Origin of the sequence: Streptomyces sp. CA-250714 (assembly GCF_050936705.1) — a bacterium.
Classification (GTDB): domain Bacteria; phylum Actinomycetota; class Actinomycetes; order Streptomycetales; family Streptomycetaceae; genus Streptomyces.
The window spans coordinates 1,309,614-1,424,956 of record NZ_JBNJMI010000001.1 but is presented as its reverse complement, the minus strand read 5'-3'; the positions used below and the strand labels follow the sequence as shown (position 1 = coordinate 1,424,956).

Below are 115,343 nucleotides of genomic sequence, written 5' to 3'. Positions count from 1 at the left end.
AGGAGGGCCGGTTCGAGCGCTCCGTGGTGCCGGTACGGGACCGCAACGGGCTCACCGTCCTCGACCACGACGAGCACATCCGCCCCGGCACCACAGCCGACTCCCTGGCGGGCCTCAAGCCGTCGTTCGCCGCCATCGGGGAGATGGGCGGGTTCGACGCCGTCGCGCTCCAGAAGTACCACTGGGTGGAGAAGATCGACCACGTGCACCACGCGGGCAACTCTTCGGGCATCGTGGACGGTTCGGCGCTCGTCGCCATCGGCAGCGAGGAGGTCGGCCGGCGCTACGGCCTGAAGCCCCGCGCGCGGATCGTCTCCGCCGCCGTCTCCGGCGCCGACCCGACGATCATGCTGACGGGGCCCGCGCCTGCCTGCCGGAAGGCGCTCGCCAAGGCCGGGCTGACGGTGGACGACATCGCCGTCGCGGAGATGAACGAGGCGTTCGCCGCAGTGGTGCTGCGGTTCCAGCGTGATCTGGGGATCCCGCTGGAGAAGATCAATGTCAACGGCGGCGCCATCGCCATGGGGCACCCGCTGGGGGCCACGGGCGCGATGCTGCTCGGTACGTGTATTGATGAGCTGGAGCGGACGGATCAGCGGTATGGGCTGGTTACGCTGTGTGTCGGTGGAGGGATGGGCATCGCGACCGTGATCGAACGGCTCTAGTTGCGGCCGTCGTATGTCCGCCGGACCCTCGCCGCTGTGGCTGAGCGCCGCTGCGGCGGAAATTCGTTTGGAGACCACCATGCCTGAATCCACCACCATCCGCTGGGACCGTGACAGCACCGGGATCGTCACGCTGACCTTCGACGACCCGGACCAGGCCGCCAACACCATGAACGCGGCGTTCCAGACGTCCCTCGCCGCGATCGCCGACCGGCTGGAGGCCGAGCGGGAGAGCGTACGGGGCGTCATCATGACCTCCGCGAAGAAGACGTTCTTCGCCGGCGGAGACCTGCGGCTGCTCATCGAGGCCAGCCCCGAGAACGCGCAGGAGGTCTTCGACTACGGCATGCGCGTCAAGCGCGATCTGCGCCGCATCGAGACCCTCGGCATCCCCGTCGTCGCGGCGCTCAACGGCTCGGCACTCGGCGGCGGGCTGGAGATCGCGCTGGCCTGTCACCACCGGGTCGCGCTCGACGCCGAGGGCTCGAAGATCGGCTGCCCGGAGGCCACGCTGGGCCTGCTGCCCGGGGGCGGCGGTGTCGCCCGAACGGTACGGCTGCTCGGCATCACCGACGCGCTGCTGAACGTACTGCTCCAGGGGCAGCAGTACCACCCGGGCAGGGCCAAGGAGATCGGCCTGGTGCATGAGGTCGTGCAGACGCCGGAGGAGATGCTGGCGGCCGCCCACGCCTTCATCGAGGCGAACCCCACCTCGCAGCAGCCCTGGGACGTCAAGGGGTACAAGATCCCCGGCGGGACGCCCGCGCATCCCAAGTTCGCGGAGAACCTGCCGGCCTTCCCCGCCAACCTCAAGAAGCAGACGGCCGGCGCACCCTACCCGGCGCAGCGCAACATCCTCGCCGCCGCCGTCGAGGGCGCCCAGGTGGACTTCGAGACCGCGCAGGAGATCGAGGCCCGCTACTTCGTGGAGCTGGTCTGCGGCCAGATCTCCACCAACATGATCCAGGCGTTCTTCTTCGACCTCCAGGCCGTCAACGCGGGCCGCAGCAGGCCGGAGGGGATCGCCGAGCGCAAGGTAGCCAAGGTCGCCGTGCTGGGCGCGGGCATGATGGGCGCGGGCATCGCCTACTCCTGTGCGAAGGCGGGGATCGAGGTCGTCCTCAAGGACGTCACCCAGGAGGCGGCCGAGAAGGGCAAGGCGTACTCGGCGGGGCTGCTGGAGAAGGCGCTCTCGCGCGGGCGGACCACCGAGGCCAAGCGGGAAGCCCTGCTGGCGCGGATCACGCCCACCGCCGACCCGCAGGCCGTGGCGGGCTGCGACGCCGTGATCGAGGCGGTGTTCGAGGACCCCGCCCTCAAGCACAAGGTGTTCCAGGAGGTCCAGCACATCGTCGCGCCCGATGCCCTGCTGTGCTCGAACACCTCCACCCTGCCGATCACCTCGCTCGCCGAAGGGGTGGAGCGCCGGGGCGACTTCATCGGGCTGCACTTCTTCTCGCCCGTCGACAAGATGCCGCTGGTAGAGATCATCAAGGGCAAGGAGACCGGCGACGAGGCGCTGGCCCGCGCCTTCGACCTCGTACGGCAGATCCGCAAGACGCCGATCGTGGTCAACGACTCGCGGGGCTTCTTCACCTCGCGCGTCATCGGGCACTTCATCAACGAGGGCGTCGCCCTGCTGGCCGAGGGCGTCGACCCCGCCACCGTGGAGCAGGCAGCCGCGCAGGCCGGATACCCGGCCAAGGTGCTCTCCCTGATGGACGAGCTCACCCTCACCCTGCCGCGCAAGATCCGCGACGAGACACGGCAGGCCCTCCGCGCGGAGGGCAAGGAGCTGCCCGCGCACCCGGCCGACGCCGTACTCGACCGCATGGTGGACGAGTTCGGCCGCACCGGGCGCAGCGGCGGTGCGGGCTTCTACGACTACGACGAGAACGGCAAGCGGGCCGGGCTGTGGCCGGGACTGCGGGAGCACTTCAGGAAGGAGGGGGGTGCAGAGATCCCGCTGAAGGACATGCAGGAGCGGATGCTCTTCTCCGAGGCGCTGGACACCGTCCGGCTCTTCGAAGAGGGCGTGCTCACCACCGTCGCCGACGCCAACATCGGCTCCATCATGGGCATCGGCTTCCCCGCCTGGACGGGCGGCGTGATCCAGTACATCAACGGCTACGAGGGCGGGCTGCCCGGATTCGTGGCCCGCGCCCGCGAGTTGGGCGAGCGCTACGGAGAGCGGTTCGCGGTGCCCGCGCTGCTGGAGGAGAAGGCCGCCAGGGGGGAGACTTTCACCGACTGACCGGTCGGTCTGCCGGCAGCGGACCCCGCGTCACTCCGCCGCGGGGTCCGTGCCCGTCCGCGGGGCGCGCTCCAGCGGGAAGACCGACCGCAGCTCCTCCTTCATCGAGCGCTGGAACGCCGTCACCAGCGCCTGCACCACCATCGGCTGCATATGCGCGGAGAGCGACTTCATCCGCTCCAGCCGCTCCGGGTCCGACTCCACCTCCCGGTACGGGTCCCACACTTCCTGCTTGAACAGCCGGCTCAGCTCCCGCGCCGCCGAGCGGGTGTGCTCCATCATCACCTCGCGCGCCGCCAGGATCGCCCCCTGGGAGATCGGTACGTCCAGCAGCCGCACCCCGAGCTGCACCAGCGCCGGATCCACCCGGAAGACGTCCGGGTCGTCCGTGCGGGCGAGGACGCTCATCGCCTCCAGCCGTTCGAGGTCGTCGTCGGTCAGCTCCCGCCCGACCCGGCCCTCCAGTTGGGCCCGCGTCGTCTCGTCCACCGTGTCCGGCAGCCAGGAGGCGACGACCGCGCGGTGGATCGCCAGGTCGTGGGCGCTGATGTCGTCGGGGAGCCGTTGCAGATAGCGTTCGATGGCCGCCAGCGTCATGCCCTGGTTCTGCAACTCCTCGATGAGCGCCAGCCGGGAGAGGTGCTCGGGGCCGTACCGGCCGACACGGCGGGGGCCGATGGTGGGCGGCGGCAGCAGACCGCGGGTGCTGTAGAAACGGACCGTACGAACGGTCACCCCCGCGCGGGCCGCGAGCTGGTCGACGGTGAGCTGGTCGGTGGGCTCGCCCGCCGCCCCGTCCTGTCGCTCCATCTGCCGCGCCCCTCTCACCGCGGCACCACCGGGGTGCCGTCCGTACCGATCATGTTCAACAGTATTGCTGTCTCACCACTCGTGTGAAACCTTCGGCCCACCTTCACGCGCGGAGGCGCCATGACGACGATCCTGCGACTGCCCAAGGAGCCGTCCGAGCTGACCATCCCGGACCTGCTGCTGCGTAACGTGCAGGACCACGGCGACCTCCCGGCGCTCTCCTGGTACACCGACGACGGAGACGAGGCCGACGGCAAGCGCACCACGCTCACCTGGGCCCGGGCCCGGCACCGGATCGCCGAACTGGCCGCCGGACTCGACGCGCTGGGCGTCACCCCCGGCGAACACGTGCTGCTCATGATGGGCAACCGGCCCGAGCACTGGCTGACCGATCTGGCCCTCGTCCACCTGGGCGCCGTCCCCGTCTCCGTGTACGGCACGGCCGCACCCGACCAGATCGCCCATATCGTGCGGCACTCCCGGGCCTCCCTCGCCGTCGTCGGCGGAGCGGAGGAACGGGCCCGCTGGGAACCGCTGCTGGAGCCGGAGAGGGAGCCGGAGAGGACGGCGCCCGGACGGATCCGGCGGCTCGTGGTGGCCGACGAGGACGCCGTCGGGCCGCACACTGGCTGGCACACCCTGCCGCGCCCGTATGAGCCCGGCACCTTCGAGCAGACCTGGCGCCGGGTGCGCTCCGGTGACCCGGTGACCGTCGTCTACACCTCGGGCACCACAGGTGACCCCAAGGGTGTGGTGATCAGCCACCGGAACGTCGTGCTCAACGGCATCGCGCTCGACGGCATCGCCGAACTGCCCGACCACGCCGACCACATCTGCTATCTGCCGTTCGCCCATATCGCCGAGCGGATGCTGGGCATCTACCTGCCGGTCTTCCGCGCCTCGCACGTCCATCTGTGCGCCGACCCCACGAGGGTCGCCGCGCTCGTCCGTGAGCTGCGCCCCGCGGAGTTCTTCGGGGTGCCGCGTGTCTGGGAGAAGCTGGCCGCCGCCGTCCGCGCCGGGCTGGAGGCGCTGCCGAGCGAGCGCAGGGCCGCCGTGGCCGAGGCGGCGAAGGTGGCCCGCGCCCATGTGCGCTGCCGGGAGCGCGGCACCCCGCCGGGCCCTGAGCTGGCGTCGGCGTACGAGAAGGCCCGGAGCGAGGTCCTCCGGCCGCTGCTCGCACCCGCCGGCTTCGACCGGCTGGTCTGGACGGCCAGCGCCTCGGCGCCCATGCCGCCGGACGTGCTCGACTTCTGGGCCGGCCTCGGCATCGTGATCATGGACGCCTGGGGGCTGACGGAGACGACCGGAGCGCTCACCCTCAACGGCCCCGCCGCCTTCCGGCTCGGTTCCGTAGGGCGTCCGCTGGCGGGCACCGAGATCCGTACGGCCCCGGACGGGGAGATCCTGGTGCGCGGCACCACGCTCTTCGCCGGGTATCTGCGCCCCGACGGCTCGGTCGAGCCCGGCACCGACGCGGACGGCTGGTTCGCCACCGGGGACATCGGCCGGATCGACGAGGACGGCTTCCTGTGGGTGACCGACCGCAAGAAGGAGATGATCGTCACCTCGACGGGGAAGAACATCTCCCCGGCGCTGGTGGAGAACGCGCTCAAGGAGCACCCGCTGATCGGCCAGGCCCTGGTCCACGGGGACGGCCGCTCCTACCTGGTCGCCCTCCTCGTCCTGGACGGCGAGACGGCCCCCGCCTGGGCGGCCCGCAACGGGATCGACGTACCGCCCGGCGAACTGGCGGCGCACCCCGCCGTACGCGCCGAGGTCGACCGTGCGGTGGCCGCCGCCAACGCCCGGCTGAGCGGCGCCGAACAGGTCAGGCGCCACCGGCTGCTGGCGGGGGAGTGGACCCCGGCGACGGGGGAGTTGACGCCCTCGCTGAAGCTGCGCCGGGAGGTCGTACGCGCTCGTTACCGGGAGGTCATCGAGGGGCTATACGAAGATCACGTGTGAGAAACCCCCTGGTGTGAGGTGTATCACCGCGTAGTCGGCCCCTCCGGGGTTAGGTGACGCCTTGGTCCGCAGCCGTGATCACGGCGGCCGCCGACCCGGCAAAGCCCATCCCAGAGTGAGTTGGACCAACTGTGAGCAACGATGTCGTCCAGGACGCCATCCCGTCGCAATCCGGCGGAGGCGACCAGGTCGCACCGCCGCCCCCGCACGGGTCGGCTGCGGACGCCGGTGACGCCGGCTACAGCAAAGACCTCAAAGCACGTCATATCAACATGATCGCCATCGGCGGGGCGATCGGCACCGGGCTCTTCCTGGGAGCGGGCGGACGCCTCGCCTCCGCCGGGCCCGCGCTCGCCATCGCCTACGCCGTCTGCGGTCTCTTCGCGTTCTTCGTCGTCAAGGCGCTCGGTGAGCTGGTGCTGCACCGGCCCTCGTCCGGCTCCTTCGTCTCGTACGCGCGTGAATTCCTCGGTGAGAAGGGCGCCTACGTCGCCGGCTGGATGTACTTCCTCAACTGGTCGACCACCGGCATCGCCGACATCACCGCCATCGCGCTCTACACGCACTACTGGAGCTTCTTCACCGACATCCCGCAGTGGGTGCTCGCGCTGATCGCGCTGGCCGTGGTGCTGGCCATCAACATGATCTCCGTGAAGATCTTCGGTGAGCTGGAGTTCTGGTTCGCCGTGATCAAGGTGGCGGCGCTGGTCGTCTTCATGGTCATCGGCATCGTGCTGCTGGCCACCCAGCACCCCGTCGGCGGGGACACCCCCGGGCTCAGCCAGATCACCGACCACGGCGGCGTTTTCCCCACCGGCCTGATGCCCGTCATCATCGTCATGCAGGGCGTCGTCTTCGCCTACTCCTCCGTCGAGCTGGTGGGCGTGACGGCGGGCGAGACCGCCGAGCCGGAGAAGGTCGTCCCCAAGGCCGTCAACGCGATCATGTGGCGCGTCGGCCTCTTCTACGTCGGCTCCGTGCTGCTGCTGGCGCTGCTGCTGCCGTGGGACAAGTACCAGGACGGGCAGAGCCCGTTCGTGACCGTGCTGTCCAAGCTCGGCGTGGACGGCGCCGGCGACGTGATGAACCTCGTCGTCCTCACGGCCGCCATGTCCAGCCTCAACTCCGGGCTGTACTCGACGGGGCGCATCCTCCGCTCCATGGCGATGGCCGGCACGGCGCCGAAGTTCACCGCGCGGATGAACGGCAGCCAGGTGCCCTACGGAGGCATCCTGCTGACCGCGGCGGTCTGTGTCATCGGCGTCGGGCTCAACTACGTCGTGCCGGGCAAGGCGTTCGAGATCGTGCTGAACATCGCGGCACTCGGCATCGTCAGCACCTGGTGCACCATCATGCTGTGCCACTGGGTGTTCGTACGCCGCGCCAAGGCCGGGCTCGTCGAGCGCCCCTCCTTCCGGCTGCCCGGCTCGCCGGTCACCGAGTGGGTGACCATCGCCTTCCTGATCGGCGTCATCGCCCTGATGTGGAACGACCCCGATGTGGGACGCAAGACGGTGATGCTGGTGCCGCTGATCGCCGCCGCACTCGTGGCCGGCTGGTTCGCCGTCCGTCGGCGCGTCAACGCCCTCGCCGCCGAGGACCAATTGAAGCGGTAACTTTCCACCGCCCCGTCGCCCTCGCCCCTCCGGGGTGGGGGCGGCGGCGTTTGCGTACCCCGCACGGGGCTGCGCTTGCCCACCCTGCGCCCTGGGGGCACCTCCCGGCCGGAGGCTGGGGGAGCAGACTGCCCAAGCTTCGCGGGCAAGCCATCAAGGGGCGCGGGGAACTGCGCGACCAGCCACAACACACCCGCAGACCGCGTACGTCGGGCAGGGGCACCCCCTCATCGGCGTCAGTGCAGCCGCACAGGCAATTCGTACAGCTCGTTCTGCGTGATCGCTGGCTTATTACGCAGCTCCGCGGGGTCGACCGCCAACCCCAGACCGGGAAACCGGTCGAACAGCGCGGGAAGAGCGACCAGCGCCTCCAGCCGGGACAACGGCGCGCCGGGACACACATGCGGCCCGTGTCCGAAGGACAGATGCCGGATGGGCGGCGTACGCGCAACGTCGAAGCGCCCCGCATCTGCCCCGTGCTGCTGCTCGTCCCGTCCGATCGCGCCATAGGCGATGATCACCGCGTCGCCCTGCTTCATGACCGTGCCGCCGACCTCCACGTCCTCCGTCGCGAAGCGAATCAGCACATGGGTGGTCGGCGCGTCCCAGCGCAGCGTCTCCTCGATGGCCGCCTCCCAGCTCACCTCGCCCGACCGGATCAGGGCCAGCTGTCCGGGATGGGTGAGCAGCGCCCGTACCGCGCTGACGATCAGGCTGATCGTCGTCTCGTGCCCGGCGGTGATCAGCACCTGGACGGTGGCGACGATCTCCTCGTCGCTGAGCGAGTCGCCCTCCTCGGCCGCCGCCAGCAGCGCACTGGTCAGATCGTCGCCGGGCGACTCCCTCTTCTGCGCGACGACGGCGCTGAACAGCGACCCCAGCTCCTCGATGATGCCCTGCACCTCTTCGGCCGGGGTGACGCTGCTGAAGAAACCGTCGTACAGCGTGCGCAGCCGCGGGATCTGGGTGGTGTCGATGCCCAGCAGATCGCCGATGACGGCCATCGGCAGCGGGTAGGCGAAGCCGGCCTTCAGATCGACGCGGCCCGCCGCGTCCGCCGATGCCTCCAGACCGTCCAGCAGTTCGTGGGTGATCTCCTCGATACGGGGCCGCATCGCCGCCACCCGGCGCGGGGTGAGCGCCTGCGCGGTCAGTGTGCGCAGCCTGCGGTGCTCGGGGCCGTCGAAGGTGAGCATGCTGGGGCCCGGGTCGGCCAGCCCGATCAGCGGCCAGGTCTGCGGGATCTCCCCGCGCTGGTAGGCGGCCCAGTGGCCGATGTCCTTCACCAGCCGGCTGTCCGTCAGCAGCTTGCGGGCCTCCGCATGGTGGGTGACCGCCCATACCCGTACCCCGCCCGGCAGTTCGACCGGAGCGAGGGGACCCGCGGCACGCAGCCTGGCCCCCTCGCCCGCCAGGTCGCGTACCAGCGGGTCGAGCACGATCACCTCGTCGGCGACACCCTCACGGCCTCGGCCGGAACTGGAACCGGGACTGGAACCGGAGCCCGGACCCGTTCCGGTGACGGGACACGACGTCATCCATGGCCTCCTGCGGTGCTCCTCGGGGTCGGTGTGAAGCGGACCGGAAGCGACGCCAGACCGCGCAGGAACGGCGAAGGACGCCAGACCAGAGCCTGCGCACTGACGGCCAGATCCACGTCGGGCAGCCGGTCCAGCAGGACCTCGATGCCGGTACGCGCGATGCCTTCGGCGATGTCCTGCGCCGGGTACGGGCAGCGGTGTTCGCCGTGCCCGAAGGAGAGGAAGGCGCTGTTCCCGCCGGTGAAGGCCGAACGGTCGGGCCGCACCTGGGGGTCGCCGTTGGCCGCCGCGAAGCTGAGCATCAGCAGGTCGCCCGCCGCGATGTGCCGCCCGGCCAGCTGGGTGTCGCGGGTCGTCCAGCGGCCCGCGATGTTCTGGGTGGGGGTGTCCTCCCACAGCACCTCGTTCATGGCCTCGGCGACGCTGTGCCGGCCGCCGGAGAGAGAGGCGGCGAAGCGGTCGTCGGTGAGCATCAGCCGCAGCGAGTTGCCGATCCAGTCGGCGGTCGGCTGGTGGCCCGCGACGATGTTCACCATCATGTCCTCGACGATCTCCTCGAAGGAGAAGTCGTCCGAGTAGTCGTGGTGCAGCATCCGGGAGGCCACCCCGGCGGCCGGTGCTTCGCGCCGGGACGCGAGCAGGGAGCGCATCGCCGCGTTGACCCGGTCGCGGCCCTCCAACGCGTCGGCCGCGCCGTCGACCAGCGCGTTGATACTGGGCACCAGGGCGGCACCGGCCTCGTCGGAGAAGCCGTAGAGCCGGGCGAGCACCAGTGCGGGCAGCACCTTGGCGTACTCGGCGATCAGATCGGCCGAGCCGCGCCCGCAGACCTCGTCGATCAGCCGGTCGGCGAACCGTTCGGAGTGGTCGCGCAGTTCGAACGGGTCGACGGCGGCCAGCGCGTCGCTGACCAGCGCCGAACGCCGGTGATGCCGCTCACCGACGGTGTAGAGGATCGACGGCTGCTTGCCGACCATCGGCAGCAGCGGCCAGTCCGCCGGAATGTTCGGCCACTGGTTCCACAGCCCCGAGTCGCGGCTGAAGAGCGCCGGATCGGAGGTGATCTGGTGCAGTTCCCGGTAGCCGAGCACCAGCCAGCAGGGCACCTCGCCCGGCAGCACGACCGGGGCGACCGGGCCGTGCTGCTCGTACATCTCGCGGTACAGCCGTGCGCGGTCGTCGTTCTGGAACCGCGGACCCATCAGCGGAACGGCGTCCGGGCTCGGGTGTGCGGGACAGCCGGGCGGTGGTGCGATGGTGCTGTACTGCTGGGTCGGTGTCACGGGGTGTTCTCCCGGGCGGAACGCGCGGTGGACAGGGCGTACAGGTGGTGGACGAGGGCGAGCAGCACGTCCTTGCTGGACTCGCGGGAGCGCGCGTCGCACTCGACGAGCGGGACCTCCCGGGGCAGGTCGAGCGCGTCGCGTACCTGCTCCACGGTGTGATGGGGACCGCCGAAGTCGTTGCACGCGACGATGAACGGGGTCCCGTGCGCCTCCAGCCGGTCGATGGCGTACCAGGAGTCCTCCAGCCGCCGGGTGTCCACCAGGACGACGGCGCCCAGGGTGCCGGAGAAGAGCCGGTCCCACAGGAACCAGAACCGCTCCTGGCCCGGCGCACCGAACAGGTACAGCACCGTCTCGTCGTTGAGGCTGATCCGGCCGAAGTCGAAGGCGATGGTGGTGGTCGTCTTGCCCTGTACGGCCGAGAGGTCGTCGACGCCCTCGCCGGCGCGGGTCATCGTCTCCTCGGTGTTCAGCGGGCGGATATCGCTGACGGCCCGCACCATGGTCGTCTTGCCGACGCCGAAGCCGCCGACGACCACGATCTTCAGTCCCTGGGCCGCGGTGCTGAGCAGTGGCGGGCGGGCTTCGGTGCCGCCGGTCGGCACCGGGTTCGCTTCAGAGGTTGCGGAGTCCAACGAGCACCTGCTTCAGGATGTCGGGATCGGGCAGTGCGTCAGCGGTCTGGGCCCGCCGCGGATGGCGGGCGGTGATCTTTCCCTGCGCGAGCAGATCGCCCAGCAGGATGCGGACGACGCTCACCGGCAGGCCCAGGTCGGCGGCGAGTTCCACGACCGCTGTGGGGAAGCGGCAGATACGGAGGATCGCGGCGTGCTCCGACTGCATGCCACGCACCGGCGCGCTCTCACTGACCACGAGCGTCACCAGGTCGAAGGTCTCGGCTCCGGTCGTGGAACGGCTGCGCCCGCCGGTCACGGTGTACAGCCGGTCCGGGTCCTCGTCCCGGCCCGGCCGGGTCATACTGCTCCGCCTCCGTGGCCGTCGCCCCCGGCCGACTGGCGCGGCGGGGCGCTGAGGTACTCGCTGAGCTGTTCGATCAGCTCGTTCATGTTGTGGCCGATGAGCCCCACGTCGGAGTCCTCCTCGGCGACGACGGCCAGGTGCGCGCCGGCGCCCGCCTCCACGACGAACAGGATGCCGCCGTAGAACTCCGCCATCGCCTGGCGCACCCCGCCGTTGCCGTCGCCGAACTCGACGGAAGCCCCGTGCGACAGGCTCTGGATGCCGGCCGAGATGGCCGCGAGCTGGTCGGCCTGGTCGATGGAGAGCTCCGGGGTACGGCACAGTTTGAGGCCGTCACGGGAGAGCACGAGAGCGTGCCGGGCACCCGGGGTGCGCTCCAGGAGATTCTCCAGCAGCCAGTCGAGCTTGCTGTCAGTGATCATTCGGTGTCGTCCTCCGAGAGGGAAGAGGAGCGGGCGGGGGAGGAGGCGGAAGGCGTGGGGTTCTGACCGGTTTCTTCGGAGTCGGCGCCCTGGACGGCCCGGCGGAAGTCACCGAACCGGGTGCCGGAGGGGCGCTTGCGGGCGGCCGGCGGGGTCCTGCCGTCCGCGGCCGCCTCCTCGGCGTCCCCGGCCCCGCGCTCCGAGCCGGACCGGGTGCGCTCGGTCCGCGACGGGGCGGCCGAGGCCCGGGCGACGGCCGCGAGGGTCTGGCCCCGCCGCCGTTTGGGCAGTCCGCTCTCGCCGTACTCCTGGGGTGGCGGGGCCGCGTTCGCGTAGGCGCCGCTCTCCTGCCGGTCGTGGCCCTGGGCGTCCTGCTGGGCGCCGGCGGCGGGCTCCGGCTGTCGCATGTGGTCGGTCTCCGGACGGGTGTGGTCCGCGGCGGGGCGTCCCTGGTCCGCAGCCGGTCGGATGTGGTCGGCCGGCTGGCGGGACCGGTCCGGGACGGGGCGGGACTGGTCCGGGACGGAACGGTTCTGGGCCACGTCGGGACGGGTCTGGTCCATGCCGGGACGGGTCCTGTCCACGCCGGGACGGTCGGCAGCCGGGCGCGGAGCGCTCTGGGCGGCGCTCAGTGCGGGGCGGGGGCGGGCGGGCTCGGCCACCGGCGGCGGTGCGGGTGCGGGCTCCTCGTGGCGCTGCTCGGTGATCAGCTCGCGCGGGACCCGGACGAGCACGCCCGTGCCGCCGTGCGCGGAGGGCCGGAAGGAGACGGACAGGCCGTGCTTGCGGGCCAGCCGCCCCACCACGGCCAGACCGAGCCGGGTGCCGGACAGCGTGGTCAGGTCGCCGTGGTCGGCGGAGACGGCCTGCTGGGCGCGGCGCAGCGCGACCTCCCCCATCACCAGGCCGCCGTCCTCGACGGTGATGACCACGCCCGCGGCCACCTCCTCGACGTAGACGTGCACTTCGGAGGTGGGCGGGGAGAAGTTCGCCGCGTTGTCCATCAGTTCGGCCAGCAGGTGCATGACGCCCTCGGCCGCGTGGCCTGCGATGGCGACCTCGCTCGTCGAGTGCAGCCGCACCCGCTGGTAGCCGCTGATCCGGCCCATGGCGCCGCGCAGGATGGACTCCATCACGATCGGCTTGGCCCAGCGGCGGCCCGAACGCGCGCCGGTGAGCACCGCGATGGAGTCGGCGATCCGGCCCATCTGGGCGTTCCTGTGGTCCAGCTGCAACAGGTCGCCCAGCACGTCCTCGTCCGCGTGCCGGTGCTCCATCTCGCGCAGGTCGGCGGCCATGCTGGTGGCCAGCGCCTGCACCCGGCCCGCCGCGTTGGCGCACGCCGACATCGCCGCGGCCCGCATGTTCTCGCCCCTGTGCACCTCGCGCGCCAGGGTGACCAGCACCCGGCGCTGTGCCTCGGAGGCCGCCGGGGGCGCCTCGGCCAGCGCGGTCTCCGCGGAGCCGCCCTGCCGCAGCCGGTCGATCACGGCGGGCACGGTCGCGTCGGCGAAGTAGTTGTCGGCGGCGTCCCGTTCGGCCGCCCGGGCGTTGCCGGCGGCCAGCGCGGTACGCAGCGAACGGGCGGTCAGCCGGGCGTGTGCCGCCACCGTGACCGCCACGCACAGCACCAGACCGGCCGCACCGGTGCCCCAGGCAACCCCGGTACGCGCCGACTCGTCAGTGCTGTAGACGGTGATCAGGCAGGCGATGCCCGCGACGGCGACGGAGACCAGCAGCGCGAGCGCCGTACCGACGGCGGTCCCACCACCGGCGGTCGGCTGACCGGCGCCCGTGGTCGCCTGACCGGCGTTAGCTACCGGCTGACCGGTGTTCGCGACCGGCTGGGTGGGGTTTGCGACCGGCTGACCGCCGTTCGTGGCCGACTGTGTGGTGCCTGTGACCGGCTGAGCGGTGCCGACTGCCGGTTGGCCCGCGCCTGCGGCCGGTGGCGGTGATATCTCGGGGGAGGTCATCAATCAGGTCCTAGGGGACGGAACCGGGCAGAGGCGAGAGCTGAGCCGCAGCCCTCCGATCAACGTCGCACCAATATAGGCCAGTTAGTGATCACTGAGCAGCTCAGGGGTGCTCCGGATTGCACAGCATTCCGGGCGCCGCGCCGGAACCGGTCACCGCAGGCATCATGAGGGCCCCGGAGGCATCATGAGAAGAGTGCAGGCAAGCGAACGACAGTGCCCTACGCGCACCGAGCCGGAGCCCCCGCCCCCGGACGGCATCCTGTGGGACGTCGTCGGGGAGGTCCGTCAGCTGCTCATGCTGCCCTCCGCGCTCACCCTCCAGGTGGCCCACCCCGCCGTCGGCGCCGGAGTGGACGAGCACTCCGTCTTCCGTACCGACCCCTGGGGCCGCGGCGAACGCTCGATCCAGAGCTTCCTGCTGTGGGTCTACGGCGGCGAGGAAGGTATCGCCGAGGGGCGCAGGCTGCGTGAGCTGCACAAGAACATCCAGGGCGTGGACGCACACGGTCACCGCTACCACGCGCTCACCCCCGCCTACTACGCGTGGGTGCACGCCACCGGCTTCCCCACCTACCGGCACGCCCAGCGCTACCTCGGCCGCCGCCCCTACACCGACGACGAGGAGCGGCAGCTGTACGCCGAGTGGCTCCAGGTCGGCCGCGTCCTGGGCATCCACGACCGGGACATGCCCCCGACTCGGGAGGAGTTCTGGCCCTACTGGCGCCGGATGCTGGCCGAGGAGATCGAGCCCACCCGGGTCGTCCGTGAACTCACCGAGGTGAACACCGACATTCCCCCGCCGCCTTACGGGCCTCGGGCCGTGCGGTGGGCCCTGCGGACGGTGTGGCCGCTGGTGCTTCCCGGGTTCGCCCGGTTCCGGCGGTTCATGACGGTCGGGCTGATGCCGCCCGACGCGCGGGACGCCTTGGGGCTGTCCTGGACGCCCCGTCAGGAACGCCGGCTGCGCCGCCTCGGCCGTGTCCTCGCCCGCACCCTCCCGCTCCTTCCGGAGCGGCTGCGCTTCCTCCCCTACGCCCGGCGGGCCCGCGCCGCCCGCCGCTGACCCCTCGCGGGGGCGCCCACGGCGTGCGTGGGCGCCCCGAGGCGGCCGTGGCTCAAGGGCCGGTGGCTCAAAGGCGGCGGCTCAGTGGCGGTGGTGGTCCGCGGTGTGGATCCGCTTCCAGGAGCGGGGCTGCTCAGGGGTGCCCTTGGCGGTGAAGGCGGCGGCCTTCGCGGCGGGCTTCGACGGCTGGTACAGCCAGGTGTCGAAGAGCCCGGAAAGCCGCTCGCCGGAGACCTTCTCCGCGTAGGCCACGAAGTCGCCCACCGCGGCGTTGCCGCCCTTGTGCTGCTGCGGCCACCCCTTCAGCACGGCGAAGAAGTCCTTGTCACCGATCTCGTTCCGCAGCGCCTGCAAGGCCATGGCGCCCCGGTCGTAGACCGCGCGGTGGAACTGGTTGTCGGGGCCCGGGTCACCGGGCTTGACCTTCCAGAAGGCGTCGTCGGCCGGGCGCGAGGCGTAGGCGTAGTCGGCCAGTTCCTGCGCGGTGCCCTCGCCCTGGTCCTCCGACCAGAGCCACTGCGCGTACCGCGCGAAGCCCTCGTTGATCCAGATGTCCTTCCAGCCCTTGACGGAGACGCTGTCCCCGTACCACTGGTGCGCCATCTCGTGGACGACGACGGAGGTGTTGGAGCCGTCCGCGAAGTCGTCGGGGCTGTAGAAGGGGCGGGTCTGGGTCTCCAGCGCGTAGGTGGTGTCGGTGTTGGGCACGTAGCCGCCCAGGGCGTCGAAGGGGTAGGCGCCGAAGTAGCCCTCGAGCCACTCGGTGATCTCGGCGGTGCGCTCGACGCTCGCCCGTGCCGCGCCCTCGTGCTGGCCCAGATCCTTGCTGTAGGCGTTGATGACGGGCAGTCCTGAGTCCGTCTTGGACGTCGTCACATCGAACTTGCCGACAGCGAGGGTGGCCAGATAGGTGGCCTGCGGGGCGCGGGAGCGCCAGTTGTAGCGCGTCCAGCCGGCCTGCGAACGCTGCGACTGGAGCGTGCCGTTGCTGAGGGCCTGGGTGCCGTCGGGGACGGCGACGCTGACGTCGTAGCTCGCCTTGTCCGTGGGGTGGTCGTTGCTGGGGAACCACCACCAGGCGGACTCGGGCTCGTTGGCCGCGACCCCGCCGTCCTTGGTGCGCAGCCACGAGGTGAAGCCGTTCACCTCGACCTTGGAGGGGACGCCCTGGTACCGCACCACGACGGTGGCCTTCTCGCCCTTGGCGAGCGGCTCGGCCGGGGTCACCTCCAGCTCGTGCGCGCCCGAGGTGGCGAACCGGGCCTTCTTCCCGTTCACCCGCACCTCGCTGACGTCCAGCGCGAAGTCCAGATTGAAGCGCGACAGGTCCTGCTGGGCAGTGGCCAGCAGGGTGGCGGTGCCCGAAAGCTTGTCCGTCTTCGGCTGATAGGTGAGCCGCAGATCGTAGTGGGAGACGTCGTAGCCGCCGTTCCCGTATGCCGGGTAGTAGGGGTCGCCCACGCCCGGGGCTCCCGGGGTCGGTTCGGCCGCCGAGGCCGGGACCGCGAGCAGCACCGAGGCCGCTGCTATCGCACCCGGGACGATCAGTCTGTGACGCACGAGTCCTCCAACTCTTCTGCGACAGGAGTCACTTCTTCTACGACAGGAGTCACTTCGTCCGAAGCGTATGTACTCACGCGTCACACAGCATGTCCACAGCAATCATCGTCATCCGGCCGTCATCCGGGCGACATACGCCCCCTTCTGCACACGAGTTCGTACGGTTACCTTCCCTCATATGGCGATACGCCCGCGGCCCGGCCGCTCCCGGTGGAAGACCACAGCCCTCACCTCGGCGGCGTTGCTCGTTCCCCTGCTGGCCACCACGTCCGCGCGGGCCGCTCCGGGCTCCGGGCCGGATTCCCCGCCGCCGCGCACCGGTTTCGAGCGCTCGCACGGCGCCCGCTGGACCACGCAGGCCGAGGAACAGCGGTTTCTCCGCACCGTTGACCGGGCCGGCCGCCGCGTCACCCTCGACACCATCGGCCGCACCGAGCAGGGCCGTCCCCTCCAACTCGTCAGCATCGGCGCCCCCACGCCCCCGGACCCGGAGCGGGTGCGCCACGGCAACTCCGTACTGCTGGTCTGCTCCCAGCACGGTGACGAGCCCGCCGGCCGCGAGGCGTGTCTGAGCACCGTGCGGGATCTGGCGTTCACCGAGGACCGCGCCGTCCAGCGCTTTCTGTCCCGTACGACGCTGCTGGTCATCCCGACGGCCAACCCTGACGGCCGGGCCGCGGACACCCGTGGCAACTCCACGGGCACCGACATCAACCGCGACCATCTCGCGCTCAAGACTCCCGAGGCCCGCGCGATGGCGGCCGTCCTCCGCGACCGGCGCCCGGACACCGTCTACGACCTGCACGAATACAGCGCCCACGCGCCGTACTACGTCAAGGACCTGCTCTCCCTGTGGCCCCGCAACCTCAACACCGCGCGGGCCCTCCACCAGGAGTCCACGGCGCTGTCCGAGCAATACGTACGCCCCGCCGCCGAGGACGCGGGCTACAGCACCGGCATCTACGGCATCTGGACCGATCCCGATACCGGCGAGCCCGTCAAACAGGTCGCGGGCGACGGGCAGGAGCGCATTCTCCGCAACACCGTGGGCGTCAAACACTCCGTGGGGCTCCTGGCCGAGACGCGGACCGACCCCCTCACGGACGAGGAAGAACAGGACGAGGCCGCCAACAACCGGCGCCGCGTCGGCTCCCATCTGGCAGCGCTCGCCGGCACGTTCGACTTCGCGGACAGGCATCGCGGCCGTATCGAGGCGGCCACGGAGCGGGCCCGCGCCGAGGGCTTCGCCGATCGCGGACCGGTCTATCTCGACGGCGCGGACAACGACGAGCCCGCCGACGACCAGGTGCTGACCGACCCGCCCTGCGGGTATGCGCTGACCGCCGCGCAGTGGCACGACGTCAGCTCAACGCTCCAGCTGCACGGCGTGCGGGCCGAGCGCCGCGGCGATGGCGCGTTCGTGCCGCTGCGCCAGTCGCAGCGCGCGCTGGTACCGCTGTTGCTGGACGGCCGCGCGAAGTTCGGGCTGACGGCTGGGACGCCGGTGGCGCGGTGCGAGTGAGGGGCTCGGGCCGGTCACCCGGCCCGCGGTGCGAGTGAGGGAGCTCGGCGCCGGTCACCCGGCCGCCGGGCCCGGTGGCCCGACCAGCCGGGCGGCGTCCACCGCGCAGCCCCAGGAGACGGTGACGCCCGCGCCGCCGTGCCCGTAGTTGTGCACGCACAGCGATGTGCCGCCCCGCCCGTCCGGCACCCGCTCCGCCTCCAGCCGGACGCTGGGCCGGAACGGACGCAGGCCCACCCGGTGTTCGAGGACGGTGGCGCCGGCCAGCTCCGGGTGGACGGCGGCGCACCGCCGTAGGATCGCCGCGGCGGTCGCCATGTCCGGCTCGCGCTGCTCGGCGCCGTCCTCCGCCGTACCGCCGAGGACCAGACCGTAGGGCTGCGGCAGGATGTACGTCGTCTCTTCGGCACTGTCATTCGCGGCGACGCACCACTCGTCGATGCCCGGGTTCTCGACGACGAGGAGCTGGCCGCGTACGGCACGCACCGCCGGATCCGGCACCAGTTCGCGAGCGCCGAGTCCGGCGCAGTTCACCACAGTGGGCGCCGCGGCTGCCGCCTCGGTGAGGGAGCGGGCCGCGCGCTGCTCCCAGCGGCCGCCCGCCGCCTCGAACCGGCCCACCAGATAACGGAGATAACTCGGCATATCGACAAGCGGAGCCCTAGGAGGCGTGCCGGTCAGCGCGCTCCACTCCGGCGGCGGGGTACTGCCCGGCATCCGCCCGCGCACCAGCCTCACCCCCGTCGTCGGCGGCTGCTCGGCCAGCCAGGAGAAGTGCCGGAACGAGCGGACCGCCCAGTCGAGAGCCTGCTTCTCCGGCTCGATGCGGTACGGCCAGATGAGCCCGCCCGCCACCGCCGATGTCGTCCCGCCAGGCGGCTCGGGGCTCCACACCCGTACGTCCATCCCGCGTTCCGCGAGAATCACGGCCGTCGTCAACCCGATGACCCCGCCGCCGAGCACCAGGACGCCGCCGCCCGCTCGCTCGTCCCGAGTCTCCGCATCCATGCGGGGACAGTACGGCATCAGGGCGTGTCCGGCGGATCTTGCGTACCCGGCAATGGGGGCTGCGCTTGCCAGCCCTGCTCCCCCAAGCTCTTCGAGCAGGGGGTACCCCCATGGCGCAGACCTCCCAAGCGCAAGAGGTGCGCCCCCGTCACGGGCACCCCCTACCGCCCTCCCTCCAACGCCGTCACCAGCGCCAACGGCGTCGCCGCCGCCCACGCCTGGGGCGAGCACGCGTGCGGGTACGGCACCGGGGCAGGGTGCTCCGCACGGGAGTACCCCGCCAGCACCTCCGGGAGCCGGTACCCGTGGTGCGCGGCGGCGGCCAGCAGCCCCTCCGTGAGACGCGCGGCCTCGGCCCGCAGACTGTAACGGGCCAGGCCCAGCGCGATCAGCGCATTGTCCTGCGGCCAGACGCTGCCGCGATGGTAGGAGAGCGGATGGTACGCACGCTGCCCCGCGGCCAGCGTCCGCACGCCCCAGCCGGAGAAGAAGTCCGGCTCCAGCAGCCGCCGCCCCACCGTCTCGCCCCGGCGCTGCCCCAGGATGCCCGACCACAGCAGATGCCCCGCGTCGGAGGCGAGCGCGTCCATCCGGCGCCCGGTCTCGTCCAGCGCGAGCGGCGGGAAGCCGCGGTCCGGCAGCCAGAAGTCGGCTCCGAACCGCTCCCGCAGCCCGGCCGCAGCCCGCTCCAGCCCGCCGGCGTAGCCGGGGTCGCCCCAGGCGGTGCGGGCGAGTTCGGCGGTCCGGCACAGCGCGTCGTACGCGTACCCCTGCGCCTCGGCGACCATCACGGCGCCGGTCGGCAGGGTGCCGTCGGCCGCGCAGATCGCGCCGGGGGAGTCCTTCCAGTTCTGGTTGGCCAGCCCGCCCTCGTCCGGCCGGTAGGCGAGATAGCCCAGGTCGTCCAGGCCGCCGTGGGCGAACATCCACCGCACGGCGGCGCGCGCCTGCGGCTCCAGACGGCGGGCGAGCTCCATGCCCGCGGCGCCCTGCTGCTCCGCGTAGGCGCCGAGGAGGACGAGGAAGAGCGGGGTGGAGTCGACGGATCCGTAGTAGCGCCCGTACGGCACCTGACCGAAGGCGGCCAGCTCCCCGTTCCGCACCTCATGCACGATCTTCCCCGGCTCGGCCACTCGTTCCGGATCCGCCGTCTCGGCCTGGGTGGCGGCCAGCGCCAGCAGTGTGGCCTCGGCGAGTTCGGGGCGGTAGGGGAGGGCGAAGAAGGAGGTGAGGAGGGAGTCCCGGCCGAACAGCGTGAGGAACCAGGGCACTCCGGCGCCCGGTACCCGCAGCGGCGCACCGTCGGGCCCGGGGACGGTGACGCACAGCCCGGCCAGATCGGCCAGCCCCTGTTCACAGGCGCGGGCCAGCTCCGGCCTTGCGGTACGGCGGCTCGGGCACGGCTCGGCCGCGACGAACTTCTCCCGCGCGGCGGCCAGTTCGGAGCGTATGGCCGCCGGGTCCCGGCCGTCGTACGCGGCACCGGCCTGGCCGGTCTCCGGTGCGCCGTGCGGCAGCGCCGCCGCCCGCAGCCGCAACTCGACCGTGCCGTGCGGCGACGGCTCCAGGAGCCAGCTCAACCGGTGTGCCGTGGCGTCGCCTTCGGCGGTCCCGGCCGCCACGGTTTCGGCGGGAGCGGGGTCGGCGGTCACGACGGTACGGGCGTGCCAGCCGGGACCGCGCCGGTAGTGGAACTCGACTCCGTCCGCGCGGGTGACGGCGCTGCGTGCGGCGTCCGGCCTCGGGTACGCGTGGTGCGGCGAGCGCAGCTCCATCTGGTCGGCGAAGTCGGCGTCCACAGTGAGACTGAGGCGTATTGGAGCCGCGCCCTGGTTGCTGACGACACGTATGCGCTCCGTCAGCACACCGTCCACCACGGCCTGTTCACGGAAGAGGGTGCACGCGGGCGGCTCCTCGCGGCTACCGCGCGGGGTCAGTACGGCAGCGGCCGGTTCGCAGGACTGGTCCGGCTCCGGGGCCGCCACCAGGATCGTCGGAGCGCGGCCGTCGAGCGTCAGCTGCCAGCGGCTCAGATGGCGGGTGTCCCGGCTGAAGAGCCCGTCCGGCGTCGTCGTCCCCGGGGTTCCGGTGATGTCCCCCGAGGGAGCCAGCATCGCGAAGGTGCCGTTGTGCACGAGCAGCCGGTGCTCGGTCGCCGTCATCGGTTCACGGTCCCTTCTCGGGCGCGGGCACGGGCGCGGGCGCCGGGATGCGCGGGGCGCCGGGGGCTGCCGCCGCGTGGGACGTACGGGGAGCGGGCAGCGCGCCGCCGGTGTCCCGGGCGAGCAGGTCCAGGGCGAGCGCCGCCGTCCAGCTGAAGTCGCGGGCACCACGGCCCTGCCCGGTGTACGGGTCGAGGTACTCCGCGAACCGGCTGGCCGCCGCCGCGTGCAGCACCTCGGCGCCCAGCGCGTCGGCCCGTGCCTCCTCGCCGTGCTGCCGAAGTCCGCGCTCCAGCAGCCAGTTGACGTTGAACCAGGCCGGTCCCCGCCAGTACCGGCACCGGTCGAAGGCGGCGCCGCGCAGGTCGTAACTGGGCAGCAGCCGCACGGCCGTGCCCAGCCCGTAGTGCTCGCCCGAGACCGTACGCAGCAGCGTCTCCACGACAGGGCGGGGCAGCTGCGGCGCCACCAGCGGCAGCAGCCCGGCGGCGCTGCGCTCGGCCACCAGCCGCCCGCCGTGCCCGTCCCCCGCCGTGTCGCCGACCGGTTCCGCGCGCAGGTCGCGGCAGAGGAACTGCCCGGCCTCGGGCGACCACAGCCGCTCCACCAGCGCCTCGGTCAGCGCCGCGGCACGCTGCCGGTGGGCGTCCGGGTCGCCGTCCAGCACCTCGGCGATCCGGGCCAGTGCGTACTCGGAGGCGATGAACAGGGCGTTGAACCCCGGGTCTTCCACGGCGAAGGAGTGCGGGGCCGCGGCATCGCGGTAACCGTGGTCGCGGTACTCGGCGGCCAGCCGCACATAGCGCCCGTAGTCCAGGTCGGTCGGCCGGTCGGCCGCCGTCCCGTGCACCAGGTCGGCACGCCGGAACGAGCCGGCGGCCGCGGGCTCGATCCTGGCCAACGGGCCGTCCCAGCAGGGGCTGTTGTCCATCCCCGGCTCCCAGGGGTGCACCACGGCGGCCAGCCCGTGCCCGCCCAAGTCGCGGTGGTCGGCCAGATAGCGGTGCCAGGCCACCAGCCGCGGATACACCCGGGCCAGGAAGCCGCGCCGCGCAGAGGTACCCGGATCGGCGCTGTGCACCAGCCAGGCGGCCAGCGCGTGCACCGGCGGCTGCACCACGCCGGACGTCTCCACGGTGCGCGGCGCACCGGCGGCGGCCCCCGCCGAGGACGAGCGCCAGAAGTCGGGGCTGGGGAAGTACGCGTCGAGCGGCACCGAGCGGTTGAAGACGATGTGCGGCACCCGCCCGTCGCCCCACTGCGCTCCCAGCAGCGTCTCCACCTCCTGCTGGGCCCGTACGGGGGAGAGGTGGCGCAGCCCGATGGCGATGAACGCCGAGTCCCAGCTCCACTGGTGCGGATACAACTCGCGGGACGGCACGGTGGAGCTGCCGGTCCAGTTGCCCAGCAGCACCCGGCAGGCGGCGCGGCGCAGTGCGCGGCGGTCCCGGTCCTCGGGCAGCCGCTGGATGGCGGTCGGGCGGGACGGTGCGGAGGCGGGCACCGGCGTGGTCGCGGTGCCGGCCGGCGCCGGGGGAGGCGTCACCGGGCCACCCCACCGGTGCGGGCGGCCAGGAACGGCGGTATGGACCGTACGGCCTCCGCGGGGTCCAGATCAGGGCTCAGCCGGCACTCGACGGCCAGGTGCCCGTCGTAGCCGGCGCTGTCCAGGGCGCCCAGCCACGCGGACCAGTCCAGGTGCCCGGCGCCCGGCTGGTACCGGTTGGAGTCGCTGACCTGCGCGTGCCCGATGTACGGGGCCGCCGCCAGAATCGCGGCCGGCGGGTCGGCCTCCTCGATGTTCATGTGGTAGCTGTCGATCCCGATCCGTACGGAGTCCAGGCCGACGGTACGGATCAGCTCCGCCGCCTGCTCCAGCCGGTTGACCATGTGGTCCTCGTAGCGGTTCAGCGGCTCCAGGAAGAGGGTTACTCCCTCCGCCCCGGCGTGCTCGCCCAGTGTCGCCAGCCCGTCGAGGAGCACCTCGCGGTCCTCCTCCTCGCTGCGGGGCGGGATGAAGGGCGGCAGCCGGCGCGAGAACATCCCGTACGAGGCGGGGGTCTGCGCCCCCACACCGCCCAGCTCGGCGATGACGGAGAGCTGCGACGTCAGCTGGGCGAGCGCGTCGCGGCGCTGGGCCGCGTCGAACGCCGCGAAGAAGTGCGGCATGTCGACGCAGACCGTCGGCATGATCACGCCGTCCGCCTTGGCCCGGCGCAGTTCGGGCAGCCGGTCGCGGAAGTGGAAGTCGCCCTTGCCGCGCAGCTCGATGCCGTCGTATCCGGCCTCCTGGGCGAACTCCCACTTCTGCTGGAGGGTTTCACCCGGGAGCAGCTGCTCCTGGCAGGCCGTCTTGAACATGGTTCGCCTTTCGCGGTGTCGGTACGGCTGGGCGGGAAGGGTCGAGTCCGCTTCGGTGTCGGGGGCGGGCAGGGGCACGCTCAGAATTCGAGCACCACCTGCAACGCGTCCCCGGGCCGCTCGTCCAGCAGGACGTAGGCCTCGGCCGCATCCGCCACCGGCACCACATGGCTGACCAGCGATGTGACGTCCACCCGCCCCTCGGCGACGAGCCGCAGAAAGGTGCGCTGCAACCGCTCGACGGTCCACCGGCCGAACAGCGCCTGCGGCACACCGCCGATCTGCGAGCAGACCAGCTGGGCCCGGTTGTGGTGGAACTCGTCGCCGAGCCGCAGCCCGGTCCCGTCCCCCTGGTAGAAGCCGGCGGCCACCACTCGCCCGCCGACCGCGACCGACCGCAGCGCCTCGTGCAGCGCGGGGTAGGCGCCGCTGATCTCGATTGCCGCGTCCGCGCCCCGCCCGTCGGTCGCCTCGCGGATCCGCTCCGCGACGGCGTCGGTACGGGCGTTCAGCGTCGCCCCGGCACCGTGGGCGAGCGCCCGCTCCAGCCGTACGTCCAGCGCGTCGACGGCCGTCACGCGGGCCCCGTTGAGCTGGGAGAGCCGGGTGGTCAGCAGGCCGATGACGCCCTGGCCGAAGACGGCGATGTCCTCGCCGAGATGGATATCGGCGCCGAGGACCGCGTTGTAGGCGATGGCGCCGACCCGGGCGAACGCCCCGGCCAGCGGCTCGAGTCCGTCCGGCAGGGTGTGCCCGGCCATCCGCTCGGCGGGCACGATGCCCTCGCTGCGGTGGCCCCAGATGCCCCACACCAGGTCGCCCACGCGGGGGATGTCCGGCGTGTCGGCCAACTCGGGGGAGATCTCGGTGACTTCGCCGACCTCCGAGTAGCCCCAGCCCGCGACCGGGTACGCGATGCCCGCCGCGCCCTCCCGGAAGAGGCGTGCTTCGGAGTCCCAGCTGCGCGTGAGATAGGGGTTCGTGCCCCGGTACGCGGTCAGTTCCGTGCCTGCCGATATGCCGGAATAGCGGGTGCGGACGCGCAAGTGGCCGGGTGGCAGCGGCTCGCTCTCCTGCTCGGCCACCTCGACCGCACGCGGGCCGGTGAACTGGACAACTCGCTCCACAAGGGACTCCGGGCGGCTCGGCTTCGGCGGTTTCGTAGAAGATACATCGGGGTTACGTCTTGTGAACAGACAGAACTGGTGTTGAGATGCGTAACTCACAAGCTGAATTCGGATCGAACCGAAGTCGGAACCGAGGGTGAGGCATGCAGACGTGGACGCGGCGGTCGAAGGTGACCGCGGCCGGGCTCGCGGGGGTGCTCGGGGCGGGTCTCCTCGCCGGCTGCTCCGGGAGCGCCGAAGCAGGTCCGGACAAACCGGACAAAAAACTGACGGTGTGGACGCTGGAGAACCTGCCGGCGCGGATGGCGGCCACCAGGAAGATCATCTCCCGCTACGAGCGGAAGAGCGGGGTCCAGGTCAAGCTCGTCGGCGTCGACGAGGGCCAGCTGCCACAGATGATCATGTCGGCTGCCGCCGCCGGCGACCTTCCCGATGTGATCGGCGCGCTCCCGCTCGGCCAGGTCTGGCAGATGTACGAGAACGACCTGCTCAACACCAAGATCCCGGCCGACATCGTCAAGAAGCTCGGCCCCGGCACCTTCAATGCCAACGCGCTGAAGCTCACCGCCGACGGCCGCACCCGGCTGACTGTCCCCTCCGACGCCTGGCTCCAGCTCCTCGTCTACCGCAAGGACCTGTTCAAGAAGGCCGGCCTCGCCCCGCCAACCAGCTACGCCACCATGACGAAGGCCGCCGAGAAGCTCGACAAGGGGCGGATGGACGGCATCTCGCTGGCCACCGACCCGGGCGACGCCTTCACCCAGCAGAGCTTCGAGAACCTGGCGCTGGCCGACGACTGCCGGCTCATCACCAAGGGCGAGGTGGCACTCGACTCGCCCGCCTGCCGCCGCGCCTTCGCCACCTACCGGACACTCGCCCGCGACCACGGTCCGGTGGGCACCCAGACGGTCGACTCGACCCGCGCCACCTACTTCGCCGGCCGCTCGCCCATGGTGATGTGGTCCTCCTTCCTGTTGGACGAGTTGGCCGGTGAGCGCGCGGACGCCCGACCCAGTTGCGCCCAGTGCAAACGCGATCGGGGGTTCCTCGCCGAGCACAGCGGCATCACCACCGCGCTCAAGGGCCCGGACGCGGCGAAGGCCGGCCAGTTCGGGGAGATCACCTCGTGGACGGTGACCAAGACCGCCGAGACGGCGGCGTCCCGCGGCTTCGTCGAGTACATGATGGGCGCCGGATACCAGGACTGGTTCCGCATGGCCCCCGAGGGCAAGATCCCGGTTCGCGAGGGCACCGCCGACGAGCCGGAGAAATACACCCGGGCATGGCGTGCCAGCAGGCTCGGCGTCGAGGCCACCCACCGCAAGCGGCTCGACGAGATCTACCCGGAGAAGCTGCTGGAGGAGCTGACCGAGGGCATCGGGAAGCTGCGCCGCTGGGGCATCACCGAGGGCGAGGGTGCCCTGGTCGGAGCCACCAACGGCGAGCTGCCGGTCGCCAAGGCCGTCGGCGAGATGACCAGCGGGCAGACGGCGCCGGATGAGGCGGCCCGCGACGTCGACGAGGAAGTCGGCGCACTGCGGAGGTCCCTGCGATGAGCACCACGTCCCCCACGCCGCAGAGTGCCGCGCCCGACAAAACGAAAAAAGGTAGCGAAACAGGCAAAAGGGAGCCGACTCCGGAGTCCGGTGGTCCGCGTCGGCGGCAGCTGACCGGCGCCGCGCGGGAGAACCGCGCCGGGCTCGCCTTCGTCACCCCCACCTTCCTCGTCGTCCTGGTGGTCGTCGTCCTGCCGATCCTCTGGACGGTGCTGCTGGCCTTCCAGCGGGCCCGGCTCGTGGACATCCAGGGCATGAGCCTGCTCGGCAACTGGTCGCTGGACAACTTCACCGGCGTCTTCACCTCGCCCGGGTTCTGGTCCAGCCTGTGGACGACCCTGCTGTACACCATCGGCTCGACCGCCGGCTCCGTACTGCTCGGCCTGATCGCCGCCCTCGCACTGCGCAGACCGTTCCGCGGTCGCGGCCTGCTGCGCGGCTCGATGCTGCTGCCGTACGTGGCGCCCGTGGTGGCCGTCGCCTTCGTATGGCAGATCGCGCTCAGCCCGCAGTTCGGCATCGTCAACGAGTGGGGCGGCAAGCTGCTGGGCTGGGACGATCCGATCGCGTTCCTCTCCACCCGCTCCTGGGACGTCTCCCTGCTCGGGCTGCACTTCGAGGTGCCGCTGGCGCTGCTGACCGTCGTCGCCTTCGAGACCTGGCGCTACTTCCCGTTCGCCTTCCTCTTCCTGCTGGCCCGCCTCCAAGCCGTCCCAGACGTCCTGGAAGAAGCCGCGAAGGTGGACGGCGCCACCCCCACCCAGCGATTCCGCTACGTCCTGCTGCCCCAGCTGATGCCGGTCATCGCGCTGCTGTGCGTACTGCGTTTCATCATGACGTTCAACAAGTTCGACGACATCTACCTGCTCACCGGCGGCGGTTCCGGCACCGACGTGGTGGCCGTACGGGTCTACGACTTCCTCACGGCACGCTTCGACGTGGGAGCCGCGGCGGCCCAGGCGCTGGTGCTCGCCCTCGTCCTGATGGTGCTGCTGGGCGTGTACTTCAAGTTCTTCGCCAAGAAGGTCGAGGAGGAGGCGTGATGAGCGGCATCCGTACGTCGCTGCCGAGCCGTGCGCAGTTCGAGGAGCGGCTCTTCGGAGTGCTCCGGCGAGTGGTGATCGTCTTCCTGGCGCTGATCACCCTGGTGCCCTTCTGCTACATGCTGCTGCTGTCGGTGAAGCCCATCGACGCGCTGCTGCTGAATCCGGGCCAACTGTGGGTGTCTGCCGAGGACTTCACTCTCAGTACGTACGAGGAAGTACTGAAGCCCACCTCCGAGGGCGGCCAGGGCTTTCTGCACATGCTCGCCAACTCCGCGCTGGTCTCCCTCGGCGCGGTGGTGCTGACCCTGCTCGCCGCGATCCCCGGCGCCTACGCGGTCAGCCGGCTGAAGTTCTTCGGCAACCGGCAGGTGAGCGTCCTCTTCCTCGCCGTCTACCTCTTCCCGGCGACGCTGCTGGCCGTACCGCTGTTCGTGATGTTCGCGAAGATGGGGCTCCAGGGCAGCCTGGTCGGGCTCGCCATCGTCTACATCGCGCAGACCGTGCCGGTGTCGATCTACATGATGAAGAACTACTTCGTCACCATCCCCTACTCCATCGAGGAGGCGGCGGCCCTCGACGGCTGCACCCGGCTCCAGACCGTACGCAAGGTGATCCTGCCGCTCGCCGCTCCCTCGGTGATGGCGACCGGGCTCTACGTCTTCATGATCGCCTGGAACGAGTTCCTCTTCGCGCTGCTCTTCCTGGCCGCACAGCCGGAGAAGTGGACGGTCTCACTCGGGCTCCAGCAGCTCGCCAACGGCGTCGAGGTCTCCAAAACGGTGCTGATGGCAGGATCGGTGGTGCTGACCATCCCCGTCGTACTGCTGTTCTTCGCCATGGAACGGCTCCTGACCGAGGGCCTGACCAGCGGCGCGGACAAGAGCTGAGCGGCCCGGAGCCGCCGGCGGACAAGAGCTGAGGAGAGCATGACCGGTACCACCGGCAACCAGTCGAGCGCGGGCCATCTGTTGCAGCTCATCCGGGACGGCCGGGCCACCACCCGCGGTGCACTGCAACAGGCCACCGGACTGTCCAGGTCCACCGTCGGCCACCGCCTCGACCAGCTCTTCGCTGCGGGCTGGCTGCGCGAGGGCGAGGCCACCCCGACGGCGGGCTCCACCGGCGGACGGCCCTCGACGCGCCTGGAGTTCGACGCCGGGCACGCCGTGGTGCTCGCCGCCGACCTCGGCACCCGGCACGCCACCGCGGGCCTGCTCGACCTCGCCGGGAACGTACTGGCCGAACGCTCCGGCGAGCTGGTCATCGGCGACGGACCCGACCGGGTGCTCGACCGGCTCGGCCAGTGGTTCGCAGGGCTGCTCGAGAAGCACGGTACGGACCCCTCGCGGGTCTGCGGCATCGGTCTGTCGGTGCCAGGGCCCGTCGACTTCGACTCAGGACTGGTCATCCAGCCGCCGATCATGCCCGGCTGGGACGGCTACCCGCTGCGCGAGCGGATGCGGGAGGCGTACGCGGCACACGTCCAGGCGGGATCGTCCGTCCCCGTCCTCGTCGACAACGACGCCAACCTCATGGCCTACGCCGAACAGCGCGTCGGCTACCCCGACTGTGCGGCCTTCCTGCTGATCAAGGTCGCCACCGGGATCGGCGCCGGCGTCGTCGTGGACGGGCAGCCGTACCGCGGCATCGACGGCGGCGCGGGCGACATCGGGCACATCCGGCTGCACGACTGCCAGGACGCGCTGTGCATGTGCGGCAACCACGGCTGCCTCGCCGCCGTCGCCAGCGGACGCGCGCTCGCCAACCAGCTCACCGCCGCCGGTGTGCCCACCGCCTCCGGCTCCGGCGTCCGCGACCACCTCGCCGCCGGCCGGCCCGAAGCGGTACGGCTGGCCCGCGAGGCCGGGCGCCGAGTGGGGGAGGTGCTGGTCACCGTCGTCACCCTGCTCAACCCCGGCGTCCTGATGATCGCCGGAGACCTGGCAGGCACCCCGTTCCTGACCGGCGTACGGGAACTGCTGTACCAGCGCGCCATGCCCCGCACCACAGCCCACCTGAACGTCGTCACCTCCCAACTGGGCGAGCGCGCGGGCCTGATCGGTGCCGCCGCGATGGTGGTGGAGGACCGCTACGCCCCCGACCGCGCCGACGCCCGACTGGCCGCCCTGGCGGAATGACTGCCGTAACCCTCGCGTCCGCAGGAGACACCACCATGACCGCACCCTGGCCCGGCCCCCCGATACGCGTCGGCCTCGTCGGTGCCGGGCCGTGGGCCCGCACCATGCACGCCCGGATGCTCGCCGCCGGGCCGGAGACCGAGCTGGCCGCCGTCTGGGCGCGCAGACCGGAAGCCGCGGCACAGGTCGCCACGGAGCACGGCGCTGAGACCGCGGCGTCCTTCGGTGAACTCCTCGACCAATGCGAAGCCGTGGCCTTCGCCGTACCGCCCGCGGTCCAGGCCGAATTGGCGCCCCGCGCCGCACGCGCAGGCCGGGCGGTGCTGCTGGAGAAGCCGCTGGGACCCGATCTGGCGGCCGCCCGCGCCGTCGCCGACGCCGTACAGGAGCACGGCGTCGTCTCCCAACTGGTGCTGACCAAGCGCTACCACCCGGTGACCCGGCACTTCCTCGCCCGCGCCCGCGAGCTGCCGGTCACCGGGGCCCGCTCCTGCTATCTGCACGGCGCGTTCCTCGTCGGCGACCAGGCCACCGCCTGGCGGCTGGAACACGGCGCCCTGCTCGACCTGGGCCCGCATCTGCTCGACCTGCTCGACCTCGCCGTCGGCCCCGTCACCGCCATACGCGGCACCGGAGATCCACGCCGCTGGATCGAGCTGACCTGCGAACACGTCAACGGCGCCGTCAGCCAGGCCACCCTCTCCGGCGCGGTCGCGCTGCCCTGGGCCCGTACCCGGGTGGAGCTGTACGGGCCCGAGGGCGAGCTGGTCTACGACACCGCGGACCTCGACCACGAGGAGTGCTGGCCGGTGCTGCGGCGGGAGTTCGCGACCGCTGTGCGGAGTGGCTCCGCGGGTGAGATTGACGCCCGGCGCGGGTTGCGGCTGCAGGAGTTGCTGGCCCAGGCGATCCGGTAGGAGCTGCGCCCCCGTCAGGGGCGCGGGGAACTGCGCGACAAGCCACAAAGCAACCCGCAGCACGCGACCGACCGACAGGGGCACCCCCTCGCCGGTCTAAGGCTCCACCGGATCCACCTCCCACAACTCCCCCTCCCTCAGCTCCAGCCACCGGGTGATCCCCAACTCCCGCAGGAACGGGACATCGTGGCTGGCCACCAACAGCGCTCCCTCATACCCGGACAGCGCCTCCCGCAGCTGCCGCACGCTGGACATGTCCAAATTGTTCGTCGGCTCATCCAGCATCAGCAACTGAGGGCCGGGCTCGGCCAACATCACCGCGGCGAGGGTGGCCCGAAATCGCTCCCCACCCGAGAGCGTGCCAACAGCCCGCTCGGCCCGCTCGCCACGGAAGAGGAACCGGGCGAGCCGGGAGCGGATCTGCTGATTGGTCGCCTCCGGCGCCAACGCGGCGACGTTCTCGACGACGGACAGCGCGTCATCGAGCACATCCAGCCGCTGGGGCAGATAGCGCAGCGGCACATGGGTGCGCACCTCTCCCGCGGCGGGCGGCAGTTGCCCGGCAATGGTGCGCAGCAACGTGGTCTTGCCCGCGCCGTTCGGGCCGACCAGCGCGATCCGGTCGGGCCCGGCGACACCAAGCGAGGCACACGCGCCGTGCCGCAGCTCCACCTCGTCCAGCTCCAGCACCCGCCGTCCGCGCGGCACCGCGGTGAACGGCAGCTCGACGCGGATCTCGGCGTCGTCCCGTACCCTCTCGGCGGCCTCCTCCAGCCGTTCCTTCGCCTCTTCGAGGCGCTGCTCGTGCAGGATGCGGTGCTTGCCGGCCGACTCCTGCGCCTTGCGCTTGCGCGCGCCCATCAGGATCTTCGGCTCGCTCCCGCTGGCCTGCACCTTCTTGCCGTACTTGGCGCGCCGGGCCAATTTGGTTTGGGCCTCGGCCAGTTCGCGCCGCTGCCGCCGTACGTCCGTCTCGGCCGCGCGCACCATCCGCTCAACGGCCTGCTGTTCGGCGGCGACAGCCTCCTCGTACGCCTTCAGATTGCCGCCGTACCAGGTCACCTCGCCGCCGCGCAGCTCGGCGATCTGGTCGACCAGCGCGAGCAGTTCGCGGTCGTGGCTGACGACGACGAGGACGCCGCTGTAGGAGGCGACCGCGTCGTGGAGCCGTCGCCGGGCCGTCCGGTCGAGGTTGTTGGTGGGTTCGTCCAGCAGCAGCACATCGGGCCTCGCCAGCAGCAGCGCCGCCAGCCGCAGCAGCACCGACTCGCCGCCGGACACCTCGCCGATGGTGCGGTCGAGCCCCACGTGGGCGAGGCCGAGCTGGTCCAGCGTCGCGCGGGCGCGCTCCTCGACGTCCCAGTCGTCGCCGACGGCGGTGAAGTGCTCCTCACTGACATCACCCGCCTCGATGGCGTGCAGCGCGGCACGGGTACGGGCGACGCCCAGCGCCTCGTCCACCCGCAGGGAGGTGTCGAGGGTGAGGCTCTGCGGCAGATAGCCGACCTCGCCCGGGATCTTCACGGTCCCCGCGTCCGGGCGCAGCTCGCCCGCGAGCAGCTTCAACAGGGTCGACTTCCCGCTGCCGTTGAGGCCGATCAGTCCGGTGCGGCCGGGACCGACGGCCAGGTCGAAGTCGGTCAGCACGGGGCTGCCGTCCGGCCAGCTGAAGCTCAGCCGGGAGCAGACGAGAGAGTGGGCAGGGGGAGTGGTCACAGGGGCCTCCTGGTCGCCTCGCGGTGGGGGATGAACAGCGCGGGAGACACCGGGCCCCGGCTAACACAGCCCGGGGGCGGGATTCAGAAGGGAGGAGAGGGGCGAAGAGGCCGGCCGACTCGCTTCCGAGGTCACACACGTGGCACACAGACAGGGCACACGGTGTCTCAGACCTCAGATACGCAACGGCCTCTCCAATCGACGGCAACAGAGCCGTCCGGGACGATACGCCCGCGCTTTTGCCGCCCGCAAGCCTTTTTCCGCGCGTCGCGATGTGCTGTGCTGCGGGCATGGTCCGTACCAGTCAGCCCAGTCCCGGTTCCGGTCCCGGCCCCCTCCCCACGGTCCCGCTGCGGCCGATGAGGGTCCCCGCGCAACAGGCCGAGGACCACGCCAAGTCGTTCTACGAGATCATGTCCCGGCGCCGCACCGTCCGTGACTTCGACTCCCGCCCCGTTCCCGGAGCCGTGCTGGAGTGGGCGGTCCGTACCGCCGCGACCGCGCCCAGTGGGGCACACGTCCAGCCCTGGCGGTTCGTGGTGCTCACCGACCCCGAGCGCAAGCGGCGGTTGCGGGCCGCCGCCGAGGCGGAGGAGCGCGAGTTCTACCGGCGCCGCGCCTCCGCGGAGTGGCTGGCGGCGCTCTCACCGCTCGGCACCGACGAGCACAAGCCGTTCCTGGAGACCGCGCCCGCCGTCATCGTCGTCTTCGAGGTCCACAAGGGCCCGCACACGCCGCGCCCCTACTACACGAAGGAGTCCGTCGGTATCGCGGTCGGTTTCCTGCTCGCCACCCTCCACCAGGCAGGACTGGCCACCCTCACCCACACCCCCAGCCCCATGCGTTTCCTCAACGAGATCTGCGACCGCCCCGCCGAGGAGCGCGGCGCCTACGTCATCCCGGTCGGCTACCCGGCCCCCGGCGCCCGGGTCCCCGATCTCACCCGGAAAGAGCTGGACGAGGTGCTCATCCGCTTGTGAGCACCCCACCGTCGGCGGGGCCCGGACGACCCGGCATACTCCCAGCGCACAACGGCGAACAGCGGGAGCGTGCAATGAAGAGTGCGGTACGGGCGATAGCGGGCATAGCCTGCGCCGGCAGTCTGGTCCTCACGATGGCGGGGTGCGGGGGTAGTTCCGAGAAGGGCTCCGCGGGCGGCGGTTCGGGTGCGGCCGACGGCAACAAGGAAAACTCGCCGGCGGTGGGTGTCGTCAGCCGCGCCCAGGCAGACAAGCTCATCGACCACTACGAAAAGGTCAACAACCGGGCCAACAAGAACTCGGACCCGAAGCTGCTCTCCACCGTCGAAGGCGGAGCCGTCTTCGAGCAGAGCAAGGCCACCTACAAGATGCAGAAGACCTGGTCGGCGAAGGAACGCGCCGACTACCGGAATCCGTTCCGTTACATCGACCGGAAGTTCTACATTCCCCGCAAGGGGACCGCCGACTGGTTCGCGATGGTGGCGCACTCCAAGTCGCCGGGGAAGAAGAAGGGCAAATACCCCGGCATCCTCATCATGGAGAAGCAGAAGAACGGCGACTGGAAAATGGTCGCCGGCAGCTACAGCGAGACCAAGTGGCTGCCCGAGTTCGCCAAGGACGAGGACGGCTTCGTGAAGCCCGTCACCGACACCGGCAAGAAGTCCGGCGCCATGGCACCGGACTCCCTCTCCGACTCCCTGCTGGACCTCTACAAGCCCGGCTCCGCCAAGAACCGCTTCCGCGCCTCGGAATCCACCAAAGCGATCCGCAAGATCCCCAATTCGCAGAACAAGCTGCTGAGCCCGCACGGCGAGGCCGTCTACAGCCGGGGCGAGTCGACCCACGAGAAGACCCACGCGCTGCGCACCAAGGACGGCGGCACGTTCGCCGTCTTCAGCACCGAGGTCCGGGAACACGACCGCGGTACGGAGGTGACGGCCACGATCCACCCGTCCGACTCGATGAAGGTCTACGTCGGCGAGACCTCCGCACCGTCCTTCTTCGTCGACTGGCTGCACGTCTCCAGCGCCTACATCCCCCCGAAGGGCGACCCCAGGCTCCTCGGCACCGAGTACGACATGACCGGTGCTGCCGCGGGCTCCGACCAGAACGGGAAGATGCCGGGCACGGACGCCTGAGGCGTCACCGTTCCGGGCCGCGACTGGGGGTACCTCCCGGCCGAAGGCTGGGGTAGAGGAACCACCGACAAGGGGCCCGGCGGAATGGCGACGGCCGATCCCGTCGACCACTCCGCCGGGCCCTCGCCGTTCTGGCGAGGGTCCGGCGGAAACGGAGTTACCGGCTAGGCCAGCCCGGCTCGGCGGAGGGCCTCCGCCATTTCGCTGTTGGCCGGCGCCGGGGCGGACGCCCCCTGCTGGCCGCGGCGCTTGTTGCCGCCCCCGCCACCCCCGCCGCCCTTGGGCGAGCCCTGGCGCTGCCGTGGGGCGCCCCCTCCCGCGCGCTTGCCGGCGGCGCGGGGCTCCGGTTCGTCGTCCAGCCGCAGCGTCAGCGAGATGCGCTTCCGTGCCTCGTCCACGTCCAGCACCCGCACCTTGACGATGTCGCCGGGCTTGACCACGTCACGGGGGTCCTTCACAAACGTCTTCGACATCGCCGAGACATGCACCAGGCCGTCCTGGTGCACTCCGACATCGACGAACGCGCCGAACGCGGCGACGTTGGTGACCACGCCCTCCAGCACCATCCCCTTGGAGAGGTCGCTGAGCTTCTCGACGCCCTCCTTGAAGCTGGCCGTACGGAACGCGGGCCGCGGGTCACGGCCCGGCTTCTCCAGCTCGCGCAGGATGTCGGTGACCGTGGGCAGACCGAACGAGCCGTTCACGAACTCCTTCGGGTCCAAGGCACGCAGCACCTTCGCGTTGCCGATCAGCGACGGCACATCGGCGCCCGTCTTCGCCACCATGTCGCGTACCACCGGATACGCCTCCGGGTGCACCGCGGAGGCGTCCAGCGGGTCGTCGCCGCCGCGGATACGCAGGAAGCCCGCGCACTGCTCGAACGCCTTGGGGCCGAGCCGCGCCACGTCCTTGAGCTCCTGACGGCTCTTGAAGGGGCCGTTGGCGTCGCGGTGCGCGACGATGTTCTCCGCCAGGACCGAGCCGATGCCCGAGACGCGGGACAGCAGCGGAGCCGAGGCCGTGTTGACGTCCACCCCGACGCCGTTCACACAGTCCTCCACCACGGCGTCCAGCGAGCGCGACAGCTTCACCTCGGACAGGTCGTGCTGGTACTGGCCCACGCCGATGGACTTCGGGTCGATCTTCACCAGTTCGGCCAGCGGGTCCTGGAGCCGCCGGGCGATGGAGACGGCGCCGCGCAGCGAGACATCCAGCTCGGGCAGCTCCTGCGAGGCGTAGGCCGAGGCGGAGTAGACCGAGGCACCCGCCTCGGAGACCATCACCTTGGTCAGCTTCAGCTCCGGCTTGGCGGCGACGAGCTCACCGGCGAGCTTGTCGGTCTCGCGGGAGGCCGTGCCGTTGCCGATCGCGACGAGCTCCACCTTGTGCGCCTCGGCGAGCGCCGCCAGCTTCGCCAGCGACTGGTCCCACTGCTTCTGCGGCGCGTGCGGGTAGATCGTGTCCGTGGCGGCGACCTTGCCCGTCGCGTCGATCACGGCCACCTTCACGCCCGTCCGCAGCCCCGGGTCCAGACCGAGGGTGGCGCGGGTGCCGGCCGGCGCGGCGAGCAGCAGGTCACGCAGGTTGGCCGCGAAGACCCGCACCGCCTCGTCCTCGGCCGCCGTCCGCAGCCGGGTGCGCAGATCGATGCCCAGATGCACCAGGATCCGCGTACGCCACGCCCAGCGCACCGTCTCGGCCAGCCATGCGTCGGCCGGGCGGCCCTCGTCGCGTACCCCGAAGCGGTGCGCGATGGAGCGCTCGTAGGAGCTCGGGCCCTCCTGAGCCGCGTTGCTCTCGCCGGCGGGCTCGGGCTCCATGGTGAGGTCGAGGATCTCCTCCTTCTCACCGCGCAGCATCGCGAGGATCCGGTGCGAGGGCAGCTCGGTGAAGGCCTCGGAGAAGTCGAAGTAGTCGGCGAACTTGGCGCCCTGCTCCTCCTTGCCCTCCCGCACCTTGGCAGCCAGCCGCCCCTGGCCCCACATGCGCTCCCGCAGCTCGCCGATCAGATCGGCGTCCTCGCTGAAGCGCTCGGCCAGGATCGCGCGCGCACCCTCCAGCGCGGCGGCGGCGTCCGCGACACCCTTGTCGGCGTCGACGAACGCGGCAGCCGCGGCGGACGGCTCCACCGTCGGGTCCGCGAGCAGCCCCTCGGCGAGCGGTTCGAGACCGGCCTCGCGGGCGATCTGCGCCTTGGTGCGCCGCTTGGGCTTGTACGGCAGATAGATGTCCTCGAGGCGCGCCTTGGAGTCGGCGGCGCGGATCTGCTCCGCCAGCTCATGGGTGAGCTTGCCCTGCCCGCGTACGGACTCCAGGATCGACTCGCGCCGCTCCTCCAGCTCCCGCAGATAGCGCAGCCGCTCCTCCAGGGAGCGCAGCTGCGCGTCGTCGAGCATCTCGGTCGCTTCCTTGCGGTAGCGCGCGATGAACGGCACGGTCGACCCGCCGTCGAGCAGCTCGACAGCGGCGCGGACCTGCCGCTCGCGTACGCCGAGTTCCTCGGCGATCCTGCCTTCGATGGTCGTCGTCACGATGGTTCGTTCCGCCTTCTCGGTGCTGTGGTCCCCCGGTAGGCATGCATTGTGGCAGGCGGGTCCGACAGCCCCGCGCAGGCGGGCGCGGCGGCGGGCCCCGAGCGCTGCCGGTCCGGCCCTCGCCGGTGGGTCAGCCCTTGCCGAACAGGTCGGCGGGGAACGCGCCGGCCTCGGTCGCCGTCCGCGCGAATCCGCCCGCCAGTTCGGTCAGCCGTGCCACGCCCTCCGCGCCCAGCGTCTCGTAGGGGCGGCTGTCCAGCCGGTCGGTCTCCTCCTCCAGCCGCTTGCGCAGCTCGACGCCCTGCTCGGTCAGCTCCCCGTTGCCGTCCAGCAGTCCGCGCTCGCTCAACCGCTGCTGGGCCGCCGTCCAGTCGCGCTCGTTGTAGCCGCGGGTGTTCATCACCCACTTGGGGTTCATCCCGCGCCCGCTGGCCGTGTGGCTCACCAGGGCCTCCAGCGCGTCGAGTTCGGCGTTCTGGAGAGCCGCTATGTGGCCGTCCCCGCGGTGCTCGCGCAGCAGTGTCGCCGCGTGCCACAGCGCCAGGTGCGGCGACTGGTCGACCGGCGGCACGGGCAGGTCCGCGTTGGCGGAGTGCAGCGGACGCCCGGAGCGGATGCAGCCCTCGGTGGCCCGCAGCGCCAGCCGCGCGGCCTCCGCCATCTCGGCCGAGTAGACGGTCTCTTCGCCCAGCAGACCGCGCAGCGTCGCGTCGACGGCGCGCAGCCGCGCCGCCAGCACGGTCTCCGGCGACGCCGCGTCCCACACCTGGGGGACGAAGCGGGCGACGAGCGCGTGGCTGTAGTTGTAGAAGGTTGCCGTCACCGTGCCCGCGCTCACGGCTCCCAGCGGCGCGGACCGCGAGGCCAGGTTGACCGCGTGCGGGTCGTCGATGCCGTAGGGCGAGAGTTCCTTCCCCAGCGCGGGTGAGAAGTAGAGCGCGGAGTGCAGGGCGTTCAGGGCGTTGTGGCAGCGCCGCCCGGCGCGTTCGGGAAGTGACGTCATGGCCGTACGCTACCGCTGGGTATGTCGCGCCTGAAGGGCGTCCCCCGTCGGACTTTGCGCAGCCGGCAATGGGGGGCGCGCCCCGAAGGGGCGCGGGGAACTGCGCGACACGCCACAGCTCACCCGCAGCCTGCGGGCGACGGACAGGGGCACCCCCTTACCAGCACAGCCGGACGGCAACGCTCAGCCCTGCGGCCAGCGGAACCGCGGAGCGCGCCGCTCCATGAACGCCGCAACCCCCTCGGCGGCCTCACCGGACGCCGCGGCCGCACGCTGCCAATGCTCGACCCGGTCAGGCCCCGTACGCCCGTCCGCGAACTCCTTCGCCGCCGCCTGCGTCAACGCGGAACGCCCCGTCAGGGTCCGCGCGAACTCGGCGACCCTTTTGTCGAGTTCGTCCCCGTGGTGCACCTCGTCCACCAGCCCGGTCCGCAGCGCCCGCCCGGCGTCGATCAGTTCCCCGGAGTAGAGCAGGAACTTTGCGGTGGCCGGACCCACCAGGCGCACCAGACGCTCGGTGGAGGAGGCCGCGTACACGATGCCCAGCTTTGCCGGGGTGATCCCGAAGAGCGCGTCCTGCGCCGCGAACCGCAGATCGCAGGCGGCGGCGAGCTGGCAGCCGCCGCCCACACAGTGCCCGCGCACCACGGCCAACGTGGGCCTGGGAAAGGCGGCCAGCGCCTCCTCCGCCGCCACGGCCAGCGTCTGTTGCTCCCGCGCGGCACTCCCGCCGGGCTCGTCGGAGTCCGGTCCGCTCCGTGCCGCGTCGCGCAGCGCGCCGATGTCCGCGCCCGCACAGAAGGTGCCGTCGGCGCCCGTCAGCACCAGCACCCGTACGCCCGGATCCGCCGCGAGTTCGTCCAGCAGTACGGGCAGCCTGCGCCACATGTCCGGCGTCATCGCGTTCCGCTTGGCGGGATGGTCGATGGTGACGGTCGCGACGCCCTCGTCGAGCGCCGTGCGCAGGATCGGTTCCATGGGCGTGATCGTATCCAGCGCTTACCACGATCTGTCACGGAGCTGACTGTGGCGTAAGTCTTCTGTCAAATGCCATCGATACGTGCCAAGTTGCAGTCAGCCCGCCAGGTCTGCTCCTCGCGGTACCACCATGCAATGCAAGTACATCTGCAAGTACATCCAGGTGCCGGCAGGCACCGAGCAGGAGAGTGGGTGCTCAGATGGAGAGCCGCGGTGGGCAGCTGTCCGGCGTTGTCGACGAGGCTCCACCAGCCGGGGAGAGAGACGCAACCGTGAACGCGGTGCGCGGCGGGGCGGCGACGGGAACGGTGCGTGCGGTCACCGCCGTCCTGCCGCTGCGGGAGCGCACGGAGCGGCAACGGCGGTCCGAACCCAGAACGCTCGGCTGTGGGCACGAGGGCTCGCTGGGGTATGCACACGCCAGTGCGCCGGGACCGGCGCAGGAGGGCGCGTGGCGGTTCACCGCGCGGACGGCCGCCTCCGCCGTGCCCCAGCTGCGGCACGCCGTGCGGGACCTGCTGGAGCGGCAGCCGACGCGCATCCCGGAAGAGATGTTCCAGGGAGCGCTGCTGATCCTTTCGGAGCTGGTCACCAACGCGGTGGAGCACGCGGCGCTGCTCTCGCCCGAGATCGGGGTCGAGGTCTCACTGGGCGGCGGATGGCTCCGGATTGCTGTGGAGGACAGTCATCCCTACCGGCCCAAGGCGCTGGAGGCCGAACCGTTCCGGGAGCACACGGGCGGCCGGGGACTGCTGCTCGTCAAGACCATCACCGGCGAGGCGGGCGGCGTCTGCGACGTGGAGCAGACGAGTACGGGCGGCAAAATCATCTGGGCCGCACTGCCGCTCGGCTGAAGCGCGCACCGGCGCTCGGTTGAAGCGCGCACCGGCGCGGGTCACCAGCCTCCGGCGCCGCCCGTCACCTCGCGTACCGCGGGACGGGCCGCGTCCAGCACAGTCATGAACCAGGTGGAGAACGTGTCGGTCGCGTGCCGCTTCTCCAGCTCGTCCCAGGTCACGAACGCGGTCTCGGAGATCTCCTCCGGGTCGGGCCGCGGCTCGTCGCGCAGCAGCCCCACGAACAGGTGGTTGAACTCCTGCTCGACCAGCCCTGAGGCGGGGTCCGGGTGGTTGTAGCGGACGGTGCCCGCCTCGCGCAGCAGCGAGGGCGCCACTCCCAGCTCCTCCACGACCCGCCGGGTTGCGGCAGCGAACGGCGGCTCGGCCGGATACGGATGGCCGCAGCAGGTGTTGGACCACACTCCCGGCGAGTGGTACTTGCCCAGGGCCCGGCGCTGGAGCAGCAGCCTGCCCTCGGTGTCGAAGAGGAAGACGGAGAAGGCGCGGTGCAGCCGCCCGGGGGCCACATGGGCGGAGAGCTTCTCCGCGGTGCCGATCGTCGTCCCGTCCTCGTCGACCAGTTCGAGCATGATCGGGGCGGCTGAGCTGTTCGCCATGGTGATCCTTCTGGTGGGCCTGTGGGCAGCGTGATCCAGTGTGCCGCAGGCAACGCGATAACTCCGCATTGTGCGGGATTCTGTCTATATCGCTCACATTTGCGCCCATTGCTGTCGATATGCGGCCTCAGCTCGACGGCGTACGTGCCTCCGGGTGCCGCAGCAGCCAGCCTTCCCACGCCGAGGCGACCATCTCCCGCACTCCGAACCGCGGCTCCCAGCCCAGCTCCTTGCGGATCCGGTCGGCCGAGGCCACCACCCGCGCCGGGTCGCCCGGGCGGCGCGGTACCACCAGGGGTGCCGGCTCCCGCTTGCCGGTGATCTCGGCGACGAGCTCGGCCATCTCCCGCACGGAGACGCCCTCACCGGTGCCGACGTTCAGCGTCAGATCGTCCCCCGCGGCTGCCGCCCCCTGCCCGGTGGAGCCGTCGGCCGCCAGCGCCCGTGCCGCCGCGACATGCGCCTCGGCCAGGTCCCGCACATGGATGTAGTCCCGCACGCAGGTGCCGTCCGGGGTCGGGTAGTCGTCCCCGAAGATCCTGGGGGCCTCGCCACGGGTGAGCGCGTCGAAGAACATCGGGACGATGTTGAAGACCCCCGTGTCGGCCAGCTCGGGGTCGGCGGCCCCGGCCACGTTGAAGTAGCGCAGACACGCGGTGGACAGCCCGTGTGCCCGGGCCGTCGCCCGCACCAGCCACTCACCGGCCAGCTTGGTCTCGCCGTACGGGTTCATCGGTACCGTCGGGGTCTGCTCGGTGACCAGATCCACATCCGGCATTCCGTAGACCGCGGCGGAGGAGGAGAAGACGAAGCGGCCCACTCCCGCGTCGACCACGGCGCCCAGCAGCGTGACCAGGCCGTGCACGTTCTCCTCGTAATAGGACAGCGGCTGCTCGACGGACTCGCCGACCTGCTTCTTGGCCGCGAGATGGATCACACCGCCCACGCCGTGCTCGGCGAGCGTGCGGTCCAGCAGCGGGCGGTCCAGCACGGAGCCGCGCACCAGCGGCACCTCGGCGGGCAGCCGCCCGGCCAGCCCGGTGGACAGGTCGTCCAGTGCGACGGCACGCTGGCCGGCAGCCGTCATGGCCCGTGCGACGTGCGCGCCGATGTAGCCCGCGCCGCCTGTGATCAACCACGTCATGTCCCGAACCCTATCGGCCCCGGTTGTGACGTGAGCCCATGATCCACCATGCTGGGGCGCGCGGGCGCTTCCCGGGCAACACCGGGGCGGTGAACGCTCGGTGAAGGCTCCCCTTGGCGATCCGATACTCTCTGCCGACGTGCTGCCGACCCTTCCGGGTGACGGCGCATGCTGCCCGCTGCCTTAGTTGTCCCCCTCTCGCGCGGGTATGCCGGCTTTCAAGGAGTGAGTTCGTTCTGTCGACCGCCATCCTCACCGGTCCGCCGGTTGCCGGGTCGTCACTCGAGGCCGACCTGCGCTCGCTCGGCTTCGAGGTGCGCGTGGCCGCGCAGCCTGCCGAGGTCAGCGCCCACCTCGCCGCCACGGCGGCGAACGAACGGCTCGCCCTGATCGACCCCCGCTTCGTCGGCCACACCCACGCGCTGCGGCTCGCTCTGAAGGATCCCCGCTTCGAGGCGGGCGCCCTGCCGGGTGTGCTCGGCGTCACCCCCGAGGCGCGGCGCGCGCTGCCGCACGAGCTGCCGGGCGGCCCCCAGCAGGCGGCCGACGCCCTGGAGGCGGCCGGCGTCGAGGTGCACCGGCCCGAGCTGGGGACACTCGTGGCGACCGTCCCCGCCGACGAGACGGCACGCAAGGAGGCCGAGGCCGCCGTCGCAGCGGTCGACGACGAGGCGGTACGGCTGCGCTCCGCGGTCAAATCCCGCGACGGCTTCTTCACCACCTTCTGCGTCAGCCCCTACTCGCGCTACATCGCCCGCTGGTGCGCCCGCCGTGGCCTGACTCCCAACCAGGTCACCACGGCCTCGCTGATCACCGCGCTCATCGCCGCCGGCTGCGCCGCGACGGGCGAGCGGTGGGGCTTCGTGACCGCCGGGGTGCTGCTGATCGCCTCGTTCGTGCTGGACGCCACGGACGGCCAGCTCGCCCGCTACGACCTCCAGTACTCCAAGCTCGGCGCCTGGCTGGACGCCACCTTCGACCGGGCCAAGGAGTACTCCTACTACGCGGGCCTGGCGCTCGGTGCCGCCCGCGGCGGCGACGACGTATGGGCACTGGCGCTCGGCGCCATGCTGCTGATGACCGCGCGGCACACCGTCGACTTCTCCTTCAACGAGGCCAGCCACGACGTCGCCGCCAACACCAGCCGCACCGCCGTACTCTCCAGCAGGCTGGACAGCGCGGGCTGGACCGTCTGGGCGCGGCGGATGATAGTGCTGCCCATCGGGGAGCGCTGGGCCCTCATCGCCGTACTGACGGCCGCCACCACGCCGCGTATCACCCTCATCGTGCTGCTCGCCGCCGGCACCCTCGCCGCCTGCTACACCACGGCGGGGCGGCTGCTGCGCTCCATGCACCGCAGGGCCCGCACCGACCGCGCGGCCGAGGGAGTGCGCGCGCTCACCGACAGCGGTCCGCTCGCCGAGCTCGCGGCGCGGCTGCTGCGCCCCGTCCGGCTGCCGCTGCTGGGTGCTCCCGCACTTGCCCTGCTGGGCGGCGCCGTGATCCTCGCCACCGCGTGGGCCGCGCCACTCGGCAGCCTCTGGCCGGTACCGGCCGCAGCGGTCTACGCCCTCTGTGCCGGGGCGGCGCTGGTCCAGCCCCTCAAGGGCCCGCTGGACTGGCTGCTGCCCCCGTTCTTCCGCATCGCGGAATACGGCACGATTCTGGTGCTGGCCGCCCGTGCCGAAACGGACGGCACGCTCCCCGCGGCATTCGGGCTGGTAGCGGCTCTCGCCTACCATCACTACGACACGGTGTACCGCATCCGCGGTGGCACCGGGGCGCCTCCGCACTGGCTGGTGCGGGCGGTCGGGGGGCATGAAGGACGGACCCTGGTGGTCACCGTCGCCGCGGCCCTCTGGCTGGGTGGCGGCGGCCATACGCAAGGCTTCATCTTCGCGCTGACCACGCTTGCCGTGGCCATCGCGGCCGTGGTGCTCGTCGAGAGCATCCGTTTCTGGGTGTCGTCGCAAGCACCCGCAGTACACGACGAAACAGGAGAACCCGCATGATCGGCCTCGTGCTGGCTGCCGGCGCCGGACGGCGTCTGCGCCCCTACACCGACACCCTGCCCAAGGCCCTGGTGCCCGTGGACGGTGAAACCACCGTCCTCGACATCGCCCTGGCCAACTTCGCGCAGGTCGGTCTCACCGATGTCGCGGTCGTCGTGGGCTACCGCAAGGAAGCCGTCTACGAGCGGCAGGCAGAGCTGGAGGCCAGGCATGGCGTCAAGCTCCGCCTGATCGACAACGACAAGGCCGAGGAGTGGAACAACGCCTACTCCCTCTACTGCGCCCGTGAGGTCTTCAAGGAGGGCGTGCTGCTCGCCAACGGCGACACCGTGCACCCCGTCTCCGTGGAGAAGACGCTGCTGGACGCGCGTGGCAACGGCCAGCAGATCATCCTGGCCCTCGACACCGTCAAGGACCTCGCCGACGAGGAGATGAAGGTCGTCGTGGACCCCGACAAGGGCGTCCAGCGCATCACCAAGCTGATGGACCCCGCCGAGGCCACCGGCGAGTACATCGGCCTCACCCTGATCGAGCCGGAGGCCGGCGCCGAGCTGGCCGACGCGCTGAAGGCCACCTTCGAGCGCGACCCGCAGCTCTACTACGAGGACGGCTACCAGGAGCTGGTCAACCGCGGCTTCAAGGTCGACGTCGCCCCCATCGGGGACGTCAAGTGGGTCGAGATCGACAACCACGACGACCTCGCCAAGGGCCGGGAGATCGCATGCCAGTACTGACCCGCCTCATTCCGTCGCCGGTCGTCGTGGACATCAGCCGCGGCGCACTGGACGACCTGGCGGGCCTGTTGGCCGATCAGCGGATCTCCACCAACGGCAAGCTCGCCTTCGCCATCAGCGGCGGCTCAGGTGCCGCGCTGCGCGAGCGGTTCGCGCCGCTGCTGCCCAACGCCTCCTGGTACGAGGTCGGCGGCGGCACCATCGACGACGCGATCAAGCTCGGCGACGCCATGAAGTCCGGCCGCTACGACGCGGTCGTCGGGCTCGGCGGCGGCAAGATCATCGACTGTGCGAAGTACGCGGCGGCGCGGATCGGCCTGCCGTTGGTCGCGGTCGCGACCAACCTCTCGCACGACGGCCTGTGTTCGCCGGTCGCCACCCTCGACAACGACGCGGGCCGCGGCTCCTACGGGGTGCCCAACCCGATCGCCGTCGTCATCGACCTCGACGTCATCCGTGAGGCCCCCGAGCGCTACATCCGCTCCGGCATCGGCGATGTCATCTCCAACATCTCCGCCGTCAAGGACTGGGAGCTGGGGCACGAGGTGCGCGGCGAGGACATCGACGGACTGGCCGCGGCCATGGCGCGGCAGGCCGGCGAGGCGATCCTGCACCACCCGGGCGACGTCAGCGACGACGGCTTCCTCCAGGTGCTCGCCGAGGGCCTGGTGCTGACCGGCATCTCGATGTCGGTCGCCGGGGACAGCCGTCCCGCTTCCGGCGCCTGCCACGAGATCAACCACGCCTTCGACCTGCTCTACCCCAAGCGTGCTGCTCCGCACGGCGAGCAGTGCGGCCTCGGCGCCGCCTTCGCCACCTATCTGCGCGGGGACAAGGACACGGCCAAGCTGATGGTGGAGGTGCTGCGGCGGCACAAGCTGCCGGTGCTGCCCGCCGACATCGGCTTCGACCGGGACGAGTTCGTCGAGGCCGTCGCGTACGCGCCGCAGACCCGCCCCGGGCGGTACACGATCCTGGAACACCTCGACCTGTCCACCGACCAGATCAGGGACGCGTACGCGGACTATGCACAAACCATCGGTAGCTGAACTGCGGCCGGTCGTTCACCCCGCCGGGGTGAAGGACCGGCGGAGCGGTGAGCACTGGGCCGGTCGGCTCTACATGCGCGAGATCTCGCTGCGTGTCGACCGGCACCTGGTGAACACCCGGGTCACCCCCAACCAGCTGACGTACGTGATGACGGTCGCCGGGGTGCTGGCCGCGCCGGCGCTGCTGGTGCCCGGCGTCGGTGGCGCGGTCCTGGGTGTGGTGATGGTCCAGCTCTACCTGCTGCTCGACTGTGTCGACGGCGAGGTGGCCCGCTGGAAGAAGCAGTTCTCGCTGGGCGGGGTGTATCTGGACCGGGTCGGCGCGTACCTGTGCGACGCCGCCGTGCTGGTCGGTTTCGGCCTGCGCGCCGCCGACCTGTGGGGCGGCGGCAGGGTCGACTGGCTGTGGGCCTTCCTCGGCACGCTGGCCGCGCTCGGCGCCATCCTGATCAAGGCGGAGTCCGACCTGGTGGGCGTCGCGCGCCACCAGGGCGGGCTGCCGCCGGTCCAGGAGTCGGCCGCCGAGCCGCGCTCCTCCGGGCTGGCCCTGGCGCGCAAGGCGGCCGCGGCGCTGAAGTTCCACCGGCTGGTCCTGGGCATCGAGGCCTCCCTGCTGATCCTCGTCCTCGCGGTCGTGGACCAGATCCGGGGCGACCTGTTCTTCTCCAGGGTCGGCGTCGTCGTCCTCGCGGCCATCGCCGTGCTCCAGACGCTGCTGCACCTGGTGTCCATCCTCGCCTCGAGCAGGCTGAAGTGACGGGGGGCGGAAGCGATATGCGACTGGGTGCCGTCGTGCTCACCATGGGCAACCGCCCCGAGGAGCTGCGTGCACTGCTGGAGTCGGTCGCCAAGCAGGACGGCGAGGCGATCGAGGTCGTCGTGGTGGGTAACGGCGCGCCGTTGCCCGAGCTGCCGGACGGTGTACGAAAGGTCGAGCTTCCGGAAAATCTCGGCATCCCCGGTGGGCGGAATGTCGGAATAGAGGCATTCGGCCCCTCGGGTGCCGAGGTGGACGCACTGCTCTTTCTGGACGACGACGGGCTGCTGCCCTCGACCGACACCGCCGAGCTGGTGCGCGAGGCGTTCGAGGCCGACCCCCGGCTCGGGATCATCAGCTTCCGTATCGCCGACCCCGAAACGGGCGTCACCCAGCGCCGTCACGTACCCCGGCTGCGGGCCTCCGACCCGATGCGCTCCTCCAAGGTCACCACGTTCCTCGGCGGCGCCAACGCCGTGCGTACCAAGGTGCTGGCCGAAGTCGGCGGCCTGCCCGACGAGTTCTTCTACGCACACGAGGAGACCGACCTGGCTTGGCGTGCCCTCGACGCCGGCTGGGGCATCGAGTACCGCGCCGACATGGTGCTGCACCACCCGACCACCGCCCCCAGCAGGCACGCCGTCTACCACCGGATGGTGGCCCGCAACCGCGTCTGGCTGGCCCGCCGCAACCTTCCCGCGCTGCTCGTCCCCGTCTATCTGGGCGTATGGCTGCTGCTCACCCTCGCCCGGCGCCCCTCCATGCCGGCGCTGCGGGCCTGGCTGGGTGGTTTCAAGGAAGGCTGGACCACGCCGCCGGGGGCCCGCAGACCGATGCGGTGGCGTACGGTATGGCGTCTGACGCGGCTGGGTCGCCCGCCCGTGATCTGACAAGCTCGTGTCTGAGAGCATCAGCCCCGGATTCACTTGCGCAGTGTGAGGACGAAAGTTTCCAACGTGAGCGAGACAACCCAGGACAGCGCCGACAGCTCGGTCGGCGTGCTGCCTCCGCCGTCACCGGACGACCGGCTGACCCCGTCCGAACTCGCGGCCAAATACGGCCTGTCGGTGAGCGGAGCGCGCCCCTCGTTGCCCGACTACGTGCGTCAGCTGTGGGCGCGGCGGCACTTCATTCTCGCCTTCTCCCGGGCGAAGCTGACGGCGCAGTACAGCCAGGCGAAGCTGGGCCAGCTGTGGCAGGTCGCCACGCCGCTGCTGAACGCTGCCGTCTACTACTTCATCTTCGGCCTGCTGCTGGGAGGCCGGGAGGGCACGCCGGGTGGCCAGGAGAACTACGTCCCGTTCCTGATCACCGGAGTGTTCGTCTTCACCTTCACCCAGACGTCGGTGCTCACCGGCGTCCGGGCGATCTCCTCGAACCTCGGACTGGTACGGGCGCTGCACTTCCCACGCGCCGCGCTGCCGATCTCGGTGGCGCTGCAGCAGCTCCAGCAGCTGCTCTACTCGATGATCGTGCTGGTCGTCATCCTGCTCGGGTTCGGCGAGCTGCCGCAGTTCTCCTGGCTGCTGATCCTGCCGACGCTGGCCTTCCAGTTCGTCTTCAATACCGGCCTGGCGCTGATCCTGGCCCGGCTCGGCAGCAAGACACCCGATCTGGCGCAGCTGATGCCGTTCATCACCCGGACGTGGATGTACGCGTCCGGCGTGATGTTCCCCCTCAAGCACATGCTGGAGAACAACGCGCAGGCGCCGAGCTGGGTGGCGGACCTGCTGCAGGCCAACCCCGCCGCCGTCTATATGGACCTGATGCGGTTCGCCTTCATCCAGGAGTACCCCAGCACCCAGCTCCCGCCGCACGTATGGGCGCTCGCCCTGGGCTGGGCAGTGGTCGTGGGCGTCGGCGGATTTGTTTTCTTCTGGAAGGCGGAGGAGCGTTATGGCCGTGGCTGAGCAGACCGAGCAGAGCGGACCTTCCGCCGAGTCCGGCAAGAAGACCGAGGCACAGGCGGAGCAGACTCCTGCCCCCTGGGTGCCCACCGTCATTGCCGAGGACCTGCACATCGTCTACCGGGTCTTCGGTGGCTCCAAGGGCCGGGGCAGCGCCACGGCGGCCCTCAACCGCATCATCCGGCGCAAGCCCGGCGGGGGTATGCGCGAGGTGCACGCGGTGCGCGGCGTCAGCTTCACCGCGTACCGCGGCCAGGCCATCGGCCTGATCGGCTCCAACGGCTCCGGCAAGTCCACGCTGCTCAAGGCCATCGCCGGGCTGCTGCCGGCCGAGAGCGGCAAGGTATACACCGACGGTCAGCCCTCGCTGCTGGGCGTCAACGCGGCCATGATGAACGACCTGACGGGCGAGCGGAACGTCGTCCTCGGCGGCCTGGCGATGGGGATGTCCCGCGAGGAGGTCGCGAGTCGATACCAGGACATCGTCGACTTCTCGGGCATCAACGAGAAGGGTGACTTCATCACCCTGCCGATGCGTACCTACTCCTCCGGTATGGCCGCCCGACTGCGGTTCTCCATCGCCGCGGCGAAGAACCACGACGTCCTCATGATCGACGAGGCCCTGGCCACCGGCGACAAGCGCTTCCAGAAGCGCTCCGAGGCCCGCATCCGTGAGCTGCGCAAGGAAGCCGGCACCGTCTTCCTCGTCAGCCACAACAACAAGTCCATCCGCGACACCTGCGAGCGGGTGCTGTGGCTGGAAAAGGGCAAGCTGCTGCTCGACGGCCCGACGGACGAGGTCCTGAAGGAATACGAGAAGTTCACCAGCAAGTAGCGAGGGGGGCGCCCCGTCAGGGGCGCGAGGAACGGCGCGACCAGCCACGATGCACCCGCAGTCCGCGCGCGTCGGGCAGGGGCAGCCCCCTCCCGGAACAACGGAGGGGGCCGACCAAGAACCGCCGGACACGGCCTCGCGGCAAAGCACCGAAGCGGCCCGCTTCACCAGCATCAGCCGGTGAAGCGGGCCGCTTCAACGTGTGCGTGGCCCCGGGGTCACACCCCGGTACGGGCCCGCTCCCTCTCGCCGGGCTCCCCCTCCCGCGGCTCCCCCTCAGGGCGCTCCGCGACATCGGCGTCAGCCCCCTCGCTCAGCCCTGCCCTCGCGTGCAGCCGGCGCAGCGGCCTCGGCGCGTACCACGCCGTACGGCCCAGCATCCGCATCGCGGCCGGTACCAGCACCCCGCGTACCGCCACCGCGTCGATGAGGATGGCCAGGCCGCTGCCCAGGCCGAACATCTGGATGAAGGAGACCTTGCTGGTGGTGAAGGCGAAGAAGCTGACCGCCAGCAGTCCGGCGGCCATGGTCACGATCCGCCCGGTGCGGGAGAGTCCGCCGGTCACCGACTCGCTGTTGTCGGCCCCGGCGTCGTGCAGCTCCTTGATGCGGCTGGTCACGAAGACCTCGTAGTCCATGGACAGGCCGAAGACGATGCAGAACATCAGCACCGTCATCGAGGTGTCCATCGGCATCGCGGTGAAGCCCAGCAGCGAGGAGAGGTGCCCGTCCTGGAAGACCCACACCATGGCGCCGATCGCGGCGGTCAGGCTGATCGCGTTGAGCACCAGGGCGCGCAGCGGCTGCACGATGCTGCCGGTGAAGAGGAACAGCAGCACGAATGTCGAGCCGACGACCCAGGCCACGGCGGCGGGCAGCTTGTCGGCGATGGCCTTCTTGGCGTCGATCAGCTGGGCGTCCTTGCCGCCGACCAGCGTCTTGCTGCCGTCGGGCCCCGGCAGGTCGCGGATCTCGCGGACCAGGTCCTGTGCCGCGCCCGAGGCGGGGGTCAGGCTGGTGGTGACCGTCAGCCGGTGGGTGCCGTCCTGCTCGAACCCGGCGCTCGCCGCCCCGGGCCCGCGCACCGAGTGCCCCTGCGCGTAGGTACCGGTCGCCGCCTGGACGCGGCTGACGCCCTTCAGCTCGGACAGCTGCGCGGCGTACCGGCCCACGGCCCCGCCGTCCGCCCGCTCCTCGGTGACGACGGAGATGCCTGCCGCGTCGTTGCCCGCGAAGTCGTGCTGGAGCGCTGTGGAGACCTGGCGGCTCTCGGCGCTGTCGGGCAGCACCCGCTCGTCGGGGGTGCCGAAGGTGGCGCCCAGCAGCGGGCTGGCGGCCAGTAGCAGTACGGCCAGCACCGGCAGCGCGGTGAGCGCGGGCCGCCGCATCACGACGCGGGCCAGCTTGCCCCACAGCGGGGCCTCCGGCTTGCGTACCGCGTCCGCCCACGGCAGCCGCCCCTTGTTGACGCGGGGGCCGAGCACGGCCAGCAGCGCCGGGACGACCAGCAGCGCGGAGAGCGCGGCGATGGCCACCACACCGATGCCCGCGTAGGCGAAGGAGCGCAGGAAGTACGGCGGGAACAGCAGCAGCGCGGCGAGCGCGGCCACCACCGTCGAGGCGGAGAACAGCACGGTCCGGCCGGCCGTGCGAACGGTCGTACGGAGCGCCTGGGCCGTGTCGTCACCGGCGCCGAGCCGCTCGCGGAAGCGGCTGACGAGCAGCAGCCCGTAGTCGATCCCGAGCCCGAGGCCCAGCGCCGTGGTGAGGTTGATCGCGAACACGGAGACGTCCGTGATGCTGCCGAGGATGTACAGCTCGGCGAAGGTGCCCAGGATCGCGATGAGCCCGATGGCCAGCGGCAGCAGCGCGGCCACCACGCTGCCGAAGGCGAGGATGAGCAGCACCAGCGTCACGGGTACGGCAATGGCCTCTGCCACCCCGAGGTCCTTGGAGACCTGCGCGTTGACCTGCTCGTTCAGCGCCGCCGCGCCGCCCGCGCGGACCGAGACCGCGCCCCGTTCGCCGCTCCACTTGTCGGTCACCTCGGTGACGCGCTCGGTGTCCTCCTGGTCCATGTGCGCGAGCACCAGCGCCTGGCTGCCGTCGCGTGAGGTGAGGGCCGAGCCGCCCGGCGCCCAGTAGGAGGTCACCTGGGAGACGCCGGGTTCCTTGCGCAGCCCGGCGGTCAGCTCCTGTCCGGCGTGCTTGACGGCCGGGGAGTCGAGGTTGCCGCCCTTGGCGCGGACGAGCAGGACGAGGTTGTCCTCGCCGTGGAACTTCTCGTCGATCAGGGTGGCGGCGCGCGAGGAGGGCGAGTCGGGGTCGTCGAACCCGCCGCCCTGGAGCTTGCTGAAGGCGCCGAAGCCGACGGCGGCCAGGGCCACCACCGCCAGCAAGGAGAGCACGAGCACGCCTCGTGCTCGGCGGTAGGTCAGATTGGCTATGCGATCGAGCACGTCGTATCCCCCGGGAGCGCTATGGATGGGCGGGAGGGACGCCGCATGGATGTTCACGGCGTCAACATGCATCATGTCATGAATGTTATTGCTGTCAACATCGGGCAGGATAGGAGCATGCACCCGAACTCCGAAGCGACAGACAAGGCCACTGGGGAGGCGGCCGCACAGGCCGGGAAAGCGGCACGGAGCCGCGGCAAGGGCCGCTACCACCACGGGGACCTGCGCAACGCGCTGATCCACGCCGCCATCGAGCTGGCCCGCGAGGGCGGCCCCGACGCCGTGGTGCTGCGCGCCGCCGCACGCAAGGTCGGAGTCTCCGCCACCGCCGCCTACCGGCACTTCGACAGCCACAGCGATCTGCTGGGTGCCGTCAAGGACTACGGCCAGCAGCAGTTGGTCGCCTGCATGGAGGCGGGCGGGCGTGAGGTGCACGGTTCGGGCCCGGACGCGACCAGGCGCCGCATGCTGGGCATCGGCCGCGGCTACATCCGGTTCGCCAGGGAGGAGCCCGGCCTCTACTCCACGGCCTTCTGCCGCAAGGCCCTGGGCGGCTTCGGTATCACCGAGGACGGCGCCGTCACGGAAACCGAGGAGTCGCAGGGCTGGGAGGCGCGCTCGTTCGAAATGCTCACCGAGACCCTCGACGAGGCGGTCACCGTCGGCCTGATCACACCCGAGCGCAGACCCGGAGCAGAGCTGAGCGCCTGGGCCATGGTGCACGGCACCGCGATGCTCTTCCTCGACGGACCGCTGGACGTCCTCTCCGAGAAGGAGGCGGGCTACGTCATCGAGCGTGCCCTGCACGACATCGTCGCCGGTCTGACGGCGCCCTGACCGGCGGTCAGCCGGGCGAGGGGTTCTGCCGTTCCGCCTGCTGCGGCAGAAGAGTGGCGGGCCCGTGACGGCGTCGGCGCGGGCCCTCGCGGCGGGTGCGCGGTCCCGTTCCGGCCCGCGGGGCCGGTACCCGGACGGACGTGATCCGGCACTCGGACGAGGGCGCAATCCGCACCGCCCGGCCCGGAAACCGTGACCCGGGCGGACCCCGGTCCAGGGTCGTCACCCCCCGCACACCGGGTTGATGTACGGCGTAAGCTGTTTCGGTGCTGATTCGCGGTAAGTCGGGCGAACTGGGCCCGACCGGCCTGTGCCGCTGGCCGCTTTCGCAGGCCAGTGCGTGCGGCGTGTCCGAAATAGGATCTTCTGGTGCAGCGGTGTAGAAACGGAGATGTGACGGCAATGGCCATGGGCAGCACGTGGTGACCGCGGAGGAGGACGCGCACGCGAGCGCGGTGCTCTCCAAGGCCAAGGCGGAGAACTTCCCGGTGGCGCCCCGCTTCCTCCCCCGCGCGTGGCGGGACGATCTGATGGCCGTCTACGGATTCGCCCGCCTGGTCGACGACATCGGCGACGGTGACCTGGGAGCCTCCGGCCCGGCACACGCCTCCTCCCTCGGTCTGTCACCCGACCAGGCCGACGACCCGCTCGCCATGCTCGACGCGTTCGAGGCCGACGTCCACCGGGTGTTCGAAAACATCTCCTGGGGCGGCTCCCCGTCCCACGGGCCTTCCGATGACCGGTCAGGGCCCGGCCACCCGCTGCTGCGTGCCCTGGTCCCCACCGTTCGCCGCCGGGGGCTGACCCCGGAGCCGTTCCTCGGCCTGATCGAGGCCAACCGGCAGGACCAGAAGGTCCGCCGGTACGCCACCTACGGCGAACTGCTGGCCTACTGCGAGCTGTCGGCCAACCCGGTCGGCCGGCTCGTCCTCGCCATCACCGGCACCATGACGCCGGAGCGGGTACGCCGCTCGGACGCGGTCTGCACCGGGCTCCAGATCATCGAACACCTCCAGGACGTCGCCGAGGACCTGAACCGGGGCCGGATCTACCTGCCGGCCGAGGACATGGCCAGGTTCCGCGTCAGCGAGGCCGACCTCGCGGCGCCGACCGCGAACGCCTCGGTGCGCGCCCTGATCGCGTACGAGACCGAGCGCGCGCTGGGTCTGCTGGACGAGGGCACACCACTGGTGCGCAGCGTCCACGGCAGGCTCCGGCTGCTGCTCGCCGGGTTCACCGGCGGCGGGCGCGCGGCGGCCTCGGCCCTGCGAGCCGCACGGTACGACGTACTGGCGGGAGCTCCCCGGGCCGGCACCGCGAGCGTGCTCCGCGAGTCCTGGGCGAGCCTGCGAGGAGAGGGGTGACCGGGACGGTGGGGAAGATCGAGAAAGCCGCGAGAGCGGACCGGGCCCAGGCCAGGCCCCCGCAGCAGCTCCCCGCACAGGTGACCGCCGCCTACCGCTACTGTGAGGCCGTCACAGGACAGCAGGCACGCAACTTCGCCTACGGCATCCGGCTGCTGCCCGCCCCGAAGCGGCAGGCCATGTCCGCGCTGTACGCGTTCTCCCGGCGGGTGGACGACATCGGCGACGGCGGACTGCCCCGCGAGGCCAAACAGCAGCGGCTGGAGGAGACCCGGGAGCTGCTCACCCGGATCAAGAGCCGCGCGATCTCCTGGGACGACACCGACCCGGTCGCGGTCGCGCTCAGCCACGCCACCGGCCGGTTCCGGATCCCGCTCGACGCGCTGGACGAACTCATCGACGGCGTACTGATGGATGTCCGCGGCGCCACCTACGAGACCTGGGACGACCTGAAGGTGTACTGCCGCTGCGTGGCCGGCGCCATCGGGCGGCTGTCGCTGGGCGTCTTCGGCACCGTGCCCGGCGCACGCGACACCCCCCGCGCCTCCGAGTACGCCGACACCCTTGGGCTGGCGCTCCAACTGACCAATATTCTCCGGGACGTACGGGAAGACGCCGAGGGCGGAAGAACGTATTTGCCCTCGGAGGATCTCGAGAAATTTGGCTGTGCCGCGGGTTTTACCACCGTCACGGTGCCACCCGGCGCCGACTTCACCGGACTGGTCCACTTCGAGGTGCGACGCGCCCGCGCACTGTTCGCCGAGGGCTACCGACTGCTGCCGATGCTCGACCGCCGCTCGGGCGCCTGCGTCGCCGCCATGGCGGGCATCTACCACCGTCTGCTGGACCGCATCGCGGCGGACCCCGCCGCGGTGCTGCGCGGCCGTGTCTCCCTGCCGGGGCACGAGAAGGCGTATGTGGCGGTACGCGGCCTGTCCGGCTTCGACGCACGGCTGGTCTCCCGCCAGACGTCGCGGCGGAGCGCCTGATGCCGCTGCCGACGGGGCGCCGGGCAACCCACCGCTGCGGCGGGGCGTCCCAGCGGGCACGGACCGGACAAGCACCGGACTCAGGGGAGGAGCGTCCATGACGGCGGACGATGCGCGGTCCGGTGAGCGGCCCGGCGCCGCACGGCGCGCCGTGGTCCTCGGCGGCGGACTCGCCGGTACGACGGCCGCCCTGCGGCTGGCCGAGGCGGGCCTGGAGACCACCCTCGTGGAGACCCGGCCCCGGCTGGGCGGGCTCGCCTTCTCCTTCCGGCGCGACTCCGCCGCCGGACCGCTGACCGTGGACAACGGCCAGCACGTCTATCTGCGCTGCTGCACCGCCTACAGCTGGTTCCTGGAGCGGGTGGGCGCCGCCGGGCTCGCCCCGATCCAGGACCGGCTGGACGTGCCGGTGCTCGACGTCGGCACCGGCAGGCCCCGGCTCGGACGGCTGCGCCGCACCGCGCTGCCCGTACCCCTGCATCTGGCCGCGAGCCTCGCCACGTACCCGCACCTCTCGCTCGCCGAGCGGGGTGCGGTGGCCCGTGCGGCGCTCGCCCTCAAGGGGCTCGACCCGGCGGATCCGGCGCTGGACGCCATCGACTTCGGCACCTGGCTGCACCGGCACGGCCAGTCGGCCCGCACCGTCGAGGCCCTGTGGGACCTGGTCGGCACCGCCACCCTCAACGCGCGTGCGCCCCAGGCGTCCATGGGGCTCGCGGCGATGGTCTTCAAGACCGGGCTGCTCTCCGAGCCCGGCGCCGCCGACATCGGCTGGGCACACGTTCCGCTCGGCGACATCCACGACGTCCTCGCCCGCGCGGCGCTGGAGAAGGCCGGCGTGCGCACCCTGCTCCGTACCCGCGCCCGCGCTGTCGAGCCCGCCGAGGGGGGCGGCTGGCGGGTGACGGCCGATCAGGGCGGTAGCGGAGCCGAGGAGCTGAGGGCGGACACGGTCGTGCTCGCCGTACCGCAGCGCGAGGCCCACCGGCTGCTGCCGCCGGGTGCCCTCGCCGACCCCGGGCGGCTGCTGGACATCGGTAACGAGCCGATCCTGAACGTCCATGTCATCTACGACCGCAAGGTGCTGCGCAGACCCTTCTTCGCCGCGCTCGGCACCCCGGTCCAGTGGGTCTTCGACCGCACCACCGCCTCCGGGCTCACCGGCGGCGGCCAGTATCTGGCGCTCTCCCAGTCGGTCGCGCACGAGGAGATCGACCAGCCGGTCGCCGTGCTCCGCGAGCGCTATCTCCCGGAGCTGGAGCGGCTGTTGCCCGCGGCCAGGGGCGCGGGAGTGCGGGACTTCTTCGTCACCCGGGAGCGCACTGCCACCTTCGCCCCCGCGCCCGGCGTCGGCCGGCTGCGCCCTGCGGCGCGCACCCTGGCTCCCGGCGTCTTCCTCGCGGGCGCGTGGACCGCCACCGGCTGGCCCGCGACCATGGAGAGCGCTGTCCGCAGCGGGGTGACGGCCGCGCACGAAGCCCTCGTCGCACTGGGCCGCCCGCATGGGTCGGAACCGGTCCCCGGCATCGAAGGAAGGGCCCATGAGCACCACTGACGCAGAACGTCCGGCCGGCCCAGGCAGCACGGGCGGTACAGCCAGCACCACAGCACCGCACAGAGGAGACCCTGTGACCCCGCCGAACCGACAGCTCGTGAACGAGGACGACGAGGGCGTGAAGGGCGAAGAGGCCGGCCGCAGGGACGTGAGCGCACTGCTGGAGCGTGGCCGTACGCTCTCCACCCCCGTACTGCGCGCGGCCGTCGAACGGCTGGCCCCGCCGATGGACACCGTCGCCGCCTACCACTTCGGCTGGATCGACGCCGAGGGCCGCCCCTCGGACGCAGCGGGCGGCAAGGCGGTGCGGCCCGCGCTGGCGCTGCTGTCCGCCGAGGTGACCGGGGCGCCGCCGGAGACCGGTATCCCCGGTGCGGTCGCCGTGGAGCTGGTGCACAACTTCTCCCTGCTGCACGACGATCTGATGGACGGCGACGAGCAGCGCCGCCACCGTGACACTGTCTGGAAGGTGCACGGGCCGGCCCAGGCGATCCTCGTCGGCGACGCGCTGTTCGCACTCGCCGGCGAGATACTGCTGGAGCTGGGCACGGCGGAGGCCGGGCGCGCCACCCGGCGGCTCACGCTGGCGACCCGCAAGCTCATCGACGGCCAGGCACAGGACATCTCCTACGAACACCGCGATCTGGTGACCGTGGAGGAGTGCCTGGAGATGGAGGGGAACAAGACCGGCGCACTGCTGGCCTGCGCCGCCTCCATCGGTGCGGTGCTCGGCGGTGCCGACGACCGCACGGCGGACGCGCTGGAGGCGTACGGCCATCACCTGGGCCTCGCCTTCCAGGCCATCGACGACCTGCTCGGGATCTGGGGCGACCCCCAGGCAACCGGCAAGCAGACCTGGAGCGATCTGCGGCAGCGCAAGAAGTCGCTCCCGGTCGCCGCCGCACTCGGCTCCGAGGGCCCCGCCGCGGCGCGGCTCGCGAAGCTGATGACGGAGGACGCGAAGAAGAGCCAGGCGGAGTTCGAGGACTTCCACGAGACGGAGTTCGCCGAGCGGGCCGCGCTGATCGAGGAGGCCGGAGGCCGCGAGTGGACCTCGCAGGAGGCCCAGCGTCAGCACACCACGGCACTGGCGGCGCTGGACTCGATCGAGATGCCGGGCCGGGTGCGGGACCGGTTCGCCGCGCTCGCCGACTTCGTCGTCGTACGGCGGGGGTGAGTCGGACTCCCACTCGCGGCTCCGAGCAATCGGACACTTCGGAAGGAGAAGGGATGACAGCCACCACGGACGGACCCGCTGGACCCGGCGTCTCCGGAACGAAGAACAAAGAACGCGATTCTCCCGCCACCGTCCCCACGGGCACCGGCGACATCACCGCCCTGGCTGAGCGGACCGCGGCCCGCGCCGTCGAGCACCTGCTCGCCCGCCAGGACGAGGCCGGCTGGTGGAAGGGCGACCTGGAAACCAACATCACCATGGATGCCGAGGACCTGCTGCTGCGCGAGTTCCTCGGCATCCGCGACGAGCGGACCTTCTCCGCCGCCGCCCGGTTCATCCGCTCCCAGCAGCGCGAGGACGGCGCCTGGGCCACCTTCTACGGCGGACCGGGCGACCTGTCCACCACCGTCGAGGGATACGTCGCCCTCAAACTCGCGGGCGACGACCCCGAGGCCCCCCATATGATGCGCGCCGCGCAGTGGGTGCGCGAACGCGGGGGAGTGGCCCGCAGCAGGGTCTTCACCCGTATCTGGCTCGCCCTGTTCGGCTGGTGGCGCTGGGAGGACCTGCCCGAACTGCCCCCGGAGATCATCTACTTCCCCAAGTGGGTGCCGCTCAACATCTACGACTTCGGCTGCTGGGCCCGGCAGACCATCGTGCCGCTGACCGTCGTCTCCGCCTTCCGGCCCGTCCACCCCGCGCCGTTCCGCCTGGACGAGCTGCACCGCGATCCGGCGCGCCCGCTGCCGCCCACCCCGATGGCGCCTGCCACCAGCTGGGACGGCGCCTTCCAGCGCATGGACCGCGCCCTGCACGCCTACCGCAAGGTGGCCTCCCGCAGGCTGCGCCGCGCGGCGCTGAGGGAAGCCTCGCGCTGGATCATCGAGCGCCAGGAGAACGACGGCTGCTGGGGCGGCATCCAGCCGCCCGCCGTCTACTCGCTGATCGCGCTGCGGCTGCTCGGCTACGACCTCGACCACCCGGTGATGCGGGCCGGTCTGGAGTCGCTGGACCGCTTCGCCGTCTGGCCCGATGAACAGACCAGGATGATCGAGGCGTGCCAGTCCCCGGTCTGGGACACCTGCCTGGCCTCCATCGCGCTGGCCGACGCCGGACTGCCCCGCGATCACCCGGCGCTGGTGAAGGCCGCCGACTGGATGCTGGGCGAGCAGGTCGTACGCCCCGGCGACTGGTCCGTACGCCGCCCCCAGCTGATCCCCGGCGGCTGGGCGTTCGAGTTCCACAACGACAACTACCCCGACACCGACGACACCGCCGAGGTCGCGCTCGCGCTGCGGCGCATCCGGCACCCCGACCCCGAACGGGTCGAGCGGGCCATCAGCCGGGCCGTGCGCTGGAACCTCGGTATGCAGTCCGGCAACGGCGCGTGGGGTGCCTTCGACGTCGACAACACCAGCAAGTTCCCCAACCGGCTGCCGTTCTGCGACTTCGGCGAGGTCATCGACCCGCCGTCGGCCGATGTGACGGCGCACGTGGTGGAGATGCTGGCCGCCGAGGGCAAGCAGCACGACCCGCGCACCCGTAAGGCGATCTCCTGGCTGCTGGCCGAACAGGAGGCCGACGGCTCCTGGTTCGGCCGTTGGGGCGTCAACTACCTCTACGGCACCGGGTCCGTCGTTCCCGCGCTGGTGGCGGCCGGGCTGCCCACCTCGCACCCCGCCATCCGGCGCGCCGTCAGCTGGCTGGAGAGCGTCCAGAACGACGACGGAGGCTGGGGCGAGGACCTGCGCTCCTACATCGACACCGAGTGGATCGCAGCCGGCGCCTCCACCGCCTCCCAGACCGGTTGGGCGCTGATGGCGCTGCTGGCAGCAGGCGAGAAGGACAGCAAGGCCGTCGAACGGGGCATCGGCTGGCTGGCCGAGACCCAGCGCGAGGACGGCTACTGGGACGAGCCGTACTTCACCGGCACCGGCTTCCCCTGGGACTTCTCGATCAACTACCACCTCTACCGGATGGTCTTCCCGCTCACGGCACTGGGCCGCTATCTGCACGGTGACGGGCTGGAGCCGGTTGTGAGGCGGGACGCCTGATGGAGAGCCCGGAAGCCCCGGATCCGCTGCTGCTGACGTGTGCGCTCGGCATCGAGCACCTCGCGCTGCGCCGCGGGTCGGGGCGCCCGGGCCGCCCCGACCCGAACGGGGTAACGAGCCCCGGAAAAGTGCGACTGCTCCGCACCGGCATGGGCGCGCAGGCCGCGCGGCGCGCCATCGGCCGGGCCCTCGCCCAGGAGACCGTGCCCGGCGGCACCGCCGTGCTGGCCACCGGCTTCTGCGCGGGGCTGGTGCCCGGCATGCGGCCGGGTGACCTCGTGGTGGCCGACGAGACCCGCGGCTCCGGGGGCCGCACGCCCTGTATCGGAACCGAACTGCTGGCCACCGCGCTGGCCCGGTACGGCACCGTCCACGTGGGCACGCTCGCGGGCACCGACCATGTGGTGCGGGGCCAGGCCAGGGCCGCACTGCACGAGAGCGGAGCCATCGCCGCCGACATGGAGTCCGCCGCCACCCTCGACGCCGCCGCCGCGGGCACGGCCCGGCGTCCGGTTGCGGCCGTACGGGTGGTGGTGGACGCTCCGGGCCATGAACTGATCCGCATCGGGACTCTGCGGGGTGGAATATCGGCATTCCGCGTCCTTCGCGGTGTCCTGCCCGCATTCCTTGAATGGCACCGATCCCTGCTGCTCCCCTGGAGGTGAGCCAGAAATGGCCATGCCGCTCCGCCAGACGCTCCGTATCGGGACGTATCTCTTTCAGCAGAAGCTTCGCAAGCGGGAGAAGTTCCCCCTCATCGTGGAGCTCGAACCGCTCTTCGCGTGCAATCTCAAATGCGAGGGCTGTGGAAAGATCCAGCACCCGGCCGGGGTGCTCAAGCAGCGGATGCCGGTGGCGCAGGCGGTGGGGGCCGTGCTGGAGTCCGGGGCGCCGATGGTCTCCATCGCGGGCGGCGAGCCGCTGATGCACCCGCAGATCGGGGAAATCGTGCGGCAGCTGGTGGCCCGGCGCAAATACGTTTTTCTTTGCACGAATGCCATGCTGCTCCGTAAGAAGATGGACGAGTTCAAGCCTTCCCCCTATTTCGCGTTCGCCGTGCACATCGACGGCCTCAGGGAACGGCACGACGAATCCGTCGCGAAGGAGGGGGTCTTCGACGAGGCGGTGGCGGCGATGAAGGAGGCCAAGCGCCGCGGCTTCCGCGTCACCACGAACTCCACCTTCTTCAACACCGACACCCCGCAGACCGTCATCGAGGTTCTCAACTACCTCAACGACGAACTGAAGGTGGACGAGATGATGGTCTCGCCCGCCTACGCCTACGAAAAGGCACCCGACCAGGAGCACTTCCTGGGCGTCGAGCAGACCAGGGAGCTGTTCAAGAAGGCGTTCGCCGGGGGCAACAGAGAGCGGTGGCGGCTCAATCACAGCCCGCTCTTCCTCGACTTCCTCGAGGGCAAGGCCGATTTCGACTGCACCGCCTGGGCCATCCCCAACTACTCCCTCTTCGGCTGGCAGCGCCCCTGCTATCTGATGAGCGACGGATATGTGCCCACCTACCGCGAGTTGGTGGAGGAGACCGACTGGGAGAAGTACGGCCGCGGCAAGGACCCCCGCTGCGCCAACTGCATGGCCCACTGCGGATACGAACCGACCGCCGTACTGGCCACCATGGGCTCCCTCAAGGAGTCCCTGCGCGCCGCCCGGGAGACCGCCGGCAGCAAGTCACACTGACAGTTCGCCAGAGCAGGGGGGCCGACCATGTCCTTGCTGGAGTCCATCGACGGGCCGCGCGACCTCGACGCGCTGTCCGAAGCGCAGCTGGAGGAACTCGCCGGGGAAATCCGGGAGTTCCTCGTCCACGCGGTCTCCAAGACCGGTGGCCATCTGGGTCCGAACCTCGGTGTGGTCGAGCTGACCATTGCTCTGCACCGGGTTTTCGATTCGCCTGCCGACCGCATTCTGTGGGACACCGGGCATCAGTCGTATGTGCACAAGCTGCTGACCGGGCGGCAGGACTTCTCCAAGCTGCGGGCCAAGGGCGGCCTGTCGGGCTACCCCTCGCGCGCTGAGTCGGCGCATGACGTGATCGAGAATTCGCATGCGTCGACGGTGCTGGGCTGGGCGGATGGTCTGGCGAAGGCGAACGAGGTGCGGGGGCGGGATGACCATGTGGTGGCGGTCATCGGTGATGGTGCGCTGACGGGTGGGATGGCCTGGGAGGCGCTGAACAATATCGCGGCGGCCAAGGACCGGCCGCTGGTGATCGTGGTCAACGACAACGAGCGGTCGTACTCGCCGACGATCGGCGGTCTGGCCAACCACCTCGCCACGCTGCGCACCACCGACGGCTACGAGCGTTTTCTTGCCCGGGGTAAGGATGTGCTGAACCGGACTCCGGTGGTGGGCAAGCCGTTGTATGAGACGTTGCACGGTGCGAAGAAGGGGTTGAAGGATTTCATCGCGCCGCAGGGGATGTTCGAGGATCTGGGGCTGAAGTATGTCGGTCCGATCGATGGGCATGATGTTGCGGCGGTGGAGTCGGCGTTGCAGCGTGCGAAGCGGTTCGGTGGGCCGGTGCTGGTGCACTGTCTGACGGAGAAGGGCCGTGGTTATCAGCCCGCCCGCCAGGACGAGGCCGACCAGTTCCACACCGTCGGCAAGATCGACCCGGTGACCGGCGAACCCGTCGGGCCGTCCACCGGGCGCTCCTGGACCTCCGTCTTCGGGGAGGAGATGGTCCGCGTCGGAGCCGAGCGGCCCGATGTGGTCGCTGTGACGGCGGCCATGCTGCACCCCGTCGGCTTCGGCGGCTTCGCCGAGGCCTATCCGGACCGGGTCTTCGACGTGGGCATCGCGGAACAGCACGCCACCGTCTCCGCCGCCGGGATGGCGACCGGTGGTCTGCACCCGGTCGTCGCCGTCTACGCCACCTTCCTCGGCCGTGCCTTCGACCAGCTGCTGATGGATGTGGCGCTGCACAGGTGCGGCGTCACCTTCGTGCTGGACCGGGCCGGGATCACCGGACCCGACGGCGCCTCGCACCACGGCATGTGGGACCTGTCCGTCCTCCAGTGCGTGCCCGGACTGCGGATCGCCGCGCCCCGCGACGCCGAGCGGCTGCGCGACGAGCTGCGCGAGGCACTCGACGTCGACGACGCGCCCACCGTGCTGCGGCTGCCCAAGGCCGAGGTGGGCGACCCCATCGAGGCGGTGCGGCGGGTCGGGGGCATGGACGTGCTGTACGAGGACGAGCGCGCTGACGCCCTGCTGGTCGCCGTCGGCGCCATGGTGCCCGTCTGTCTGGAGGCGGCCGCGCTGCTGGCCGAGCGGGGCATCGGCGCCACGGTGGTGGACCCGCGCTGGGTCAAACCCGTCGACCCGGCGCTGGTGCCGCTGGCCGAGCAGTACCGTACCGTCACCGTCGTGGAGGACAACGGGCGTACCGGCGGTGTGGGTTCGGCGGTCGCCGAGGCGCTGCGGGACGCGGGTGCCGAGGTGCCGCTGTGCTCCGTCGGGCTGCCCCAGCGCTTCCTGCCGCACGGCAAGCGTGCCGAACTCCTGGCCGAGCTGGGGCTGTCGCCGGTCGAGATCGCCGCCCGCACGGGCCAGGAGCTGACCCGGGCCGAACAGCGCGAACGGTCCCGGCGCGAGCGCTGGGAACGGGAGGGCGGCCGGCGGGGCGCCGCACGCGTGGGCGCGGCCCGCACGGGTGAGGGGAGTATAAGGTGACCGGCTTCGACCTGACGAAGCTGCTGGCCGAGCGGAGCGGCGAGCGCTACGAGCTGCATATGCGCCATCTCAACCACCAGTTGCCGCGCATGCTGCACACCATCGGCTTCGACAAGGTCTACGAGCGCGCCGAGGGTGCCTACTTCTACGACGCCGAGGGCAATGAATACCTCGACATGCTCGCCGGGTTCGGCGTCATGGGCGTGGGCCGCCACCACCCGGTCGTACGGCAGGCGCTGCACGATGTGCTCGACGCGCAGCTGGCCGACCTCACCCGCTTCGACTGCCAGCCGCTGCCCGGGCTGCTGGCCGAGAAGCTGCTTTCGTACGCGCCCGGGCTCGACCGGGTCTTCTTCGGCAACAGCGGAACGGAGGCCGTGGAGACCGCGCTGAAGTTCGCCCGCTGTGCCACCGGCAGGCCCAGGGTGCTGTACTGCGCACACGCCTTCCACGGGCTGACCACCGGCTCGCTCTCCGTCAACGGCGAGGACGGATTCCGTGACGGCTTCGCGCCCTTGCTGCCCGATACTCCCGTCCCGCTTGGCGATCTGGCCGCGCTGGAGCGGGAGTTGCGCACGAAGGACGTGGCCGCGCTGGTCGTCGAGCCCGTCCAGGGCAAGGGCGTGCACGCGGCTCCGCCCGGCTATCTGCGCGCGGCGCGGGAGCTGTTGCACCGGTACGGGGCGCTGCTGATCGCCGACGAGGTGCAGACGGGGCTGGGCCGCACCGGCGACTTCTTCGCCTACCAGCACGAGAAGGACGTGGATCCCGACCTGGTGTGTGTGGCCAAGTCTCTCTCCGGCGGCTACGTCCCGGTCGGTGCGACGCTCGGCAAGGAGTGGATCTTCAAGAAGGTCTACTCCTCGATGGACCGGGTGCTGGTCCACTCCGCCAGCTTCGGCTCCAACGCGCAGGCCATGGCGGCGGGACTGGCCACCCTCGCCGTCATGGACGACGAACGCCTCACCGAGAACGCCCGCCGCACCGGCGATCTGCTGCGCAGCCGGCTGGAGGCGCTGGTGGACAAGTACGAGCTGCTGCACGAGGTGCGTGGCCGGGGGCTGATGATCGGCATCGAGTTCGGCAAGCCCCGGTCGCTGAAGCTGCGCAGCCGCTGGACGATGCTCCAGGCAGCGCGCAAGGGGTTGTTCGCGCAGATGGTGGTGGTCCCTCTCTTGCAGAAGCACCGCATCCTCACCCAGGTCTCCGGGGACCATCTGGAGGTCATCAAGCTGATCCCCCCGCTGGTGATCGGCGAGGAGGAAGTGGAGCGCTTCGTCGACGCGTTCACCCAGGTCATGGACGATGCGCACAGTGGAGGCGGGCTCATGTGGGACTTCGGGCGCACGTTGGTCCGACAGGCGGTGGCCCATCGCTGAGGGGGGCTGCCCTGTCTGCGCAGGGCAGCCCCGTTCAACGATCAGCTCTGGCGGAGCAGTTCCCTCCGTACCGTGCGGGCCGCGGCCACCAGGTTTTCCAGTGAGGCCCTGGTTTCGGTCCAGCCGCGGGTCTTCAGGCCGCAGTCAGGGTTGACCCAGAGCCGTTCGGCTGGGATGGCCTCCAGGCCCTTGCGGAGGAGTGCCGCCATTTCATCGGCTCCCGGGACCCGCGGTGAGTGGATGTCGTACACGCCGGGACCCGCCTCACGGGGGTAGCCGTGGCCGGCCAGTTCGTCCGCGACCTGCATATGGGAGCGGGCCGCCTCCAGGCTGATGACATCGGCGTCCAGCTCGTCTATCGCGCCGATGATGTCGCCGAACTCCGCGTAGCACATATGGGTGTGGATCTGGGTGTCCGGGCGTACCCCGCTGGTGGTGAGCCGGAACGCGGCGGTCGCCCATGCCAGATATTCGGGCCGGTCGGCGGCGCGCAGCGGCAGCGTCTCGCGCAGCGCCGGCTCGTCGACCTGGATGACGGCGGTGCCCGCGGCCTCCAGCTCGCACACCTCGTCCCGCAGCGCGAGGGCCACCTGGCGTGCCGTCTCGGACACCGGCTGGTCGTCCCGTACGAACGACCAGGCGAGCATGGTCACCGGACCGGTGAGCATGCCCTTGACCGGGCGGGAGGTCAGCGACTGGGCGTACCGCGTCCAGCGGACCGACATCGGGCGCGGGCGTGCGACATCGCCCGCGAGGATCGGCGGGCGCACATAGCGGGTGCCGTACGACTGCACCCAGCCGTGCCGGGTGGCGAGGTAGCCGGTGAGCTGTTCGGCGAAGTACTGCACCATGTCGTTGCGTTCGGGCTCACCGTGCACCAGTACGTCGAGTCCGGCGCGCTCCTGGAAGCCGATCACCTCGCGGATCTCGGCCGCGATCCGCTCCTCGTACCCCGCCTCGTCGATCCGGCCGGCCCGTAGGTCGGCCCGGGCGGTACGCAGCTCGGTCGTCTGCGGGAACGAACCGATGGTGGTGGTCGGCAGCGGCGGCAGACCCAGCCGTGTGCGCTGCGCCGCGGTGCGCTGCCCGTACGGCAGCGGACGGCGGGTGTCCGCGTCGGTGACGGCGGCGGAGCGGGCCCGTACCGCCTTGTCGTGGGTGAGCGGCGAGGCCGTGCGGGAGGTCAGATCGGCACGGTTGGCGGCCAGCTCGGCACTGATGGCGCCGGTCCCCTCGGACAGACCGCGCGCCAGAGTGACGGTCTCCGCTGCCTTCTGCCGCGCGAACGCCAGCCAGCGGGCGACCTGCGGGTCGATATGGCGCTCGGCACGGGCGTCCAGCGGCACATGCAGCAGCGAGCAGGACGTCGCCACATCCACCCGCGCCGCGAGGCCCAGCAGGGTGGCGAGGGTGGCGATGGACCGCTCGTAGTCGTTGATCCACACGTTACGGCCGTCGACCACGCCCGCGACCAGCCGCTTTCCGGTCAGCCCGCCGACGGCGGCGAGCGCGTCCAGATTGCCAGCGGCCCGTCCCGTGAAGTCGAGGGCGAGGCCCTCCACGGGAGCCTTCGCCAGCACGGGCAGTGCCTCGCCGAGCCGGTCGAAGTAGGAGGCGACCAGCAGCCGGGGCCGGTCGGGGAGGGTGCCCAGCGCACGGTACGCCTGTGCCGCCGCCTCCAGCTCGGCAGGCGTACGGTCCTGCACCAGCGCGGGCTCGTCCAGCTGCACCCACTGGGCGCCCGCCGCGCGCAGGTCCGCGAGCACCTCCGCGTAGACGGGCAGCAGCCGCTCCAGCAGCGTCAGCGGCTCGAAATCGGGGGCGACGCCCGGCGCCGGCTTGGCCAGCAGGAGGTAGGTCACGGGTCCGACGAGCACCGGCCTGGCGCCCTTCAGGCCCAGTGCGAGGGCTTCCTTCAGCTCGGCCGTCTGCTTGCTCGCGTCCGCCCGGAAGACGGTGTCAGGTCCGAGCTCGGGCACCAGGTAGTGGTAGTTGGTGTCGAACCACTTGGTCATCTCCAGCGGCGCGGCCTCCTGGGTGCCGCGGGCCATGGCGAAGTACCCGTCCAGCGGGTCCGCCGCGACCGCTGCCCGGTGCCGCTCGGGGACGGCGCCGACCATGACGGTGGTGTCCAGGACGTGGTCGTAGTACGAGAAGTCCCCGGTGGGCACCTCGTGGATGCCCGCCTCCGCCAGCTGCTGCCAGTTGGCGCGGCGCAACTCGGCGGCCGTCGCACGGAGGGCGTCGGCGGTGACGCGGCCCTTCCAGTAGCCCTCGACGGCCTTCTTCAGCTCACGGTTCGGCCCCTGGCGGGGATAGCCGTGCACCGTGGCGCGTACCGGCGCGGGTGGGGGAGTGGTGGCCGGGTTCGCTGCTGTCGCTGTCACGCAACTCTCCTTCGCGAGATGTCTCCAGCGCTCCCGGAAGCACGGGACGAGGACGCGAAGGGGTGGCTGCACGGGCGGACGCGTGGCCGGCGCCGCCGCTGTGCGCTGTGTTCTCCGACCCGCCCTCGAGGTCTCCGGGAGGACCGTACGCGTGTGGACGCGTACGGGCAGCGGGCAGGTCTTCGGACTCGCGGGCGCGCCTGCCGGTCTCCCGGCGGGCACCTACTGGCCGTCGCTTCCCGGACCGTGGGTCCAGTGCGTGTGACGGCGGTCGTTCCCGCTCACCGCTGCGGGGCAGTCCCGGATTCACACCGGGTTCCCTCTTACGACGCCTCCCGCCTGGCCGGCGGGGCGAACCAGCTGCGGGCCCAGCATAGCTGGGAGGCCGTCGCGGGAGGGCTGGCCCGCGTTGCCTGTTTGCGAGGGCGCCCCCCGCTGTGCTTGGGCAGTCTGCGCCAGGGGCGCAGGGTGGGCAAGCGCAGCCACCGGCCACCGGGCCGCACCTGAGGGGCGCCCACTGCGGGGTGCGGGGTGCGGCCGTCGCGCGGGTGCGGCCCGCTTGTGCCCACCCGTCCCGCCCTGGGGGTACCCCCGGCCGGAGGCTGGGGGAGGGACAGATGCCCACAAGCGGAGGGCTCAGGGTTCCAGCAGGCGGGACTGCAACCGGGTGCGGGTGGCCGGGGAGAGTTTTAGGGCCTCCGTCAAGTAGGTGTCCGTGTCGCCCCAGGTTTCGTCGATGGTGGCGAAGGCCGCGTCGAGGTAGGCGGCGCGGGCGTCGAAGAGGGGGGCGAGCAGTTCCAGGACTTCCGGGGACATTCCGGCCCTGGACTTGCTGCTGCGGTAGATCTTGTAGCGCCGGTGCGGCTGGTTGGACTGGAGGTAGTCCTCCTCGATGGCGGCCCGCTCGACGCCGAGCGCCAGCAGCGTGACGGCGATCGACAGGCCCGCCCGGTCCTTGCCCGCCGCGCAGTGCATCAGCGCGGGTACGCTGTCCTCGGCGAGCGCGTGCAGGATGCGGCTGTGCTCGGCCGTACGCTCGCGGATCATGGTGCGGTAGGAGTCGGTCATCCGCTGGGCGGCGAGGCCGTCGCCGAGGATCGCCCGCAGCTGGTCCAGCTCGCCGTCCCGCACCAGCCGCCAGAACTCGGCGCCGTCGGCCGGGTCGGACAGCGGAAGGTTGACGTTGCGGACGCCCGGCAGCTCGATGTCGGGGCCGTCGAGGGCCTGATCCGCGGAGTTGCGGAAGTCGAAGACCGTGTGCAGCCCGAGCTCGCCGAGGAAGGCGGCGTCCTCAGGTGTGGCGTGTGCCAGGTGTCCGCTGCGGAAGAGCACCCCGCGCCGCACCCGGCGCCCGTCCACCGTCGGCAGGCCCCCGACGTCCCGGAAATTCCGTACCCCGGTCAGCACCGTATCGGCGGACTCCACACTCACGCGCGCTCCTAGCATCTGCGACGACCGTCCGTCCGACCATAAGGCATGGATGCCTGAGGCGATCAGCCCTTGGATGCGTGCACCGGATCGTAGCCTTCCGGTGGCTCAGGGTGACGACGGTGCTGGGTGTGATCCGTCCGTACGTCGCGCCGAGCGGTAGCCGTACAGCCACCCTCGCGAGCCCCAAGGCGCAGTGGTTCGGATGTGAACAATTTTCATGAGCTTCGGCGGCGGAACGCCGTGCTCGCGGTAGCCTCCGCGTATCGCCCAACTCCCTGTGCACTGCCGTGTATCTGGCTCATGCCTTACCTACGAGGAGTCTGGATTGAGTCATCTGCATTGGCGTGTGCGCGCTCTTGTGGGCGCGTATGCGGTGTCCGTCTATGGCAACTTTCTCAATCTGATCGCGTTGAGCCTGTTCACCTACGAGGTCACGGGGAGCGGTCTCGGTCTGGGCCTGCTCATGGCGCTGCGGTTGTCCGCGGGGGTGCTGGCGGGGCTGGGAGCCGGGGCTCTGGCGGGCAGGGTGGGGCGCCGAGCCATGATGATCGGCGCGGATCTCGTCCAAGCGGTGGCCATGGTGGTTCTCGCGCTGTGTGCGACGGGGTCGGCTCCCGTGTGGCTGCTGGCTGTCGTCGCGGTGGTGCTCGGTGCCGGGAACACGTTCTTCAACGTCGGACTGCGCAGTGCGGTCCCGGTGATCGTGGGGCAGGAGGCGCGGGTTCGGGCGAACGGGCAATTGGCGACGGCTCGTTCCCTTGCCACCGTGGCGGGTTTCGCTTCGGCCGCCCCGGTCATCGAATTGGCGGGCCACAGTGCCGCGTTCGCCGTGAACGCGGCCAGCTTCCTGGTGTCCGCGGTGGCGTTGTCGCTGCTGCGGCCCCGTATGGAGGAGGACCGGTCGGCTCCGCAGGCCGAGCCGAAGCCGGAAGCCGCTTCCCTGCGGCAGGTGCTGAATGCGGTGCCGGCGCTGCTGCTCGGCATGGTGCTGCTGCGGGGCGTCGACGCGCTCGCCTCTTCGTCCCACAACGTGGCTCTTCCCATGGTGGCCGATGTGGAGTCGCCGGGGGATCCGGCCATGTTCATGACGCAGTTCTGGGCCTCCTGGGCGGTGGGCACTTTCCTGGCCCACCAGTTGCTGAAGCGGCGGCACGCGTCGTGGTCGGAGGGCCGGTGCGGCGCGTACGCCTTCGCGGTGGGCACCTGCGTGATGTCGCTCTCCTTCGTGCTGGCCTTCACCGGTCCGGCGCCCCTCGTACTCGTGGCCGTCGCCGGGCTGGCCGGGCTGGCCGACGGGTTCACGGAGATCGTGTACACCTCACGGCTGCAGGCGGCGCCTGACCGGGAACGCAGCCGGCTGTTCGGACTGTCCGCCGCGGCGGAGACCTCCGGATTCGCCCTCGGCATGGTGGCCGCGGCGGCAGCGCTGGAGGCCTGGCCGGCGCTCGCGGTCGTGGGCCTCTTCCACGGAGTGGCGCTCTGCGGGGCGCTGGCGTTTCTCCTGTTGTCCCTGGCCGCCGCCCGGCGCCGGGTGAGCGAGCAACCGTACGAGCAACCGTATGAACAGCCGTCACACAGTGAAGGAGCGAACATCCATGGCCCGTGCACGGGGACCGGCTCTGTACCGAGGGCCTGAGCTGGAGCTGACCGACGACGATCCGCTGAACGCGGTCAGCGCCCTGCTGCGGGCGGCGGAGCGCTCCGCGGACGCGGGCGTCGTGACCGTCGGGGACGACGGCCGCACGACCGTTCAGAAGTATCCCGAATTGCTCTCCGCGGCACGCCGGTTGCTCACGGGCTTGCGGGAACAGGGGCTGCGTCCCGGCGCCGACATCGTGCTGTGCGGGTTACCGCTGGACGAGTTCTTTCCCGCGTTCTGGGCCTGTGTGCTCGGCGGCGCCAGGCCGGTCGCCATCGCGGAACGGGCAGAGGCGGGCTCCCCGGCCCTGGAACGCCTCGGTCACACCTGTGAGTTGCTCGGCGACCCGCTGGTGGTGACGGACCGCGCGGGCGCGGCCATGGTGGCCGGGGCAGCCGTGTCCGCAAGGGTGGTGGTCGCCGAGGACTGTCTGCGGCACCTGCCCGCGGACGATCTGGTGGAGCCGGACGACTGTGACGTGGCGCTGCTGATGCTCTCCTCGGGCAGCACGGGCGTGCCCAAGGCGGTCCAGCTCACGCATGAAGGGCTGACGGAGTTCGCGGCGAGCAGTCGGCGGATCCTGGACGTGCGGCCCGGCGATACGACCGTGAACTGGCTCCCGGTGGATCACAGTGGGGCGCTGCTGCTCTACCACCTCCTCCAGGTGTTCGTGGGCTGCACCAATGTCCACGCCACGCCCGGCCATGTGCTGGCCGCGCCGCTGCGCTGGCTGGACCTGCTGGAGGAGCACGGAGCGCAGCACGGCTGGGCGCCCGCGTTCGCGTACCGGATGATCGCCGACGCGGTCGGCGAACACCCGGACAGGCAATGGGACCTGGGCCGGATACGGACCCTGGTGTGCGGCGGTGAGCAGATCCCGTTGTCGGTGATGGAACGGTTCCTCGCCGCCACGGGACCGTTCGGCGTGCGGGACGAACACCTCGTGCCCGTCTGGGGCATGGCGGAGACGGTCACGGCCATCACCTACGGCAGGCTCCGCGGTGCGGGCGGCGTGAACCATGTGCGCAAGGACAGCCTCGGCGGGGATCTGGTCCGCGTCGGCGAGGACACCGAGGAACGGGACCGCGTGACCTTCGTCGCCGTCGGAGCCCCCGCACACCGGGCGGAGGTGCGCGTCGTCGACCACAGCGGCGAGCCCCTCCCGGAGGAGCGGATCGGCAGACTCCAGTTACGGTCGGCGGCCCGCGTCACCCCCGGATACGTCAACAATCCCGAGGCGGACCGGGCCGCATTCCCCGCCGAGCCCGACTGGCTCGACACCGGTGACCTGGCCTTCCTCGCCGACGGCCAGGTGACGATCACCGGCAGAAGCAAGGACCTGATCATTCTCAACGGGCACAACGTCTACGGCCACGAGGTCGAGGACGCGGCCGCCGCCGTGCCCGGCGTACGGGCGGGTGAGATTGCCGCCTGTGGAGTGCCCGATCCGGACACCGGCAGTGAGTCGCTCGTCGTGTTCTTCGTCAGCCACGGCGACGCGGAGGCGGACGAGCGCGTCGCCCGGGGCATCAAGGCGGCCGTCTTCAGCAGACTCCGGCTCACCGTCGCACGCGCCGTGCCGACCGCCGCTGCCGAGTTCCCGCGCACCCCGGCGGGAAAGGTACGCCGGGCGGAGCTGCGTGACCGGCTGTTGGCAGGTGCCTTCGACGCAGGCCCGGGCGACGGCACCGATCTGCTGCACGCGGTACGCGAAGAAGCCGCCGCCCTGCTCGGGCATGCGGTGGACACCGGTACCCCGTTCTACGAGTTGGGCATGGACTCCCTGGCGCTCACCCGGCTCCGTGGCCGACTGGAGTCGCGGCTGGCCCGGTCGATACCGCAGTCGGCCTTCTTCGAACACTCCACGGTCGGCGCGCTCGCGGCGTATCTGGGCGCGGCCGAGCCGGAACCATCCCCGCTCCCGTCCCCGCTCCCGGCCTCGGGCTCGGAAGCGCCGGAGCACCGCATCGCGGTTATCGGTATGTCCGCGCGCTTTCCCGGGGCGCCGTCCGTCGCCGCGTTCTGGGCGAACCTCCGCGAAGGCGCCGACAGCGTCAGTGTCTTCCCGCGCGGCAGCGAGCCGGACCATGTCCCCGTCGGCGGTGTCCTGGACGACATCGAGGGCTTCGACGCGGACTTCTTCGGTATCAGCCCCAAGGAGGCGCAGCTCACCGACCCCGCGCACCGGCTCTTCCTCGAATGCTGCCACCAGGCGCTGGAGGAAGGTGGCTACGCGGCCTCGGCGCCCGGCACCCGCATCGGTGTGTTCGCGGGTTCGGGAATGAATCTGTACGACCACCAGGACGTGCCCGGCGCCACCCCGCTCCCGGACGGTGACCCGGCCACCGGCCTGCTGACGGCCATGGGACGGGAACCGGACTTCCTCGCCACCAGGGTCGCCTACCGGCTCAACCTCACCGGGCCCGCCATCGGCGTGCAGACCGCCTGTTCGACCTCCCTGGTCGCCGTCCATCTCGCGGCACAGGCCCTGATCAGCGGTGACGCCGATCTGGCGCTCGCCGGAGCCGCCGCCGTACACACCCCGCAGGAATCCGGCTACCGAAGCCACCCGGGCTCCATCCTGTCGCCGACCGGGCGCTGCCGGGCCTTCGACGCGGACGCCGACGGCACGGTCGGCGGCAACGGCGTCGCCGCCGTACTGCTCAAGCGGCTCGACCGGGCGTTGGCCGACGGCGACACCGTGCACGCGGTCATCCTCGGTTCGGCCGTCAACAACGACGGGGCGGGCAAGGCCGGATTCAGCGCCCCCGGTGTGGCGGGCCAGATCGAGGTCGTACGGCAGGCGCTGGGCAAGGCCGCGGTCCCGCCGGACACCGTCTCGTACGTGGAGGCGCACGGCACCGGCACCCAGCTCGGGGATCCGGTGGAGTTCGAGGCGCTGTCGCGGGCCTTCGGCGAGGGCACGGAACACACCGGGTTCTGCACCCTGGGCTCGGTGAAGCCGTCCATCGGCCATCTCGACAGCTGCGCCGGAATGGCAGGGCTGATCAAGACCGTACTGATGCTGAAGCACCGCACTCTCGTACCGACGCTCCATCTGCGTCGGCCCAATCCGGAACTCCGTCTGAACGGCAGCCCGTTCGTGCTCGGCACGGAACTGAAGCCCTGGACCGCCCGGCCAGGTGTGCCGCGCAGGGCGGGGGTCAGCGCGCTCGGCGTCGGCGGGACCAACGCGCACGTCGTACTGGAGGAGGCACCGCCCCGGCACAACCCACCCACTCCCGCCCACCCGGTGGTCGTGCCCGTCTCCGCACGGGACCCGCAGGCCCTGACCGAACTCCTTGGCGCACTGCGCGAACACCTCAGGGAACATCCCGGCCTCGCCCCATCCGACCTGGCCGCCACGCTCGCCCTCGGCAGACCCCACCACCAGTACCGGACGGCGGCGGTGGGGCGCACGGGGAGCGAGCTGGCCCGGGCCATGGAGCGTATGGCCGTCGACCTCCCTGCGCTGGGACCGCTGGCCCTCGCATACCCGGGGCAGGGCAGTGCTCGTCCCGGCATGGCACGCGAGATCTACGCAGCCCACCCCGAGGCCCGCCGAGTCCTGGACCTGTGCCAGCAGATCTACGCCGAGGAGTTCGGCGGCACCTTGCTGGCTCCGCTCCTCGACGACGACAGTGCCGCAGACCCCGATGCGCCCTGGCCGACGGAGACCGCCCAACCCGCGCTCTTCGCCCACCAGATGGCGCTCACCGAGGTGTGGCGCTCCTTCGGGATCCGCCCCGCGCTGCTGCTCGGACACAGCGTCGGAGAGTTCGCGGCGCTCTGCGCGGCCGGCGCGCTGTCCGTCGAGGACGGGCTACGGATCACCGCATGGCGCGGCAGACTGATGCAGCACGGCTGCCCGCCCGGAGCGATGCTGGCCGTACGCGCCGATCAGGCGACCGTGCGACGCGTCGCACAGACGGTTGGAGCCGAACTGGCGGCGGCCAACGGGCCGCGCGCCCATGTGATCTCAGGCCCGGCGGAAACCCTGCGGCAGGCGCGGCGGTTGCTCGACCAGGAGGGCATTAGATGGCGGTCGCTGCCCGTGGACCGGGCCTTCCACTCCGCCGCGCTCGACCCCGTACTGCCCGAACTCCGCTCATACGTCGAGCGATTGGATCTGCACCCGCTGCGGGTTCCGCTGGCCGGTGCGCTCGACGGCGTACTGCGTCCAGTGGGCTGGACTGCGGATACCGACTATCTAGTATGCCAGGCACGGGAACCGGTCCGCTTCGATCTGGCGGTGGCGACCGCGGCCCGGCAGGGCTGTACGGACTTCCTGGAGATCGGCGCGGGCAATGTACTGGTCGGCCTGGGCAAGCACTGCCTGCCCGAGAGCCGCTGGCTGCCCGGCCAGGGAACCGACCCGGACGCCAGTACGGGTACGGGGCAGTGGCACGGTGTGCTGGCCTCGCTCGGCGAGCTCTACAGCAGGGGCGCCGACATCGACTGGCGGGCGGTGACCCGCGACGGCGGCCGCGTCCCGCTGCCCGGCCACCCCCTGCGCCGACGCCGGTTCCCGCTTCCGGACGCGGCAGCGGGTACGGCCGCCTCACCGGTATCCGAACCGGCGGCGCCGGTTGCCGGGAGCCCGGCACTGGACGAGGCCGTGGAGAGCATCCGCGAACTGACAGCGCAGAAGCTGGGATCGGCCCCGGCGGACGTGGCACCGGATACGTCCTTCTTCGCACTGGGCGCCGACTCACTGGCCCTGCTGGGCATGACCACGGAGTTGCAACGGCGCTACGGAGTGCGCGTCCCGGTCCGGGAACTGTTCACCGACTCCGACACCCCACGCAAGCTCGCCGAATTCGTCGTACAGTTGCGTGGCGGCGGTGCGGTCCCGGACACGGGGGTCGCGCAGGACGCGCCCGTATCGGCACCGGCACCCGCGTCGGTACAGGCCCCCGCACCGGCATCGGTACCCGCACCGGTACCGGCCCGCGATGACGCCGGCCTTCAGGACGTCCTCGCGGAGCAACTGCGGCTTGCCGGGCAGCTTGTCGACCAGTTCACCGGCCTGATGTCCCGCCAACTCGACATCATCTCCGGTACGGCACCCGCAACCGCCGCCCAAGTGCCCCCGCCACAGGCGCCGCCCGCCACTGTTCCCGTGCCCCAGGCCCCCGTACCGCAGGCGCGACCCGCGGCCCTTGCGCGGCCACAGCCATCATCGGCTCCGGCCCAATCCACCTCCGCCGAATGCGACTTCAGCCTCTACTTCTTCGGCGACTATCTCGAAACCGGCTCGGCCGATACCTACGCACTGATCATGCAGGCCGCCGAGTTCGCGGACAGCCATGGTCTGCACGCCCTGTGGTTTCCTGAGCGGCACTTCAACTCCTTCGGTGCGCCGTTCCCCAACCCCTCGGTGCTCGCTGCCGCACTGGCCGCGCGTACCAGCAGGATTCGGCTGCATGCCGGCTCCGTGGTGCTGCCGCTGCACCATCCGGTGCGCGTTGCCGAGGAGTGGTCGGTCGTCGACAATCTGTCGGGCGGCCGAGTGGGCCTGTGCTTCGCCAGTGGCTGGCATGCCGCGGACTTCGCGCTCGCCCCGGAGAACTTCGGGCGGCACCGCGAGGTGCTGTACGAGCATCTGGAGACCGTCCGCACGCTCTGGTCGGGCAAGTCACTGACCATGACCGGCGGCGACGGCGAACCCGTCGAAATCCAGCTGCACCCTCGCCCCGTGCAGGACCAACCGCCGCTGTACGTCGCGGTGGTGGGCAACCCCGACAGCTACCGCCGGGCCGCGGCGGAGGGCCTCGGGGTCGTCACCAATCTGATGGCGCAGTCGGTCGAACAGCTCACCGAGAACATCGCGCTCTACCGGCGTACCCGGGCCGAACACGGTCTCGACCCCGCCGCGGGGCGGGTGGTGGTACTGGTGCACACCTACCTCGGCGTGGACGCCGAGACCGCCCGCGGGGAGGCGTACCGGCCGTTCATCTCGTACCTTCGTTCCTCGCTCTCCCTCTTCGACCAGGTGACCAACAGCCTCGGCGTCGAAGTCGACCTGGAGAACACCCCCGAGGAGGACGTGGACTTCCTGCTGGGCCGGGCGTATCAGCGCTACTGCGACTCGCGTGCCCTGATCGGGGACGAGGAGGCGGCGGCCGGGACGGTACGGCGGCTGACAGAAGCGGGTGCGGACGAGATCGCCTGCTTCGTGGACTTCGGCGTCCCGGCGGACAAGGTGCTCGCCGCCCTTCCCCGGATCGACAGCCTTCGCGCCCGCACGCGTCGAGTGGCCCGTACGCAACAAGCGGCGCCCGCGGCCACGGTGGAGCCCGTCAGAAGGCGCCTGTCGCCCGCGCAGCGGCGGATCTGGCTGATGGAGCAACTGCACCCCGGCATCAGCATGTACCACGAGCCCAAGGCGATCCGGCTGGAAGGCCCGCTGGACATACCGAGGCTGCGGTGGGCCCTGCGCCGCACCGTGGCCCGCCAGCCCGCGCTGCGTACCGTCTTCGGCACCGCCGACGGGGTCCCGTACCAGGAGACGCGGGAGGACATCGCGGTCGACTGCCCGGTGGAGGACCACACCGGCGCGACCGAGGAGCAGGCCCTGCGCTCTGTGCTGGAGACCGAGGGCCGCCGGATCTTCGACCTGACCACCGGGCCCCTGTTCTCGGCCCGACTGCTACGCCTGTCGGACGAGCAGCACCTGCTGTTCCTGCTGGCCCACCACATCATCTTCGACTCCTCCTCCACGGAGGTGTTCACCCGCGAGATCGCCGCCCACTACCGCTGCGGCCCGGACGGCGACCCCGGCCTGCGGCCCCTCGTCGTGCGGCCGATCGTCCCCGCCGACCCCGCCCGGGTGGCCGAGGCGCTCGCTTTCTGGCGGCGGGAGCTGACGGACGCGCCCGAGCTGACCCTGCCCTCGGACCGGCCCCGGCCACCCGTGCGCTCCGGCACGGGCGAGAGCCTCACACATGAGCTGGACGCCCGGCTGACGTCCCGGCTGCGGGAGTTCGCCGCCGAACGGCGCGCCACCCTCTTCATGGTGCTGACCGGCGCGATCGGCGCCGTGCTCGGCCGGTTCAGCGGGCAGCGGGACATCGTGGTGGGCACGGCTGTCGCCGCCAGACCGGAGGAGGCCGCGGACGAGATCGGGATGTTTCTCGACACCGTGGCCCTGCGTCTCGACCTGTCCGGCGACCCGGATTTCACCGAGTTGCTGCACCGCGTGCGCGAACGCAGCACGGCGGCGTACGAACACCGGGACGTGCCATTCGACGAACTCGTCAGCGCGCTCAATCCGCGTCGCGACCCCAGCCGAAACCCGCTCTTCCAGGTGATGGTGGAGTACGAGAACGAAAGACAGGTGGACTTCGACCCGCCGCGGCTGACCGCCACGCTCCTCGACACGCCCTCCGCACGCGCACCCTTCGACCTCGGCATCTATCTGACGCACCACCGCGAGGGCGTGCGGTTCATGGTCGAGTACGACACGGCGCTGTTCGGGGAGAGCGACGTGAGACGGCTCGTGGACTACGTGGAGCATGTACTGCGGCGGGCCCTCGCCGACCCCGGCGCTCCGCTCTCGGCGCTCGCCGCGCTCACCGACGCCGACCGTACGACGCTGGTGCGGCTCGGCCGGCAACAAGCGCCCCTGCCCGCCGTCGAGGAGACCCTGCACGGCCTGTTCGAAGCGCAGGCACGCCGTACCCCCGACGCCGTCGCGCTGCTCTCCGAGCACGGGCAGCTCACATACGGGGAGCTCGACCAGCATGCCGACCGCCTCGCCCGGTGGCTCCGCCCGCACGGGGCAGGCCGTGGCGAACGTGTCGCGGTCCTGCTGCCGCGCGGCCCCGAGCTGATCAGTGCGCTGCTGGGCGTGCTCAAGAGCGGAGCGGCCTATCTGCCGCTCGACCCCTCGCTGCCGCTCGCCCGCGTCGAACAGCTCCTGGACGACGGCCATCCCGTGCTGGTCCTGACGACCGAGGCACTGCTCACCCGGCATCCCGCGCTCCAGCGGTGGCCCGTACGGACCATGGAGCAGGCAGCCCGCCAGGAGGAGGCACCGGACCGGAGCCCGGACGAGGACGTCGTCGCCGTACGCCCCGAGGATGCCGCGTACTGCATCTACACCTCGGGCTCCACCGGCCGCCCCAAGGGCGTCGTCGTGCCGCACCGAGGCCCCGTCAACCTGGTGCTCCGCCACCTCGAACAGCATCCGGCGCTGCGGACCCTGCAATGGACCTCGCCCGCCTTCGACGTCAGCGTCCAGGAGATCTTCACGACGCTGGCATCCGGGGCGGCACTCGTACTCATCGACGACGAACTGCGCCACGACCCCGCGGCACTGACCGAGGCTGTCCGCCGCCACGGCGTACAGCGGATGTTCATGCCCTGCACCCCGCTGACGTACCTGATGGAGACCGCCCCCCGGATGCCCGCCCTGCGCGAGCTGTTCTCCGCGGGCGAGGCGCTGCGGCTCACCCCGGCGTTCCGCACCTTTCTCACCGCCCATCCCGAGTGCGCACTCTTCAACCAGTACGGGCCGACCGAGACCTCCGTCATCGTCACCTCCCACCGGGTCGACCCCGCCCACGGGACGCTCCCGCCCATCGGCACACCGATCCCCGGGGTGCGGATCCGGCTGCTCGACGCGGACGGCAGCCAGGTCCCGGTGGGCGCCGTCGGTGAGCTCCACGTCGGCGGTACGGCGGTGTCGTACGGCTATCACGGCCGCCCCGCCGAGACGGCCGCCGCCTTCGCACCGCTCGGCGCCGCCGGGGACGTGTACTACCGCACCGGAGACCTGGCCCGATGGCGGGGCGACGGGACGCTGCAATACCTCGGCCGCATCGACGATCAGGTCAAGATCAGGGGCCATCGCGTCGAACCCGCCGAGGTCCAGCTGGCACTGACGCGGCAGCCCGGCGTACGCGAGGCCGCGGTGCTGGCCCGTGCCGACAGCCACGGCGAGAGCGAACTCGTCGCCTACGTCGCACTCGCCGGCCCGGACCGCCCGGACGCCACCGAGGAGCTGCGCACCGCACTGGCCGCCGAGCTCCCCGACCATCTGGTGCCCCGGCGCTGGGTTCGGCTGGCGAGGCTGCCGGTGAACGCCGCCGGAAAGCTGGACCGCGGCCGACTGCCCGACCCGCACGAGACGGCGGACAGGCCGGAGAACGAGTATCAGGAACCGGCCGGCCCGCTGGAGAAGGCCCTCCACGAACTGTGGTGCAGCGAACTCGGCGCCGGCCGTGTGCCCCTGACCCGCTCGTTCTTCGAGCTCGGCGGCCACTCCCTGAGCGCCGTACGGTTGTTGAACCGGATGGCCACGGAACACGGTATCGAGCTGTCCATGGCGGACTTCTTCCGCGCACCGACCATCCGCGCCGTTGCGCAACGCGTCGACCCCGGACCCCGGCGGCCGGCGAAGACGGTCCCCATGCCCGCCACACTGCGCAGGCTGTGGCGCCGCCACCACGAGCGCGCCGACCCCAGCGTCTACAACGTCGCCCACCGGGTCGAGCTACGGGGCGAGCTGGACCCGCAGGCTCTGACCCGGGCACTCGAAGAACTCGTACGACGGCACGACGCGCTGCGCAGCAGGGCGGTGCGGCGCGACGGCGAGTTCGCGGTCGAGGTCCTGGCCGAGGTACCGGTCGAACTCCCCGTCAGCGATCTCACCGGGATCGACTCCCCGGGGATCGACCAATGGTGCCAGGATCACGCGAGACGCCCGTTCGCGATGGACCAGGCGCCGCTGTTCCGCTTCCGGCTCGGCAGAGCGGCCGACGACCGATGGGTCCTGATCACCGTCCTGCACCACGCGATCTGTGACGGCTGGTCGATGGGCATCCTGTGGCAGGAGCTACAGGCGCTGTACAACGGCGGCTCCGCACAACAGCTCCCCCCGCCCGCCGCCCAGTTCACGGACTACGCGCGCTGGGAACGGGAACAGCTCGACGGTGAGCGCCGAGGACCGCTGGAGGCATTCTGGCGGGCCGAACTCGACGGCGTACCCCTGCGCCTCAACCTGCCATACGACCACCCACGCCCCGACACCCTCTCCGGTGAGGGCGCTCTGCACCAGCAGATCATCGACGGCGCGGTCGCGGGCCGCGTCGCAGAGACCGCCACCCGTCTCGGCACCACGCCCTACGTGGTCCTCGCCGCCGCGTTCGCCACCTGGGCCGCCCGGCTCTGTGGACACACCACCGACGTGGTGTTCGCCGCCTCCAGCGCCAACCGCGCCGGACGCCGGGAACACGAGGATGCAGTCGGCCTGCTGGGAGACGCCGTTCTACTGCGCGCACGCCTTTCCGAAGCCACCGACTTCGCCGACCTCGTCACCGGTTTGGGGCCGACTCTCTTCAACGCCCTCGACCACCAGGCACTGACGCTGAACGAGGTCGTCCGGCTGCTGGCGCCCGAGGAGGCGGACGGTCTCTACCCCACCGTTCTGTTCACCGTGGTCACCACCCCGCCACCGGCCCTCGACCTGAGAGGAGTCTCCACCACCATACGGAGCCTGCCCACCGTCGGAGTCGCCCGCAACGAGCTGTACGTCGTCCTCGAACCCCGCGACGGCAGCATCACCCTGACCTTCGAGTACTCCACAGACCTCTTCGACCCCGCGACGATCGCGCGCTGGGCCCAGGAATTCGCCCGGCTACTGGCCACCGCCACCGGCCGGCCGAAGACCGCGCTCTCGGCGTTGCTCACACCGGGGGAGGACGAGGACTGAGAGAACGCTGACCGTCATCGCTGACCGATACCGAAGCTGCGGCAGAATCGACGGATGGGTGGAGGCGATCTGTTCCCGCGCGAAGCGGAGGAGGTCGCTCCGGGCGCGGTGCACCTGCCGGACCGGTTGTCCGAGGAGGAGCAGCACAAGCTGCTGGCGGCGTGCCGGGAGTGGGCGAAGCCGCCCGCCGGGCTGCGCACAGTGCGGCTGCCGAGCGGCGGCGAGATGTCGGTACGGCAGCTGAGCCTGGGGCGGCACTGGTATCCGTACGGCTATGCGCCGACCGTCGTCGACGGCGGCGGCGAGCCCGTGAAGCCGTTCCCGGGCTGGCTGGGGGAGTGGGTCACGGGCCGCGGTGGACGCCGCCGCCGAGATGACCGGGGAGCCGGTGTACGGCGCGGGGCCCTGTGCCGTCCCGTACGACATCGCGCTGGTGAACTTCTACGGCGACGGTGCGCGTATGGGCATGCACAGGGACAGCGACGAGCGCTCCACCGCGCCCGTCGTCTCGTTCAGCCTCGGCGACGCCTGCGTCTTCCGGTTCGGGAACACCGAGGGGCGGGGCCGGCCGTGGCGCGACGTGGAGCTGCGCAGTGGAGACGCCTTCGTCTTCGGCGGCCCCGCCCGGCTCGCCTACCACGGCGTACCCCGCACCGAACCCGACTCGGCACCGCCCGCCCTGGGACTGCGGGGCCGGGTCAACGTCACGGTCCGGGCGTACTAGGGCGCGTCCAACGGATCGAGGTTGCGCCCCGAAGGGGCGCGGGGAACTGCGCGAGCAACCACAACGCACCGGCAGCCCGCAAGCGCCGGATAGGGGCATCCCCTCACCGGGCCAACGGAGAGTGTCCGGCGGACCGCGGCAGGGGGACGCGCCCCGAAGGGGCGCGGGGAACTGCGCGACCAGCCACAACGAACCCGCAGCCCGCAGTCGCCGGACAGGGGCACCCCCTCACCGGACCAACGGCGAGGCCCGACCAAGATCCGCCGGACACCCCCCCACCCCCCCTGAGCCCGCGTACCAAATACACGCGGGGCGCCCCCAGTTGAGCGGGCGCCAACTGTCAAGCGGAACCCCTCCCGTTTCACTCTTTGGGAGCTGGCGAACCATGGCGAATCCGTCGTGCGAGCCGGGCCGCGGGCGGCCCGCGAGCTAGCGTGACCACGGCGTCGACGCCCCCGCTGCCTCTCCAGCCCTGTCTCTTCGACTTCTCACCTGCCTCAACTCTCCCGAGGAACCCATGGCCGAATCCCCGAGCTACGCGGCACCGAACGGAATCGGAGCATCCCATTCCGCTTCCCTGGCCGTCCCCCCGTCCGAGCCTGCCGGGGGAAACGTCCCCGCACGGCGGCGGCACGGCAGGACCCGGGCGCAGGCCCGGGCGCGCGAGAACGCGGGTGACGCGGCCGTACGCCGCCACCAGGTGGGGCTCGCCGTCCTGCCCGCGGGGCTGGTCGCGGCCACCGGCGCCGTCGTCGTCGGCTGTGTGCTGGCCGACCGGGACGGCACGCGCCCGATCGGCGCCGCTCTGTGGGCCGTACTGGTCGTCGGGGCGCTGCTGGTGTGCGGGGTGCTCGGCACGGCGGGAGTGCTCGCCGCGGCCGAAGCACGCGGAACGGCGGCACGCTGTGCGGCACTCCGGCAGTCGCTGGTACGCGGGCAGGCCGAACTCCGTTCCATGCTGTGGGCGTTGCGGCACGGTGAACGCCCCGTGACCCGCACCCGCGCACCCGAGGCCCGGCCGGTCGGCGACGCGCTGGACCAGCTCGGCCACCAGGCCGCGCTCGCCCAGTGCGCCGCGGAGTCGGCCGTCGTCGAGACGGTCGCGCTGATGGCGGAAGCACGCGGCGGCGAGGAGCGGAACCAGGTCTTCCGTAACCTCGCGCGCAGGCTCCAGTCCCTGGTGCACCGGGAGATCGAGCTCATCGACGAGCTGGAGCGCGAGGTCGAGGACCCGGAACTGCTCAAGGGCGTCTTCCACGTCGACCACATCGCCACCCGCACCCGGCGGCACGCCGAGAACCTCGCCGTACTCGGCGGCGCCGCCGCGCACCGCCAGTGGACCCGCCCCGTCCCCCTCTCCGAAGCGCTGCGCTCCGCCGTCGCGGAGGTCGAGCAGTACACCCGGGTCCAGCTGGTGCCGCCGATCGAGGGCACCGTGCGCGGGCACGCGGTCGCCGACGTCATCCATTTGCTGGCCGAACTCATCGAGAACGCCACGGTGTTCTCCGGGCCCGACACCCAGGTGCTGGTGCGTACCCAGCGCGTCACCGCCGGGATCGCGGTCGAGGTCGAGGACCGAGGGCTCGGGATGGACCCCGGCGTACAGAACCGGCTCAACGCGGTGCTTGCCGAGCCGGGCCGTAACGCCGTCCCCGAACTCGTACGGGACGGTCGCATCGGCCTCTACGTCGTCTCCACGCTGGCCCGCCGCCACGGCATCGTCGTCCAGTTGCAGAGCAACATCTACGGCGGAGTGCAGGCCGTCGCGGTACTGCCCCAGCGCGTGCTGGGCCGCCCCCGCGACCAGGACACCTCCCTGCCGCCCGAACCCGCTGCCCACCCCGACGACGAGCTCACCCCGGACACCGGCCCGCAGACGGGACCGGGGGCGGCCGCCGTGGCCGGCGCGGAGGAGGATCCGGGCGAGGTCTCCCGGCCCGCCCCGGAAGCAGCTCCGGGCTCGGGGCCAACTGCTGGTTCGGGGGCAGCTCCGGGTTCGGGGGCAACTGCCGGTTCGGCGGCGACTCCGGGTCCGGCGGCGGATCCGGGCTCTGCGGCCGGGCCCGATCCGCGGCCGCGGGCCCGGGCACGCGGGAAAGGGCGCGGGCCGGCGACCCCGTTGCCGTTGGGGTCACCCGGGGCCCACCCGGAGGGCGAGGCCGAGGCGGAGCGTCCGCCGCTGCCGGTCCGGGGTCGCACCGAGCAAGCCACCCCCGAGCGCGCCGCCGCCCCATCGCGGCGCGGTGACGGCAGCCCACCAGAAGTGGGGCGCGACACCAGGCCGATGGCCGCCGCGTTCCGACGGAGCAGCAGCCTGGCGGGCGACACCGGCCGGTCGGCGCCCCGCTGACGAGGGTGGTCGTACGGCTGTGCCGCGGCACGCGCGCCCGCCACGAGAAGAGCGGAACGGAGAATCGCGGCGAAGGCCCCGAACGGCCGGCAGCGGAACTCCGGTCGCCGCGGCAACGACTCATCCGCGGCGGCAACCACTCATGCGCGGCGGCAACCACTCCTGCGGCGCGGCGCCGCTGCACAAGCACCTCCTTCACGCGCACCGCACCTCCCGCTACGGTTACCGCCTGCGCGCGGGCGCCGTAATCCGCGCGCGACAGCGAAAGCGGCAGCCGCAGCACAGCGGAACGATCGGGAGAGGGGCCGAGAGTGGCGGAACGGCGGGACGACTTCACGACCGTGGCGGACGGGACACCGGTGGCGACGTACACCTGGTTGCCGGAGGGTGACGTACGCGCCGTGGTCCAGATCGCGCACGGCGCCGCCGAACACGCGCTGCGCTACGACCGGTTCGCCCGTCGGCTGACGGCGGGTGGCTACGCCGTCGTCGCCTCCGACCACCGGGGGCACGGGGCGACGGCGACCCACACCGGCGGCTACGGCGCCGTGGGTGCCGAGGGTTGGCGGGCCACTGTCGACGATCTGAAGGAGATCGGCGACCGGGTCCGCGCCCATATGCCCTCCGACGCCCCGTTCTTCCTCTTCGGTCACAGCATGGGCTCTCAACTCGCCCGGGACTACGCCCAGGAGTTTGGCGAGGGGCTGTCCGGTCTCGTACTGTCGGGCACGTTCCGCTCGCTGCCGGGATGCGAACCCGAAGGCGCCGTACGCCAGCTGGAGCGGGAGATCGCCGAGCGGGGCAGGGACGCACCGTCCGACTTCACCGCCGTGCTCTTCAGCTCCTTCAACGACCCCTTCGAGCACCGCACCGGTTTCGAGTGGCTCTCCCGCGACGAGGTCGAGGTCGACATCTACGTCCAGGACGAGCGCTGCGGCTTCCCGTTCAGCGCGGGCCTGTCCCTGGACTGGGTGCTCGGCTCCCGCAAGATCAACGACCCGGAGCAGTTCGCCCGCATCCCGCGCGAACTGCCGGTCCATATCGCCGTCGGCGACCAGGACCCGTGCAACCAGGGAATGACGCTCGTCCACGAGCTGCTGGAGGACTTTCGCTACCTGGGCACGCACGATCTGAGCTGGCGTGCGTACGAGGACGCGCGGCACGAGATCCTCAACGAGACCGTCCGGGACGAGGTCGAGGCCGATCTGGTGGAGTGGTTCGAGAGCCATCTGGACCTGGCTCCCTAGCCACCGGTGGACCTGGCTCCCTAGCCACCGGGGCGGTCGGCCGTCAGCCCGCCGTCGCCCACTCCTTGGCGAACTCGCCGGGCGAGGACGGACGTGCGTAGTACCAGCCCTGCGCCGTGTCGCAGCCCAGGTCACGCAGCTGGTCGGCCTGGCTCTCGGTCTCCACCCCCTCGACGGTGACGGCGAGCCCGAGCGCGTGGGCGAGCGAGACGATGCCCTCCACGAAGGTGAGATCCACCGGGTCGGCCGGGTGCTGCTGGAGGCCCTGGGTGAAGGAACGGTCCAGTTTGAGTGTGGTGGCCGGGAGCTTGCGCAGATTGGCCAGGTTGGAGTAGCCGGTGCCGAAGTCGTCCAGCGCGATGTCGACGCCGATCTCGGCCAGTTGCCACAGTGGCTTCAGCTCGTCCTCGTCCGCACCGATCAGCGCGCTCTCGGTGACCTCGAGGCACAGCGACGACGGCGCCACCCCCGCCGACTCCAGTACGGCGATGGTGTCCGGCACCAGGTCCGGATGGTGCAGCTGCCGGGGGGAGAGGTTGACGTTGACGCGCAGCGGCTGCCCGCCCGCCCAGGTGCAGGTCTGGGCCACGGCCTGCTCCAGCACCCAGCGGCCCAACGGCACGATGAGACCGGTGTGTTCGGCCAGCGGAATGAACCGGTCCGGGCCGAGCCTCCCGTGCACCGGGTGCTTCCAGCGCACCAGCGCCTCGGCACCGTCCACACTGCCGTCGCTCATCCGGATCAGCGGCTGGTACTCCAGGAAGAACTCGTCCCGCTCCAGCGCGGCGGGCAGCCGGTTGGTGAGGCTGTGCCGGTCTATGGCGCGGGCCTCGGAGTCCGGGTCGGCCAGCTCGTAGCGGCTGCCGCCGGCGTCCTTGGCCCGGTACATGGTGATGTCGGCGCTGCGCAGCACCTCGGCCGGCTCCAGCTGCCCCGAGGCACCCTCCACGATGCCGATGCTGACCCGGACGGACAACTCGCGGCCGTCCACCGAGATCGGGGTCGCCAGCGCCGCCAGCAGGGCCCGGGCCAGACAGGTGACCTCCTCCGTGCCCTCGGGGTCGGACATGAGCACGGCGAATTCGTCACCCCCGATCCGGGCCACCAGATGCGCGGGCGCTGTGGTGCAGGACTGGAGACGCTCGCCGACCGCGACCAGCAACTGGTCGCCCACGGCATGCCCCAGACTGTCGTTGACCGTCTTGAAACCGTCGATGTCCAGATAGCACAGCCCGAACCTGCTCACCCCGTTGCCGGGCGTCAGGATGCGGTCCAGGCGCTCGGCGAACAGGGTGCGGTTGGGCAGCCCGGTCAGCTCGTCGTGGGTCGCCTCGTAGCGCAGCCGCAGATGCAGCAGGCGGCGCTCGGTGATGTCCTCCATCAGGGCGAGCTGGTAGCGGGGTTCGCCCTCGGCGTCGCGCAGCAGGGAGACCGTCAGATTGGTCCACAGCACGGTGCCGTCGGGGCGCTGGTAGGGCTTCTCCACCCGGAAGTGGTCGCGCCGCCCTGCGGCCAGCTCGCGGTGCAGCCGCCAGACGTCCGGGGCGTCGTCCGGGTGCACCCAGTCGTTGATGTTGCGGCGGCGCATCTCCTCCTCGGAGTGCCCGAACATCCTGGCGAGGGCGCCGTTGGCGTCGCGCAGCCGGCCGTTCATATCGGCGATGCCGATGCCGATGGTGGCGTCCTTGAACACGGCGCGGAACCTGGTCTCCGAGGCGTGCAGGGCCTCCTCGACGGCCGTCTGCGCGGCCAGCGCGGCCCGCGAGAGGGCTTCCTGCTCGGCCAGCGTGCGCTCCTGTACGGCGAGCGTGAACCCGGCGGCGATGGCGTGCTGGAGCCGCGCGCAGCGCGAGCGGGCCTCGTCGACGCCGAGCGCGCCCGGGGTACCGGCGTAGAGCACCAGATACGACTCGACGACGCCGAGGATGTGCGGCAGCGCGTCGGGGCTGGTGCAGTGCGCCTGCTTCACCAGCACCTCGCCGACCTCGCGGCCGGGTGCGGGGCTGAACGGGTAGGCCTGCAGCGCCTCTCCCAGCATGCCGGCCAGCGGATGGAGGAAGTCCTCCAACTCGGCGCGGGAGAGCGAGGTCTGGGTGGCCGGATAGATGGCGCGGCTCCAGATCCGCGCGAAGCGGCGCGGCCCGTCCTCGCCCTCCGCCACGTCGGTGGCGCTCGCCGTCGGGCTCGAATGCCCCTTATGCTCCTCGGGCTCGTCCTGGGAGGTCACGCGGCGAGTCCCGCCTTACGGCCCACTCCGGCGAACCCGCTGAAGACGACGGGGTCCTCGTGCTCCATGGGACTGTCGGGGCGCCAGTGCGGCAGCGCGACCAGACCCGGCTCCACCATCTCGAACTCCTCGAAGAACTGGGCGATTTCGTCCTTGGACCGGATGATCAGCGGGGCGCTCGCGGTGCTGTAGACCTCCTGCAGGGCCTGGCCGCCGTCGCGCACGGGTCCGCCCTCCGGGGATCCGTGGGAGAGCACCAGCAGGCTGCCGGGCGCCAGGTGACGGGCCAGCTCCGCGACGCACTTACGGGGTTCGTCGCGGTCCTCGATGAAGTGCAGCAGCGCGACGAGCATCAGCACCAGCGGCTTGTCCAACTCCAGCAGGTCCTCGACCTCGGGGCTCTCGAGGATGTCCTGCGGCGAGCGGAAGTCCGCCGAGACGATGCCGACCCTGCTGTCGCCCTCCAGCACCGCGCGGCTGTGCGCGACGGCCACCGGATCGTTGTCGACGTAGACGACCCGTGCGCTGCGGTCCAGGGCGTGGGCCACCTCGTGGACGTTGCCGAAGGTGGGGATGCCCGAGCCGATGTCGAGGAACTGGGTGAGCCCCTCCTGGACGGCGAAGCGGATCGCCCGGCGCATGAAGGCACGGTTCGCCTGCATGATCTTCGGAAGCCCGGGCCACGCCTTGATCGCCTGCCGTGCCGTCTCCCTGTCGACCTCGAAGTTGTGCGAGCCGCCCAGGTAGTAGTCGTACATCCGCGACACGCTCGGCACAGTGAGGTCGATTCCCTGCGGGGCCCAGGGGGGACGTTCCATCGAGGGGTCTCCAGCTCGCTTCATTCACCGGGGAGTTCCGGTCGGGCCCATGAGGCTACTGACCGAGAAGCGGCGCGCGGAAGGAAACAGCGTTACTGGGGCTGGATCTTGCCTGGGCCTTGACAGCACGTCCGGGAGGTATCGGGGCATAGCGCATCGCGAGGCCCATGATTTAATCGAGCCAATTGCGAATCGGTTGCAAGAGCGATCGTTGTTGAACAAGGAGTGTGCCACAAGATGACTGCCCGGACGGTACGGACAGCCACCGCGATGGCGACCGCCGCGGTCGTCCTCGCGGGGGCCGCCGCGTGCTCCGCGCCCGGAGAGGGTGCCGGTCCTGGCGGCGGCACGGACTCCCTCACGGTAGGTGTGGCGCAGGAGCCGGAGACCCTCAGCCCGCTGCTGGGCTACGGCAAGGAGGGCAACTCCAAGATATTCGACGGCCTGCTCACCCACGACGCCAAGATGCACCTGAAGCCCGCACTCGCCACCCGCCTGCCCAAGGTGAGCAAGGACGGCCGGACCTACACCTTCGACCTGCGCAAGGGCGTCACCTTCAGCAACGGCAAGGCCTTCACCTCGAAGGACGTCGTCTACACCTACGAGACGATCCTCGACAAGAAGACCAACAACGCCTCCAAGGGCGAGCTCGACGCCGTCGACAGTGTCCGGGCCGAGGGCAAGCACCGGGTCGTCTTCCGGCTCAAGTACCCCTACGCGGCATTCGCCGAACGCACCGTCCTGCCCATCGCCTCACAGGCCGTCGCCTCGAAGACCGACGTCAACACCGGCTCCTACAACACCAAGCCGGTCGGCACAGGACCGTACGTCCTCACCAGTTGGCGAAAGGGCGAAAAGCTCAGCTTCAAGGCCAACCCGCACTACTGGGGCGGCAAGCCGAAGATCAAGCGCTTCACGGTCGCCGTCATCGAGGACGACGACGTACGCGCCACCCGGCTGCGCTCCGGCGACCTGGACGGTGCCATCCTCCCGCCCAACCTGGCCAAGGCGTACGAGAAGGACGAGGAGAAGCGCACCTTCAGCGCCAAGACCGCCGACTACCGCGCCGTGACCCTGCCCAGCGGCAACCCCGTCACCGGGGACAAGGCCGTCCGCCGCGCCCTCGACCTGGCCGTCGACCGCAAGGCCATGGTCGCCTCCGTCCTCAACGGCGCCGGCAAGCCCGCCTACGGCCCGCTGCCCACCGACAGCCCCTGGTTCACCAAGGGCACCGAGCGCCCGCACGACCTCTCCCGCGCCAAGAAGATCCTCGACGCGGCGGGCTGGAAGCCCGGCAAGGACGGCATCCGCGAGAAGAACGGCAAGCGCGCCGCGTTCACCCTCTGGTACTTCTCCGGCGACAAGCTCCGCCAGGACCACGCCCTCGCCTACGCCTCCGACGCCAAGAAGGCCGGCATCGACGTCAAGGTCCAGGCCGGCAGCCGCGAGGTGGTCCGGCCCAAGCTGAAGCACGACGCAATGCTGATGGGCAACGGCTTCCCCGCCGACCCCGACTTCGACCTCTACCCGACGCTGCACTCCTCGCAGATCGGCGACGGCTGGAACAACCTCGGCCACTACCGCGACAAGACCGTGGACGAACAGCTGGACGTGGCCCGCCGCAGCCGCGACGCGAAGGTGCGCAAGACCGCCTACGACAAGGTCCAGCGGGCCCTCGCGAAGAACCCCGGCTACACCTTCCTCACCCACATCGACCATGTGTACGTCATCGACGACAAGTGGCGCGGCCTCACCACCCAGGTCGAACCCCACGACCACGGCATCGGCGCCGGCCCCTGGTGGAACCTCCAGGCTTGGCAGCCGGAGAAGTGAGTTTGCGCCTCAACAGCCCTCTGCGCTTGGGCAGTCTGCTCCCCCAAGCTCTTCGAGCAGGGGGTACCCCCAGGCGCAGGGTGGGCAAGCGCAGCACCGACCACCGGGCCGCAGACGAAGGGCGCCCACCGAAGGATGCGGTGTACGGCCGTCGCCCCGGTGCGGCCCGCTTGTGCCCACCCGTTCCGCCCCTGCGGAACGATTGCCCACAAGCGGAATCCGCTGTGCACCAGCGATGGCGCGCCGTCGCGCGCATGGTGGGGCGGCGGGTGCTCGCCGCGATACCCGTGCTGGCGGCGGTCACATTCGGGGTGTTCGCCGTTGCCGCCGCCTCGCCCTTCGACCCCGTACAGCAGTACGCCGGCTCGGCGGGCCTCAACGCCTCGCAGGAGACGCTGGACCAACTGCGCGGCAACCTCCACGTCGACGGCCCGTTCCCACAGCGCTGGTGGGACTGGCTGACCAGCGCGCTGTCCGGGGATCTGGGGGACTCCACCTCGCTGCGGCAGCCCGTCTCCCAGGTCATCGGTGAACGGCTCGGCTGGTCGGTGCTGCTGTGCGCGGTGGGCTTCGCCTTCGCCGTCCTCGTCGGTACGGCCCTCGGCGTTGCCGCGGCTCGCCGCAGGGGCGGCGTCCTGGACCGGACGGTCACCTCGCTCGCCTACACCCTGGAGGCCGCACCGCCGTTCTGGATCGGGCTGCTCGGAATCTGGCTGTTCGCCGTCCAGTTCGACGTGCTGCCGGCCGGCGGGCTCACCGACTCCGGCAGCGACCTGGTCACCGCGGGCGCACTGGTGCGCCACCTCGCCCTGCCCGCACTGGTGCTGGGCATCTCCCAGGTGCCGTGGTTCCTGCTGTACGTACGCCAGGGCGTCGGCGACGCGCTGGAGGAGGACGCCGCGCGCGGGGCCCGGGCACGGGGGCTGGCCGAGCGCACGGTGCTGCTGCGGCACGCGCTGCGCTCCGGGCTGCTGCCGCTGCTGACACTGGTCGGCTCGCGGGTGCCCGAACTCATCACGGGCGCACTGCTGGTGGAGACGGTCTTCAGCTGGCCCGGTATCGCCTCGGCCACCGTCAAGGCCGCCACCGCGACGGACTTCCCGCTGCTGGCGGCCCTCACCACTCTGGCCACAGTCGCGGTGCTCGCCGGGAACCTGCTCTCCGACCTGCTGTACGGACTGGCCGACCCGCGCGTCGCCCTGGAGGAGATGTGAGCGCCGTACTCAAGGGCGTCCCCACCCGGGGAGCGGGGACAGGCCGCGCCCTGCGGGTGCGTGCCTCGGCCGGGGTGCTCGTGGCCGTGCTCGCGGCGGTGCTCCTGGTGCCGCTGCTGTTCCCACTGGACGAGCAGGCCGTCGACATGGCCGCCAAGCTGCGAGCGCCCTCGCCCGCCCACCCGTTCGGCACCGACGACGTGGGCCGCGACGTACTGCTGCGCTGTGTGTACGGGCTGCGGGTCTCGCTGCTCGTCGGCGTGGTCGCCGCGCTGGCCGCGACCGTCATCGGTACCGCCGTCGGCGCGGCCGCCGGTGCGGCGGGCGGCAGGGTGGACCGGATGGTGATGCGTGTCGTCGACGTCTTCTCCTCCGTACCGCATCTGCTGCTGGGCATCTTCATCGTGGCGATGTTCCGCCCCGGCGTCTGGCCGGTGGTCGCCTCCGTCGGGCTCACCCACTGGCTGTCCACCGCGCGGATCGTCCGTGCCGAGGTGCTGTCCCTGCGCTCACGGGACTTCATCGACGCCGCCGTCTCCGGTGGCGCCTCGCGGTGGCGGGTCGCCGTACGCCATCTGCTGCCCGGTGTACTGCCGCAGGCGGGGCTGGCGGCCGTGTTGATGGTGCCGCACGCCATCTGGCACGAGTCGGCGCTGTCCTTCCTGGGCCTCGGACTGCCCACCCATCGCGCGAGCCTCGGCAACATGATCGAGAGTGCCCGTGGCACCCTGCTGGCCGGCGACTGGTGGCCCACGCTCTTCCCCGGCCTGTTCCTCATCGTGCCCACTCTCGCCATCGCGTCGCTGGCGGGCGTGTGGCGGGAACGGATCAACCCGCGGCGCCGATCGGAGCTGATGCTGTGAGCGGGGAGAGTGCAACCGTGCGCACACTGCTGCGGGTACGGGAGCTTTCCGTGCGCTTCCGGATGCGGCGCGGCCGCGAGATCGCCGCCGTCAGCGACGTCTCCTTCGACCTGGCGGCGGGGGAGTGCCTGGCGCTGGTGGGAGAGAGCGGCTGCGGCAAGTCGGTGCTCGCCTCCGCACTGCTGGGGCTGCTCCCGGCCAACGCCAGCACCAGCGGCAGCGCGCTGCTGTACGGCCCCGGGCAGGACACCGGGCTCGATCTGCCGGCCGCCGACGAGGCCACCCTCGCCCGCACGGTGCGCGGACGGCTCATCGGTCTCGTACCGCAGAGCCCGGCGGCCCATCTGACCCCCGTCCGCACAGTGCGCTCCCAACTCGCCGAGACGGTACGGGAGCTGCGCGGGGTGCGGGGCAAGGAACTGGCCGAGGCGACACTTGCGGCAGCCGCCCGGGCCGCCTTCCCCGCGGACCATCTCGACCGCTATCCGCACCAGCTCTCCGGCGGGCTCGCCCAGCGGGCCGCCACCGCGCTGGCGCTGGTCGGCGACGCACCACTGCTGCTCGCCGACGAACCGACCACCGGACTCGACCGCGACCTGGTGCAGCGCACCGTGGACGAGCTGCGCACCCACACGGACGACGGCCGGGGCCTGCTGCTGATCACCCACGATCTGGCGGCGGCCGAGCGCGTAGCCGACCGGGTGGCGGTGATGTACGCGGGCCGCGTCGTCGAACTGGCCGAAGCGCGGGACTTCTTCGGCGAGCCCGGCCCTCGCCACCCCTACGCCCGCGGACTGCTGGCGGCACTGCCCGAGCGCGCGTTCACCCCCATTCCCGGTATGCCGCCCGAGCTGGGCGACCTCCCGGACGGTTGCGCGTTCGCACCCCGCTGCACCCGCGCGAGCGCCGAGTGCGCCCAGCTGCCCGTACCGACCGACGGGGTGGCCTGCCACCATCCGGTCGCAGCCGGCCGCCCCTCCGCCGACGTGTGCGAGGGGAGCGGCGTATGACCGCGGCGCACCACCCCGCGCTGGAGCTGCGCGACATCACCGCGGGGTACGAGCGGCGCGCACCCGTGCTGCGCGAGGTCTCGCTGACCGTGTGCGAGGGCGAGGCGGTGGGTCTGCTGGGACCGAGCGGCTGCGGCAAGTCCACCCTGGCCAAGGTCGCGGCACTGCTGCACCGCCCGTACGCGGGCACCGTTCGGCTCGGCGGCGAACCGGCCCGTGGCTGGCGGCACCGGGCTCCGCGTGCCCAGCGCACCGCTGTCGGCGTCGTCTTCCAGCAGCCCCGGCTCGCCGCCGACCCCCGGCTCACCCTCGCCGCGCTGATCGCCGAACCGCTGCGCGCCACGGGGCGCCGCGCCGAGGCGGCGGAGCGCGTCGCGCAGCTGGCGGACGCTGTCGGACTCGGCGACGAACTGCTCGGCCGCCGCCCGCACGAGGTGAGCGACGGACAGCTGCAACGCGCCTGTGTGGCACGGGCGTTGGCGCTGCGGCCCCGGGTGCTGGTCTGCGACGAGATGACCGCGATGCTGGACGCCTCCACCACGGCGGCGCTCGTCGCCGTGGTGGAGGACTACCGGCAGCACTCCGGCGCGGCACTGCTGGCCGTCGGCCACGACCGCACACTGCTGGAGCGCTGGTGCGACCGTACGGTCGAACTGGACCAGATGGCCGTCGCCCGGGGCGGTACGGCTCCTTAGATCCGCACTCCGTGCGCCCGCAGATACGTCAGCGGATTGATGTCGCTGCCGTAGGCCGGGCCGGTGCGGACCTCGAAGTGCAGATGGGGCCCTGACGAGTTGCCCGTCGACCCGGAGCGGCCGAGTTGCTGCCCCGTCTCGACAGCCTGCCCGGAGCGCACCGAGATGGCCGACAGATGGCCGTACTGGCTGTACTTGCCGTCCTTGTGCCGCACCACCACCTCGTACCCGTAGGCGCCGCCCCAACCCGCGGAGACGACCGTGCCGTTGGTGACGGACTTGACGGGAGTGCCGGTGCCGACAGGGAAGTCGACGCCTGTGTGGTAGCCGGAGGACCAGCTGCCGCCCGACGCACCGTACGGGGTGCCGGGGCTGACGCCGGCGACCGGCGCGGTGGCGGCGGAGGAGGGGGCCCTGTGCTTGGGGGCCGGTTTCGGAGCGGCCGGTTTCGGCGCCGGCTTCGGCTGCGTCTTGGGGGCCTGCTTCTGCGGCGCCTGCTGCTGCGACGACGGTGTCTTGGCGGGGCGTTCGGACCTGGTGGGCTGTGACTTCTCGCGCTCCTCGCCCTGCGGGGCGCCGGTCACGCTCAGCCGCTGGCCGGGCATGATGAGGTCCGCGTCGTCGCCGATAGTGGCGCGGTTCCCGTCGTAGAGCGAGCGCCAGCCACCCGAGAGGCCCAGCTCATCGGCGATGCTGGAGAGAGTGTCGCCGCTGACCACCTCGTAAGTGGTCTGCTTCTTGCTGCGTTCGGCTCTGGCCCGGTCCGCCTTGGCCTTCGCCGCCCGAGCCTGCTCCGCCCTGGCTTTCTCCGCTTGCGACTGCTCCGAGTCCGACTTCTCGGCCTTGTCACCCGACTGCCCGGCACCGGCCCGCGAACCGCCCGCAGGGGCGCCGCCAGGATCCGCGTCGCCGCGCGAAAGCCCCGCCCGGGGCCCGCAGTTGGGCCAGGCGCCCGGCCCCTGGCCCTTCAGTACCTTCTCGGCTATCGCTATCTGCTGGGCCTTGGTGGCCAGGTCGGCCCGCGCGGCGTAAGCAGTACCGCCGTATGCCTCCCAGGTGCTCTGGGTGAACTGGAGCCCGCCGAAGAAGCCGTTGCCGGTGTTGATGCTCCAGTTGCCGCTGCTCTCGCACTCGGCGACCTTGTCCCACACGTCTGTGGGCGCTGCCTCTGCGACTTGGGCCCCGACGAGGGGCATGGCTATCCCCGCGCCGCCCGCGGTCACCTTCAAGGTGGCGCGCGAGACGGCGCGTGGCTGATAGCGGCGGTGGCGTCCACGTATGGACATGGGGGGTACCTCCGTTGATTCGCTGGTCAGCGGCCCACGGAACCGTGGCCCGGGATTTACAGGTCCAAGCCCCGCTCCCTCGCGAGGCGATGTGCTGCCTGGTCGGCCACGGACTCGTCCAGATACACCTCGCACGCCAGCCGACCGCTGCCGGTCATGTTGTGCTCCAGCTCGTACAGGCTGACCTCGGTGCCGTCGGCGAGCAGAAAGGCGTGCTCGTAGACCGAGCACCACACCTGGCAGTCGTCGGCGTGCACCCGTGGCCCGGGAACGTGCATGATGTGGTGCCCGAGCGCCGAGGAGAGCAGCCGCAGCGTCTCCTCGCCCGGCCGGTCGGAGTTCTCCGCCCGGCGCAGCAGCCTGCGGGCGTGCTCGGCCGAGTCGCCCTCCGGGTACTCGCGGCGCGGATAGGCCGTACCAGGAGCTCCGGTGAGGAAGTCGAACGAGAGCGACCCGCGGCCCGCGCCGTCCGGTTCGCCCTCCTCGCCCATCCGGCGGTGCACCCGGCGTTCGGAGCGGCGCAGCGCCTCCGCGTCGTCGTACACCTCGTGCAACTCGCCCGCACCGTCGGGGCTGTCGTAGCACAGCTCCCACAACAGCAGGCTGCTGCCGTCGGCGAGCAGGAAGACATGGCGGAAACTGCTGCATCGCAGCGCGGGCAGCGGGGAATTGCGGTGCCGCCAGCCGTACAGCTCGACCTGGAACATCACAGCGCTGCGTAGCCGGTCGAGCACCTCGTCGCGGACATCGAAGGGATTCTGGGCGCGGGCCAGCAGCTCTTCGAGGTGGTGCACAGGCGTCAGGTGCGCTTTGTCGCCCATCGCGGAACCCTCCCGGCGTGCAGCAAACAACCGACCGTCCCCGCGCGCACACACCGTAGCGCCCACACCGTGGCGCGGGGGAGGAGTTGGTGGAATTCCGCTGCGGGAAACCCTTCGGCGAAGCGTTTTTTCAGCCGAATCCAGGCGATATGCCAGAGGATCGTCGGGGGTGAGCGGCGTGCCAGCGGGAACCACAGGTACGACGAGCCGCGGCTGAAGGGCCTCTGAAAGGAGGCAGTGGTGACGACACTGCCCGTCGGATACGAGTCCTACTGGATGCTCTCGGCGGCGGGAGCACCGTGCCCTCCACTGCCGCCCGACAGCCGGATCGAGGTCGACGTCGCCGTGGTGGGCGGCGGCATCGCGGGCCTCTCGGCGGCCTGGGAGCTGGCCCGCGCGGGCCGCAGCGTCGCCGTGCTGGAGTCCGACCGGCTGGCGGCCGGCGTCACCGGGCACACCACGGCCAAGCTCTCCGCGCTGCACGGGCTCACCTACAGCTGGCTGCGGGCCAACCGGGGTGCGGAGGAGGCACGGCTCTACGCCGCCTCGCAGCAGGGCGCCGTCGACCATCTGACCGCCGTCAGCGAGCAGTTGGGCGTCGACTGCGAGCTGGAACGGGTGCCCGCCTACACGTACGTCGAGTCGGCGGACCATGTGGACGAGGTGCGTGCCGAGGCGGAAGCGGCAGCCGAGGCCGGGCTGGCCGCCTCGTTCACCACCGACACCGGGCTGCCCTTCGGGGTGCGCGCTGCCGTACGCGTCGAGAACCAGGCGCAGTTCCACCCGCGCAAATACCTGCTGGCCCTGGCGGACGACATCTACCGGCACGGCGGGCTGCTGTTCGAGCGCACCCGCATCGTCGCGCTCGACGAGGGAGAGCCGTGCCTGCTCGGCGCGGAGAACGGGGGCGAGGTCGTCGCCCGCGACGTGGTGGTGGCCACCCACTACCCGGTCTTCGACAGGGCGCTGATGTTCTCCCGGCTGGAGCCGCGCCGGGAGCTGGTCATCTCCGCGCTGCTGCCCGAGGACGAGGACCCCGGCGGCACCTACCTCTCACCGGAGCGCGGCACCCGCTCGGTACGCACCGCGCCCTACCCCTTCGGTACGGGGCGGCGGCTGCTGATCGTCACGGGGGAGAAGTTCACCCCCGGGATGCCGGGCATCGGTTCGGTCGGCGCCCGCTACGAGCGGCTGGCGGCCTGGACGTACGAGCGCTTCCCCAACGCCCGGCTCGCCCACCGCTGGGCCACCCAGGACAACGAGACCACCGACCGCGTGCCCTACATCGGCCGCTTCCACGCGGGCACCCAGCACGTCTACGTCGCCACCGGCTTCGGCGGCTGGGGGATGAGCTCCGGTGTGCTGGCCGGGCAACTGCTGGCCGCGCACGTCACCGGTGCGCCGCTGCCGCCGTGGGCACGGCTGTACGACCCGGTGCGGCTGCGGCCCCGTGAGGCGCCCGCGCTGCTGCGCCTCCAGTCGGCGGTGGCCCGGCGCTTCGTCGGGGACCGGCTGCGCCCCAGCTACGTCGACTCGGTGGACGAGATCCCGCCGGGGACCGGAGCCATCGTGCGGGTGCGGGGACGGCGCTGCGCGGTGCATCGCACGACCGAGGGCGAGCTGCGCGCCGTCTCGCCGCGCTGTACGCACCTGGGCTGCCTGGTGCGGTTCAACGACGCGGAGTCGGCGTGGGAATGCCCGTGCCACGGCTCGCGGTTCGGCACCGACGGCTCGGTCATACAGGGTCCGGCGACCCGGCCCCTGGAGCAGCGGGACCTGGGCGAGGAGTGAGCCCCGCCCGGCGTCCCGCCGCCCTCACAGCCAGTCCGGGTCGGTGTCCAGCGCGACGGTGTCCAGCGCCGCCAGCAGGTCGAACTGCGGGGCCGTACGCGGCAGTTCGGCGCGGAAGAAGTACCGCGCCGCCTGTCGCTTGCCCTGCAGGAAGGCATCGTCCCCGGCGTCCGAGCCGCTGGACAGAGTGGCGAGGAACTGTCCCAGCCAGATCCACGCCACCACCACGTGCCCGACGGCCTCCAGATAGGCCGTCGAATTCGCCAGCGCCACCGCCGGATCGCCACCGCCCCACAGCCCTCCCGTCACCGCGGTGACCCGCTCCCAGTACGCGCGCAGCGTCGCCGCCAGCTCGGCGGCCTCGCCGCCCGCCGCTACGGCGCGCTGGAGCGTCTCCTGTACGGCGTCACCCAGCGCCCGCAGTCCGGCCCCGCCGTCCTGCACCACCTTGCGGCCCAGCAGGTCCAGTCCCTGGATGCCGTGGGTGCCCTCGTGGATGGGGTTGAGGCGGTTGTCGCGGTAGTGCTGCTCGACGTCGTACTCGCGGGTGTAGCCGTATCCGCCGTGCACCTGGATGGCGAGGCTGTTGGCCTCCAGGCACCACTGCGACGGCCAGCTCTTGGCGATCGGCGTCAGTACGTCCAGCAGCAGCCCGGCCCGTGCCCGCTCCTCCTCGGTGGCGGCCGAGCGCTGCTCGTCCACCAGCCGGGAGCAGTACAGCAGCAGCCCCAGCGCGCCCTCCACATACGACTTCTGGGCGAGCAGCATCCGGCGTACGTCGGTGTGCTCGACGATCGGGACCTGGGGCGCCGTGGCGTCCTTGCCGCCCGCCGTCAGCGGCCGGCCCTGCGGCCGTTCGCGGGCGTAGGCGAGGGACTTGAGGTAGCCGGTGTAGCCCAGCGCCATCGCGCCCGCGCCGACGCCGATGCGGGCGCCGTTCATCATGTGGAACATATACGCCAGTCCGCGGTGCTCCTCGCCCACCAACTGGCCCACCGCGCCCGGTTCACCGCCGGGGCGGTGGTGTACGCCCTCACCGAAGTTGAGCAGCGTGTTGGTGGTGCCCCGGTAGCCCATCTTGTGATTGAGCCCGGCCACCACCACGTCGTTGCGCTCACCGAGCGTGCCGTCCGGCTCGACCAGGTACTTGGGGACGATGAACAGCGAGAGCCCCTTGACGCCCGCCGGGCCACCGGGGACGCGGGCGAGCACGAGGTGGACGATGTTCTCGGACAGCTCGTGGTCGCCGCCGGAGATCCACATCTTGGTGCCGAACAGCCGGTAGGTGCCGTCCTGTTGCCGCTCGGCACGGGTGGTGACATCGGCCAGCGAGGAGCCGGCCTGCGGCTCGGACAGGCACATGGTGCCGAAGAAGCGCCCCTCGAGCATCGGCCGTACGTAGGTGTCGACCTGTTCGCGGGTGCCGTGTGCGCACAGCAGGCGCGCGTTGCCGAGGGTGAGGAACGGGTACGCCGATGTGCCGACGTTGGCCGCCTGGAAGTACGAGAAGCAGGCGGTCGCAACGGTCTGCGGCATGCCCATGCCGCCGAACTCCTCGTCCACGGCGGCCGCCAGCAGACCTGACTCGGCGAACACCCCCAGCGCCTCGGACACTTCCTTGACGGTGTGCACCCGCTCACCGTCGAACCAGGGTTCCTCCTGGTCGTTCTTCTTGTTGTGCGTCGCGAAGTGCCGGGTGGCGATCCGCTCGCTCAGCTCCAGGGCGTCGTCGAAGGTCTCCCGGGAGTGCTCCGCGTAGCGTGCGCGCCGGGTCAGCGACTCGACGTCCAGCCAGTCGTAGAGCTGGAACTCGAGGTCCCGGCGGGAGAGCAGCAGCGAGGGTGAGGGCATGACGGTGGTCCGATCCCCGGAGGCAGCGAGCATGGAGCGCTCCGATTCTAAGCGCTTGCTTATGGTCGCTCCGGGGGTCTTCCCTGTCAACGGCCCGCAGGCCGAGCCCGCGTCACGGCTTCCGCGCCACCCCCGCGTACAACGTCAGGGTGCCCTTGGGCAGTCCGCCGTCGGGGTCGGTGTCCGGGCGCCACAGATGGGCCTGGGTGATACCGGGATCGAGCAGCTCCAGTCCGTCGAAGAACCCGGCTACCTGCGTACGGCCCCGGGGCACCAGGACCGTGCCGCTCCGCTTGTAGATGTCGACGACCGCGTTGATCCGATCGGCGCTCTCCTGGTCCGGCACATCGGCGATGCCGTGGCTGAGCGACAGGAAGCTGCCGGGCGCGAGGCGGTCGAGCAGTGTGCGCAGTATCCGCTCGGGGCCCTGCTCGTCCGGGATGAAGTGGACGAGCGCGTTGACCGAGACGGCTACGGGGAGCTCCAGATCGAGCGTGTCGTGCAGTTCGGCCGCCTCCAGCACGCTCTCGGGCCGGGTCACATCGGCGTGCAGATAGGTGGTGCGGCCCTCCGATGTGCTGTGCAGCAGTGCCTGTGCGTACTGGAGCACGATGGGATCGTTGTCGGTGTAGACGACCCGGGCTTCCGGGGCCACCGACTGTGCCACCTGGTGGAGGTTGGGTTCGGTGGGGATGCCGCTGCCGATGTCCAGGAACTGCCGCACGCCGTACTCGGCCGCCAGGGTGCGGGTGACCCGGACCATGAAGTCCCGGTTGGCGCGGGCCGCGGTGACGATCTCCGGCAGCCTGGCGACCACTGCCTCGGCAGCCCGCACATCCGCCTCGTAGTGGGTCTTGCCCCCGAGGTAGTAGTCGTACATGCGCGCGGAGTGCGGTTTGGCCGTGTCGATCGGCGGTGCGCCGTCCCGCTCGGACATCGCGGTTCCCCCTTGGTGTTTCCTGTCGTGGTCCTGGTCAGGGCTTGCGGGCCACACCGGCGAGCATGCTGGGACGGCCGTCTTCGAGCTCGGTGGCCCGGCCGGGCTCCGGGCGCCACTCGTGTGCCATCACCATGCCCGGTTCCACCAGCTCCAGCCGGTCGAAGAAACGGCTGATCTCGGCGCGGTTGCGCAGCCGGAGCGTGGTGCCGCCCTTCGCGTAGATCTCCTCCACCTCACGGCCCAGCGCCTCCAGCGTCGGATCCCCGATCTCCGACGTGGCGTGCGAGAGACACAGATAGCTGCCGGAGGGCAGCCGCTCCAGCAGACCGGAGAGGATCTCGTACGGCCCCAACTCGTCGGGGACGAAGTGGAAGAGCGCGTTGACCGAGAGGGCCACCGGGCTGCCCAGGTCGATCGTGGCGTGCAGTTCATCGGAGTCGACGATGGACTGCGGCTTGGTGGCGTCCGCCTGGAGGTAGGCGGTGCGGCCCTCTGGCGTGCTGTGCAGCAGTGCCTGTGCGTACTGCAGCACGATCGGGTCGCTGTCGGTGTAGACGACCCGGGCTTCCGGGGCCACCGACTGTGCCACCTGGTGGAGGTTGGGCTCGGTCGGGATGCCGCTGCCGATGTCGAGGAACTGCCGCACCCCCGCCTCGGCCGCCAGCCACCGGGTGGCCCGGATCATGAAGTCCCGGTTCGCACGCGCCATGGCCCCGGCGAACGGCACGGTCGCGATGACCGCCTCGGCAGCCTGTACGTCCACCTCGTAGTGGGTCTTTCCCCCGAGGTAGTAGTCGTACATCCGGGCCGAGTGCGGCTTGGTCGTATCGATGCCGGGGAAGTTCCCCTCTGCGGTCATGCCGCCTCTCCGTTCTCCGGGTCCAGGTCGTGGCGGTGCCGTCAGTCGGAGGCCAGCAGGAAGTCGGCCACGCCCTGCTTCGCGCCCCGGAGGAAGGTCTCGAACTCGTGGGTGGTGTAGATCAGCGCCGGACCTTCCGGGTCGGTCGACTGACGCAGCGCGACCCGGCCGTCGCCGAGCTTCATCGCTTCGACGCAACTGCCGCCGTTGGTGCCGCTCCAGGGCTTCTGCCAGCCCTCGGTACCGAGGTGCTTCGCAGGCATGCCGTTGTATATGTGTGGGGGGTGGCCTGAATGACCCATGCTTCAGAACTCCTTGCGGATCTCACCGAGGACAGCCTCGGTGTGTGGTACCGGCGCGGCTTGCGCGCCCATACGGTCCAGCACCTCCAAATAAGCGGCGGTGTCCGGACGCTGGTCCAGGTACGTGGCGCCCGTCAGGCTCTCCGTGTAGACGATGTCCGGGAGTTCCGGAATCTCGAAACGGAAGAGCTGGAAGGGCCCGAACATGCCGGGGTGCGCACCTGAGGTGAACGGGATGATCTGCAGCGTGATGTTCTGCTGCTTGGACAGCTCGATGAGCCGGTCGATCTGCTCCCGCATCACCGCGGGCGAGCCCACATGCCGACGCAGCACCTGCTCGTCGAGTACGGCCCAGAGGACCGGCGCGTCGGGGTCCTGGAGGAGCCGCTGGCGCCCCATCCGCAGTTGGACCCGACGATCCAGTTCCTCCTCGTCGGCCGAGGGGAATCCGGTGCGCAGCAGAGCGCGCGCATACTCCTCGGTCTGTAGCAGCCCCGGGACGCAGTGTGGCTCGTAGGCCCTGATCAGGCTGGCCTCGCCCTCCAGACTCACGTAGAGGCTGAACCAGGAGGGCAGTACGTCACGGAAGCTGTGCCACCAGCCGGGCCGGTTCGCCTCGTCCACCAGGGACAGGAACGAGGCAGTCTCCTCATCGGAGAGCCCGTACATGCGCAGCAGCTTCTCGACGTACGGTGGCTTGAGACCGACCTCCGCCTTCTCCATACGACGCACCGTGGTCGTGTTGACACTGAGTGCGTACGCGGCTTCGGCGAAGGAACAACCCGCCCGCTCGCGGAGGTCGCGCAGACGTAGACCGAGCACTATCTGCCCCACAGTCGGTGCGGAACGAGCCTCGGCCACTACTGCCTCCTTGACTGCCTCCCCTGGCGGACCCTGGCGTCAGCAGTGTGCCATGGCTCCCATGCAGCAGCCATACTGCCCGTGCGATTCTGCGAATTGCAGAACGGCCCTTGCCATCTGTGAAAGATGCTGCGCATAGTGAAGAGCGTGACCCAGCTCATGAGGCTCCGGCACTGGAGCCGCACAGCGTCGCTCGAGTCACCGGAGGGCCCGTCGGCAGCGGCCCCCCGGGTGTTCGCGTGCGCCGGCCGTCTCGGGCCCTGTGCGGAGCATTTCCCGGCAGCCGTCCACTCCCCTCACAGGTAGACGGAAGGCGTTCATCCGTGGCCTCCTCGTATCCCCCTGCGCAGCTCTCCTTGCCCGCACCGTCGGCCGCTCCGGCCGTCGAATCGCGTCAGGAGGGGTTCGAGCTCCCCGCTCACACCTCGTCGGTCGCCCGGGCCCGCGCCCGGCTCCGCAGCCGGTTGCAGCACTGGGGCTTTCCCGAGGAACTCGGCCACACCGCACAGCTGGTGATCTCCGAGTTCGTCACCAACGCCGTACTGCACACGGACACCATCCGCATCAGGTGCCGCATCCACCTCGACGGCGAACGGCTGCGGATAGAGGTCACCGACGAGGGGACGCAGAGCTGCGCGCCGCAGGCCCGCAGCGCGACCTCGGACGAGGTGAACGGCCGCGGTCTCCAGCTCGTCGGCGCCCTCGCCCAGCGCTGGGGTGTCTCGGCGCACGGTGCCGGCTGTGGCCGTGTCGTCTGGGCCGAACTCGGCGCGACCAGCGTGCTGTGACCGTCAGGTCCGGCTGATCACTCGCTGTCACCGCCGAGCCTGTTTCGCAGGCGCGAGCCAGTTTCGCAGGGGTGTTCGGAGCTCCCAGGAGGCTGTTCACTGGGCTCGGCTGGCGCCGCGCCGCAACCCTCCCGGGTCCTCCCGTTCTGTACCCCGTGCCGCGTCAATTTCCGTTGTGCAAAAGCCACTTGACGTTGGTCCGGACCCGATCGCCGTGGCATGCTTCCGGCTTGGGCAGGCGATCGCGCGGGTCGGCGTGCGGTGCGCCGGTTGAACACAGTGGGGCACACATGCGGGAAGAGACGACCGGTAACGGGGCGCACGGGGTGGACATCACGGTCCCGAGCGTGGCCCGGATGTACGACCACTACCTGGGCGGCAAGGACAACTACGCCGTCGACCGCGAGGCCGTCGCGGCGCTGGACGAGAAGGTGCCGCGTACCCGGGCCCTCGCCCGGAACAACCGCCGGTTCCTCCAGCGGGTCGTGCGCATCCTGGCCGAGGACTACGGCATCCGCCAGTTCCTCGACCACGGCTCCGGCCTGCCCACCCAGGACAACGTCCACCAGGTCGCACAGCGCGCTGACCCGGAATCCCGCGTCGTCTACGTCGACAACGACCCCATCGTGCTCGCCCACGGCCGGGCGCTGCTGGAGGAGAACGCCAACACGGCGGTGATTCAGGCCGATATGCGCGACACCGAAACGATCTTCGGCAGCCCCGAGGTGGGCCGGCTGCTCGATCTCTCCCAGCCCGTCGCGCTGCTCTTCATCTCGGTGATGCACTGCATCCCCGACGACTCCGACCCGGCCGCCGTCGTACGCCGCGCCGTGGAGCGGGTGCCCTCGGGCAGCTTCGTGGTCCTCAACCAGCTGGTGAGCCACGACAAGGAGACCCGCGACTTCGTCACCGATTTCATGAACACCAGCACCAACGGCAACTGGGGCCGGGTGCGCGAACCCCAGGACGTGGAGCCGTACTTCGAGGGGCTCGAACTGCTGGAACCGGGCCTGGTCGAGCTCAACGACTGGCGCCCCGACTCCGATCTGTGCGCGCGCCAGCTGGAGGACGAGACCTGGTTCGAGTTCGGCGGCGTAGGACGGAAGCCGTAGTCGACGGGCCGGCGGTTCCCATCCTTTCGGATGAACTTCTCCGCCGGTCCCTACGACCCGGAAGTCGTCCGATGCGCGTACGTGCCCTGGGTGCTCAGTACTCGGTCAGCAACTTCTCCAGGAACGCGGCTGTCCTGGCGGGAGGTTCGGCCATGGCGCACAGCCGGTCCATGACCACCAGATAGCCCTCGACCTCCTCGCGCTTCTCCAAGTAGAGGGAGGAGGTCAGCTGTTCGAGGTAGACGATGTCGGGGAGATCGGGCTCCAGGAAGCGCAGGATGGTGACCGGGCCGCCCGCCGCGGCGAGCCCGCCCATGCTGAACGGGGCGATCTGCAAGGTGATGTTGGGCTGCTCGGTGGCTTCGATGAGCCGCTCCAGCTGAGCGCGCATCACCTGCGGCGAACCCAGCGGGCGACGCAGGGCCGCCTCGTCCATCACGGCCCACAGCCGCGGTGAGTGCGGCTTGTCGAGGATCCCCTGGCGCTCCATGCGCAGTTCGATACGGCGCTCGCTGCGCCGGCTGTCGTCCCGGGGATGGCCGAGCCGGATGACCTCGCGCGCGTAGTCACGGGTCTGGAGGAGGCCGGGCACGAACTGCACCTCGTACGTGCGGATCATGGCGGCGGCCTCTTCCAGGCCGAGCAGCCGGTCGAACCACGGCGACATCACGTCGTTGTACTTCTGCCACCAGCCCGGTGAGCCCGCCTGCCGGGCAAGCTCCAGATACTCCTCGCGCTCCTGCTGGTCCCACACCTCGTACAGCGTCAACAGATCGGCGACGTCGCGCTCCTTGCAGCCGACGCGGCCCAGCTCCAGGCGGCTGATCTTGGCGTGGGAGCCGCGGATCGCCTCTCCCGCCGCCTCGCGGGTGATGCCCCGCTCCTCGCGCAGCCGACGCAGTTGGGTGCCCAGGACGATGCGCAGGATCGTGGGTCCACCCCTGGGGTAGTCCAGGATGCGTCCGGGCGACGCCTCGCGTCGCGGCTGTGCTCCCATCGGGCCCCGCCTTGCTTCCCTGAGTGACTGTACGGATGCTCAGTGTCCCATTCGGCCGATCGAGCGTACAGCCATACCGGTTACACGGCCGGATTTCGCGGGCTGGTGCCGGGGACCTGAACCAGCACAGGTGAACCGCCGCCACACGTCCGTGTCGTGTGGCGGCGGTGCCCGGTGCTGCTTTGTTGTGAACTACGGCGTTGAGTTGAGAACTACGGCTGAGCTGAGGTCAACCGCCGTGGGGGCGGTCAGCTCTGAGCGTCCAGCAGGTCGTCGAAGTCGCCGTCCTTGGCGCCCTGGACGAAGGCCGCGATCTCGGCGGGCGTGTAGACCAGGGCAGGACCCGACGGGAAGCGGGAGTTGCGGACGGCGACTCCCTGTCCCGGAAGAGTGGCGACCTCGACACAGTTGCCGTTCGGGTTGCTGCGGCGGCTCTTGCGCCAGACAGCACCTTCGATCTTCGTGGCCTCGATGCCGTTCTCGATCTGCATGTACGTCTCTCCCTACGTCACTTTGCGTCCCCCGTGAGCGGTTGCGACGTCTGGAAGCGTCTCACAGCCGAGCGTGATTGCAGATGTACTTGCAGATGTACTTGCAGAAGTAAGTGCACAGCCGCGACAATGCCCGTCGTACTCCACCCGCGGCCCTCAGAGCCGCTCAACTGCACCAGTGGACAATGGAGTTCGCGATCTTCCGTCCGTCTACAGGAGTCCCAGTGACTACACCAGGCGCCCAATTCCCCGCCTCTGCGGACCTGGCGGACGATGGCCTCAGTTGCGACCACCCGCTCACCCGGCTGCTTCTCCTGCTGGAGATCGCCGATCAGCCCGACTGGCTCCGTGACCTCGCGGCGCCCGCCCGTCCCCCCGCCCGTGCCGCGTCAGTCACGCATGGCTTCGGGTAGCCCGGCCGCGTGCAGGATCTCCAACCGTGACACCGCGCGGGTGAGCGCGACGTAGAGGCGCTGGAGTCCGCGCGGCCCGCTGTTCGCTATCTCGGCGGGTTCCACCAGTACCACGTGGTCGTACTCCAGGCCCTTGGCCAGCTCGGCGCTCACCACGGTGACCCGCGCCAACTCCCCACCGCCCCCCGGTGTTCCGGCCGCGATCCCGGCGGCCTCCAGCGCCCCGCGCACCTGAGCGACCCGCTCACCGGCCGCGATCACCCCGACCGAGCCCTCCCGGCCGAGGGCCGCGGCGACCCGCTCCGGTACGGCCCCCCTCAGCCCGGCGGCCGTCGGCACCCGCACCGTCTCCAGTTCCCCGCCCGTACGCAGCGACCGCGCGGGCGGTACCCGCACCCCGAGCGAGCCCAGCAACCGGTTGGCCACCGCCAGCAGTTCGGACGGTACCCGGAAGCCGGTGGTCAGCGGGGTGACGGCCGCGTCAGGTGCGCCGAGGTGTGCCAGTTGCTCCGGCCAGTCGCGGGCCGCCCAGGGCGTGGTGCCCTGGGCCAGGTCGCCCAGCACGGTCAGCGAGCCGAAGCGGCTGCGGCGGGCGAGGACGCGGCACTGCATGGGGGAGAGGTCCTGCGCCTCGTCCACCACCACATGCCGGTAGCTCTCCTCGGGGTGGGCGATCAGCCCGGCCACCTCGTCAAGCAGCAGCACATCCGCCTCCGACCAGCGTGCCGTACGCGGCGACCTGGGGCGCCGCCCCTGCCACAGCAGCACGTGCTGTTCGTCCTCGTCCAGCAACCCGTCGGCCGCCCGGGCCAACACACCCGCGTCGCCCAGCAGTTCGGCGACGGCCTCCTCCGGTTTCGTCCGCGGCCAGACGGCGTCGAGAAACCCGGTGAGCTCCTTCTTCCTGCCCATCCGGCGCAGCCATTCGCCGCCGGGCGGACCGGCGCGGCGCTCGGCCTGGTCGCGCAGCAGCGCCACAGTACGCGCCCGTACCCGCTCCCTGCCCACCTCGTACGGCGGCTGCTGCGCCAGGGTCTCCTCGACGACGGCGCGCAGGTCCTCCTCGTCGAGCCGCCAGCGGTACGAGCCTTCCGGCACCGCCACCGGCCCGTCCGGCAGCCGCACGCGCGCGTAGAGAGCACGCCGCAGCACGGTCGCCATTGCCGCGCTGTGCTTCAGCTCCACCGCCTCCGGGCTGTCCTGCTCCCGTACCGGGTGGTCCGGCAGCAGATCCCGCACCGTGCACTGGCGCACGCCCACCTCGCCCAGGGCGGGCAGTACGGCGGAGATGTAGCCGAGGAACGCCTGGTTGGGGCCGACGACGAGCATGCCGCCGCGCTCGATCCGGCGCGGGTGGGTGTAGAGCAGATACGCGGCGCGGTGCAGTCCGACGGCGGTCTTTCCGGTGCCGGGTGCGCCCTGGACGCAGAGGGAGCTGTCGGGGCCCGAGCGCACCAGATCGTCCTGTTCGGGCTGGATGGTGGCGACGATGTCGCGCATCGGCCCGACCCGCGGGCGTTCGATCTCGCCGGCGACGATGCTGGAGGCGAGCGCCGATCCGGCTGTCGCCGGCCCGTCCTGTGCCGCGCTTACCAGATTTTCGTCCTCCAGCCCTGTCAGGTCCTCGGCCGTTCCTGTGCCGCCGGGTGCCCAGCCGAACCGGCGCCGGGAGCGGACGCCTTGCGGGTCCGCCGCGGTCGCCTGGTAGAAGGCCCGCGCGACCGGGGCGCGCCAGTCCAGCACCAGCGGCGGCGCCGATGGGTGTTCGCTGACGCGGCGGCGGCCGATGTAGTAGCGCTGTCCGCGGTGTTCGCCGGCTTCCTCGCCACCGGGGCCGTCGTCGCCGAAGTCGAGCCGGCCGAAGAACGGCGGCCCGTCCGGCTCCTCCCGCAACTCCTTGGTGTAGCTGCGCAGATAGCGGCCCAGCGCCTCCGCACTGGCCCCGTCACCCGCCACTCCCTCGCCGGCCGACTCGCCGGAGTGCTGTCCGGTCAGTACCCCGGCGCCCTCCAGTACCCGGTGCTGTGCTGCGACGTTCGTACGGTCCAGCGTGGCGCGGCAGCGGTCGGTGTAGGCGCGCTCCGCGGCCAGTTCCGCCTGGAGGGCTTCCCCCTCGGCGGTCTCTTCCCCCGGCATGGTGCGGTGCTCCCTTCTTCCCTTGCGGGCGGTGCTTCTTCCCTTGCGGGCGGTGATCGGTTGTGGTCAGGCGAACGGCGCCAGTCCGGTGCGCAGCAGTGCGAAGGCGTGCCGGGCGTCGCGGCGGGCGTCATCGAGCACGCTGTCGGCGCTCGCGCCCTGTGCGATGCGCTGCCAGTTGGCTGTCGCCAGCACCCGCTGGGACGTCACGATCTGGCCGGCTGCCAGTCGTGCCGTCAGCGTGGGGGGCACGCTGCCTGCCGGGGCGGCCTTCTCCAGTTCGGCGGCCAGCGCCTCCTCGGAGCGCGCGGTGTAGGAATGCAGCCGGGCGACCAGGCTCGGGGTGCCGTACAGCAGCCGGTGGAAGGCGAGCACCTCGGGTGCGTCGCAGAGCCCGGTGACCGGGTCGTGGGCTTCCAGCCGGGCCAGGAAGTGGTCCTCCAGCGCGGCGAGGGGCCGCACCCCCTCGCCGCGTCCGGCGACCACCCGGGCGGCCTCGTCCTCGTGGTCGGCGAAGCGGTAGAGGGCCATGTCCTCCTTGGCGGGGAAGTAGCGGAAGAGGGTGGGTTTGGAGACCTCGGCGGCCTCGGCGATCTCGGAGACGGAGACGGCGTCGAAGCCCTTGTCCAGGAAGAGCGTCACGGCCGCGTCGGAGATCGCCTTGTAGGTGCGTTGCCGCTTGCGTTCGCGCAGCCCTGCGGGGTGTTCGGCCATGCGACGACCGTACCAGAGAAAATGTGACTCGGTTAAATTCGTTCCTCGGTTGCCGCGCGATTCATCCCTTTTGCGGGCCACGGGTGCTGCTGTTGTAGTGGAGCGGAGCGAACCCCGCCAGGGCACAGGTCCGCGGCAGCGGAGGCATACACATGACCACGTCGCCCTTCGGCTCCACCGGTGGCGCCGACCCGTTCTCCGACCTGCTCGACAGGTTCGTCCGGTCAGCCGTTCTCGGCGCCTCGTCGCTCTCCGCACCGCCCACGGCGTGGCGAGCGCCCGTCGGACGGCTGCTCACCGACTCCGCGCACGAGTTGCTCGTACGGGCCGCGTCCCGCGCCCAGCAGGACGGCAGCGCGGATCTGGACACCGAGTACCTGCTGTGGGCCGCAACCCGGACCCACCCCTCCCGCGCACTGCTGGACCGGGCCGGAATCGACCCGGACCGGCTCGCGGAGGCCGTGACAGCGGCGCTCCCCGGCGAGAGCCGCACCCCCTCCGCCGACCCGGGCCTCACCCCGGCGGCCAAGCGCGCACTGCTCCACGCACGCGGGTACTCCCGGGCGGCCGGGCTCTCCCACACCGGCCCCGAGCACATCCTGCGCGCCCTGCTGGACGACCCGGACTCGGGCGCCGGGCGACTGCTGGAGAGCCGCCGGAAACAGGGCGCCGATCTCGGCCGGCTGACCCGGGATGCCGAGGCCGCGGGCCGCAGGGAGGAGCCTGCGGGGCCGTTCCGTATCCGGCGCGGGACCCCCACGCTCGACGCGTACGGCCGGGATCTGACCGAGGAGGCCCGCGCTGGCGGACTCGACGTGGTCGTAGGGCGCGCCGACGAGGTGGAGCAGGCTCTGGAGATCCTCGCCCGGCGCACCAGGAACAACCCGGTACTCCTGGGGGAGCCCGGCGTCGGCAAGAGCGCGGTGGTCGAGGGCATCGCGCAGCGCGTCGCCGCGGACGATGTCCCCGCCGGCCTCACCGGCGTACGGGTCGTGGCGCTCGATCTGCCCGGGCTCGTCGCCGGATCCGGGAGCCGGGCCGAGTTCGAGGAGCGGCTGAGAACGGTCGTCGACGAGGTCGGGGCGGAGTCCGCTTCGGTCGTCCTGTTCATCGACGAACTGCACACCGTCGTCGGTGCCGGCTCCGGCAGAGCGGGAGCCATGGACGCCGGCAACATCCTCGAACCGGCCCTGGAGCGCGGCGAACTGCACATCATCGGCGCGACGACACTGCACGAGTACCGCCGGAACGTGGAGCAGCACGCGGCGCTGGAACGGCGCTTCGAGCCGGTACTGGTCTCCGAGCCCAGCGTGGAGGAGACCGTGCAGATCCTCGAAGGGCTACGGGACTCCTACGAGGCGCACCACCAGGTGCGCTTCACCCGCGAGGCACTGCGGGCCGCCGCCGAACTGTCCGACCGCCACCTCACCGACCGGTTCCTGCCCGACAAGGCCGTCGACCTGGTCGACACCGCCGGAGCGGAGGTGCGGCTGCGTTCGCTGGGCCGTTCCGCTGAGGTCATCAGCAGGGAGGACAGGCTCGCCAAGCTCCGTCGCGAGCAGGGCGAGGCGGTCGCCGACGAGGATGCCGTCCGGGCCGCCGGGATCGAGCGGCGGATCGCCGGGGTCGAGGCCGAACTGGCGGGGGTCGAGGAGCGTCGCGAGGGCGTGCTGACCGTCGAGGTCGACGACATCGCCGACGCCCTCTCCCGGCGCACCGGTCTCCCCGCCTCCCGGCTGACCGGGAGCGAGCAGGAACGGCTGCTCGCGCTGGAGGACACACTGCGCTCCCGCGTCGTCGGACAGGACGAGGCCGTCATCGCCATTGCGCAGGCCCTGCGTCGCAACCGCTCCGGCACGGTCTACCCGGACCGGCCCGCCGGATCCTTCCTCTTCCTCGGCCCCACCGGGGCCGGCTCGGCCGAACTGGCCGAGACACTGGCCGAGTTGCTGTTCGGCGACGCGGAACGGCTGATCCGTATCGACATGAGCGAATTGACGCAACAGCACACTCGTGCGCGGCTCACCGCGCGGGTGCGCCGACAGCCCTACAGCCTCGTACTGTTCGACGGGGTGGAGCAGGCACCCCGCGAGGTCATCGACACGATCTTCCAAGTGCTGGCCGACGGGCGGCTCACCGACGTACAGGGCCGCACCGCCGACTTCCGCAACACGCTTGTCGTCATGACGAGCACCATCGGCTCCCAGCTGATCGAAGCGCACGAGGGCGACGTGGCGGAGATCCGGGACGAGCTACGGCAGCAGCTGAACGCCCACTTCCCGGCCGAATTCCTCGACTGTGTAGACGACATGGTCGTCTTCCACCCGCTGCCCGAGCAGGATCTGGGACAGATCGCTCAACTGCTGCTGGACGCCAGCGTGCGCCGGCTGCGGGCCCAGGAGATCACCCTGGAGGTCACCGAACCCGCCGAACGGCTGCTGCTCGCCCACGGCTACCAGCCCGAGTCCGGTTCCCGCGCACTGCGCAGCACCATCAGAACCGAACTCGACAGCCGCCTCACCTCTTTCCTGCTCGCCGGTGACGTGGCGCCGGGCGACAAGCTCGTCGCCGAGGTCGCGGACGACGCCCTCCAGTTGCGCGTCGAGAGAGGCGGCGGCCGGTCCGCCGCGACAGTTGGAAGGCCGCCGTAGCGCTCCGGCGTCGCCGGGCCGTCCGGCACGGGCGAGTTGGGCACCGCGAGGCCGCACTGCGGGCCCGTACCGTCGGCCCGTACCGCCGACCCGTACCGCCGGTCCGCTCGCGAGGAAGAGCCGGGGAGCGAAGCTTCTACCGCGTCCGTCCGGTGTGCCCCACACTGGCGGGGTACCCGCGCATCGACGTGAGGACGCGAGGAGAGGACGGACATGTCGGAGAGCAACGAGAGCCCCGCGGGAGCGCCCGCGCCCGCCCCCGGAGCAGGCCGTGTGGTGGTCGGCGTCGACGGTTCCCCGCACTCTCTCCGCGCACTGGACCGGGCAGCCGACGAGGCGAACCGACGCGGTGCCGAGTTGGAGGTGCTGTGCGGCTCGGTTCCGCCCCGGCGCAGCGCCGTCCCGGAGACGGACGCCGACCGTGAGCGGATGCGCGAGGCCACCCGGGAGGTCGCGACGAAGGCGGCGGAGCGGGCCCGGGAGCGGGTACCCGGGCTGACGGTGATCCCGACCGGAGCGAGCGAACCGGCTGCGGACGCGCTGGTACGCGCGAGCCGTACCGCGGAGCTGACCGTCGTGGGCACCCGCGGTCACGGTGGCTTCCGCGGGCTGCTGCTCGGTTCGATCAGCCTGCGCCTGGCCGCACACGCCGCGGGGCCGCTGATGGTCGTACGCGGCGGTGTACCCGAGTCCGGCGCCGCTCCCGGTGAGACGGTCGTGGGACTGAAGCGGGCCGGGGAGCTGGAGCCGGTCGACTTCGCCTTCCGGTCGGCGCAGCTCACCGGCTCGACGGTGTGGGTGGTGCACGCCTGGTCCCACCCGATGCTGCCCGGTGTGACGAAGCGGCTGCCGACGAAGGAGCCCGCTGAGGAGACCAGGAGCGCCGAGCGGTTCCTGGAGGAGACGATCGAGCCGTTCCGCGACCGCTACCCGGATGTGCGGGTGGGCGCCGAGGCACACCAGGGTCCGCCGGCCGAGCAGCTGATCAGGCTGAGTGAGGGCGCGGATCTGGTCGTGCTGGGCGCCCGGCGTGACCACCGGCGCCTCGCCCTCCAGGTGAGCCCCGTCGTGAACGCCGTCCTCCAGCACGCCGAGTGCTCGGTGGTGCTGGTGCCCGTGCCCTGATCCCGCCCGGGCCCGGGCTCCGTTCCGGACTCGGGGGGCTTCCTTACGGCCCCCGCCGGGCTTCCCCTTACGGACCCCGCGGACTCCCTTGCGGGCCCCGGCGGACCCGCTTCCGGCCCCCTTGGAGGATCACCCGACTTCGAGGGGGCCGATCGTGTGACTCTGTACGATAGAGGGCGTCTTGCAACGCGCGTAGAGTCCCCCGCAGTCTCCCAGCCTCCGGTCGGGGGACACCCAGGTCACGACCCTGCAATGACGCACGTCGCACCAGAGAACCACCCACGGAGCCCCACCCATGGCAGTCTCCCCCGGCGTTGCCAACGCCGACGGCGCCGCCCCGGCGCCCTCCTCCGCCCCCACGTCCCCCTCCGCCATCGAGGCGACCGCCGCGCTCGACGAGACCGTCGAGAGCCGCGGCATCGAGCCCGTCCCCGATCATGAGCGGCGCGGCCGGGTCCGCGAGCTGTTCCCCACCTGGGTGGCGGCCAACATCAGCGTGCTGCTGCTCACCATGGGCGCCGGGCTCGTCGTCTTCAACGGCCTCAACTTCTGGCAGGTGCTGCTCGCGGCCGCCGTCGCCGGTGGGGTCTCCTTCGGCCTGGTCGGGCTGCTCTCCGTCTCCGGCAAATGGGGCGGCGCGCCCGGCGCCATGCTCTCCCGGGCCACCTTCGGCGTACGGGGCAACTACTTCCCCGGCATGATCCTGTGGGTCGCCCGCTTCGGCTGGGAGACGATCAACGCGGTCACCGGCACCTACGCCGTTCTCACGGTGCTCCGGCTGCTGTTCGGTATTCAGAGCAACACCCCGCTCATCGTGGTCACGCTGCTGCTGTTCGTAGGTGTGACGTTCCTGGTCAGCGGGATGGGCCGAAAGGTTCTCAACTTCTGCAACACCTGGTCGACCTACTTCTTCGGCCTCTTCACGGTCCTCGTGCTGGGCTACCTGGTCACCACCATGGACTGGGCTGAGGTCTTCTCCCGGCCCGCGGGCAGCACCGCCATGCTCATCGCGGGCATCGGCACCATCGCGGCGGGAGGCATCAGCTGGATCCCGACTGGGCCCGACTTCGCCCGTTATCTGCCGCACAGCGCCTCCGGCGGCAAGATCTTCGGCACCACCCTCTCCGGCGCGCTGCTGGTGCTGGTGCCGATGGTGCTGATGGGCGGCGTGATGTCGGTGAAGAACCCGGCACTCGCCAAGACCGACGACCCCGTCTCCTTCCTCGGCGAAGCGCTGCCGATGTGGCTGGCCGTGCCATACCTGGTCATCGCGGTGGTCGGCATGCTGCTGATCAACAGCCTCTCGATGTACTCGGCGGGCTTCACCGCGCAGACGATGGGTGTCAAGCTGCCGCGTGCCTGGGCCGTCAGCGTCAACGCGGTCATCAGCCTGGTCGGCGGACTGCTGCTGATGCTGGTCGCCAAGAGCTTCTACGGCTCGTTCATCTCCTTCCTCTCGCTGCTCGCGGTCTCCTTCTCCGCCTGGGTCGGCGTCTACGGGATCGACATGCTGCGGCGCCGCAACCGTGCCGTCCGCTACGACCCCGAGGGGCTGGTCGACACCTCCCGCAGCAGCCGCTACTGGTACGTCGGCGGCTACTGCTGGCAGGCCATGACCGCCTGGGGCATCGCGCTGCTGCTCGGCCTCTGCTTCACCAAGTGCGACTGGTTCACCGGCCCCCTCGTCTCCACCTGGATCGGCGAGAACGGGCTGGGCTGGGCGGCGACGGCGCTGCTGGCCGCGCTGCTCTACGCGGTGCTGCCGGTGCCCCGCGAGGGTGGGGCCGGCGCGCCCGTCCCCGCATCCGGCGAGGCTGCGGTGACGGCGCGGGCCCAGGAGGGCTGAGCGGGCCGGAAAGGCACCCGGGCACCGGGCTCGCGGGGACGGAGAGCCCCCGCGAGCCCGGTGCCGTATGCGTGAATGGACCTCGGCAGACCGGATACCACGGCTGACGGACGACGCCCGGAGCCCCGAAGAGAGCCGAGGTCGCACAGTGAGCAGCGCACACGTCCCCGCCGTCCTGCTGAACAGCGGTACGGAGATGCCGCAGCTCGGGTTCGGCGTGTACCAGGTGCCGGACGACGAGGCGGCGGCCACCGTCTCCGCCGCGCTGGAGGCCGGATACCGCAGTGTCGACACCGCGGCCCTCTACGGCAACGAGGGCGGCACGGGAAAGGCGCTGCGCGAGTCCGGTGTGCCCCGCGAGGAGCTGTTCGTCACCACCAAGCTCTGGAACAGCGACCAGGGGCACGACACCGCGCTGCGTGCCTTCGACGACTCACTGGAGCGGCTCGGTCTCGACTACGTCGACCTGTACCTCATCCACTGGCCGGCGCCGGGCCGGGAGCTGTACGTACAGACCTGGCGTGCGCTGGCCGAGCTCCACGACAGCGGGCGCGCCCGGGCCATCGGGGTCTCCAACTTCGAGCCGGAGCACCTCCAGCGGCTCCTGGACGAGACCGGTGTCGTGCCCGCCGTCAACCAGGTCGAGCTGCACCCCCGGCACCAGCAGCCGGAGCTGCGGAGCTACGACGCGGAGCACGGCATCGTCACCGAGGCGTGGTCCCCGCTCGGCCGCGGCAACGGCGTACTGGACGACCCCGTCGTCCGCAAGGCCGCCGCCAAGCACGGCAAGACACCGGCACAGGTGGTGCTGCGCTGGCACATCCAGCTCGGCAATGTCGTCATCCCCAAGTCCGTCACCCCGTCCCGGATCAAGGAGAACATCGACGTGTTCGACTTCGAGCTGGACGGCGAGGATCTGCGGGAGATCCAGCGCCTGGAGACCGGCACCCGCGTCGGCCCCGACCCGCGCACTCTCGTCTGACGCCATGGGAGCCGACAGCAGGGCCCGGGACGGTGCGTGCGTCTTCTGCCGGATCGTCCAGGGTGAGGCACCCGCCTACCGCGTCCACGAGGACAGCGCCGTCGTGGCCTTTCTCGACCAGCGGCCCCTCTTCCCCGGCCACACCCTCGTCGTGCCCCGCGAGCACGTGGAGACACTGACCGACCTGCCCGAGGAGTCCGTGAGCCCGTACTTCACCGCCGTACGCCGCGTCACCGGCGCGGTCGAGCGGGCGATGGAGGCGGACGGCTCGTTCGTCGCCGGCAACAACCGGGTCAGCCAGTCGGTGCCGCACCTGCACATGCATGTGGTGCCGCGCAGACGCAAGGACGGGTTGCGCGGATTCTTCTGGCCGCGCGGTCGGTACCCGGACGAGTCGGAGGCCCGCCGCGTGGCCGCGCGTATCCGCGCGGAGCTGTGACGCGCGTCCGTGCGGAGCCGTGCCGAGTCACGGGAGCAGCGCGGTGACCG

The 115,343-nt window shown here is 71.2% G+C and carries 84 protein-coding genes, 1 pseudogene and 1 riboswitch (2 of these 86 cut by a window edge); of the genes and pseudogenes, 49 read left to right on the top strand and 36 right to left on the bottom strand.

Translation table 11 applies throughout. The annotated features are described in order from the left end of the window. Nucleotides 1-665, top strand: partial view of an acetyl-CoA C-acetyltransferase gene (locus ACQEU8_RS06370; protein ID WP_433097701.1) — the 3' portion only. 550 nt of this gene lie to the left of the window's left edge; only the last 665 of its 1,215 coding nucleotides appear in the window; its start codon lies off the left edge, out of view; its stop codon occupies nucleotides 663-665. A gap of 79 nt (nucleotides 666-744) precedes the next feature. Further along, entirely contained in the window at nucleotides 745-2,919 is a 2,175-nt protein-coding gene (locus ACQEU8_RS06365) for a 3-hydroxyacyl-CoA dehydrogenase NAD-binding domain-containing protein (RefSeq protein WP_433097699.1), read from the top strand. A gap of 30 nt (nucleotides 2,920-2,949) precedes the next feature. On the opposite strand, the gene ACQEU8_RS06360 is transcribed toward ACQEU8_RS06365, so the two are convergent. Beyond that, nucleotides 2,950-3,729, bottom strand: coding sequence for a MerR family transcriptional regulator (locus ACQEU8_RS06360; RefSeq protein ID WP_433097697.1), 780 nt, complete (start codon nucleotides 3,727-3,729; stop codon nucleotides 2,950-2,952). A gap of 120 nt (nucleotides 3,730-3,849) precedes the next feature. Between ACQEU8_RS06360 and ACQEU8_RS06355 the strand changes: the two genes are divergently transcribed. Both ACQEU8_RS06355 and ACQEU8_RS06350 read left to right on the top strand, forming a co-directional pair. Beyond that, nucleotides 3,850-5,697 carry an AMP-dependent synthetase/ligase gene (locus tag ACQEU8_RS06355; protein ID WP_433097695.1) on the top strand — a complete coding sequence of 616 codons (1,848 nt, stop codon included), beginning with the start codon at nucleotides 3,850-3,852 and terminating at the stop codon, nucleotides 5,695-5,697. A 131-nt stretch (nucleotides 5,698-5,828) separates the two neighbouring features. After that, the gene (locus ACQEU8_RS06350) at nucleotides 5,829-7,313 is read left to right on the top strand and encodes an amino acid permease (protein WP_433097693.1); all 1,485 of its coding nucleotides are present in this window, start codon (nucleotides 5,829-5,831) and stop codon (nucleotides 7,311-7,313) included. Nucleotides 7,314-7,549: 236 nt separating this feature from the next. Here the strand turns inward: ACQEU8_RS06350 and ACQEU8_RS06345 are convergent, their stop codons facing one another. The 6 genes from ACQEU8_RS06345 to ACQEU8_RS06320 all read right to left on the bottom strand — a co-directional run bounded on the left by ACQEU8_RS06345 (nucleotide 7,550) and on the right by ACQEU8_RS06320 (nucleotide 13,519). Beyond that, nucleotides 7,550-8,851, bottom strand: coding sequence for a cytochrome P450 family protein (locus ACQEU8_RS06345; RefSeq protein WP_433097691.1), 1,302 nt, complete (start codon nucleotides 8,849-8,851; stop codon nucleotides 7,550-7,552). Then, complete coding sequence (locus tag ACQEU8_RS06340; RefSeq protein WP_433102189.1) at nucleotides 8,848-10,056, bottom strand: cytochrome P450; 1,209 nt, start codon at nucleotides 10,054-10,056, stop codon at nucleotides 8,848-8,850. Before ACQEU8_RS06340 ends, ACQEU8_RS06345 begins: the two co-directional genes overlap by 4 nt. A gap of 77 nt (nucleotides 10,057-10,133) precedes the next feature. Continuing rightward, nucleotides 10,134-10,775, bottom strand: coding sequence for a GTP-binding protein (locus tag ACQEU8_RS06335; RefSeq protein ID WP_433097689.1), 642 nt, complete (start codon nucleotides 10,773-10,775; stop codon nucleotides 10,134-10,136). Further along, nucleotides 10,756-11,118 (bottom strand): DUF742 domain-containing protein, encoded by a 363-nt coding sequence (locus tag ACQEU8_RS06330; RefSeq protein WP_433097687.1) that lies wholly within the window; start codon nucleotides 11,116-11,118, stop codon nucleotides 10,756-10,758. Before ACQEU8_RS06330 ends, ACQEU8_RS06335 begins: the two co-directional genes overlap by 20 nt. Next, a complete protein-coding gene (locus ACQEU8_RS06325; RefSeq protein WP_433097685.1) occupies nucleotides 11,115-11,543 on the bottom strand; it encodes a roadblock/LC7 domain-containing protein in 429 nt (142 codons plus the stop codon). Before ACQEU8_RS06325 ends, ACQEU8_RS06330 begins: the two co-directional genes overlap by 4 nt. After that, complete coding sequence (locus tag ACQEU8_RS06320; protein WP_433097683.1) at nucleotides 11,540-13,519, bottom strand: ATP-binding protein; 1,980 nt, start codon at nucleotides 13,517-13,519, stop codon at nucleotides 11,540-11,542. Before ACQEU8_RS06320 ends, ACQEU8_RS06325 begins: the two co-directional genes overlap by 4 nt. A 187-nt stretch (nucleotides 13,520-13,706) precedes the next feature. Between ACQEU8_RS06320 and ACQEU8_RS06315 the strand changes: the two genes are divergently transcribed. Continuing rightward, the gene (locus ACQEU8_RS06315) at nucleotides 13,707-14,585 is read left to right on the top strand and encodes an oxygenase MpaB family protein (protein WP_433097681.1); all 879 of its coding nucleotides are present in this window, start codon (nucleotides 13,707-13,709) and stop codon (nucleotides 14,583-14,585) included. Nucleotides 14,586-14,666: 81 nt separating this feature from the next. On the opposite strand, the gene ACQEU8_RS06310 is transcribed toward ACQEU8_RS06315, so the two are convergent. Continuing rightward, entirely contained in the window at nucleotides 14,667-16,145 is a 1,479-nt protein-coding gene (locus tag ACQEU8_RS06310; protein ID WP_433097679.1) for a M1 family metallopeptidase, read from the bottom strand. A 178-nt stretch (nucleotides 16,146-16,323) separates the two neighbouring features. On the opposite strand from ACQEU8_RS06310, the gene ACQEU8_RS06305 reads away from it, so the two are divergent. Next, complete coding sequence (locus ACQEU8_RS06305) at nucleotides 16,324-17,667, top strand: M14 family metallopeptidase (protein WP_433097677.1); 1,344 nt, start codon at nucleotides 16,324-16,326, stop codon at nucleotides 17,665-17,667. Between the two features lie 54 nt (nucleotides 17,668-17,721). On the opposite strand, the gene ACQEU8_RS06300 is transcribed toward ACQEU8_RS06305, so the two are convergent. The 5 genes from ACQEU8_RS06300 to ACQEU8_RS06280 form a co-directional block, all read right to left on the bottom strand. Then, nucleotides 17,722-18,675 carry an FAD-dependent oxidoreductase gene (locus ACQEU8_RS06300; RefSeq protein WP_433097675.1) on the bottom strand — a complete coding sequence of 318 codons (954 nt, stop codon included), beginning with the start codon at nucleotides 18,673-18,675 and terminating at the stop codon, nucleotides 17,722-17,724. Between the two features lie 161 nt (nucleotides 18,676-18,836). Then, entirely contained in the window at nucleotides 18,837-20,837 is a 2,001-nt protein-coding gene (locus tag ACQEU8_RS06295; protein ID WP_433097673.1) for an amylo-alpha-1,6-glucosidase, read from the bottom strand. 4 nt (nucleotides 20,838-20,841) lie between these two features. Continuing rightward, nucleotides 20,842-22,383, bottom strand: a complete 1,542-nt coding sequence (locus ACQEU8_RS06290) for an MGH1-like glycoside hydrolase domain-containing protein (RefSeq protein WP_433097671.1) — start codon at nucleotides 22,381-22,383, stop codon at nucleotides 20,842-20,844. After that, nucleotides 22,380-23,198 (bottom strand): sugar phosphate isomerase/epimerase family protein, encoded by an 819-nt coding sequence (locus ACQEU8_RS06285; RefSeq protein WP_433097669.1) that lies wholly within the window; start codon nucleotides 23,196-23,198, stop codon nucleotides 22,380-22,382. Before ACQEU8_RS06285 ends, ACQEU8_RS06290 begins: the two co-directional genes overlap by 4 nt. 80 nt (nucleotides 23,199-23,278) lie before the next feature. Then, entirely contained in the window at nucleotides 23,279-24,325 is a 1,047-nt protein-coding gene (locus tag ACQEU8_RS06280; RefSeq protein WP_433097667.1) for a zinc-dependent alcohol dehydrogenase, read from the bottom strand. 143 nt (nucleotides 24,326-24,468) lie between these two features. On the opposite strand from ACQEU8_RS06280, the gene ACQEU8_RS06275 reads away from it, so the two are divergent. Genes ACQEU8_RS06275 through ACQEU8_RS06255 form a run of 5 tightly spaced genes read left to right on the top strand, consistent with a single transcriptional unit; the run spans nucleotide 24,469 to nucleotide 29,982 of the window. Then, the gene (locus tag ACQEU8_RS06275) at nucleotides 24,469-25,881 is read left to right on the top strand and encodes an ABC transporter substrate-binding protein (RefSeq protein WP_433097665.1); all 1,413 of its coding nucleotides are present in this window, start codon (nucleotides 24,469-24,471) and stop codon (nucleotides 25,879-25,881) included. Continuing rightward, on the top strand, nucleotides 25,878-26,924 hold the full coding sequence (locus ACQEU8_RS06270; RefSeq protein ID WP_433097663.1) for a carbohydrate ABC transporter permease: 1,047 nt from the start codon (nucleotides 25,878-25,880) through the stop codon (nucleotides 26,922-26,924). The genes ACQEU8_RS06275 and ACQEU8_RS06270 overlap by 4 nt, the downstream gene beginning before the upstream one ends. Continuing rightward, nucleotides 26,924-27,814 carry a carbohydrate ABC transporter permease gene (locus ACQEU8_RS06265; RefSeq protein WP_433097661.1) on the top strand — a complete coding sequence of 297 codons (891 nt, stop codon included), beginning with the start codon at nucleotides 26,924-26,926 and terminating at the stop codon, nucleotides 27,812-27,814. Before ACQEU8_RS06270 ends, ACQEU8_RS06265 begins: the two co-directional genes overlap by 1 nt. 39 nt (nucleotides 27,815-27,853) lie before the next feature. After that, nucleotides 27,854-29,065, top strand: coding sequence for an ROK family protein (locus tag ACQEU8_RS06260; RefSeq protein WP_433097659.1), 1,212 nt, complete (start codon nucleotides 27,854-27,856; stop codon nucleotides 29,063-29,065). 35 nt (nucleotides 29,066-29,100) lie between these two features. Next, nucleotides 29,101-29,982 carry a Gfo/Idh/MocA family protein gene (locus ACQEU8_RS06255; RefSeq protein WP_433097657.1) on the top strand — a complete coding sequence of 294 codons (882 nt, stop codon included), beginning with the start codon at nucleotides 29,101-29,103 and terminating at the stop codon, nucleotides 29,980-29,982. A gap of 96 nt (nucleotides 29,983-30,078) precedes the next feature. Here ACQEU8_RS06255 and ACQEU8_RS06250 read toward each other — a convergent pair whose 3' ends face one another. Beyond that, nucleotides 30,079-31,698: an ABC-F family ATP-binding cassette domain-containing protein gene (locus tag ACQEU8_RS06250; protein ID WP_433097655.1), complete on the bottom strand. Its 1,620-nt coding sequence runs from the start codon at nucleotides 31,696-31,698 to the stop codon at nucleotides 30,079-30,081. Nucleotides 31,699-31,988: 290 nt separating this feature from the next. Between ACQEU8_RS06250 and ACQEU8_RS06245 the strand changes: the two genes are divergently transcribed. Both ACQEU8_RS06245 and ACQEU8_RS06240 read left to right on the top strand, forming a co-directional pair. Continuing rightward, entirely contained in the window at nucleotides 31,989-32,678 is a 690-nt protein-coding gene (locus ACQEU8_RS06245; protein WP_433097653.1) for a nitroreductase family protein, read from the top strand. A 74-nt stretch (nucleotides 32,679-32,752) separates the two neighbouring features. Further along, a complete protein-coding gene (locus ACQEU8_RS06240) occupies nucleotides 32,753-33,817 on the top strand; it encodes a hypothetical protein (protein WP_433097651.1) in 1,065 nt (354 codons plus the stop codon). A gap of 164 nt (nucleotides 33,818-33,981) precedes the next feature. Here the strand turns inward: ACQEU8_RS06240 and ACQEU8_RS06235 are convergent, their stop codons facing one another. The 3 genes from ACQEU8_RS06235 to ACQEU8_RS06225 form a co-directional block, all read right to left on the bottom strand. Further along, nucleotides 33,982-36,348 carry a Tex family protein gene (locus ACQEU8_RS06235; protein WP_433097649.1) on the bottom strand — a complete coding sequence of 789 codons (2,367 nt, stop codon included), beginning with the start codon at nucleotides 36,346-36,348 and terminating at the stop codon, nucleotides 33,982-33,984. A 133-nt stretch (nucleotides 36,349-36,481) separates the two neighbouring features. Continuing rightward, nucleotides 36,482-37,354 carry an SCO6745 family protein gene (locus ACQEU8_RS06230; protein WP_433097647.1) on the bottom strand — a complete coding sequence of 291 codons (873 nt, stop codon included), beginning with the start codon at nucleotides 37,352-37,354 and terminating at the stop codon, nucleotides 36,482-36,484. 183 nt (nucleotides 37,355-37,537) lie between these two features. Then, a complete protein-coding gene (locus ACQEU8_RS06225) occupies nucleotides 37,538-38,332 on the bottom strand; it encodes an enoyl-CoA hydratase/isomerase family protein (protein ID WP_433097645.1) in 795 nt (264 codons plus the stop codon). 404 nt (nucleotides 38,333-38,736) lie between these two features. Here ACQEU8_RS06225 and ACQEU8_RS06220 point away from each other — a divergent pair, with 404 nt between their 5' ends. Beyond that, on the top strand, nucleotides 38,737-39,186 hold the full coding sequence (locus ACQEU8_RS06220) for an ATP-binding protein (RefSeq protein ID WP_433102187.1): 450 nt from the start codon (nucleotides 38,737-38,739) through the stop codon (nucleotides 39,184-39,186). Between the two features lie 41 nt (nucleotides 39,187-39,227). Here ACQEU8_RS06220 and idi read toward each other — a convergent pair whose 3' ends face one another. Next, the gene (gene idi / locus ACQEU8_RS06215; protein WP_433097643.1) at nucleotides 39,228-39,788 is read right to left on the bottom strand and encodes an isopentenyl-diphosphate Delta-isomerase; all 561 of its coding nucleotides are present in this window, start codon (nucleotides 39,786-39,788) and stop codon (nucleotides 39,228-39,230) included. Between the two features lie 127 nt (nucleotides 39,789-39,915). Then, nucleotides 39,916-40,932, bottom strand: coding sequence for a UDP-glucose 4-epimerase GalE (galE, locus tag ACQEU8_RS06210; protein WP_433097641.1), 1,017 nt, complete (start codon nucleotides 40,930-40,932; stop codon nucleotides 39,916-39,918). Between the two features lie 236 nt (nucleotides 40,933-41,168). Here galE and ACQEU8_RS06205 point away from each other — a divergent pair, with 236 nt between their 5' ends. From ACQEU8_RS06205 to ACQEU8_RS06175, 7 genes are all read left to right on the top strand, one after another. Then, on the top strand, nucleotides 41,169-42,944 hold the full coding sequence (locus ACQEU8_RS06205) for a DUF5941 domain-containing protein (protein ID WP_433102185.1): 1,776 nt from the start codon (nucleotides 41,169-41,171) through the stop codon (nucleotides 42,942-42,944). Further along, on the top strand, nucleotides 42,941-43,678 hold the full coding sequence (locus ACQEU8_RS06200) for a sugar phosphate nucleotidyltransferase (RefSeq protein ID WP_433097639.1): 738 nt from the start codon (nucleotides 42,941-42,943) through the stop codon (nucleotides 43,676-43,678). The genes ACQEU8_RS06205 and ACQEU8_RS06200 overlap by 4 nt, the downstream gene beginning before the upstream one ends. Further along, on the top strand, nucleotides 43,666-44,727 hold the full coding sequence (locus ACQEU8_RS06195; RefSeq protein ID WP_433097637.1) for an iron-containing alcohol dehydrogenase family protein: 1,062 nt from the start codon (nucleotides 43,666-43,668) through the stop codon (nucleotides 44,725-44,727). Before ACQEU8_RS06200 ends, ACQEU8_RS06195 begins: the two co-directional genes overlap by 13 nt. Then, the gene (locus ACQEU8_RS06190) at nucleotides 44,705-45,484 is read left to right on the top strand and encodes a CDP-alcohol phosphatidyltransferase family protein (protein ID WP_433097635.1); all 780 of its coding nucleotides are present in this window, start codon (nucleotides 44,705-44,707) and stop codon (nucleotides 45,482-45,484) included. Before ACQEU8_RS06195 ends, ACQEU8_RS06190 begins: the two co-directional genes overlap by 23 nt. Before the next feature lie 17 nt (nucleotides 45,485-45,501). Continuing rightward, entirely contained in the window at nucleotides 45,502-46,374 is an 873-nt protein-coding gene (locus tag ACQEU8_RS06185; RefSeq protein ID WP_433097633.1) for a glycosyltransferase family 2 protein, read from the top strand. Nucleotides 46,375-46,440: 66 nt separating this feature from the next. After that, entirely contained in the window at nucleotides 46,441-47,394 is a 954-nt protein-coding gene (locus ACQEU8_RS06180) for an ABC transporter permease (RefSeq protein ID WP_433097631.1), read from the top strand. After that, nucleotides 47,381-48,226: an ABC transporter ATP-binding protein gene (locus ACQEU8_RS06175; RefSeq protein ID WP_433097629.1), complete on the top strand. Its 846-nt coding sequence runs from the start codon at nucleotides 47,381-47,383 to the stop codon at nucleotides 48,224-48,226. The genes ACQEU8_RS06180 and ACQEU8_RS06175 overlap by 14 nt, the downstream gene beginning before the upstream one ends. Before the next feature lie 218 nt (nucleotides 48,227-48,444). On the opposite strand, the gene ACQEU8_RS06170 is transcribed toward ACQEU8_RS06175, so the two are convergent. Continuing rightward, nucleotides 48,445-50,685 (bottom strand): MMPL family transporter, encoded by a 2,241-nt coding sequence (locus ACQEU8_RS06170; protein ID WP_433102183.1) that lies wholly within the window; start codon nucleotides 50,683-50,685, stop codon nucleotides 48,445-48,447. A gap of 117 nt (nucleotides 50,686-50,802) precedes the next feature. On the opposite strand from ACQEU8_RS06170, the gene ACQEU8_RS06165 reads away from it, so the two are divergent. The 10 genes from ACQEU8_RS06165 (at nucleotide 50,803) to ACQEU8_RS06120 (ending at nucleotide 63,733) form a co-directional block, all read left to right on the top strand. After that, nucleotides 50,803-51,522 carry a TetR/AcrR family transcriptional regulator gene (locus tag ACQEU8_RS06165; protein ID WP_433097627.1) on the top strand — a complete coding sequence of 240 codons (720 nt, stop codon included), beginning with the start codon at nucleotides 50,803-50,805 and terminating at the stop codon, nucleotides 51,520-51,522. A 419-nt stretch (nucleotides 51,523-51,941) separates the two neighbouring features. Continuing rightward, nucleotides 51,942-52,886 carry a squalene synthase HpnC gene (gene hpnC, locus ACQEU8_RS06160; protein ID WP_433097625.1) on the top strand — a complete coding sequence of 315 codons (945 nt, stop codon included), beginning with the start codon at nucleotides 51,942-51,944 and terminating at the stop codon, nucleotides 52,884-52,886. A gap of 17 nt (nucleotides 52,887-52,903) precedes the next feature. Continuing rightward, nucleotides 52,904-53,875, top strand: coding sequence for a presqualene diphosphate synthase HpnD (hpnD, locus tag ACQEU8_RS06155; RefSeq protein ID WP_433102181.1), 972 nt, complete (start codon nucleotides 52,904-52,906; stop codon nucleotides 53,873-53,875). A 97-nt stretch (nucleotides 53,876-53,972) separates the two neighbouring features. Then, a complete protein-coding gene (hpnE, locus tag ACQEU8_RS06150) occupies nucleotides 53,973-55,430 on the top strand; it encodes a hydroxysqualene dehydroxylase HpnE (RefSeq protein ID WP_433097623.1) in 1,458 nt (485 codons plus the stop codon). Then, nucleotides 55,417-56,607, top strand: coding sequence for a polyprenyl synthetase family protein (locus tag ACQEU8_RS06145; protein ID WP_433097621.1), 1,191 nt, complete (start codon nucleotides 55,417-55,419; stop codon nucleotides 56,605-56,607). The genes hpnE and ACQEU8_RS06145 overlap by 14 nt, the downstream gene beginning before the upstream one ends. Nucleotides 56,608-56,660: 53 nt before the next feature. Next, nucleotides 56,661-58,661, top strand: a complete 2,001-nt coding sequence (gene shc / locus ACQEU8_RS06140) for a squalene--hopene cyclase (RefSeq protein ID WP_433097619.1) — start codon at nucleotides 56,661-56,663, stop codon at nucleotides 58,659-58,661. Further along, nucleotides 58,661-59,326, top strand: coding sequence for a 1-hydroxy-2-methyl-2-butenyl 4-diphosphate reductase (locus ACQEU8_RS06135; RefSeq protein WP_433097617.1), 666 nt, complete (start codon nucleotides 58,661-58,663; stop codon nucleotides 59,324-59,326). The genes shc and ACQEU8_RS06135 overlap by 1 nt, the downstream gene beginning before the upstream one ends. Nucleotides 59,327-59,333: 7 nt before the next feature. Beyond that, nucleotides 59,334-60,356, top strand: coding sequence for an adenosyl-hopene transferase HpnH (hpnH, locus tag ACQEU8_RS06130; protein ID WP_433097615.1), 1,023 nt, complete (start codon nucleotides 59,334-59,336; stop codon nucleotides 60,354-60,356). Nucleotides 60,357-60,383: 27 nt separating this feature from the next. After that, nucleotides 60,384-62,354, top strand: coding sequence for a 1-deoxy-D-xylulose-5-phosphate synthase (dxs, locus tag ACQEU8_RS06125; RefSeq protein ID WP_433097613.1), 1,971 nt, complete (start codon nucleotides 60,384-60,386; stop codon nucleotides 62,352-62,354). Next, nucleotides 62,351-63,733, top strand: a complete 1,383-nt coding sequence (locus tag ACQEU8_RS06120) for an aspartate aminotransferase family protein (protein WP_433097611.1) — start codon at nucleotides 62,351-62,353, stop codon at nucleotides 63,731-63,733. Before dxs ends, ACQEU8_RS06120 begins: the two co-directional genes overlap by 4 nt. Nucleotides 63,734-63,774: 41 nt before the next feature. Here ACQEU8_RS06120 and metE read toward each other — a convergent pair whose 3' ends face one another. Further along, on the bottom strand, nucleotides 63,775-66,120 hold the full coding sequence (gene metE / locus ACQEU8_RS06115; protein ID WP_433097609.1) for a 5-methyltetrahydropteroyltriglutamate--homocysteine S-methyltransferase: 2,346 nt from the start codon (nucleotides 66,118-66,120) through the stop codon (nucleotides 63,775-63,777). Between the two features lie 156 nt (nucleotides 66,121-66,276). Beyond that, a riboswitch (cobalamin riboswitch) is annotated at nucleotides 66,277-66,496 on the bottom strand. Nucleotides 66,497-66,756: 260 nt separating this feature from the next. Further along, nucleotides 66,757-67,566, bottom strand: coding sequence for a tyrosine-protein phosphatase (locus ACQEU8_RS06110; RefSeq protein ID WP_433097607.1), 810 nt, complete (start codon nucleotides 67,564-67,566; stop codon nucleotides 66,757-66,759). A gap of 331 nt (nucleotides 67,567-67,897) precedes the next feature. Between ACQEU8_RS06110 and ACQEU8_RS06105 the strand changes: the two genes are divergently transcribed. From ACQEU8_RS06105 to ACQEU8_RS06085, 5 genes and pseudogenes are all read left to right on the top strand, one after another. Continuing rightward, a complete protein-coding gene (locus tag ACQEU8_RS06105; protein WP_433097605.1) occupies nucleotides 67,898-69,187 on the top strand; it encodes an MFS transporter in 1,290 nt (429 codons plus the stop codon). Further along, the gene (locus tag ACQEU8_RS06100; RefSeq protein WP_433097603.1) at nucleotides 69,147-79,907 is read left to right on the top strand and encodes an amino acid adenylation domain-containing protein; all 10,761 of its coding nucleotides are present in this window, start codon (nucleotides 69,147-69,149) and stop codon (nucleotides 79,905-79,907) included. The genes ACQEU8_RS06105 and ACQEU8_RS06100 overlap by 41 nt, the downstream gene beginning before the upstream one ends. A 54-nt stretch (nucleotides 79,908-79,961) precedes the next feature. Next, a pseudogene (locus ACQEU8_RS06095) lies at nucleotides 79,962-80,631 on the top strand (alpha-ketoglutarate-dependent dioxygenase AlkB family protein). 517 nt (nucleotides 80,632-81,148) lie between these two features. Then, nucleotides 81,149-82,981, top strand: a complete 1,833-nt coding sequence (locus tag ACQEU8_RS06090; protein ID WP_433097601.1) for an ATP-binding protein — start codon at nucleotides 81,149-81,151, stop codon at nucleotides 82,979-82,981. 311 nt (nucleotides 82,982-83,292) lie between these two features. Further along, the gene (locus ACQEU8_RS06085; RefSeq protein ID WP_433097599.1) at nucleotides 83,293-84,228 is read left to right on the top strand and encodes an alpha/beta fold hydrolase; all 936 of its coding nucleotides are present in this window, start codon (nucleotides 83,293-83,295) and stop codon (nucleotides 84,226-84,228) included. 43 nt (nucleotides 84,229-84,271) lie between these two features. Here the strand turns inward: ACQEU8_RS06085 and ACQEU8_RS06080 are convergent, their stop codons facing one another. Beyond that, entirely contained in the window at nucleotides 84,272-86,455 is a 2,184-nt protein-coding gene (locus ACQEU8_RS06080; protein WP_433097597.1) for a putative bifunctional diguanylate cyclase/phosphodiesterase, read from the bottom strand. After that, nucleotides 86,452-87,273 carry an SAM-dependent methyltransferase gene (locus tag ACQEU8_RS06075; RefSeq protein WP_433097595.1) on the bottom strand — a complete coding sequence of 274 codons (822 nt, stop codon included), beginning with the start codon at nucleotides 87,271-87,273 and terminating at the stop codon, nucleotides 86,452-86,454. Before ACQEU8_RS06075 ends, ACQEU8_RS06080 begins: the two co-directional genes overlap by 4 nt. A 237-nt stretch (nucleotides 87,274-87,510) precedes the next feature. On the opposite strand from ACQEU8_RS06075, the gene ACQEU8_RS06070 reads away from it, so the two are divergent. The 5 genes from ACQEU8_RS06070 (at nucleotide 87,511) to ACQEU8_RS06050 (ending at nucleotide 92,888) form a co-directional block, all read left to right on the top strand. Further along, nucleotides 87,511-89,106 carry an ABC transporter substrate-binding protein gene (locus ACQEU8_RS06070; RefSeq protein WP_433097593.1) on the top strand — a complete coding sequence of 532 codons (1,596 nt, stop codon included), beginning with the start codon at nucleotides 87,511-87,513 and terminating at the stop codon, nucleotides 89,104-89,106. 254 nt (nucleotides 89,107-89,360) lie between these two features. Then, a complete protein-coding gene (locus ACQEU8_RS06065) occupies nucleotides 89,361-90,320 on the top strand; it encodes an ABC transporter permease (RefSeq protein WP_433102179.1) in 960 nt (319 codons plus the stop codon). Further along, nucleotides 90,317-91,183, top strand: a complete 867-nt coding sequence (locus tag ACQEU8_RS06060) for an ABC transporter permease (protein ID WP_433097591.1) — start codon at nucleotides 90,317-90,319, stop codon at nucleotides 91,181-91,183. Before ACQEU8_RS06065 ends, ACQEU8_RS06060 begins: the two co-directional genes overlap by 4 nt. Before the next feature lie 62 nt (nucleotides 91,184-91,245). Beyond that, nucleotides 91,246-92,193, top strand: coding sequence for an ABC transporter ATP-binding protein (locus ACQEU8_RS06055; RefSeq protein ID WP_433102177.1), 948 nt, complete (start codon nucleotides 91,246-91,248; stop codon nucleotides 92,191-92,193). Continuing rightward, nucleotides 92,190-92,888 (top strand): ABC transporter ATP-binding protein, encoded by a 699-nt coding sequence (locus ACQEU8_RS06050; protein WP_433097589.1) that lies wholly within the window; start codon nucleotides 92,190-92,192, stop codon nucleotides 92,886-92,888. Before ACQEU8_RS06055 ends, ACQEU8_RS06050 begins: the two co-directional genes overlap by 4 nt. Here the strand turns inward: ACQEU8_RS06050 and ACQEU8_RS06045 are convergent. Both ACQEU8_RS06045 and ACQEU8_RS06040 read right to left on the bottom strand, forming a co-directional pair. After that, on the bottom strand, nucleotides 92,885-94,174 hold the full coding sequence (locus ACQEU8_RS06045) for a transglycosylase family protein (RefSeq protein WP_433097587.1): 1,290 nt from the start codon (nucleotides 94,172-94,174) through the stop codon (nucleotides 92,885-92,887). The genes ACQEU8_RS06050 and ACQEU8_RS06045 overlap by 4 nt on opposite strands. 56 nt (nucleotides 94,175-94,230) lie before the next feature. Next, nucleotides 94,231-94,995, bottom strand: coding sequence for a DUF6227 family protein (locus tag ACQEU8_RS06040; protein ID WP_433097585.1), 765 nt, complete (start codon nucleotides 94,993-94,995; stop codon nucleotides 94,231-94,233). Nucleotides 94,996-95,235: 240 nt separating this feature from the next. Here ACQEU8_RS06040 and ACQEU8_RS06035 point away from each other — a divergent pair, with 240 nt between their 5' ends. Beyond that, nucleotides 95,236-96,786: an FAD-dependent oxidoreductase gene (locus tag ACQEU8_RS06035; protein ID WP_433097583.1), complete on the top strand. Its 1,551-nt coding sequence runs from the start codon at nucleotides 95,236-95,238 to the stop codon at nucleotides 96,784-96,786. Nucleotides 96,787-96,810: 24 nt separating this feature from the next. Here the strand turns inward: ACQEU8_RS06035 and ACQEU8_RS06030 are convergent, their stop codons facing one another. From ACQEU8_RS06030 to ACQEU8_RS06010, 5 genes are all read right to left on the bottom strand, one after another. Further along, on the bottom strand, nucleotides 96,811-98,670 hold the full coding sequence (locus ACQEU8_RS06030) for an acyl-CoA dehydrogenase (protein ID WP_433097581.1): 1,860 nt from the start codon (nucleotides 98,668-98,670) through the stop codon (nucleotides 96,811-96,813). A 79-nt stretch (nucleotides 98,671-98,749) separates the two neighbouring features. Further along, nucleotides 98,750-99,574 carry an SAM-dependent methyltransferase gene (locus tag ACQEU8_RS06025; RefSeq protein ID WP_433097579.1) on the bottom strand — a complete coding sequence of 275 codons (825 nt, stop codon included), beginning with the start codon at nucleotides 99,572-99,574 and terminating at the stop codon, nucleotides 98,750-98,752. Between the two features lie 37 nt (nucleotides 99,575-99,611). Continuing rightward, nucleotides 99,612-100,436 (bottom strand): SAM-dependent methyltransferase, encoded by an 825-nt coding sequence (locus ACQEU8_RS06020; protein ID WP_433097577.1) that lies wholly within the window; start codon nucleotides 100,434-100,436, stop codon nucleotides 99,612-99,614. 41 nt (nucleotides 100,437-100,477) lie between these two features. Continuing rightward, nucleotides 100,478-100,738 (bottom strand): DUF397 domain-containing protein, encoded by a 261-nt coding sequence (locus ACQEU8_RS06015; RefSeq protein ID WP_019356270.1) that lies wholly within the window; start codon nucleotides 100,736-100,738, stop codon nucleotides 100,478-100,480. 3 nt (nucleotides 100,739-100,741) lie between these two features. Beyond that, the gene (locus tag ACQEU8_RS06010; protein WP_433097575.1) at nucleotides 100,742-101,599 is read right to left on the bottom strand and encodes a helix-turn-helix domain-containing protein; all 858 of its coding nucleotides are present in this window, start codon (nucleotides 101,597-101,599) and stop codon (nucleotides 100,742-100,744) included. Nucleotides 101,600-101,922: 323 nt separating this feature from the next. Between ACQEU8_RS06010 and ACQEU8_RS06005 the strand changes: the two genes are divergently transcribed. Then, nucleotides 101,923-102,387: an ATP-binding protein gene (locus ACQEU8_RS06005; RefSeq protein ID WP_433097573.1), complete on the top strand. Its 465-nt coding sequence runs from the start codon at nucleotides 101,923-101,925 to the stop codon at nucleotides 102,385-102,387. Nucleotides 102,388-102,677: 290 nt separating this feature from the next. Beyond that, the gene (locus tag ACQEU8_RS06000; protein ID WP_433097571.1) at nucleotides 102,678-103,499 is read left to right on the top strand and encodes an SAM-dependent methyltransferase; all 822 of its coding nucleotides are present in this window, start codon (nucleotides 102,678-102,680) and stop codon (nucleotides 103,497-103,499) included. 94 nt (nucleotides 103,500-103,593) lie between these two features. On the opposite strand, the gene ACQEU8_RS05995 is transcribed toward ACQEU8_RS06000, so the two are convergent. The 4 genes from ACQEU8_RS05995 to ACQEU8_RS05980 form a co-directional block, all read right to left on the bottom strand. Beyond that, entirely contained in the window at nucleotides 103,594-104,496 is a 903-nt protein-coding gene (locus ACQEU8_RS05995; protein WP_433097569.1) for a helix-turn-helix domain-containing protein, read from the bottom strand. A 248-nt stretch (nucleotides 104,497-104,744) separates the two neighbouring features. Further along, nucleotides 104,745-104,987, bottom strand: coding sequence for a DUF397 domain-containing protein (locus ACQEU8_RS05990; protein ID WP_433097567.1), 243 nt, complete (start codon nucleotides 104,985-104,987; stop codon nucleotides 104,745-104,747). Nucleotides 104,988-105,376: 389 nt separating this feature from the next. After that, nucleotides 105,377-107,536 carry a HelD family protein gene (locus ACQEU8_RS05985; protein WP_433097565.1) on the bottom strand — a complete coding sequence of 720 codons (2,160 nt, stop codon included), beginning with the start codon at nucleotides 107,534-107,536 and terminating at the stop codon, nucleotides 105,377-105,379. Nucleotides 107,537-107,602: 66 nt separating this feature from the next. Further along, complete coding sequence (locus tag ACQEU8_RS05980) at nucleotides 107,603-108,250, bottom strand: TetR/AcrR family transcriptional regulator (protein ID WP_433097563.1); 648 nt, start codon at nucleotides 108,248-108,250, stop codon at nucleotides 107,603-107,605. Nucleotides 108,251-108,402: 152 nt separating this feature from the next. Here ACQEU8_RS05980 and ACQEU8_RS05975 point away from each other — a divergent pair, with 152 nt between their 5' ends. From ACQEU8_RS05975 to ACQEU8_RS05955, 5 genes are all read left to right on the top strand, one after another. Continuing rightward, the gene (locus ACQEU8_RS05975) at nucleotides 108,403-110,901 is read left to right on the top strand and encodes an ATP-dependent Clp protease ATP-binding subunit (RefSeq protein WP_433097561.1); all 2,499 of its coding nucleotides are present in this window, start codon (nucleotides 108,403-108,405) and stop codon (nucleotides 110,899-110,901) included. 213 nt (nucleotides 110,902-111,114) lie between these two features. Continuing rightward, nucleotides 111,115-112,026: a universal stress protein gene (locus ACQEU8_RS05970; protein ID WP_433097559.1), complete on the top strand. Its 912-nt coding sequence runs from the start codon at nucleotides 111,115-111,117 to the stop codon at nucleotides 112,024-112,026. A 295-nt stretch (nucleotides 112,027-112,321) separates the two neighbouring features. After that, entirely contained in the window at nucleotides 112,322-113,872 is a 1,551-nt protein-coding gene (locus ACQEU8_RS05965) for a purine-cytosine permease family protein (protein WP_433097557.1), read from the top strand. 196 nt (nucleotides 113,873-114,068) lie between these two features. Beyond that, nucleotides 114,069-114,854, top strand: a complete 786-nt coding sequence (locus ACQEU8_RS05960; protein ID WP_433102175.1) for an aldo/keto reductase — start codon at nucleotides 114,069-114,071, stop codon at nucleotides 114,852-114,854. A gap of 4 nt (nucleotides 114,855-114,858) precedes the next feature. Next, nucleotides 114,859-115,293, top strand: coding sequence for an HIT family protein (locus tag ACQEU8_RS05955; RefSeq protein ID WP_433097555.1), 435 nt, complete (start codon nucleotides 114,859-114,861; stop codon nucleotides 115,291-115,293). A gap of 27 nt (nucleotides 115,294-115,320) precedes the next feature. Here the strand turns inward: ACQEU8_RS05955 and ACQEU8_RS05950 are convergent, their stop codons facing one another. Next, nucleotides 115,321-115,343: the final stretch of an ATP-dependent DNA ligase gene (locus ACQEU8_RS05950; protein WP_433097553.1), read on the bottom strand. It continues 1,513 nt past the right edge of the window; the window shows 23 of its 1,536 coding nt (coding positions 1,514-1,536); its start codon lies off the right edge, out of view — the gene reads right to left on this strand; it ends in the stop codon at nucleotides 115,321-115,323.

What these genes read in the sequence shown, in the direction of transcription:
- ACQEU8_RS06365 (WP_433097699.1), top strand. Translation starts at nt 745, where the DNA reads ATGCCTGAATCCACCACCATCCGCTGGGACCGTGACAGCACCGGGATC.
- ACQEU8_RS06360 (WP_433097697.1), bottom strand. Translation starts at nt 3,729, where the DNA reads ATGGAGCGACAGGACGGGGCGGCGGGCGAGCCCACCGACCAGCTCACC.
- ACQEU8_RS06355 (WP_433097695.1), top strand. Translation starts at nt 3,850, where the DNA reads ATGACGACGATCCTGCGACTGCCCAAGGAGCCGTCCGAGCTGACCATC.
- ACQEU8_RS06345 (WP_433097691.1), bottom strand. Translation starts at nt 8,851, where the DNA reads ATGACGTCGTGTCCCGTCACCGGAACGGGTCCGGGCTCCGGTTCCAGT.
- ACQEU8_RS06340 (WP_433102189.1), bottom strand. Translation starts at nt 10,056, where the DNA reads ATGGGTCCGCGGTTCCAGAACGACGACCGCGCACGGCTGTACCGCGAG.
- ACQEU8_RS06330 (WP_433097687.1), bottom strand. Translation starts at nt 11,118, where the DNA reads ATGACCCGGCCGGGCCGGGACGAGGACCCGGACCGGCTGTACACCGTG.
- ACQEU8_RS06325 (WP_433097685.1), bottom strand. Translation starts at nt 11,543, where the DNA reads ATGATCACTGACAGCAAGCTCGACTGGCTGCTGGAGAATCTCCTGGAG.
- ACQEU8_RS06320 (WP_433097683.1), bottom strand. Translation starts at nt 13,519, where the DNA reads ATGACCTCCCCCGAGATATCACCGCCACCGGCCGCAGGCGCGGGCCAA.
- ACQEU8_RS06315 (WP_433097681.1), top strand. Translation starts at nt 13,707, where the DNA reads ATGAGAAGAGTGCAGGCAAGCGAACGACAGTGCCCTACGCGCACCGAG.
- ACQEU8_RS06305 (WP_433097677.1), top strand. Translation starts at nt 16,324, where the DNA reads ATGGCGATACGCCCGCGGCCCGGCCGCTCCCGGTGGAAGACCACAGCC.
- ACQEU8_RS06300 (WP_433097675.1), bottom strand. Translation starts at nt 18,675, where the DNA reads ATGGATGCGGAGACTCGGGACGAGCGAGCGGGCGGCGGCGTCCTGGTG.
- ACQEU8_RS06295 (WP_433097673.1), bottom strand. Translation starts at nt 20,837, where the DNA reads ATGACGGCGACCGAGCACCGGCTGCTCGTGCACAACGGCACCTTCGCG.
- ACQEU8_RS06285 (WP_433097669.1), bottom strand. Translation starts at nt 23,198, where the DNA reads ATGTTCAAGACGGCCTGCCAGGAGCAGCTGCTCCCGGGTGAAACCCTC.
- ACQEU8_RS06275 (WP_433097665.1), top strand. Translation starts at nt 24,469, where the DNA reads ATGCAGACGTGGACGCGGCGGTCGAAGGTGACCGCGGCCGGGCTCGCG.
- ACQEU8_RS06270 (WP_433097663.1), top strand. Translation starts at nt 25,878, where the DNA reads ATGAGCACCACGTCCCCCACGCCGCAGAGTGCCGCGCCCGACAAAACG.
- ACQEU8_RS06265 (WP_433097661.1), top strand. Translation starts at nt 26,924, where the DNA reads ATGAGCGGCATCCGTACGTCGCTGCCGAGCCGTGCGCAGTTCGAGGAG.
- ACQEU8_RS06260 (WP_433097659.1), top strand. Translation starts at nt 27,854, where the DNA reads ATGACCGGTACCACCGGCAACCAGTCGAGCGCGGGCCATCTGTTGCAG.
- ACQEU8_RS06255 (WP_433097657.1), top strand. Translation starts at nt 29,101, where the DNA reads ATGACCGCACCCTGGCCCGGCCCCCCGATACGCGTCGGCCTCGTCGGT.
- ACQEU8_RS06245 (WP_433097653.1), top strand. Translation starts at nt 31,989, where the DNA reads ATGGTCCGTACCAGTCAGCCCAGTCCCGGTTCCGGTCCCGGCCCCCTC.
- ACQEU8_RS06240 (WP_433097651.1), top strand. Translation starts at nt 32,753, where the DNA reads ATGAAGAGTGCGGTACGGGCGATAGCGGGCATAGCCTGCGCCGGCAGT.
- ACQEU8_RS06230 (WP_433097647.1), bottom strand. Translation starts at nt 37,354, where the DNA reads ATGACGTCACTTCCCGAACGCGCCGGGCGGCGCTGCCACAACGCCCTG.
- ACQEU8_RS06225 (WP_433097645.1), bottom strand. Translation starts at nt 38,332, where the DNA reads ATGGAACCGATCCTGCGCACGGCGCTCGACGAGGGCGTCGCGACCGTC.
- idi (WP_433097643.1), bottom strand. Translation starts at nt 39,788, where the DNA reads ATGGCGAACAGCTCAGCCGCCCCGATCATGCTCGAACTGGTCGACGAG.
- galE (WP_433097641.1), bottom strand. Translation starts at nt 40,932, where the DNA reads ATGACGTGGTTGATCACAGGCGGCGCGGGCTACATCGGCGCGCACGTC.
- ACQEU8_RS06200 (WP_433097639.1), top strand. Translation starts at nt 42,941, where the DNA reads ATGATCGGCCTCGTGCTGGCTGCCGGCGCCGGACGGCGTCTGCGCCCC.
- ACQEU8_RS06195 (WP_433097637.1), top strand. Translation starts at nt 43,666, where the DNA reads ATGCCAGTACTGACCCGCCTCATTCCGTCGCCGGTCGTCGTGGACATC.
- ACQEU8_RS06190 (WP_433097635.1), top strand. Translation starts at nt 44,705, where the DNA reads ATGCACAAACCATCGGTAGCTGAACTGCGGCCGGTCGTTCACCCCGCC.
- ACQEU8_RS06185 (WP_433097633.1), top strand. Translation starts at nt 45,502, where the DNA reads ATGCGACTGGGTGCCGTCGTGCTCACCATGGGCAACCGCCCCGAGGAG.
- ACQEU8_RS06175 (WP_433097629.1), top strand. Translation starts at nt 47,381, where the DNA reads ATGGCCGTGGCTGAGCAGACCGAGCAGAGCGGACCTTCCGCCGAGTCC.
- ACQEU8_RS06165 (WP_433097627.1), top strand. Translation starts at nt 50,803, where the DNA reads ATGCACCCGAACTCCGAAGCGACAGACAAGGCCACTGGGGAGGCGGCC.
- hpnE (WP_433097623.1), top strand. Translation starts at nt 53,973, where the DNA reads ATGACGGCGGACGATGCGCGGTCCGGTGAGCGGCCCGGCGCCGCACGG.
- ACQEU8_RS06145 (WP_433097621.1), top strand. Translation starts at nt 55,417, where the DNA reads ATGAGCACCACTGACGCAGAACGTCCGGCCGGCCCAGGCAGCACGGGC.
- shc (WP_433097619.1), top strand. Translation starts at nt 56,661, where the DNA reads ATGACAGCCACCACGGACGGACCCGCTGGACCCGGCGTCTCCGGAACG.
- ACQEU8_RS06135 (WP_433097617.1), top strand. Translation starts at nt 58,661, where the DNA reads ATGGAGAGCCCGGAAGCCCCGGATCCGCTGCTGCTGACGTGTGCGCTC.
- hpnH (WP_433097615.1), top strand. Translation starts at nt 59,334, where the DNA reads ATGGCCATGCCGCTCCGCCAGACGCTCCGTATCGGGACGTATCTCTTT.
- dxs (WP_433097613.1), top strand. Translation starts at nt 60,384, where the DNA reads ATGTCCTTGCTGGAGTCCATCGACGGGCCGCGCGACCTCGACGCGCTG.
- ACQEU8_RS06110 (WP_433097607.1), bottom strand. Translation starts at nt 67,566, where the DNA reads ATGCTAGGAGCGCGCGTGAGTGTGGAGTCCGCCGATACGGTGCTGACC.
- ACQEU8_RS06100 (WP_433097603.1), top strand. Translation starts at nt 69,147, where the DNA reads ATGGCCCGTGCACGGGGACCGGCTCTGTACCGAGGGCCTGAGCTGGAG.
- ACQEU8_RS06090 (WP_433097601.1), top strand. Translation starts at nt 81,149, where the DNA reads ATGGCCGAATCCCCGAGCTACGCGGCACCGAACGGAATCGGAGCATCC.
- ACQEU8_RS06075 (WP_433097595.1), bottom strand. Translation starts at nt 87,273, where the DNA reads ATGGAACGTCCCCCCTGGGCCCCGCAGGGAATCGACCTCACTGTGCCG.
- ACQEU8_RS06070 (WP_433097593.1), top strand. Translation starts at nt 87,511, where the DNA reads ATGACTGCCCGGACGGTACGGACAGCCACCGCGATGGCGACCGCCGCG.
- ACQEU8_RS06065 (WP_433102179.1), top strand. Translation starts at nt 89,361, where the DNA reads ATGGTGGGGCGGCGGGTGCTCGCCGCGATACCCGTGCTGGCGGCGGTC.
- ACQEU8_RS06055 (WP_433102177.1), top strand. Translation starts at nt 91,246, where the DNA reads ATGCGGCGCGGCCGCGAGATCGCCGCCGTCAGCGACGTCTCCTTCGAC.
- ACQEU8_RS06050 (WP_433097589.1), top strand. Translation starts at nt 92,190, where the DNA reads ATGACCGCGGCGCACCACCCCGCGCTGGAGCTGCGCGACATCACCGCG.
- ACQEU8_RS06045 (WP_433097587.1), bottom strand. Translation starts at nt 94,174, where the DNA reads ATGTCCATACGTGGACGCCACCGCCGCTATCAGCCACGCGCCGTCTCG.
- ACQEU8_RS06040 (WP_433097585.1), bottom strand. Translation starts at nt 94,995, where the DNA reads ATGGGCGACAAAGCGCACCTGACGCCTGTGCACCACCTCGAAGAGCTG.
- ACQEU8_RS06030 (WP_433097581.1), bottom strand. Translation starts at nt 98,670, where the DNA reads ATGCTCGCTGCCTCCGGGGATCGGACCACCGTCATGCCCTCACCCTCG.
- ACQEU8_RS06025 (WP_433097579.1), bottom strand. Translation starts at nt 99,574, where the DNA reads ATGTCCGAGCGGGACGGCGCACCGCCGATCGACACGGCCAAACCGCAC.
- ACQEU8_RS06020 (WP_433097577.1), bottom strand. Translation starts at nt 100,436, where the DNA reads ATGACCGCAGAGGGGAACTTCCCCGGCATCGATACGACCAAGCCGCAC.
- ACQEU8_RS06015 (WP_019356270.1), bottom strand. Translation starts at nt 100,738, where the DNA reads ATGGGTCATTCAGGCCACCCCCCACACATATACAACGGCATGCCTGCG.
- ACQEU8_RS06000 (WP_433097571.1), top strand. Translation starts at nt 102,678, where the DNA reads ATGCGGGAAGAGACGACCGGTAACGGGGCGCACGGGGTGGACATCACG.
- ACQEU8_RS05995 (WP_433097569.1), bottom strand. Translation starts at nt 104,496, where the DNA reads ATGGGAGCACAGCCGCGACGCGAGGCGTCGCCCGGACGCATCCTGGAC.
- ACQEU8_RS05990 (WP_433097567.1), bottom strand. Translation starts at nt 104,987, where the DNA reads ATGCAGATCGAGAACGGCATCGAGGCCACGAAGATCGAAGGTGCTGTC.
- ACQEU8_RS05985 (WP_433097565.1), bottom strand. Translation starts at nt 107,536, where the DNA reads ATGCCGGGGGAAGAGACCGCCGAGGGGGAAGCCCTCCAGGCGGAACTG.
- ACQEU8_RS05980 (WP_433097563.1), bottom strand. Translation starts at nt 108,250, where the DNA reads ATGGCCGAACACCCCGCAGGGCTGCGCGAACGCAAGCGGCAACGCACC.
- ACQEU8_RS05975 (WP_433097561.1), top strand. Translation starts at nt 108,403, where the DNA reads ATGACCACGTCGCCCTTCGGCTCCACCGGTGGCGCCGACCCGTTCTCC.
- ACQEU8_RS05970 (WP_433097559.1), top strand. Translation starts at nt 111,115, where the DNA reads ATGTCGGAGAGCAACGAGAGCCCCGCGGGAGCGCCCGCGCCCGCCCCC.
- ACQEU8_RS05965 (WP_433097557.1), top strand. Translation starts at nt 112,322, where the DNA reads ATGGCAGTCTCCCCCGGCGTTGCCAACGCCGACGGCGCCGCCCCGGCG.
- ACQEU8_RS05960 (WP_433102175.1), top strand. Translation starts at nt 114,069, where the DNA reads ATGCCGCAGCTCGGGTTCGGCGTGTACCAGGTGCCGGACGACGAGGCG.
- ACQEU8_RS05955 (WP_433097555.1), top strand. Translation starts at nt 114,859, where the DNA reads ATGGGAGCCGACAGCAGGGCCCGGGACGGTGCGTGCGTCTTCTGCCGG.